Annotated in this window: 110 protein-coding genes (2 of these 110 only partly in view); 58 read left to right on the forward strand and 52 right to left on the reverse strand. The window is 70.2% G+C overall.

Annotation, left to right across the window (positions count from 1 at the left end):
* The 6 genes from flgC to VGR32_RS05340 all read left to right on the forward strand — a co-directional run.
* Positions 1-77, forward strand: partial view of a flagellar basal body rod protein FlgC gene (gene flgC / locus VGR32_RS05315; protein WP_414642893.1) — the end only. It extends 343 nt beyond the left edge of the window; only the last 77 of its 420 coding nucleotides appear in the window; its start codon lies off the left edge, out of view; it ends in the stop codon at positions 75-77.
* A gap of 11 nt (positions 78-88) precedes the next feature.
* Positions 89-394: a flagellar hook-basal body complex protein FliE gene (locus tag VGR32_RS05320; RefSeq protein WP_327448814.1), complete on the forward strand. Its 306-nt coding sequence runs from the start codon at positions 89-91 to the stop codon at positions 392-394.
* Positions 395-484: 90 nt separating this feature from the next.
* Complete coding sequence (locus tag VGR32_RS05325) at positions 485-1,810, forward strand: amidohydrolase family protein (protein WP_327448815.1); 1,326 nt, start codon at positions 485-487, stop codon at positions 1,808-1,810.
* 54 nt (positions 1,811-1,864) lie between these two features.
* Positions 1,865-2,254 carry a VOC family protein gene (locus VGR32_RS05330; RefSeq protein ID WP_327448817.1) on the forward strand — a complete coding sequence of 130 codons (390 nt, stop codon included), beginning with the start codon at positions 1,865-1,867 and terminating at the stop codon, positions 2,252-2,254.
* Positions 2,255-2,302: 48 nt separating this feature from the next.
* Positions 2,303-3,934 (forward strand): peptide chain release factor 3, encoded by a 1,632-nt coding sequence (locus tag VGR32_RS05335; protein WP_327448819.1) that lies wholly within the window; start codon positions 2,303-2,305, stop codon positions 3,932-3,934.
* 76 nt (positions 3,935-4,010) lie between these two features.
* On the forward strand, positions 4,011-5,033 hold the full coding sequence (locus VGR32_RS05340; protein ID WP_327448821.1) for a hypothetical protein: 1,023 nt from the start codon (positions 4,011-4,013) through the stop codon (positions 5,031-5,033).
* Positions 5,034-5,037: 4 nt separating this feature from the next.
* On the opposite strand, the gene VGR32_RS05345 is transcribed toward VGR32_RS05340, so the two are convergent.
* On the reverse strand, positions 5,038-6,144 hold the full coding sequence (locus VGR32_RS05345; protein ID WP_327448823.1) for an alkene reductase: 1,107 nt from the start codon (positions 6,142-6,144) through the stop codon (positions 5,038-5,040).
* Positions 6,145-6,303: 159 nt separating this feature from the next.
* Between VGR32_RS05345 and VGR32_RS05350 the strand changes: the two genes are divergently transcribed.
* Positions 6,304-7,509, forward strand: a complete 1,206-nt coding sequence (locus tag VGR32_RS05350; RefSeq protein WP_327448825.1) for a hypothetical protein — start codon at positions 6,304-6,306, stop codon at positions 7,507-7,509.
* On the opposite strand, the gene cysQ is transcribed toward VGR32_RS05350, so the two are convergent.
* On the reverse strand, positions 7,506-8,291 hold the full coding sequence (gene cysQ, locus VGR32_RS05355) for a 3'(2'),5'-bisphosphate nucleotidase CysQ (protein WP_327448827.1): 786 nt from the start codon (positions 8,289-8,291) through the stop codon (positions 7,506-7,508). The genes VGR32_RS05350 and cysQ overlap by 4 nt on opposite strands.
* Before the next feature lie 63 nt (positions 8,292-8,354).
* Between cysQ and chpT the strand changes: the two genes are divergently transcribed.
* From chpT to VGR32_RS05395, 8 genes are all read left to right on the forward strand, one after another.
* Complete coding sequence (gene chpT, locus VGR32_RS05360; protein ID WP_327448829.1) at positions 8,355-9,002, forward strand: histidine phosphotransferase ChpT; 648 nt, start codon at positions 8,355-8,357, stop codon at positions 9,000-9,002.
* Positions 9,003-9,113: 111 nt separating this feature from the next.
* Positions 9,114-9,485 carry a response regulator gene (locus VGR32_RS05365; protein ID WP_327448831.1) on the forward strand — a complete coding sequence of 124 codons (372 nt, stop codon included), beginning with the start codon at positions 9,114-9,116 and terminating at the stop codon, positions 9,483-9,485.
* Positions 9,482-10,297, forward strand: coding sequence for a protein-glutamate O-methyltransferase CheR (locus tag VGR32_RS05370; RefSeq protein WP_327448833.1), 816 nt, complete (start codon positions 9,482-9,484; stop codon positions 10,295-10,297). Before VGR32_RS05365 ends, VGR32_RS05370 begins: the two co-directional genes overlap by 4 nt.
* A 57-nt stretch (positions 10,298-10,354) precedes the next feature.
* On the forward strand, positions 10,355-12,220 hold the full coding sequence (locus VGR32_RS05375; RefSeq protein WP_327448835.1) for a M20/M25/M40 family metallo-hydrolase: 1,866 nt from the start codon (positions 10,355-10,357) through the stop codon (positions 12,218-12,220).
* A gap of 155 nt (positions 12,221-12,375) precedes the next feature.
* Positions 12,376-13,455 (forward strand): recombinase RecA, encoded by a 1,080-nt coding sequence (gene recA, locus VGR32_RS05380; protein WP_327448838.1) that lies wholly within the window; start codon positions 12,376-12,378, stop codon positions 13,453-13,455.
* Between the two features lie 346 nt (positions 13,456-13,801).
* Entirely contained in the window at positions 13,802-16,450 is a 2,649-nt protein-coding gene (alaS, locus tag VGR32_RS05385) for an alanine--tRNA ligase (RefSeq protein WP_327448840.1), read from the forward strand.
* Between the two features lie 122 nt (positions 16,451-16,572).
* A complete protein-coding gene (locus tag VGR32_RS05390; RefSeq protein WP_327448842.1) occupies positions 16,573-17,346 on the forward strand; it encodes a hypothetical protein in 774 nt (257 codons plus the stop codon).
* Positions 17,347-17,405: 59 nt separating this feature from the next.
* Complete coding sequence (locus VGR32_RS05395) at positions 17,406-19,013, forward strand: ShlB/FhaC/HecB family hemolysin secretion/activation protein (RefSeq protein ID WP_327448844.1); 1,608 nt, start codon at positions 17,406-17,408, stop codon at positions 19,011-19,013.
* Between the two features lie 2 nt (positions 19,014-19,015).
* Here the strand turns inward: VGR32_RS05395 and VGR32_RS05400 are convergent, their stop codons facing one another.
* Both VGR32_RS05400 and VGR32_RS05405 read right to left on the reverse strand, forming a co-directional pair.
* Entirely contained in the window at positions 19,016-19,570 is a 555-nt protein-coding gene (locus VGR32_RS05400) for a DUF2939 domain-containing protein (RefSeq protein ID WP_327448846.1), read from the reverse strand.
* Positions 19,571-19,637: 67 nt separating this feature from the next.
* Positions 19,638-20,243, reverse strand: coding sequence for a DUF2939 domain-containing protein (locus VGR32_RS05405; RefSeq protein WP_327448848.1), 606 nt, complete (start codon positions 20,241-20,243; stop codon positions 19,638-19,640).
* Positions 20,244-20,379: 136 nt separating this feature from the next.
* Between VGR32_RS05405 and VGR32_RS05410 the strand changes: the two genes are divergently transcribed.
* Both VGR32_RS05410 and VGR32_RS05415 read left to right on the forward strand, forming a co-directional pair.
* A complete protein-coding gene (locus tag VGR32_RS05410; protein ID WP_327448850.1) occupies positions 20,380-22,170 on the forward strand; it encodes a DUF885 domain-containing protein in 1,791 nt (596 codons plus the stop codon).
* A 12-nt stretch (positions 22,171-22,182) separates the two neighbouring features.
* Entirely contained in the window at positions 22,183-24,036 is a 1,854-nt protein-coding gene (locus tag VGR32_RS05415) for a DUF885 domain-containing protein (protein ID WP_327448851.1), read from the forward strand.
* Positions 24,037-24,041: 5 nt separating this feature from the next.
* On the opposite strand, the gene VGR32_RS05420 is transcribed toward VGR32_RS05415, so the two are convergent.
* The 6 genes from VGR32_RS05420 to VGR32_RS05445 form a co-directional block, all read right to left on the reverse strand.
* The gene (locus VGR32_RS05420; RefSeq protein WP_327448853.1) at positions 24,042-24,278 is read right to left on the reverse strand and encodes a hypothetical protein; all 237 of its coding nucleotides are present in this window, start codon (positions 24,276-24,278) and stop codon (positions 24,042-24,044) included.
* 30 nt (positions 24,279-24,308) lie between these two features.
* Positions 24,309-25,295: a LysR substrate-binding domain-containing protein gene (locus VGR32_RS05425; protein WP_327448855.1), complete on the reverse strand. Its 987-nt coding sequence runs from the start codon at positions 25,293-25,295 to the stop codon at positions 24,309-24,311.
* A 226-nt stretch (positions 25,296-25,521) separates the two neighbouring features.
* On the reverse strand, positions 25,522-26,430 hold the full coding sequence (locus VGR32_RS05430) for an NAD(P)/FAD-dependent oxidoreductase (protein ID WP_327448857.1): 909 nt from the start codon (positions 26,428-26,430) through the stop codon (positions 25,522-25,524).
* A complete protein-coding gene (locus VGR32_RS05435) occupies positions 26,427-27,485 on the reverse strand; it encodes a DUF1176 domain-containing protein (RefSeq protein WP_327448859.1) in 1,059 nt (352 codons plus the stop codon). Before VGR32_RS05435 ends, VGR32_RS05430 begins: the two co-directional genes overlap by 4 nt.
* Before the next feature lie 25 nt (positions 27,486-27,510).
* Complete coding sequence (locus VGR32_RS05440) at positions 27,511-27,684, reverse strand: DUF2945 domain-containing protein (RefSeq protein ID WP_327448861.1); 174 nt, start codon at positions 27,682-27,684, stop codon at positions 27,511-27,513.
* Between the two features lie 34 nt (positions 27,685-27,718).
* The gene (locus VGR32_RS05445; protein ID WP_327448863.1) at positions 27,719-27,847 is read right to left on the reverse strand and encodes a hypothetical protein; all 129 of its coding nucleotides are present in this window, start codon (positions 27,845-27,847) and stop codon (positions 27,719-27,721) included.
* 169 nt (positions 27,848-28,016) lie between these two features.
* On the opposite strand from VGR32_RS05445, the gene VGR32_RS05450 reads away from it, so the two are divergent.
* Positions 28,017-29,237: an NADP-dependent isocitrate dehydrogenase gene (locus tag VGR32_RS05450; RefSeq protein ID WP_327448866.1), complete on the forward strand. Its 1,221-nt coding sequence runs from the start codon at positions 28,017-28,019 to the stop codon at positions 29,235-29,237.
* A gap of 72 nt (positions 29,238-29,309) precedes the next feature.
* A complete protein-coding gene (locus VGR32_RS05455; RefSeq protein WP_327448868.1) occupies positions 29,310-29,639 on the forward strand; it encodes a hypothetical protein in 330 nt (109 codons plus the stop codon).
* Here the strand turns inward: VGR32_RS05455 and cckA are convergent.
* From cckA to fliQ, 4 genes are read right to left on the reverse strand one after another with little or no spacing between them, the layout of a single operon-like run.
* A complete protein-coding gene (cckA, locus tag VGR32_RS05460) occupies positions 29,636-31,681 on the reverse strand; it encodes a cell cycle histidine kinase CckA (protein WP_327448870.1) in 2,046 nt (681 codons plus the stop codon). The two genes, VGR32_RS05455 and cckA, sit on opposite strands and share 4 nt — an antisense overlap.
* A gap of 47 nt (positions 31,682-31,728) precedes the next feature.
* Complete coding sequence (flhB, locus tag VGR32_RS05465) at positions 31,729-32,829, reverse strand: flagellar biosynthesis protein FlhB (protein WP_327448872.1); 1,101 nt, start codon at positions 32,827-32,829, stop codon at positions 31,729-31,731.
* Entirely contained in the window at positions 32,822-33,595 is a 774-nt protein-coding gene (fliR, locus tag VGR32_RS05470) for a flagellar biosynthetic protein FliR (RefSeq protein WP_327448874.1), read from the reverse strand. Before fliR ends, flhB begins: the two co-directional genes overlap by 8 nt.
* A 4-nt stretch (positions 33,596-33,599) precedes the next feature.
* A complete protein-coding gene (fliQ, locus tag VGR32_RS05475; protein WP_327448876.1) occupies positions 33,600-33,863 on the reverse strand; it encodes a flagellar biosynthesis protein FliQ in 264 nt (87 codons plus the stop codon).
* Between the two features lie 105 nt (positions 33,864-33,968).
* Here fliQ and folE point away from each other — a divergent pair, with 105 nt between their 5' ends.
* The 3 genes from folE to VGR32_RS05490 are packed head-to-tail and all read left to right on the forward strand — an operon-like array spanning position 33,969 to position 36,001.
* The gene (gene folE / locus VGR32_RS05480; protein ID WP_327448878.1) at positions 33,969-34,547 is read left to right on the forward strand and encodes a GTP cyclohydrolase I FolE; all 579 of its coding nucleotides are present in this window, start codon (positions 33,969-33,971) and stop codon (positions 34,545-34,547) included.
* Positions 34,544-34,816, forward strand: coding sequence for a hypothetical protein (locus VGR32_RS05485; protein ID WP_327448880.1), 273 nt, complete (start codon positions 34,544-34,546; stop codon positions 34,814-34,816). Before folE ends, VGR32_RS05485 begins: the two co-directional genes overlap by 4 nt.
* Positions 34,817-34,861: 45 nt before the next feature.
* Positions 34,862-36,001, forward strand: a complete 1,140-nt coding sequence (locus VGR32_RS05490) for an acyltransferase (RefSeq protein ID WP_327448882.1) — start codon at positions 34,862-34,864, stop codon at positions 35,999-36,001.
* Here VGR32_RS05490 and VGR32_RS05495 read toward each other — a convergent pair.
* From VGR32_RS05495 to VGR32_RS05505, 3 genes are all read right to left on the reverse strand, one after another.
* Entirely contained in the window at positions 35,989-37,515 is a 1,527-nt protein-coding gene (locus VGR32_RS05495) for a hypothetical protein (RefSeq protein ID WP_327448884.1), read from the reverse strand. The genes VGR32_RS05490 and VGR32_RS05495 overlap by 13 nt on opposite strands.
* Positions 37,516-37,582: 67 nt before the next feature.
* Positions 37,583-37,963, reverse strand: coding sequence for a hypothetical protein (locus tag VGR32_RS05500; protein WP_327448886.1), 381 nt, complete (start codon positions 37,961-37,963; stop codon positions 37,583-37,585).
* A gap of 115 nt (positions 37,964-38,078) precedes the next feature.
* Positions 38,079-38,405, reverse strand: coding sequence for a DUF1491 family protein (locus tag VGR32_RS05505; protein WP_327448888.1), 327 nt, complete (start codon positions 38,403-38,405; stop codon positions 38,079-38,081).
* A 56-nt stretch (positions 38,406-38,461) separates the two neighbouring features.
* Between VGR32_RS05505 and VGR32_RS05510 the strand changes: the two genes are divergently transcribed.
* Entirely contained in the window at positions 38,462-39,319 is an 858-nt protein-coding gene (locus VGR32_RS05510) for a hypothetical protein (RefSeq protein WP_327448890.1), read from the forward strand.
* Here VGR32_RS05510 and VGR32_RS05515 read toward each other — a convergent pair.
* The gene (locus tag VGR32_RS05515; RefSeq protein ID WP_327448892.1) at positions 39,316-41,004 is read right to left on the reverse strand and encodes a HAMP domain-containing sensor histidine kinase; all 1,689 of its coding nucleotides are present in this window, start codon (positions 41,002-41,004) and stop codon (positions 39,316-39,318) included. The two genes, VGR32_RS05510 and VGR32_RS05515, sit on opposite strands and share 4 nt — an antisense overlap.
* A 150-nt stretch (positions 41,005-41,154) precedes the next feature.
* Between VGR32_RS05515 and VGR32_RS05520 the strand changes: the two genes are divergently transcribed.
* Positions 41,155-41,580: a SufE family protein gene (locus VGR32_RS05520; RefSeq protein ID WP_327448894.1), complete on the forward strand. Its 426-nt coding sequence runs from the start codon at positions 41,155-41,157 to the stop codon at positions 41,578-41,580.
* A gap of 1 nt (position 41,581) precedes the next feature.
* Here the strand turns inward: VGR32_RS05520 and VGR32_RS05525 are convergent, their stop codons facing one another.
* On the reverse strand, positions 41,582-42,256 hold the full coding sequence (locus VGR32_RS05525; RefSeq protein ID WP_327448896.1) for a DUF6456 domain-containing protein: 675 nt from the start codon (positions 42,254-42,256) through the stop codon (positions 41,582-41,584).
* 26 nt (positions 42,257-42,282) lie between these two features.
* The gene (locus tag VGR32_RS05530; protein WP_327448898.1) at positions 42,283-42,636 is read right to left on the reverse strand and encodes a chromosomal replication initiator DnaA; all 354 of its coding nucleotides are present in this window, start codon (positions 42,634-42,636) and stop codon (positions 42,283-42,285) included.
* Between the two features lie 266 nt (positions 42,637-42,902).
* Here VGR32_RS05530 and ctrA point away from each other — a divergent pair, with 266 nt between their 5' ends.
* Complete coding sequence (gene ctrA, locus VGR32_RS05535) at positions 42,903-43,604, forward strand: response regulator transcription factor CtrA (protein WP_125256353.1); 702 nt, start codon at positions 42,903-42,905, stop codon at positions 43,602-43,604.
* Between the two features lie 150 nt (positions 43,605-43,754).
* Here ctrA and VGR32_RS05540 read toward each other — a convergent pair whose 3' ends face one another.
* Positions 43,755-44,663 carry an oxygenase MpaB family protein gene (locus tag VGR32_RS05540; RefSeq protein ID WP_327448902.1) on the reverse strand — a complete coding sequence of 303 codons (909 nt, stop codon included), beginning with the start codon at positions 44,661-44,663 and terminating at the stop codon, positions 43,755-43,757.
* Between the two features lie 126 nt (positions 44,664-44,789).
* Between VGR32_RS05540 and bglX the strand changes: the two genes are divergently transcribed.
* Positions 44,790-47,042 carry a beta-glucosidase BglX gene (bglX, locus tag VGR32_RS05545; protein ID WP_327448904.1) on the forward strand — a complete coding sequence of 751 codons (2,253 nt, stop codon included), beginning with the start codon at positions 44,790-44,792 and terminating at the stop codon, positions 47,040-47,042.
* A gap of 104 nt (positions 47,043-47,146) precedes the next feature.
* Positions 47,147-47,593, forward strand: a complete 447-nt coding sequence (gene arr, locus VGR32_RS05550) for an NAD(+)--rifampin ADP-ribosyltransferase (protein ID WP_327448906.1) — start codon at positions 47,147-47,149, stop codon at positions 47,591-47,593.
* Here the strand turns inward: arr and VGR32_RS05555 are convergent.
* The 7 genes from VGR32_RS05555 to VGR32_RS05585 form a co-directional block, all read right to left on the reverse strand.
* Positions 47,590-48,636: an endo-1,4-beta-xylanase gene (locus VGR32_RS05555; RefSeq protein WP_327448908.1), complete on the reverse strand. Its 1,047-nt coding sequence runs from the start codon at positions 48,634-48,636 to the stop codon at positions 47,590-47,592. The two genes, arr and VGR32_RS05555, sit on opposite strands and share 4 nt — an antisense overlap.
* A 5-nt stretch (positions 48,637-48,641) precedes the next feature.
* Positions 48,642-49,052 (reverse strand): flagellar export protein FliJ, encoded by a 411-nt coding sequence (locus VGR32_RS05560; protein WP_327448910.1) that lies wholly within the window; start codon positions 49,050-49,052, stop codon positions 48,642-48,644.
* Between the two features lie 4 nt (positions 49,053-49,056).
* On the reverse strand, positions 49,057-50,403 hold the full coding sequence (fliI, locus tag VGR32_RS05565) for a flagellar protein export ATPase FliI (protein WP_327448912.1): 1,347 nt from the start codon (positions 50,401-50,403) through the stop codon (positions 49,057-49,059).
* A 58-nt stretch (positions 50,404-50,461) separates the two neighbouring features.
* A complete protein-coding gene (locus VGR32_RS05570; protein ID WP_327448914.1) occupies positions 50,462-51,667 on the reverse strand; it encodes a DUF418 domain-containing protein in 1,206 nt (401 codons plus the stop codon).
* Positions 51,668-51,739: 72 nt separating this feature from the next.
* A complete protein-coding gene (locus VGR32_RS05575) occupies positions 51,740-52,435 on the reverse strand; it encodes a Crp/Fnr family transcriptional regulator (protein WP_327448916.1) in 696 nt (231 codons plus the stop codon).
* Between the two features lie 61 nt (positions 52,436-52,496).
* On the reverse strand, positions 52,497-52,718 hold the full coding sequence (locus VGR32_RS05580) for a hypothetical protein (protein ID WP_327448918.1): 222 nt from the start codon (positions 52,716-52,718) through the stop codon (positions 52,497-52,499).
* A gap of 84 nt (positions 52,719-52,802) precedes the next feature.
* Entirely contained in the window at positions 52,803-56,603 is a 3,801-nt protein-coding gene (locus VGR32_RS05585; protein ID WP_327448920.1) for a GAF domain-containing protein, read from the reverse strand.
* A gap of 211 nt (positions 56,604-56,814) precedes the next feature.
* Here VGR32_RS05585 and cysK point away from each other — a divergent pair, with 211 nt between their 5' ends.
* The 4 genes from cysK (at position 56,815) to VGR32_RS05605 (ending at position 60,236) form a co-directional block, all read left to right on the forward strand.
* The gene (gene cysK, locus VGR32_RS05590) at positions 56,815-57,792 is read left to right on the forward strand and encodes a cysteine synthase A (RefSeq protein WP_327448922.1); all 978 of its coding nucleotides are present in this window, start codon (positions 56,815-56,817) and stop codon (positions 57,790-57,792) included.
* Positions 57,793-57,847: 55 nt separating this feature from the next.
* The gene (locus tag VGR32_RS05595; protein WP_327448924.1) at positions 57,848-58,411 is read left to right on the forward strand and encodes a hypothetical protein; all 564 of its coding nucleotides are present in this window, start codon (positions 57,848-57,850) and stop codon (positions 58,409-58,411) included.
* A 25-nt stretch (positions 58,412-58,436) separates the two neighbouring features.
* Positions 58,437-59,654: a DUF2336 domain-containing protein gene (locus tag VGR32_RS05600; protein ID WP_327448926.1), complete on the forward strand. Its 1,218-nt coding sequence runs from the start codon at positions 58,437-58,439 to the stop codon at positions 59,652-59,654.
* Positions 59,655-59,807: 153 nt separating this feature from the next.
* Complete coding sequence (locus tag VGR32_RS05605; protein WP_327448928.1) at positions 59,808-60,236, forward strand: MucR family transcriptional regulator; 429 nt, start codon at positions 59,808-59,810, stop codon at positions 60,234-60,236.
* Positions 60,237-60,299: 63 nt separating this feature from the next.
* On the opposite strand, the gene VGR32_RS05610 is transcribed toward VGR32_RS05605, so the two are convergent.
* From VGR32_RS05610 to VGR32_RS05635, 6 genes are read right to left on the reverse strand one after another with little or no spacing between them, the layout of a single operon-like run.
* Positions 60,300-61,376, reverse strand: coding sequence for a DUF2336 domain-containing protein (locus VGR32_RS05610; RefSeq protein WP_327448930.1), 1,077 nt, complete (start codon positions 61,374-61,376; stop codon positions 60,300-60,302).
* 8 nt (positions 61,377-61,384) lie between these two features.
* On the reverse strand, positions 61,385-62,317 hold the full coding sequence (locus VGR32_RS05615; RefSeq protein WP_327448932.1) for a hypothetical protein: 933 nt from the start codon (positions 62,315-62,317) through the stop codon (positions 61,385-61,387).
* Between the two features lie 58 nt (positions 62,318-62,375).
* Positions 62,376-63,149, reverse strand: a complete 774-nt coding sequence (locus VGR32_RS05620) for an ABC transporter permease (protein ID WP_327448934.1) — start codon at positions 63,147-63,149, stop codon at positions 62,376-62,378.
* Positions 63,146-63,895: an ABC transporter ATP-binding protein gene (locus VGR32_RS05625; protein ID WP_327448936.1), complete on the reverse strand. Its 750-nt coding sequence runs from the start codon at positions 63,893-63,895 to the stop codon at positions 63,146-63,148. The genes VGR32_RS05620 and VGR32_RS05625 overlap by 4 nt, the downstream gene beginning before the upstream one ends.
* Positions 63,888-64,913, reverse strand: a complete 1,026-nt coding sequence (locus tag VGR32_RS05630) for an ABC transporter substrate-binding protein (protein ID WP_327448938.1) — start codon at positions 64,911-64,913, stop codon at positions 63,888-63,890. Before VGR32_RS05630 ends, VGR32_RS05625 begins: the two co-directional genes overlap by 8 nt.
* A gap of 37 nt (positions 64,914-64,950) precedes the next feature.
* Entirely contained in the window at positions 64,951-65,484 is a 534-nt protein-coding gene (locus tag VGR32_RS05635) for a hypothetical protein (protein ID WP_327448940.1), read from the reverse strand.
* A 698-nt stretch (positions 65,485-66,182) separates the two neighbouring features.
* On the opposite strand from VGR32_RS05635, the gene VGR32_RS05640 reads away from it, so the two are divergent.
* Positions 66,183-66,503 carry a hypothetical protein gene (locus VGR32_RS05640; RefSeq protein WP_327448942.1) on the forward strand — a complete coding sequence of 107 codons (321 nt, stop codon included), beginning with the start codon at positions 66,183-66,185 and terminating at the stop codon, positions 66,501-66,503.
* Positions 66,504-66,507: 4 nt separating this feature from the next.
* Here the strand turns inward: VGR32_RS05640 and VGR32_RS05645 are convergent, their stop codons facing one another.
* A complete protein-coding gene (locus VGR32_RS05645; protein ID WP_327449424.1) occupies positions 66,508-68,325 on the reverse strand; it encodes an ABC-F family ATP-binding cassette domain-containing protein in 1,818 nt (605 codons plus the stop codon).
* Positions 68,326-68,357: 32 nt separating this feature from the next.
* Entirely contained in the window at positions 68,358-69,263 is a 906-nt protein-coding gene (locus VGR32_RS05650) for a manganese catalase family protein (RefSeq protein WP_327448944.1), read from the reverse strand.
* Positions 69,264-69,416: 153 nt separating this feature from the next.
* On the opposite strand from VGR32_RS05650, the gene VGR32_RS05655 reads away from it, so the two are divergent.
* From VGR32_RS05655 to VGR32_RS05685, 7 genes are all read left to right on the forward strand, one after another.
* Positions 69,417-69,887, forward strand: a complete 471-nt coding sequence (locus VGR32_RS05655; RefSeq protein ID WP_327448946.1) for a YcgN family cysteine cluster protein — start codon at positions 69,417-69,419, stop codon at positions 69,885-69,887.
* Positions 69,888-69,921: 34 nt separating this feature from the next.
* The gene (locus VGR32_RS05660; protein ID WP_327448948.1) at positions 69,922-72,732 is read left to right on the forward strand and encodes a PAS domain-containing hybrid sensor histidine kinase/response regulator; all 2,811 of its coding nucleotides are present in this window, start codon (positions 69,922-69,924) and stop codon (positions 72,730-72,732) included.
* Positions 72,733-72,975: 243 nt separating this feature from the next.
* Positions 72,976-73,443 carry a hypothetical protein gene (locus tag VGR32_RS05665; RefSeq protein WP_327448950.1) on the forward strand — a complete coding sequence of 156 codons (468 nt, stop codon included), beginning with the start codon at positions 72,976-72,978 and terminating at the stop codon, positions 73,441-73,443.
* A 52-nt stretch (positions 73,444-73,495) separates the two neighbouring features.
* Complete coding sequence (locus VGR32_RS05670) at positions 73,496-74,389, forward strand: DnaJ C-terminal domain-containing protein (RefSeq protein ID WP_327448952.1); 894 nt, start codon at positions 73,496-73,498, stop codon at positions 74,387-74,389.
* A 7-nt stretch (positions 74,390-74,396) separates the two neighbouring features.
* Complete coding sequence (locus tag VGR32_RS05675; RefSeq protein ID WP_327448954.1) at positions 74,397-75,548, forward strand: phosphoserine transaminase; 1,152 nt, start codon at positions 74,397-74,399, stop codon at positions 75,546-75,548.
* 70 nt (positions 75,549-75,618) lie between these two features.
* A complete protein-coding gene (locus VGR32_RS05680) occupies positions 75,619-76,914 on the forward strand; it encodes an adenylosuccinate synthase (RefSeq protein ID WP_327448956.1) in 1,296 nt (431 codons plus the stop codon).
* Positions 76,915-76,995: 81 nt separating this feature from the next.
* Positions 76,996-77,808: a response regulator gene (locus VGR32_RS05685; RefSeq protein WP_327448958.1), complete on the forward strand. Its 813-nt coding sequence runs from the start codon at positions 76,996-76,998 to the stop codon at positions 77,806-77,808.
* 51 nt (positions 77,809-77,859) lie between these two features.
* Here VGR32_RS05685 and rpoH read toward each other — a convergent pair whose 3' ends face one another.
* The 3 genes from rpoH to VGR32_RS05700 all read right to left on the reverse strand — a co-directional run bounded on the left by rpoH (position 77,860) and on the right by VGR32_RS05700 (position 80,254).
* Positions 77,860-78,744: an RNA polymerase sigma factor RpoH gene (rpoH, locus tag VGR32_RS05690; RefSeq protein ID WP_327448960.1), complete on the reverse strand. Its 885-nt coding sequence runs from the start codon at positions 78,742-78,744 to the stop codon at positions 77,860-77,862.
* Between the two features lie 202 nt (positions 78,745-78,946).
* The gene (locus VGR32_RS05695) at positions 78,947-79,225 is read right to left on the reverse strand and encodes a GNAT family N-acetyltransferase (RefSeq protein ID WP_327448962.1); all 279 of its coding nucleotides are present in this window, start codon (positions 79,223-79,225) and stop codon (positions 78,947-78,949) included.
* 3 nt (positions 79,226-79,228) lie between these two features.
* Positions 79,229-80,254: an RluA family pseudouridine synthase gene (locus tag VGR32_RS05700; RefSeq protein ID WP_414642894.1), complete on the reverse strand. Its 1,026-nt coding sequence runs from the start codon at positions 80,252-80,254 to the stop codon at positions 79,229-79,231.
* A gap of 76 nt (positions 80,255-80,330) precedes the next feature.
* Between VGR32_RS05700 and VGR32_RS05705 the strand changes: the two genes are divergently transcribed.
* The 7 genes from VGR32_RS05705 (at position 80,331) to VGR32_RS05735 (ending at position 85,954) form a co-directional block, all read left to right on the forward strand.
* The gene (locus VGR32_RS05705) at positions 80,331-80,966 is read left to right on the forward strand and encodes a DUF2799 domain-containing protein (RefSeq protein WP_327448964.1); all 636 of its coding nucleotides are present in this window, start codon (positions 80,331-80,333) and stop codon (positions 80,964-80,966) included.
* A gap of 137 nt (positions 80,967-81,103) precedes the next feature.
* A complete protein-coding gene (nadA, locus tag VGR32_RS05710; protein WP_327448966.1) occupies positions 81,104-82,183 on the forward strand; it encodes a quinolinate synthase NadA in 1,080 nt (359 codons plus the stop codon).
* Between the two features lie 109 nt (positions 82,184-82,292).
* On the forward strand, positions 82,293-83,129 hold the full coding sequence (locus tag VGR32_RS05715) for a metalloprotease (RefSeq protein WP_327448968.1): 837 nt from the start codon (positions 82,293-82,295) through the stop codon (positions 83,127-83,129).
* Entirely contained in the window at positions 83,126-84,634 is a 1,509-nt protein-coding gene (locus VGR32_RS05720; protein WP_327448970.1) for an L-aspartate oxidase, read from the forward strand. Before VGR32_RS05715 ends, VGR32_RS05720 begins: the two co-directional genes overlap by 4 nt.
* Positions 84,631-85,491 carry a carboxylating nicotinate-nucleotide diphosphorylase gene (gene nadC, locus VGR32_RS05725; RefSeq protein WP_327448972.1) on the forward strand — a complete coding sequence of 287 codons (861 nt, stop codon included), beginning with the start codon at positions 84,631-84,633 and terminating at the stop codon, positions 85,489-85,491. The genes VGR32_RS05720 and nadC overlap by 4 nt, the downstream gene beginning before the upstream one ends.
* A 53-nt stretch (positions 85,492-85,544) precedes the next feature.
* Complete coding sequence (locus VGR32_RS05730) at positions 85,545-85,721, forward strand: hypothetical protein (protein ID WP_327448974.1); 177 nt, start codon at positions 85,545-85,547, stop codon at positions 85,719-85,721.
* Between the two features lie 2 nt (positions 85,722-85,723).
* Positions 85,724-85,954 (forward strand): hypothetical protein, encoded by a 231-nt coding sequence (locus tag VGR32_RS05735; RefSeq protein WP_327448976.1) that lies wholly within the window; start codon positions 85,724-85,726, stop codon positions 85,952-85,954.
* Here the strand turns inward: VGR32_RS05735 and VGR32_RS05740 are convergent, their stop codons facing one another.
* Positions 85,955-87,058 (reverse strand): cell wall hydrolase, encoded by a 1,104-nt coding sequence (locus tag VGR32_RS05740; RefSeq protein ID WP_327448978.1) that lies wholly within the window; start codon positions 87,056-87,058, stop codon positions 85,955-85,957.
* 449 nt (positions 87,059-87,507) lie between these two features.
* On the opposite strand from VGR32_RS05740, the gene VGR32_RS05745 reads away from it, so the two are divergent.
* Positions 87,508-87,690: a hypothetical protein gene (locus VGR32_RS05745; protein ID WP_327448980.1), complete on the forward strand. Its 183-nt coding sequence runs from the start codon at positions 87,508-87,510 to the stop codon at positions 87,688-87,690.
* A gap of 119 nt (positions 87,691-87,809) precedes the next feature.
* Positions 87,810-88,157, forward strand: a complete 348-nt coding sequence (locus tag VGR32_RS05750) for a DUF6481 family protein (protein WP_327448982.1) — start codon at positions 87,810-87,812, stop codon at positions 88,155-88,157.
* Between the two features lie 7 nt (positions 88,158-88,164).
* On the opposite strand, the gene VGR32_RS05755 is transcribed toward VGR32_RS05750, so the two are convergent.
* A complete protein-coding gene (locus VGR32_RS05755) occupies positions 88,165-91,026 on the reverse strand; it encodes a PAS domain S-box protein (RefSeq protein ID WP_327448984.1) in 2,862 nt (953 codons plus the stop codon).
* A gap of 175 nt (positions 91,027-91,201) precedes the next feature.
* Between VGR32_RS05755 and VGR32_RS05760 the strand changes: the two genes are divergently transcribed.
* The 4 genes from VGR32_RS05760 to VGR32_RS05775 all read left to right on the forward strand — a co-directional run bounded on the left by VGR32_RS05760 (position 91,202) and on the right by VGR32_RS05775 (position 95,392).
* Entirely contained in the window at positions 91,202-91,681 is a 480-nt protein-coding gene (locus VGR32_RS05760; RefSeq protein ID WP_327448987.1) for a Dps family protein, read from the forward strand.
* Positions 91,682-91,732: 51 nt separating this feature from the next.
* Positions 91,733-92,914, forward strand: coding sequence for a cell wall hydrolase (locus tag VGR32_RS05765; protein WP_327448989.1), 1,182 nt, complete (start codon positions 91,733-91,735; stop codon positions 92,912-92,914).
* Positions 92,915-93,041: 127 nt separating this feature from the next.
* Entirely contained in the window at positions 93,042-94,940 is a 1,899-nt protein-coding gene (locus tag VGR32_RS05770; RefSeq protein WP_327448991.1) for a PAS domain-containing protein, read from the forward strand.
* Positions 94,941-94,984: 44 nt separating this feature from the next.
* Positions 94,985-95,392, forward strand: coding sequence for a response regulator (locus VGR32_RS05775; protein WP_327448993.1), 408 nt, complete (start codon positions 94,985-94,987; stop codon positions 95,390-95,392).
* A gap of 7 nt (positions 95,393-95,399) precedes the next feature.
* Here VGR32_RS05775 and trxB read toward each other — a convergent pair whose 3' ends face one another.
* A complete protein-coding gene (gene trxB / locus VGR32_RS05780; protein ID WP_327448995.1) occupies positions 95,400-96,419 on the reverse strand; it encodes a thioredoxin-disulfide reductase in 1,020 nt (339 codons plus the stop codon).
* A gap of 60 nt (positions 96,420-96,479) precedes the next feature.
* On the opposite strand from trxB, the gene VGR32_RS05785 reads away from it, so the two are divergent.
* The gene (locus tag VGR32_RS05785; RefSeq protein ID WP_327448997.1) at positions 96,480-96,788 is read left to right on the forward strand and encodes a hypothetical protein; all 309 of its coding nucleotides are present in this window, start codon (positions 96,480-96,482) and stop codon (positions 96,786-96,788) included.
* Here the strand turns inward: VGR32_RS05785 and VGR32_RS05790 are convergent.
* The 6 genes from VGR32_RS05790 to VGR32_RS05815 form a co-directional block, all read right to left on the reverse strand.
* The gene (locus tag VGR32_RS05790; protein ID WP_327448999.1) at positions 96,785-97,711 is read right to left on the reverse strand and encodes a mitochondrial fission ELM1 family protein; all 927 of its coding nucleotides are present in this window, start codon (positions 97,709-97,711) and stop codon (positions 96,785-96,787) included. The genes VGR32_RS05785 and VGR32_RS05790 overlap by 4 nt on opposite strands.
* 50 nt (positions 97,712-97,761) lie before the next feature.
* A complete protein-coding gene (gene greA, locus VGR32_RS05795) occupies positions 97,762-98,235 on the reverse strand; it encodes a transcription elongation factor GreA (RefSeq protein ID WP_327449001.1) in 474 nt (157 codons plus the stop codon).
* A gap of 121 nt (positions 98,236-98,356) precedes the next feature.
* Positions 98,357-98,545 (reverse strand): hypothetical protein, encoded by a 189-nt coding sequence (locus VGR32_RS05800; protein WP_327449003.1) that lies wholly within the window; start codon positions 98,543-98,545, stop codon positions 98,357-98,359.
* A gap of 33 nt (positions 98,546-98,578) precedes the next feature.
* Complete coding sequence (locus VGR32_RS05805) at positions 98,579-99,217, reverse strand: hypothetical protein (RefSeq protein WP_327449005.1); 639 nt, start codon at positions 99,215-99,217, stop codon at positions 98,579-98,581.
* A 63-nt stretch (positions 99,218-99,280) separates the two neighbouring features.
* Entirely contained in the window at positions 99,281-99,943 is a 663-nt protein-coding gene (locus VGR32_RS05810) for a glutathione S-transferase (RefSeq protein ID WP_327449007.1), read from the reverse strand.
* A gap of 50 nt (positions 99,944-99,993) precedes the next feature.
* Positions 99,994-100,185 (reverse strand): cysteine protease, encoded by a 192-nt coding sequence (locus VGR32_RS05815; RefSeq protein ID WP_327449009.1) that lies wholly within the window; start codon positions 100,183-100,185, stop codon positions 99,994-99,996.
* A 73-nt stretch (positions 100,186-100,258) separates the two neighbouring features.
* Here VGR32_RS05815 and selD point away from each other — a divergent pair, with 73 nt between their 5' ends.
* Together selD and mnmH are read left to right on the forward strand one after the other, a co-directional pair.
* A complete protein-coding gene (gene selD, locus VGR32_RS05820; protein WP_327449011.1) occupies positions 100,259-101,302 on the forward strand; it encodes a selenide, water dikinase SelD in 1,044 nt (347 codons plus the stop codon).
* Positions 101,299-102,360: a tRNA 2-selenouridine(34) synthase MnmH gene (gene mnmH / locus VGR32_RS05825; RefSeq protein ID WP_327449013.1), complete on the forward strand. Its 1,062-nt coding sequence runs from the start codon at positions 101,299-101,301 to the stop codon at positions 102,358-102,360. Before selD ends, mnmH begins: the two co-directional genes overlap by 4 nt.
* Here mnmH and carB read toward each other — a convergent pair.
* The 4 genes from carB to VGR32_RS05845 all read right to left on the reverse strand — a co-directional run bounded on the left by carB (position 102,345) and on the right by VGR32_RS05845 (position 110,433).
* On the reverse strand, positions 102,345-105,650 hold the full coding sequence (gene carB, locus VGR32_RS05830) for a carbamoyl-phosphate synthase large subunit (protein WP_327449015.1): 3,306 nt from the start codon (positions 105,648-105,650) through the stop codon (positions 102,345-102,347). The genes mnmH and carB overlap by 16 nt on opposite strands.
* Positions 105,651-105,662: 12 nt before the next feature.
* Positions 105,663-106,007: a ribonuclease E inhibitor RraB gene (locus VGR32_RS05835; protein WP_327449017.1), complete on the reverse strand. Its 345-nt coding sequence runs from the start codon at positions 106,005-106,007 to the stop codon at positions 105,663-105,665.
* A 158-nt stretch (positions 106,008-106,165) separates the two neighbouring features.
* Positions 106,166-109,528, reverse strand: coding sequence for a TonB-dependent receptor domain-containing protein (locus VGR32_RS05840; protein ID WP_327449019.1), 3,363 nt, complete (start codon positions 109,526-109,528; stop codon positions 106,166-106,168).
* A gap of 197 nt (positions 109,529-109,725) precedes the next feature.
* The gene (locus VGR32_RS05845) at positions 109,726-110,433 is read right to left on the reverse strand and encodes an HAD family hydrolase (RefSeq protein WP_327449021.1); all 708 of its coding nucleotides are present in this window, start codon (positions 110,431-110,433) and stop codon (positions 109,726-109,728) included.
* A gap of 79 nt (positions 110,434-110,512) precedes the next feature.
* Between VGR32_RS05845 and VGR32_RS05850 the strand changes: the two genes are divergently transcribed.
* The 3 genes from VGR32_RS05850 to VGR32_RS05860 form a co-directional block, all read left to right on the forward strand.
* Positions 110,513-111,199: an SDR family NAD(P)-dependent oxidoreductase gene (locus VGR32_RS05850; RefSeq protein ID WP_327449023.1), complete on the forward strand. Its 687-nt coding sequence runs from the start codon at positions 110,513-110,515 to the stop codon at positions 111,197-111,199.
* A gap of 109 nt (positions 111,200-111,308) precedes the next feature.
* Positions 111,309-112,079, forward strand: a complete 771-nt coding sequence (locus VGR32_RS05855; RefSeq protein WP_327449025.1) for a hypothetical protein — start codon at positions 111,309-111,311, stop codon at positions 112,077-112,079.
* Positions 112,080-112,137: 58 nt separating this feature from the next.
* Positions 112,138-112,557, forward strand: partial view of an amino acid permease gene (locus VGR32_RS05860; RefSeq protein ID WP_327449027.1) — the start only. 876 nt of this gene lie beyond the right edge of the window; only the first 420 of its 1,296 coding nucleotides appear in the window; it begins with the start codon at positions 112,138-112,140; its stop codon lies off the right edge, out of view.

The raw sequence follows: 112,557 nt of genomic DNA on the forward strand, positions 1-112,557 counted from the left end.
CCTATGAGGCCAACCTGAACGTCATCGAGACGGCGCGCGCCATGGAGCAGCGCACCCTCGACATCCTGAAGCGCTGAGGACCTGATCCATGAACCCGATGGCGGCGATCAAGGCCTATCAGTCGGTCCAGTCGGGCGCCGCCGTCGGGGGACCGGGCGGCATGGACCCGGCCGGGGGATCGGAGTTCGGCGCCATTCTGGACGGCGTGATGAAGGGTGCGGTCGAACAGACCCGTGCGGCGGAAAGCCAGATGTCCATGGCGGTGCAGGGCCAGGGCAGCCTGATCGACGTCGTCACCGCCGTCTCGTCCGCCGAGGCGTCGCTGGAAACCGTCATGGCCGTGCGCGACCAGGTGATCCAGGCCTATCAGGAGATCATGCGGATGCCGATCTGACGCGTCGGTCAGGCTTACCGCGATTTCATCCGCCTCCCGCATCCGCGGGGCTTCCGCCGCGCCTCTTCCTCCGACACCTTCGGAGCCATGATGACCCGCACGCTCACCGCACTTGCCGCCCTCGCCGTCGCCTGCCTCGCCACCGCCGCCGAAGCGCAAATGCGCCAGCCGCAGGGGCCCGCGCTGATGGTGCGCGCCGGGAACCTGTTCGACTCCGAGGCGGGCCGCATGGTCGGACCGCGCGATCTCCTGATCCGCGGCGAGCTGGTCGTGGAGGTGGGGCAGGGGCTGGCCGTTCCCGACGGCGCGGTCGTGGTCGACCTGTCGCGCTGCTCGGTCCTGCCCGGGCTGATCGACGGTCACACCCACATCCTGATGGAGCAGGCGCAAGGCCAGCCGCTCAGCCAGGTCGCGGCGATCGACGCGGGCATCGAGGGCGACGCCCTGCGCGCCCTGTCGGGCGCGAAGCGTGGCCGCGAGTATCTGGATGCCGGCTTCACCACCATCCGCGACCTCGGCAATTCGGGGCGATTCCTCGACCTGCAGCTCTCGCGCGGCTTCGCGGAGGGTCGCGTGCCGGGGCCGCGCCTTTACGGGTCGGGTCCTGGTCTGGCGCCGGCCGGCGGTCAGATGGAGCCCCTGCCGCACGATCCTCACCATCTCGTCGGCGCGGAGTATCGCATCGTGACCGGTCCCGACGACGCCCGCGCCGCGGTGCGCGAGGCCGTCGCCGCCGGGGCATGGGTCATCAAGGTCTATCCGGAGGCCACGCCGCAGCGGACCCGCCTGTCGGTGGCGGAACTGGAGGCCGTCGTCGACGAGGCGCGTCGCCACGGCGTTCCGGTCGCCGCCCACGCCACCTCCGACGCGGCGATCCGCGAGGCCGTCATGGCCGGCGTGACCTCGATCGAGCATGGCTATGAGGTGTCGGACGAAACTCTCCGGCTGATGGCGCGGAAGGGCGTGTATCTGGTCCCGACGGACCCTTCGCTCGAGATGGCGCAGGAGTTCAGCGCCGGCTGGACCCCACGACCGCCGGTCGCCGAGATCGAGGGAATGCTGGCCGGGCCGCGCGAGCGCTTCGCCCGCGCCCACCGGATCGGTGTGCCGATCGCCATGGGCTCCGACCTCTACATGCCCTACGGCCCCGGGCGCGGTCATGGCTCACGCGCCACCCTGACCGCCTACGTCGAGTCCGGCATGACGCCGGCCGAGGCGCTGCAGACCGCGACCTGGAACGCCGGCCGCATGATCGGCGACGACCGTCTGGGCGTGCTGCGGCCCCGGTCCTTCGCCGACCTGATCGCCTTGCCTCTGGACCCCACGCAGCATCTCGACGCCCTGAAGGACGTGCGCCTCGTGATGAGGGGCGGCCGGGTGGAGAAGCTGGATCTGGAGCGCGTCTGCGGCGGCTGAGCGGAACGTCGGGCCCGCGCCCGCGCTTTCGTCGGCAAACCGACGGAGGCGGCCATGCTGAAAGATCTCGACGCCCAGCCCATTCTCGCCGTGTCTGATCTGGCGCGCGCCCGGCGCTTTTACGGCGAGACCCTGGGGCTGGAGGAGGAGGGCGGCGATGCGCCCGAAGGCCAGGCCATGACCGCCTATCGCACGGGGGCCACCCGACTGACCCTCTACGTGTCGGACGCCGCCGGCACCAACGAGGCCAACGCCCTTGTCTGGCCGGTGGCGGGCGGCATCGAGGAGATCGTGGCGGACCTGCGGGCGAAGGGCGTGACCTTCGAGCGGTATGACTTCCCCGAGACGACGTACGAGGACGGCGTCCACAAGTCGGGCGACGCCCGCATGGTCTGGTTCAGGGACCCCGACGGCAACATCCTGCATCTGATCCAGGGCATGTGATGACTTGAGACGGCGTTCGGGCTATCGCCCGCGCGCCCAAGGAGTCTCATGTCCAAGCTGACCCTCGCCGAAGAAGCCGCCCGTCGGCGCACCTTCGCCATCATCGCTCACCCCGACGCGGGCAAGACCACGCTGACCGAGCACATCCTGCTGGCCGGTGGGGCGATCCGTGCGGCCGGCGCGGTGCGGGCGCGCGGCGAGAACCGGCGCACGCGCTCGGACTGGATGAAGATCGAGAAGGAACGCGGCATCTCCGTCTCGGCCTCGGTCATGACGTTCGAGTTCGAGGGCGGCATGTTCAACCTGCTGGACACCCCCGGCCACGAGGACTTTTCGGAAGACACCTATCGCACGCTCACCGCCGCCGACTGCGCCATCATGGTGCTGGACGCCGCCAAGGGCATCGAGCCGCAGACGCTGAAGCTGTTCGAGGTCTGCCGCCTTCGCGACATCCCGATCATCACCTTCATCAACAAGCTGGACCGCGAGGCCCAGGACCCCATGGCCCTGCTGGACGAGATCGCCAGCCGCCTGCAGCTCGACCCCTCGCCCATCTGGTGGCCGGCCGAAAGCGGCAATCGGCTACGTGGCATGGCCAGGGTCGGCGACGGGACGTTCCAGCCCTATGCCCGCAAGGTCGCCGGCTCGGACGAGGATCCGGATCACCCCGCCGCCCTGCCGCTGACCGACGCCGCCGCGTTTTTCGAAGGCGGCGAGCACGCCGACATGGCCGACGCGCTGGAGCTGGTCGAGGCGGGCTACAAGCCGTTCGACCGCCAGGCCTTCCTGGAAGGGCACATGACGCCCGTCCTGTGGGGATCGGCGCTCCGCCACTTCGGCATCGAGGAGCTGCTGCGCGCCATCGCCGACTGGGCCCCGCCGCCCAAGACGCTGAAGGCCCGCCGGGAAGCCCCGCCCGAGACCCGCAACGCGCCCGAGCCCCTCGACATGGTCGTCGAACCGGGCAGCCCCGAGGTCACAGGCTTCGTCTTCAAGGTCCAGGCCAACATGGACCCGAACCACCGCGACCGCATCGCCATGTTCCGCATGGCGTCGGGCAGCTTCAGGCGCGGCATGAAGCTGAAGGTCCAGAACACCGGCAAGTCGCTGTCGGTGAACAGCCCGATCATGTTCTTCGCCTCCGACCGCGAGCTGGCGGAGGAGGCCTATGCCGGCGACGTCATCGGCATCCCCAACCACGGCGTGCTCCGCGTCGGCGACAGCCTGTCGGAGAGCGGCCTGATCCGCTTCGCCGGCCTGCCGAACTTCGCCCCGGAAATCCTGCAGCGCGTGCGGGTCAAGGATCCGCTGAAGGCCAAGCACCTGAAAAAGGCGCTGGAGGGTCTGGCGGAGGAGGGCGTGACCCAGCTGTTCCGCCCGGAACTCGGCAGCGACTTCATCGTCGGCGCCGTGGGTCAGCTGCAGTTCGAGGTCATGGCCGACCGCCTGGGCGAGGAATACGGCCTCGACGTCGTCTTCGAACCCTCGCCCTGGGCCGAGGCCCGCTGGATCGCGGGCGACAAGGCCGACCTCGAGGACTTCATGGCCAAATACCGCCCCCAGATGGCTGTCGACATCCACGCCGCCCCGGTGTTCCTGGCCAAGTCCAGCTGGGAGACGGGCTATGTGGGCGAACGGTTCGAAAAGGTCCGCTTCATGAAGACGAAGGAGCGGGGCTGAGGCGTTAACCCATCGCCTGCACCGGCCCTTAAGCGCGCGGCGGCGATGGGCAGGGGACCGCTTTCGGGAGTCCCCTATGCCGCGCATCCGCACGGACGCCTACGCCCTGTTTCTGGCCTTCGTCTTCGCGGGCGCCTTCATGTTCGGCCACCTGAAGCTGGGCATGCTCGACCTTCCGGACCCGCTGCGGACCTATGACCGGCTGCTGATCTGGCTGGCGGCCGGCTCGGCCATGTACGTGGCGCTGTTCTCGCTGGGCCACTTCGCGATGCGGGGCCGCAACGTCGGCGAGCGCTGGGCCTATGCCGTCTGGGGCGGGATCAGCCTGGTCTCGATGTACCTGTGCTTCAAGGGACCGACGCGCCTGGCCGTCGTGTTCGGCAGCGGCCAGGGCGTGATCGGCCTGATCATCCCCTTCGCCATCGGCGCGGCCTTCGGCTTCCTCTACGCCTGGCGCGCGGGCTGGGAGATCGACGACGCCGAGGATCTGGACGGCCTGCGCGCCCGCATGGCCGGCGTGACGTCGGAGCAGGAGGCGAACATGGACGCCTTCAGCCAGGGCGCCGCAGACTATTTCGCCGGACCGATCCAGGTGCGGACTTCCATCCCGCTGATGCTGCTGGCCGCCGTGCTGGGCGGCATCGTGTTCGGACTGGCGCGCGGCGCCTTCACAATCGTCTTCGAGGTGACGCAGATCGCCGACCTGACCGGCCGGGCGGCGCTGCAGCGGGCCGGGTCGATGGTCGACTACGCCGGTCTTGAGATGGTCGCCATGGCCGTCATCGGCGCGGTGCCGATCGCCGTCTGCATGCTGGCGGGTCATTACGCCCTGCGCGGGCTCAAGCGCACCGAGATCTGGGCCTATGCCGGGGTCGGCTTCCTCGCGCCGCTGGTGCTCGGCATCCTGTGGCCGCCCCTGTATCTGATCGCCGCCCTGATGCTGCCGATCCCGGCCGCCATCGCCATGGCCGTCTATCGCAGCTTCGCGGGGCTGGAGCCCGTGCCGGTCAAGGAGGACGTGATCGCCCGCCGGGGTCGCGACCTGGTCGGCGCGGACCACCCCCGGCGGCGTTTCGCCCGGGTGATCCGCGCCCGGTGAGGCCTCAGGCGGCCTCGGAGACCTGATCCAGCGTCGGATAGTCGATGTAGCCGGCGTCCCCGCCGCCGTAGAAGGTCGACCTGTCGGGCGCGTTCAATTCCGCGCCGGTCTTCCAGCGTTCGACGAGATCCGGGTTGGCCAGGAAAGGCACGCCGACGCTGACGAGGTCGGCGCGACCCTCCGCGATGGCCTTTTCGGCCAGTTCGCGGGTCAGCCCGCCGTTAAGCATCACCGGCCCGCCGAAGGCTTCGCGGATCCTGGCGGCCAGCTGGGGTGCGCCGTCCTTGATCGACATCGGGGTGTCCGGCTCGCCCTCGATCAGGTGCAGGAAGGCCAGGCCGTATGGCTTCAGAGCCGCCGCGGCGTGCAGGAAGATCGAGGCCGGGTCGGAATCGACCGTGCCGTTGGCTCCGTTCGAGGGCGACAGGCGAATGGCGGTCCGGTCGGCGCCCCAGACCTTCACCACCGCGTCCACGACCTCCAGCATGAAACGTGCGCGGTTCTCCAGCGAGCCGCCGTAGCGGTCGGTGCGCCGGTTCGCGCCGTCCTTGAGGAATTGATCGATCAGGTAGCCGTTGGCGCCGTGGATCTCGACCCCGTCGAACCCGGCCTTCTTCGCCATCTCGGCCGCGTGGGCGTAGTCGGCGACGACCGCCTTGATCTGCTCGACCGTCAGGGCGCGCGGCGTTTCGAACTCAGTCAGGGAGAAGTCGGGACGCATGCCCTTGCCCTGCGCCGCGACGGCCGAGGGGGCGAAGCCCGGCAGGCCGTCGGGCTGATAGTCGGACAGCGACACCCGACCCACGTGCCACAGCTGGGCGACGATCAGGCCGCCGGCGGCGTGCACGGCGTCCGTCACGATCTTCCAGCCCCTCACCTGGTCGTCGGTGAAGACGCCGGGCGTGTGTGGATAGCCCTGACCGGATCGGCTGATCTGCGTGGCCTCGGAGATGATCAGGCCCGCCCCCGCGCGCTGGGCGTAATAGGTGGCGGCGGTCGCGTTGATCACTTCGCCCGGCGCCGCGCGGCTGCGGGTCATGGGCGCCATGGCGATGCGGTTCTTCAGGTTCAGCGCGCCGAGCGCGATAGGTTCGAAAAGGGGGGAGGACATCTGTTCTGCTCCTGCAACAGGTGCTGATGCAGATATGGGGCGATCCGGTTTGCGCAAGGTCGGGTCAGCCCTTCGAACCGACCTTCCGGCCGCGCATTTGCTTGTGGCTGGACTGGAGAAGGTTCAGCGTCCCACGGCGGGACGGGCCGGGAGTGCGCCATGTTCGAGTTCGGCAAGGATTTGCGTCGCCTTTTCGGCCGCGAGCGGGACCGCGACGATCTCGGATGGCTGGAACTGATCGGCGTGGAGCTGGTGGAGGCGGAGGCGCGGCGCGCCTCCATCGACGCGGGCCGGACCTCCTGCGCAAAACCGGATCAGGCCTGGCTCACCGCCGCCGCCCTCTGGCGCGAGCTGGCCGCCCGCACGGGCCGCAAGGACGCTCTGGACCACGCCGACGACGCAGCGCGCGACGCCGAGCGTGCCGCCCACGCCGCGGTCCGTCTTGAAGAGGCGCGCTGCGCGCTGGCCCAGTCGCTGCTGCTCCGCTTCGACCTCTACGGCGGACCCGCCCTGCTCGATCAGGCGGCGCAGTTGATCGCCCGCGATTCCGGCCGGCAGGCGACGGTCGCGGTTCATGCCCGGATCTCGTCGCGCAAGGCCCGGCTGGACGGGCGCCCGGTCCGCCTGCTGGAAGCCGCCGCCTTGCTGGACCTCGCCGTCCATGGTCTGGACGGATCCGCAGATCCCCTGGCCGAGGCGGTGCGGCTGGATCGCGCGGGTCTGACGCTGGAAGCCGGCATCGCCCAGCGCGACGCCCGCCTGCTCGATCAGGCGGGGCGCGATCTCTTCGCCCTCGTCGAGGCCTGTCCCGCCGAGCGCCGCCCCCTGACCCGGGCGCGCGCCCTGGCCCTCAGCGCCTCGGGTCTCGCGGCCCTCGCCGCCCTGGCCGACGACGCCCCGGCCCGGGAACAGGCCCGCGCACTGCTCGAGGCGGCCGGCGATCAGTTCACGCCGGACCACAGCCCCCTGGACTGGTGTGCGGTTCAGATGGCGTCCGGGGCCGGCTCGGCGCGGCTGGTCGCGGTCGAGGCCCTGTGTCGCTCGGCCGGAGCCGGCCTCGTGCTCGGTGCGCTGGCCCGCGAACGACTGTCCGCCGACAGGGTCGCCGCCGCGGAGGTCGCGGGAGATCCGGCGGCGCTCGATTCCGTTCAGGCCGAGCTGCGTCGTCGCGTCTCCGTCCCGGCCGCGCCGCTGGACTGGGCGGCCGACCAGATCGGCCTGGCGCGCGTGGCGCTCGCCCGCGCCCGCCTGTTCGACGCGCCGGCGGGGGAGACCGGGCTCATGCTGGCGACCGCCGCCGAGGTGGCCGCTGAAGAGGGTTGCCCCCTGCTGGCCCGCCAGGCCGAGGCCCTGCTGTCGCTCTAGGCGCCGTAGGCGGTGAAGGCCCCGTTCATGAAGCCGGCCTTGCCATAGGCCAGAGGTGCGCCGTCGGGTCCCAGCACCCGACCGCCGGCGGCCTCCAGCACGGCCTGTCCGGCCGCGGTGTCCCATTCCGACGTCGGCCCGGTGCGGGGATAGACGTCGCACGCGCCCTCGGCGATGCGGCAGAACTTCAGTGAACTGTCCTCGCCGCGCCATTCGACGCAGCCGTGCAGCTCCGCCAGTTTCGCGGCGTCCTCCGGCTTCACGCCGCGGCTCATGAGGGCCAGCGCCACCGCGGGGCGCGGCCGCACCCGGATCGTCTCCCACGCGCCGCCGACGTGGCGGCGAACGGCCCCGGTCGGCCCGCCGGCCCACGTCAGATTCAACGCCGGCGCCGTGACCACGCCCGCGACGGGACGGCGTCCCCGGATCAGCGCGATGTTGACCGTGAACTGCTCGTCGCCGCGGACGAAGCCGCGCGTGCCGTCCAGCGGATCGACGAGCCAGAACAGCCCGGGCGCCGTCTCCGGCCGACCCTGCGCTTCCGAAGCCTCCTCCGCCACCGCGGGCGTCTGGGGCCACAACTCCGACAGCCGCTCCAGGATCAGCGCCTCGGCTTCCCGGTCGGCGCGCGTCACCGGGCTGTCGTCGGCCTTGGCGTCCGCGACCACGCCCGTGCGCCAGTACGGGCGGATCACGGACGCGGCCGCCTCGGCGATGTCGGCCAGCGCGTCGATCAGGGTTCCGGCGGCCAGAGCGTCGAGCGGGGAGGGGGCGGCGGTCATGGCCGGGGATTAGCCCATCGGACCCCTTCCCGCGAAGGGCCAAATCAGGCCAGCTTCACGGCCATGACCGACGCCTTCGCCGACCGCGACGAAACCGAGCTGGCCGCCCTCGTCGCCGCCAAGCTGTGCCACGACTTCATCAGCCCGGCCGGCGCCGTGTCGCAGGGTCTGGACCTGCTGGAGGATCCGTCGGCGCAGGACATGCGCGACGACGCCCTGGCCCTGATCCGCCAGAGCGCGACGCGCCTGCTCGCCGTGGTCGACTTCGCGCGCGTGGCCTTCGGCGCGGCCTCCTCGGCCGAGACCTTCACCGGGGAGACCCTCGAGAAGCTGGTGCGCGACCTCACCGACGGCGGCCGCGCCACGCTGGTCTGGAACGTCCAGCCCGCGACCCTGTCGAAGGCCTCGGCGCGGGTCCTGCTCAACCTCGCCTACATGACCATGGGCGCCCTGCCGTCGGGCGGCGAGGCCACGGTGGCGGTCCGTGTCGAAGGCGACCGGTTGACGATCGAGGGCGTCGCCTCGGGCGCCCGGGCCCGGCTGAAGCCCGAAGCCGCCGCCGGGCTGGCCGGCCTGCCGCTGGACGAGGGATTGCCCGGCCAGTGGATCCAGCCGCACTGGCTGTGGCTGGCCGTCCGCCGCATGGGCGGCACGCTGCAGGTTCAGGCGGAGGACGGTCGCGTCCGGCTGGCGGCGGACCTGCCGGCCTGACGCGGCGTGGCTAACGGCGCTTAGCACTGAGTTCCAACCACTCGTTAACCCGCCGGCGGCGATCATGGGGCGTCTCGCAAAATCCCTGACCCGTCGCTCCGGACGCCGCCCTTGGACCCCCGCACCTGCCTGATCGTCGACGACAGCCGGATCATCCGGAAGGTCTCGCGCCGCATCGTCGAGGGGCTGGGCTATGAGGTCGACGAGGCGGCCGACGGCGCCGAGGCCCTGGCCCAGTGCTCCGCCGCCCTTCCGGACGTGATCCTGCTGGACTGGAACATGCCGGTCATGGACGGGCTGACGTTCCTGCGCCGCCTTCGCGCGCTGCCGAACGGCGACCGGCCCAAGGTGCTGTTCTGCAGCATCGAGTCCGATCCCGAGCGGATCTCCGAGGCCCTGGCCGCGGGGGCGGACGAATACGTCATGAAGCCGTTCGACGGCGAGGTTCTGGCCTCCAAGTTCGAAGAGGCGGGCGTGACATGACGTCCGACGACTTCGAGCGTCTCCAGACCCTCGTGCTCGGGCGCACCGGTCAGCGGCTGGCGCGCGACCGGATGAAGCTGGCCGAGCATCGGCTCGCGCCGGTGGCGCGGCGCGAAGGCTTCGACGATGCGGCCGCCCTGCTGGCCTCGCTGTGGGCCAGGCCCGCCGCCTCCACCGCGTGGTCGGTGATCGAGGCGCTTCTGGACCCGGAGACGTGGTTCCGTCGGGACCGCGAAAGCTTCGCCGTGTTCGCCGACCAGCTCCTGCCGGCCCTGTCCGCCGCGCGGCCGGGCGGGCGCGTCCGGCTGTGGTCGGCCGGCTGCTCGACGGGGCAGGAGGCCTGGTCGCTGGCCATGGCCGCCGCGGAGAAGGGCGTCGAGGCCGAGGTACTGGCCACCGATCTGAACCGCGCCTCGCTGGAACGCGTGCGCGCCGCCGCCTACTCCGGCTTCGAGGTCCAGCGCGGTCTCTCGGCCCGGGCCATGATCCGCTGGTTCGTCCGCGACGGCGACCGCTGGGTCGCCCGTCAGGACCTGCGCGACCGGATCGAGGTCCAGCGCGCCAACCTGCTGGAGCCGGCGCCCGACGGCGGTCGTTTCGACGTCGTCTTCTGCCGACACGTTCTGGGCTCCATGGATCCGCAACGGCGGGCGCTCGCGCTGGACCATCTGGAGCGTGCGCTGGCCGACGACGGCTGCCTGTTCGTCGGACCCGCCGAAAACCTGTCGTCGGACACCGTCGCCTTCCGCCCCGTGGCCGGGCGACCGGGCCTGTACGTCAAGGCCCACGGCGCGCTCCGGCGCGCGGCCTGAACCCTTACCTTCGCCGCGCGGGCCATCTAGGCTGGCCCTTCCGAATGGGAGGGGCTGATGCCGCGATGGATCTGGCTGCCGACGGCGCTTGCGGCCGCGCTCGCCCTCGCGGTCTTCTCCAACCTGACGCCGGCGCCGCGCGGCGCCGACGCGCCCGCGACGGCCTTCTCGGCGGGCCGGGCGATGCTCGACGTCCGGGCCGTCGCGGCGGAACCGCATCCGGTGGGCTCGGCCGCCCACGCGCGCGTCCTGACCCATCTGACGGCACGCATGACGGCGCTGGGTCTGGATCCGGCCCGGCAGACGGGCGTGCTGTCGCCCGCGGCGGTCCGGCGGCTCGAGGGGTGGGGCGTCGACGCCACCGGCCTCGGCGCGACGAGTCTGATCGGCGTCCTGCCCGGCACGCGGCGGGAGCTTCCCGCCGTGCTGCTGATGGCGCACCACGACTCGGTCGCCGGCTCGCCCGGCGCGGCCGACGACGCGACCGGCGTCGCCGCGGTGCTGGAAACCGTGCGGGCCCTGCAGGCGCGGGGCCCCCGCGTTCGCGACGTGATCGTTCTGATCACCGACGCGGAGGAACTCAACCTCGACGGCGCCCGCGCCTTCTTCGGCGGCCATCCCCTGCGCGACCGCATCGGCGCGGTGATCAACCTCGAGGCGCGCGGGGGCGGCGGCCGGGCCATGATGTTCGAGACGGGCCGGGGCAATGCGGAGACGGTCGCCCTGTTCGCCCGCACCCGGCCGGACGGCGGCGTCACCACCAACTCCCTCGCCGCGTTCGTGTACGAGCTGATGCCCAACGGGTCGGACTTCACCGTGCCGCGCGAGCGCGGCGTGCAGGGCTTGAACCTCGCCTTCATCGGCCGGCCCGAGCAGTACCACACGCCGCTGTCCACGCCCGCCGCCCTCGACCGCGGCAGTCTTCAACACATCGGGTCCCAGACGCTGGAGACGGCGGCCCTGCTGGCCTCGGCCGAGACGCTGCCGCGCGCGGGGGACGACGCGGTCTGGGCGGACGTCTTCGGACGCGTCGTGATCGCGACGACGCCTGCCGCCGGCTGGGGCGTGCTGGCCGTGACCCTGCTGCTGACCGGCTTCAGCCTGATCGCGCTCGGCCGGCGCGGCGCCGTGCGTTGGGGGGAGATCGGGCGCGGTGCGCTGGAAGGCCTCTGGTTTCTGTCGGTGGCCGTGGTCGCCGCCCACGCCTTGCGGGCGCTCGGCGGTCCTTCGGCCGCGCGCGCCGAAGACGCTTCGGTCTACTACGCCCTGCTGTCGCGACTGCCCTGGCTTGAGGCCGGCGCGGCCCTCGCGGCGCTGGCCGTCGCGCTCATGGCCCTCGGCGGCCGCGGGGCGGTGGATCGTCGGCTGACCGCCGGACTTGTGCTGCTGCTGGCGCTTCCCTGCCTGCTGGACCCCGACGCCCGGCCCATCGTGCTGGGCGCCGCCGCCGTGGGCGCCGGGCTCAGCCTCATCGCCGGGCCCAGAGGCGCGTGGCCGGCCTGGCTGGGTCTCCTCGGCCTCCTCCTCCTGCTGGCGACCGCCGCCCAGATCGCGGCGCCCACGACGGCCTTCCTGTTCGCCTGGCCCGCGTTGGCGATCGCCCTTGCGGCGGCCGTCGCGGCCCGTTTCGATCCCGGACTGGACCGGACCCCGGGGGCCCTGACGATCAGCGCCGTCGGCGCGCTGACCGCCGGATGGGCGCTGGCCATGGCGCATCCCGTGTTCCTCGGCATCGGCATGGATCTGCCCGGCGTCCTGGCGCCGCTGGCCTTGCTGGCGCTCGCCGCCCTGCGGCCTTTGTGGAAGTCGGCGGGCCGGGGGATGGCCGCCGTCGCGGCCGTCGTGCTGATCGCAGGAGCCGGGGTCAGCTTCGCCGGGACCGTCGCCCAACCACCTCAGGACGAGGCCGCGCAGGTCGGCTGACGACAGAAACGGTCGCATGCCGGAGGCGCGCGGAAAAGAACATATTGGCAACCGGAACAAACCGTGCACATAGTCCGCCTCACGAAACAGGGGGCGGGTCCATGGCGGGTCTCTCCCGAACCACGACGGGAATCATGGCAAGGGAGACGAAGGCGATGTCACAGGCGGCTTTGAAACTGGTGGGCAAGGAAGACGGCGACAAGGCGCGGGCTCTGGAGGCGGCGATCGCCCAGATCGACCGCGCCTTCGGCAAGGGCTCGGTGATGAAGCTGGGCAAGGCGGGCGTCGTGGCCGAGATCGAGAGCATCTCGACCGGCTCGCTCGGCCTCGACATGGCGCTCGGCATCGGCGGCCTGCCCAAGGGCCGGGTGATCGAGGTGTTCGGTCCCGAGTCCTCGGGCAAGACGACGCTGGCCCTGCACACCGTGGCCGAAATCCAGAAGGCGGGCGGCGTCGCCGCCTTCGTCGACGCGGAACACGCGCTGGACCCGGTCTACGCCCAGAAGCTGGGCGTCAATCTCGACGACCTGCTGGTCAGCCAGCCCGACAACGGCGAGCAGGCGCTGGAAATCGTCGACACCCTGGTGCGTTCGGGCGCCGTCGACATCGTCGTCGTCGACTCGGTCGCGGCCCTGACGCCCAAGGCCGAAATCGAGGGCGAGATGGGCGACAGCCTGCCGGGCCTTCAGGCCCGCCTGATGTCGCAGGCCCTGCGCAAGCTGACCGGCTCGATCAACAAGTCGAAGTGCATCGTGCTGTTCATCAACCAGATCCGTCACAAGATCGGGGTGATGTACGGCTCGCCTGAAACGACGACCGGCGGCAACGCGCTGAAGTTCTACGCCTCGGTCCGCCTCGACATCCGTCGCACCGGCGCGATCAAGAACCGCGACGAGGTGGTGGGCAACACCACCCGCGTGAAGGTGGTCAAGAACAAGGTCGCCCCGCCGTTCCGCGAGGTCATCTTCGACATCATGTACGGCGAGGGCATCTCCAAGATCGGCGAGATCATCGACCTGGGCGTCAAGGCCGGCGTGATCGAGAAGTCGGGCAGCTGGTTCAGCTACGACTCCACCCGGATCGGTCAGGGCCGCGAGAACGTGCGCGATTTCCTGAAGGCCAACCCGGACGTCGCCGTGGCCATCGAGAAGGCCGTGCGCCAGTCGACCAACAAGATCGCCGACGACCTCATGGGCACGCCCGAACCCGACGAGGGTCAGGACCTCGAGGGCTGACCCTCGCTCCTCCTGCCACCGACAGGCAGCGATGGGGGAGGCGGAACGCGCTTCGGCGTGAGACGGCGGGGCGCGGCCGCCGCGGGCGCGCCTCTCGACCCCGGTCCGGCCCGGTGATGGAAATGAGAGTCTTTTTTTCCGGACTCTCACATGAACCCCCGGCCGGGTCGCCACGACCCGCCACCGACCCCGTGGGGGCCGGGCCGGGGCCGGCCGCCTGACCCCGCCGGGTCGGGCGGCCATTCCCGTTTCATGACGCCCTCACCGGATCACGTCCGGGTGATGCGCCCCCCGGCAAAACCCTATATGACGCCCGATCCCTCTCCCTGACGCGCGTCCGACACCCATGGCCAGCCTGAAGCAGATCCGCTCGACCTTCCTCGACTTCTTCGAGGCCGACGGTCACCAGAAGATCCACTCGGCGCCGCTGGTGCCGCAGAACGATCCGACGCTGCTGTTCGTCAACGCCGGCATGGTCCCCTTCAAGGACTACTTCACCGGCGCGGCGCGTCCGCCGTCGCCGCGGGCCGTGTCCTCGCAGAAGTGCGTCCGCGCCGGCGGCAAGCACAACGATCTGGACAACGTCGGCTACACGGCGCGTCACCTGACCTTCTTCGAAATGCTGGGGAATTTCTCCTTCGGCGACTACTTCAAGGACCACGCCATCGACCGCGCCTGGCAGCTGGTCACGAAGGACTTCGGCCTGGATCCGAAGCGCCTGCTGGTCACCGTCTACGTCGACGACGACGAAGCCGCCGCGATCTGGAAGAAGGTCACCGGCTTCTCCGACGACAAGATCATCCGCATCGCCGGCTCGGACAATTTCTGGGCCATGGGCGACAATGGGCCGTGCGGTCCCTGCACGGAGATCTTCTGGGACTACGGCGACCACGTCCCCGGCGGCCCGCCCGGCTCGCCTGACGAGGACGGCGACCGGTTCGTGGAGATCTGGAACAACGTCTTCATGCAGTTCGAGAAGGAGAACGACGAGATCGTCCGTTCCCTTCCCAAGCCCAGCGTCGACACCGGCATGGGTCTGGAACGCATCGCCAGCGTGCTTCAGGGCAAGAACTCGGTGTTCGACACCGACCTGTTCCAGACGCTCATCGCGGCCTCGGCCGACGCCACCTCGACCGACGCGAACGGCGACATGGCGGCCAGCCACCGCGTCATCGCCGATCACCTCCGCAGCTCTTCCTTCCTCATCGCCGACGGCGTGACGCCCTCGAACGAGGGTCGAGGCTACGTCCTGCGCCGCATCATGCGCCGCGCCATGCGCCACGCGCACCTGCTCGGCGCCGCCGAGCCGCTGATGCACCGTCTGGTGCCGACGCTCGTGTCGGAAATGGGCGAGGCCTATCCCGAACTGAAGCGCGCCCAAGCCTTCGTGGAAGACACGCTGAAGCAGGAAGAGGTCCGCTTCCGCACCACCCTGTCGAAGGGCATGAGCCTGTTCGACACGGCCGTGCAGGGCTTCCGCCCCGGCGACATGCTGGACGGCCAGACCGCCTTCACCCTGTCCGACACCTACGGCTTCCCGCTGGACCTGACGCAGGACGAGGCGCGGCGTCGCGGCTTCGGCGTGGACGAGGCCGGCTTCCAGGACGCCATGGCCCAGCAGCGCGCGCGGTCGCGCGAGCACTGGAAGGGCTCGGGCCAGACGGCGAACGCCGGCGAATGGCTGTCGATCCGCGACCGCCTCGGGCCGACGGTCTTCACCGGCTACGACGCGACCGACGGCTCGGGCGAGGTCCTGACCCTGATGAAGGACGGCGCGGCGGTCGACGTCGCGAACGTCGGCGACATCGTCGAGGTGCTGTTCGACGCCACGCCCTTCTACGCCGAGAGCGGCGGCCAGGCGGGCGATCACGGGACGCTGGAATGGCCGGGCGGCACGGCCGACGTCATCGACGTGCGCAAGCAGGCCGGCGACCTGCACGTCCTGTCGGCGCAGATCACCTCGGGCACGCTGACCACCGGCGCCCGCGTGGCCCAGTTGGTCGACGCCGAGAAGCGCCGCACCACGCGCGCCAACCACTCCGCCGCCCACCTGCTGCACACGGCCCTGAAGAACGTGCTGGGCGCCGCCGTGGCGCAGAAGGGCCAGCTGGTCGACGCCGAACGCGCCCGCTTCGACTTCAGTCACGGCGCCCCCGTGACCGAGGCCGAGCTGGAGGCGATCGAGGCCGAGGTCAACGCGGTCATCCGCCAGAACGTCCCGGCCGAGACGAAGCTCATGGCCCCGCAGGAGGCCATCGAGGCCGGCGCCATCGCCCTGTTCGGCGAGAAGTATGGCGACGAGGTCCGCGTGCTGACCCTCGGTCGCTCGCTGACGACCGACAACAAGCCCTATTCCGTGGAACTGTGCGGCGGCACGCACGTGGCGCGCACCGGCGACATCGCCCTGTTCAAGATCGTATCGGAGGGCGGCGTGGCGGCGGGCGTGCGCCGCATCGAGGCGCTGACGGGCGAGGCCGCGCGCCTTTACGTCGAGGGGCAGGCCAAGGTTGCCCGCGGTCTGGCCCGAGACTTCAAGGTTCAGCCCGCCGACGTGACCGCGCGCGTGGAAGGCCTTCAGGCGTCGGTGAAGACGCTGGAGAAGCAGGTCGCCGAGCTGAAGAAGCAACTGGCGCTGGGCGGCGGGTCGGGCGCCTCGTCCGCCCCCGAGGAGATCGGCGGCGTGAAGCTGATCGCCCGGGTGCTGGACGGCGTCGACGGCAAGGGCCTGCGCGGCGTGGCCGAGGACTTCCGCAAGCAGGTCGGCTCCGGCGTCGTGGCGCTGATCGGCGTGACGGACGGCAGGGCGGCCGTCACCGTCGCGACGACCTCGGACATGGCGGGACGCGTCAACGCCGCCGATCTGGCGCGCGCCGCCGTCATTGCGATGGGCGGGCAGGGCGCCGGCGGCAAGCCCGACTTCGCCCAGGGCGGCGCGCCCGACGGCGCGAGGGCCGAGCAGGGTCTCGCCGCCGTCCGGGCGGCCTTGGCGGGCTGACGCGGTAAACGAAATCCTAACGTAACTTGCTGAATCAAATAGCTTTTACACGACTGCGTGATTAGCGGAACGGTCAGGAGACCGCTGTTCTTTTCCACCTGAGCATCGCACAGGAGGAAACGATGATGCGCTCTCTGGTTGAAAGGAAGTCTCTCGCGACGGCCTGCCTCATTTCGGTGGCCGCCCTCAGTCTGGCGGCCTGCGGCGGCAAGACGCGACACACCTTCTCCGGCGGCGGCGGCTACGCCGGAACGCCCGGAGCCGCCGGTCCCGAGGGGCCGGCCGGTCCGCAGGGGCCGAAGGGCGACCCGGGCGCGGCCGGCCTGCCGGGCATGGACGGCCTTCCCGGCATGGGCGGCGGTTCCGGCGGACTTCTGGGCGGCGCCGGCGCCGTGACCATCGGCGACCAGACCCTGGTCGGCACGCCGGGCCAGACCGGACCCTTGGGCGTCAGCGTCCTGTCCCCGACCCAGGCCACCGGCTCCGTGGCGACCGTCGGCGCCCTGTCGGGCGGGCAGGTCGTCTCCGTCGGCACGGGGGCGGGCACGACCGCCACCACCTCCGGCGGCACGCCGACCGGACTGCTGGGCGTGAACGTGGGCGGCCATCAGGTCCTGGGTCAGGGCGGCTCGAACCTGATCGGCGTCGGCGTCCTTTCGCCGAACGGTCAACAGGGGACGAACGTCACCGGCAACGTCCTGTCGGGCGGACAGACGGTCGGCGTCGGCGTGAGCGGCACGCAAGGCTCCGGATCCGGCCATGCCGGGGGCGTGGTCGGCGGGGTCGTCGGTACGGTCGGCGGCGTCCTGCAGCCTTCCAACGGCGGCTCGCATGGTCAGCCGGGCGGAACCGGGCCCCTGCCGGGCGGCCTCGGCGGCCTGCTGCGGCCCCGCTGAGAACGAAGAGGGGACCGGCGCCTCCGGGCGCCGGTCCCGTCCTTCGCGATCGCACGTCGATGAAGACCCGCACCCTGTTCGCCGCGGCCGCCCTGTCGGCCGTTTCCGCAACGCCGGTCCTGGCCCAGGATCGCCTGCTCACCCGTGACCGCCCGGACGCCGCGCCCGTGTCCGCGCCTGCCGGCGAAGCGCCGCCGCTGCCGTCCGCGGCGCCGACGACGCCGGAGGTCCCGCCGTTCGTCCTGCGCGCCGTCTCGGTCCAGGGCGCCTCGGTGCCCGCCGATCCCCTGAACCGCGCGCTCGCCCCCTTCATCGGGCAGACGCTGGACGCCGACGGTCTGGCGCGGCTGCAGGCGGCGCTGGCTCAGGCCTATGCCGATCACGGTCTGGCCGCCCTTCCGCTGGTTCAGCTGGACACCCGCCGCGCGGCCGAAGGCGTGGTGGTGATCTACATCACCGAGGCCCGGATCGCGCGGGTCCTGCTGACCGGAGACGTGGGGGGCGAGATGGACGTCGTCCGGCGCAACGCCGATCTGCTGACGCAGGAGGCGCCCCTCAGTCGCGCCACGGCTGATCGCCGCCTTTTCCTGATCGGCGACGTCCCGGGCCTGAAGACCACGACGGCACTCAGACCCTCCGATCAGCCCGGCGCCGTCGACCTGGTGCTCGATCTCAAGCGGACGCCGTGGGAGACCACCTTCACCGCCGACAGCCGCGGCTCGCGCACGCTCGGCCGCACGCAGCTGGGCGTGCAGATCGACCGGAACGGCCTCTACCGGCTGGGCGACCGCACCCGCCTTGCCGTCACCGTGCCCGGCGACTTCGAGAGCTTCGTCCATGTCGCCGCCAGCCATCGCATGCCGGTCGGCTGGGACGGAGCCGCCGTGGACTTCAGCGTCGGCCATCTTCGCACGCGGCCCGAAGGCGGGGTCGAAGGCGACGCGACGACGGCGGCGATCACGGCGTCCTGGCCGATGATCCGCGGTCCGCGCGAGAATCTGTACCTGTCCATCGGGCTGGACGGGCTGAACAGCTCCAACGCCGTGTTCGGCGAGCGTCTCGCCGACGAGAGCACCCGCACCGTGCGCGCCTCTGCGGCATGGTCCAGGTTGAGGCCGACTTGGTCGGCGTCGGCCGGACTGGTCCTCAGTCAGGGCGTCGACGGTCTGGGCGCCGAGACGCCCGCCCCCGACCTGACCGACCTCGACTTCCTGAAGCTGAACGTCAGCGTCGAGGGCGTGCGCCTGATCGGCCGCCAGGTCCGCCTCCGGGCCTCGGCGGCGGCGCAGCTTACGGAAGACGCGACGCCGACGTCTGAGCAGTTCGCCATCGGCGGCGAGGTCTACGGACGCGGCTTCCCGGCGGCCCTGCTGGCCGGCGATTCCGGATGGGGCGTGGCGCTCGAGGCAGCCTGGATTCCCACCTTCACGCCGCGGTTCTTCAAGGGCAGCGAGCTGTTCGTGTTCGGCGACGGCGGGGAAGTGACCCTGAACGCCCGTCCCGGCATCCCCGAACTGGTCGGTGAGCTGGCATCCGCGGGCGTCGGCGTCCGCATCGCCTTCAGCGACCGCGCGGTTCTGGAACTGGAGATCGCCAGGGCGCTGGAAGACCCGCGCACCGACGACGGCGACTGGAGAGGCGGCTTCGCCCTGACGGCCCGCTTCTAAGATCAACGGCCTGCCGGCGCCGCGCGCTCCGGCAGGTCGACGGCCTCCAGCTTCCATCCGAAGAGACCGCGGCGCTTCATCAGCAGGGTGATCGCGCGGTCCTGCCGCTCGGCGTCCTGGAAGCCGATGGCGAAGGTGTTCAGGTCCCGGTAGCCCAGCGTGCGCTTCGGCTCCGGCTGGTCCTTCTCCGGTTCGGCCCGCGTGACCTCGTCCGCCTCCGGGGCCTCGCCGGTGCGCACCATCATGGCGATGGCCTGGGGCGTGACCAGCGCGTCGACCGCGCCCGAGATCAGCGCCGGTCCCAGAAGCGCGCCCAGGCCCGCCAGCGGATCGCCGCCGGAGCTCGCGCGCATTTCCTCGACGAAACGCGCGTTGAACTCCTGCTTCATGCTGTCGCGAAAGCGCGGGAAGTCGACCAGCCGCTCCATCGCCTGCACGTCGCCCCGCTCGGCGGCGTCGCCCAACGCCTTGGCCGCCAGCCACGGCGACGCCACGAACCAGCCCAGCAGCAGGGCGCCCACGGCGACGGCGAAGCCGGTGATGAGCTTGCGATTCAAGGGAGCGCTCCAGATTGCGACGGTTCAGCCTAGACCGGTTTCCACCGGTCAGACCACCGACATCGACTCAGCCTCCGACGCGCTTGCGCCCGACGTTGTCTCCCACGCGCGGGACGGGAGCGGGCGTCGTGGCCGCGCCGACGGGCAGGCCGACGTGCACCAGCTTCCATTCGTAAAGGCCCCGCCGCTCGAAGGTGAAGACGGTCTGCGACCCGCCCTCGTCCTCCACCGTCATGCGGGCGCGGTCGACGCCCCAATGGCGCGGGGTCGGCCACGGACCGCCGTCCGCCGCCTCGGTCGGCGCGGGGCTGCGGGATCGCTGGGCGGCGAACCGGCCCTCGCCGCGCGTCAGGGCGGCGAGCGCGACGGGGGTCAGATAGGCGTCGACCTCGGCCTGACGGTCGGGCGTCGGCCGTTCCAGTCCTCGCACGACCGCGCCGATCGGATCCTCGAGGAATCCCGGCGCGGGCGCCGTGGCCTCGGCGCGACCCTCAAGCTGCGGCCCCAGGGAGCGTCGGACGGCGGCGTAGTCGATCAGCCTCTCAAGCCCGGCCTGGTCTCCCGCGTCCGCCGCGGCGCGGATTCCGAAGAAGCCGACGTAGGGCGCGGCGAAGAAGCCGACGACGGCCGTGGCGACGATCAGGCCGACCAGATTGCCGAGAATGCGGATCATGCGGAGGTCCCCCCAGTAGCGGGCAGGCAAGCACGGATGCGGGCCCGTCTCAATCGTCGGCCCCCGACGCGCGAGCGCTTGCGCCGGCCCGCGGCGCATGCGCCCATGCGCGCCGATGATCCGGGAGGGACGATCCATGCTGAACCGCCGCCATCTGATGCTGACCGCCGCCGCCGCCGCCGCCGCCGGTCCCGCCGTCGCCGCCGTGCGGACGGAGGAGGACGCGCGCCTGGACGCCATGCTGACCCGATGGCTGAACGAGACGATCGACCGTTCGCCCACGCTGGCCACCAGCCTGGGTCTCGACCGCGGCGAACGCGCGCATCTGGCCGGCAAGCTGGGCGACTCCAGTCTGGCCTTCAAGCGCGAGAGCGACGCCCGCGCGCTTGCGCAATGGGCGGAGATTCAGACCATCGACCCCGCGAAGCTTTCGGAGGCGTCGAAGGTCACCCTCGCGATCTTCCGGTTCTCCGCCGAGACGGCGGCGCTGGGCGTGGCCCTGGCGCACGGGGGCGGGTCCAGCCCCTATGTCGTGACCCAGCGATGGGGGGCCTACTTCAGCGTGCCCGACTTCATGGCGAACCAGCATCGCCTGGAGACGCCCGAGGACGCCGACGCCTTCGTCAGCCGCTGCCGCGCCTTCGCGACCGTGCTGGATCAGGAAAACGAGCGCATCGTCGAGGCCGGCGGCAACGGCGTGGTCCTGCCCGCCTTCCTGATGGACAAGACGCTGACGCAGCTGAAGACCCTGCGCGACATGCCGACGGCCGACTGGGCCATGATCCACGCTCTGGCGAAGAAGGTCGACGAAAAGGAACTGGCGGGCGACTGGGTGGCCCGCGCCGTCGGGATCGTCGACGCAGACGTCAAGCCGGCGCTGACCCGTCAGATCGCCGTCTTCGAAACCCAGCGCCCGTCGGCTGTCGACGACGCCGGCGCGTGGAAGCTTCCGGCCGGCGCCGAAACCTATGCGCTGGCCCTGCGCGGCTACACCACCACCGACTACACCGCCGACCAGATCCACCAGATCGGGCTGGAGCAGGTGGCCTCGATCCAAGCCGAAATGGACGGCCTGTTCCGCCGCATGGGCATGACCGAGGGAACGGTCGGCGACCGCATCCGCGTGCTGAACGAGGATCCGCAATACCTCTGGCCCAACACTGACGAGGGCAAGGCCCAGCTGCTGGAGTCGCTGAACGTCCAGATGGCCGAGCTGGAGCCCCTGCTGCCGCGGGTGTTCAACGTCCTGCCGAAGTCGAAGGTCGAGATCCGCCGCGTGCCGCCCGCGATCGAACTGGGCGCGCCCGGCGGCTATTATCAGCGAGCCTCGCTGGATGGGACGCGGCCCGGCGCCTACTACATCAACCTGTCCAACACGGCGAATTGGCCCAAGTGGTCGCTGCCCACCCTGACCTATCACGAGGCCAGCCCCGGCCATCACTTCCAGATCGCCCTGTCGCAGGAGGCGGGCGAGCTGCCGCTGTATCGCCGCCTGACGGGCAACTCGGCCTACACCGAGGGCTGGGCCCTGTATGCCGAGCGCGTGGCGGCCGACGATCTGGGCGTCTACGGCGACGATCTGGTCGGCCGCGTCGGCTATCTGCAGTCCTATCTGTTCCGGGCCGTGCGCCTCGTCGTGGACACCGGCCTTCACCACAAGAAGTGGACGCGCGATCAGGCCATCGCCTGGATGGTCGCCGAATGCGGCGAGCCGCCGGAATCCGCCGAGAAGGAAATCGACCGGTACATCGTCACCCTGGGCCAGGCCTGCTCCTACAAGCTGGGCCAGACCGTCATCGAGGGCTTGCGGCAGGAGGTCGAGGCGAAGGGCGATTTCGACATCAAGGCCTTCCACGACGCCGTCCTGCTGGACGGCATCGTGCCCCTGTCCGTGCTTCAGGAGCGGGTCCGCGCCCGCTTTGCGTAAGGAGCCCTCTCCATGACCATCAACCGCCGCGCCCTGCTGGGCTCCGCCGCTGCCGCTTCGGGCCTCGCCGCCGCCGGCTGCGCGCCCTTCCTGACGGGAACGGCGCCGACCCCCCCGGCCGCGTCGGACCCGTCCGTGGTCGCCCGGCTGAACGCCTTCATGGACAGCGCCTGGGAACGGACGCTGGATGTGTCGCCCGAGACCGTGACCGGCTTCGGCCTCGACCAGGGACCGCGTGCCGCCGCCAAGTCCCTTCTGAGCGTCCCCACCCGCGAGGAGGAGGCCAGGGGCCGGGCCATCGTGCGCGAGTTCCGGGCCGAGCTGGCCGCCATCGATCGGTCAAGGCTGGCCGGCATCGACGCCATTCGGTACGACACGCTCGCCCAGAACTGGGACGCGGTGATCGCCACCTACGACATCCCCTACGGACAGGGCGGCTGGCCCAACATCTATCGCGTCAACCAGATGGGCGGGGCGTATTCCTCGACAGCCGACTTCCTCGACACCCAGCACACCATCGAGACGTCCGCCGACGCCGACGCCTACGTCGCGCGCGTGGCCATGTTCGCGGACGTGCTGACCGCCGAGACGGAGCGCGTGCAGGAAGACTTCGCGCTCGGCGTGATCCCGCCCGACTTCATTCTGGCGAAGACGATCGCACAGCAGGAGGCGATGACGGCTGTCACGCCGGGCCAGACGCCCCTGGTCGCCTCGATCTCGCGGCGCACGGCGGAGAAGGGTCTCTCGGGAGACTGGAGCGCCCGGGTCGAGCGTCTGGTGGCTGAACGGGTCCATCCGGCGCTGGCGGCCCAGACGGCGGCGCTGAAGGCCGTCCAGCCGCGCGCCGGCCACGACGCCTCGGTGGCCCGTCTGCCGCAGGGCGCGCAGTACTATCGCAACAGCCTGCGCTACCTGACGACGACGACCCTGACGCCCGACGAGATTCACCGCATCGGACTTGAGCAGGTCGCGCAGCTGTCGGCCCAGGCGGACGTGTTGCTGAAGGCGCAGGGCTTCAGCCAAGGCACGGTGGCGCAGCGCATCCGCGCGCTCGGCGAAGACCCCCAGTTCATCGCGCCCAACACCGACGCCGGCAAGGAAGCGCTGATCGCGCGCCTGAACGACCAGATGCAGGCGATGGACGCGCGCCTGCCCGCCGCCTTCGGCCGCCTGCCGAAATCCCGCGCCGAGATACGGCGCGTGCCGCCCGCGATCGAGCAGGGCGCGGCGCTGGGGTATTACAACGGTCCCAGCCTCGACGGCTCGCGGCCGGGCATCTACTGGATCAACCTGAAGGACACGGCCGACTGGCCGACCTGGACCCTGCCGACGCTGACCTATCACGAAGCGTCGCCGGGCCATCACCTCCAGATCGCCCTTCAGCAGGAAAGCCCGTCGGCCCCCAGGCTGATGAACACGGTCTTCTTCTCCAGCTACGTGGAGGGCTGGGGCCTCTATGCCGAACAGCTGGCCGACGAGCTGGGCGCCTATGAGGACGATGCGCTGGGCCGCATCGGCTATCTGCAGTCGCTGATGTTCCGCTCGGCCCGTCTGGTGGTCGACACGGGCATCCATTCGAAGGGCTGGAGCCGGGAACAGGGCATCCAGTACATGATGGAGGCCTATGGCGACGGCGAGGGGGCGGCGACCTCCGAGGTCGAGCGCTACTGCGCCTGGCCGGGTCAGGCCTGCACCTACAAGGTCGGTCACAACGAGTGGGTCCGCCTGCGCAAGAAGGCGAGGGCCGAACTCGGGGCGCGGTTCGACGTCCGGGGGTTCCACGACGCCGCCCTGGAGACGGGCGGCGTGCCGCTGACGGTGCTGGAGCGCGTCGTCGACGAGTGGATCGCCTCGCGCCGGGCCTAGCGGCGTCAGGGATGGGGTCGGCGCGGGGGCGGCAGGTCGTCCTCGCAGACCCTGTGGGCGTATCCCCGCCGGTCGTAGCGGGTCCAGCAGTCCTGCTCCAGCGCGACGGCCACGGCGACAAGCTCCGCGCCGAGGGCGACGCCGTGCCAGAACAACGGATCATCGAAGGGTTCGTGCGCGCAGGCTGACAGCGACGCGGCCATGGCCAGCGCGGCGACGGGGCGGGCGGGACGACGGGTCATGGACAGCTCCTCCGCCGTCCGCCCTAGACCCTAGCCGCGGATCTCTCCCGTGACGGAAGGTGACGGAACCTGACCCGCGCCGGCGTCGCGCCCCGCGCCCGTCGCGGCGACGGCCGCCTGCACAGCCGGATCGGCCTGCGCCTCGGCCAGAAGCCAGTCGCGGAAGCGGGCGATCTTGCCGATGCGGCGCCTGCCCTGCGGCCAGCACAGCCAGTAGGCCCAGCCCGGCACCAGCTCCACGGCCAGGTCGAACGGTCGGACCAGCAGACCGGCTTCGATCTCGCGGGCGAAGAGGATGGGGCTGGCGAGGGCCACGCCCTGGTCGCCCAGCGCCGCGGCCACCTCCAGCGCCTGATAGTCGGCGCGCAGACGCGAAGGGCTCTGTCCTTCCGCCGGCACGCCCGCCGCGGCGAACCAGACCGCCCATTCCTTCTCCAGCCCGATCCGCGGTGCGTTCAGCAGGTCCTTCGGCTCGCGGATGCCCAGACGCTCGACGCAGCGGGGGCTGCACAGGTGCGTGAAGACGCTCGGCATGACCTTGACCGCCTCCACGCCGGGCCAGTCGCCGGACCCGGAGCGGATGCCCACGTCGAATCCGTCGCGGCCCAGATCGACGACGTGCGGCGCGGTGTCGAGCCGCACGGCAAGCTCGGGGTGGGCCAGTTGAAAGCCGCCCAGACGCGGCGCCAGCCACTGCGTCGCCAGCGTCGCCAGCGTCGTGATGGACAGCACCCCGACGTCGGCCTCCGTCAGATCCATGACCGCCCGGCGCAACAGCGTCATGGCCTCCGTCGCGGCGCGGGACAGCCGCTCTCCTGCCTCGGTGGGGCGGACCTCGCGCGGCAGACGATGGAACAGGCTCTGGTTCAGCCGGCCCTCCAGCGCCTTGATCTGCCAGCTCACCGCCGCCTGCGTCATCCCCAGCTCCTGCGCCGCCCGGGTGAAGCTGTTCAGCCGGGCCGCGGCCTCGAACACGCGCAATGACGCCAACGGAATGGACGCCAAGGGATCAGGCATAAGCATACCTTGTCTGAAGCTCGGAGACTCCCGTTTGTCCGAAATCGTCGCGCCGCGCAAGTTGCGGCCCTCAGAGCAGCGGATGACAGGAGGTCGCCATGGAAGAAGCGCATCGCACGCATAAGGAAGGCTCGTGGGGCTGGGTCGCCGTCCTTGACGACTGGCGCCGCTCTCGCGCGCGCCGGGCGATCCGGTCCAGGAGCCGCGCGCCTGTCATTCGCAGGGTCTAGTCCCGCACGACCATCCCCTCGACCCGCCGGAGTTCGTTGTGCACGGCGGTGGCGGCCACCGCGGCCTCGGCCGTGGCGACCGCGATCTGGTTCAGCCCTCGCACCACGTCGCCCACCGCCCACAGACCCGGCACGCTGGTGGCCTGATGATCATCCACCACCAGCCTCCCGTCGTCGGCTCCGACCGCTGCGCCCAATCGCACGGCCAGGTCGACGGCGGGCGTCGTGCCGAGCGCCGAATAGACGTGGTCGAAAATGCGGTCCGCTCCGCCCCACGTCAGGCAGCGGGCGTGATCGCCCTCCAGCCGCACCGCTTCCACTGACCCCACGAGCACCTCGACGCCCAGCCGCGCCGCCTCGTCCGCGGACGGGGCCGGCCCGTCGCCCACGTGAATGAGCGTCACCCGGTCGGAATAGGTGCGCAGGAAGGCGGCCTCGCGAAGGCCCATGTCGTCGTCACCGATGATCGCCACGGACTTGCCGGTCGCCTCGAAGCCGTCGCAGATCGGGCAGATGCGTACCAGCGAGCGCTCGATCGCGTCGTCGACGCCGGGAATCGGCGGCTTTCGGTCGGAGACCCCGGTCGCCAGGATCACCGCGCGGGCCCGTACCGTCCGCTCGTTCAGCCGGGCCGCGAAGTCCGTGCCGTCGCGCTCGAGCCGCTGGACGCGTCCGGTCTCGACGACGGCGCCGTACTCCTGCGCCTGGGACGTCATGCGCTTCAGGATGTCCTCGCCGGTGATGCCTTCCGGAAACCCGGGCATGTTGTGGCTGACCGGAATCCAGCAGGCGCGCGGCTTGCCTCCGTCCGCGACGATCACGGACCGCCGGAACCTGGCCAGATAGGCCGCCGCGGTCAGACCGGCGGGACCCGCGCCGACGACCAGAACGTCCACGTCGTTCATTCGACGATCGCCTCGTACAGAACCGGCCACTGATCCGAGGGCACGCCCCAGCATTCCTCCATCGCGGCCTCGCCGGTTAGGACGAAGCCCCGGCCGGTCCACGCCCATGCGCGGGCGACGCCGCAGTCGCCCACGCCGCGTCCCTTGTCGAAACTGGTCAGAAGTCCACTCTCGGGATCGAAGTCGCCGTTGACGATGAAGGGGGTCGGTTCGCCCCGGGCGACGGGCAGCCCCAGAGGATGGGCGTCGCTGCCGTCCGGCTTGGCGATGAACAGCCGCGAACCTTCGTTGTAGGCGCCACGATAGCAGGGCACCTCCCACAACAGGTCCTCGACGCCGATCCGCCAGACCCTCGCCCGCTCACCCGGCACGTCGACGCGGCACTCCCTGACGGCCGGCAGCGCTTCCAGCGCCGGGGGCAGGGCACGTTCCTCGCCGGTCCCGCCGCCGGGGATGCGCAAGGGGGTCACCCGCGGCCGTTGCGGCAAGGGCCGGACCCCGCGCGGCGGGGCCTCGCCGCGGCGGATCAGCGCCGCCGTCGTGTCCAGACGTCCTTGCTGGTCGTCGATCCAGAGGAAGGCCGCGGCGGCGCCTCCCAGTGACACCGGACGGGCCTGCCCGCCGGCCGTGACCGCGGCGCGTCGCCCGCGGCCCAGCGCCGCCACGGTGTCCGTTCCGGACGGACGGCCGTCGATCGCCAGCGTCGATCCCTCGACGGGCTGGCCGTCGCGCGGGTCCACCGCGCCGAAGCTGACCGTCGGTCGCGCGTCTTCCTCCGGGCCGATCTCGACCTTCAGCCAGGCCCCGTCCGCGCCGGCCCCGGTCACGGCGACGCAGCGGTTCACGTTGTCGCAGGCGGCGATCCAGTCGCGGAACACCTTCGTCCGGGACGACATCGTCGTCGGCCCCTGCTGACGCGCGGCGACGATCGCCGCCGGCGGCGCGGCCTCCCGAGCGTCCGTTTCGTCCGGGCGTGCCGATCCGTCGGGCGCCGGCGGCGAGCAGGCGGCCAGCGTCAACGTGGCCGTCGCGAACAGTGCGGCGGTGCGGATCATGTGGTCCCCCGAGCAGGCGCGGCGGTCAGGCCTTGCGCAGTTCCGTCGGCTTGTGAGCGGCGCGGGCGCCGGTCTTGCCGCTTTCGACAAGATACTCCGGATTGTTCGTCGACGCCGCGACCTTGTGGCCCTTGATCTTCATCGGCTTCGTCAGCTTGCGCACGACCTTGCCTTCGGTCGTGCCCTGCTGTGATCCCATTTGACCTTGTCGCCGGCCTTGAAGGTCTTCTCGCTCATCGCGCGCGCTCCCGTGTTTCGTGATCAGCGAGCATGCGACGCATCAGTTCCGGATCCACCAGCGGTGGCGGCTCGCAGAATGCCAGTATCCATCGCTCGACCAGTCGCTCGGCCTCATCGTCCATGTCGTCACCCCGTTCTCGAGGCAGGGAAAGGCGCCGGACCCGCCACGGTTCAGCTTGACCGTGGGCGGCATTTTGAAGGCACGGTTAAAACGCTGCCGGGCCCGCTTTGCGCGCCGGGCCGACGGTCGCTATACCGCGCGCCAACTCCCCCTCACGAACAGGACCCTTCATGGCCAAGATCAAGGTCGCCAACCCCATCGTCGACATCGACGGCGACGAGATGACCCGCATCATCTGGCAGATGATCAAGGACAAGCTGGTCTTCCCGTTCCTGGATCTGGAACTGGACTACTACGACCTTGGCATGGAGCACCGCGACGCCACCGACGATCAGGTGACGATCGACGCCGCCGAGGCGATCAAGCGCCACGGCGTGGGCGTGAAGTGCGCCACCATCACCCCCGACGAGGCCCGGGTTAAGGAGTTCAACCTCAAGAAGATGTGGAAGTCGCCGAACGGCACGATCCGCAACATCCTGGGCGGCGTCGTCTTCCGCGAGCCGATCATCTGCTCGAACGTGCCCCGCCTGGTGCCCGGCTGGACCCAGCCGATCGTCGTCGGCCGCCATGCCTTCGGCGACCAGTACAAGGCCACCGACTTCCTGATGCCGGGCAAGGGCACGCTGTCGATCAAGTTCGTCGGCGACGACGGTCAGGTGATCGAGCACGAGGTGTTCAAGTCGCCGGGCGCGGGCGTCGCCATGGGCATGTACAACCTCGACGACTCGATCACCGAGTTCGCCCGCGCCAGCTTCGCCTACGGTCTGAACCGCAACTATCCGGTCTATCTGTCGACCAAGAACACGATCCTCAAGGCGTACGACGGGCGGTTCAAGGACATCTTCCAGAAGGTGTTCGACGAGGAGTTCGCGACCGAGTTCAAGGCGCGCGGCCTGACCTACGAGCACCGCCTGATCGACGACATGGTGGCCGCCGCCATCAAATGGTCGGGCGGCTTCGTCTGGGCATGCAAGAACTATGACGGCGACGTCCAGTCGGACGTCGTTGCGCAGGGCTTCGGCTCGCTGGGGCTGATGACCTCGGTCCTGATGACGCCGGACGGCAAGATCCTGGAGTCGGAAGCGGCGCACGGCACCGTGACCCGCCATTACCGTCAGCACCAGAAGGGCGAGGCGACCTCGACCAACTCGATCGCCTCGATCTATGCCTGGACGCGCGGCTTCAAGCATCGCGGCAAGCTGGACGGCAATCAGGAGCTGATCACCTTCGCCGAGACGCTGGAAAAGGTCGTCGTCGACACCGTCGAGGCGGGCCACATGACCAAGGACCTGGCGCTTCTGGTCGGCGACCAGCAGGGCTGGCTGACCACCGAGGGCTTCCTGGACAAGGTCGCCGAGAACCTGACGGCGGAGATGGCCGGGGCGGCCTAAGCGTCGCCGTCAGATTTGGTGAGACGACGAAATCCTCCCGTCCGGCCACGGTGCCGGCGGGAGGATTTTCACATGCGCCGCACCGCCCTCGTTCTCGCCGCCGCCTCTCTGGGCCTCACCGCCTGCACCACGGATCCCGAAGTCTGGAACGCCATCGCCATGGGCCTCGATCAGGCGGCGGCCGACATGGAATGGCAGAACCGGAACTGCCACTGGGCCCCGCCTCCCGGCAATCGCTACGGGCCGCTCCAGCAGGTCTGCCCCGGCGACTGGAACTATCAGCCGCCGGTCGTCTACCCGACGTGCGCGCCCCGCGACCGGGACTGCGACGGCTATCGCGACGGTCCGCGGCGGGACCGCGACCGTGACGGTCGCCGCCATCGCGACCGCGACGACGACTAGCCCCCGCGCAGCTCCTGCTTCACGCGCTCGGCCAGCGTCTTGATGTCCAGCGGCTTGGGCAGGAACGACACGCCGACCTCGTCCTGCAGCAGGTCGGAGAAGTCGCTCTCGGCATAGCCGGAGATGAACATCACCGGCGCGTCGCCGAGGTAGGGCCGCGCCTTCTTCAGCAGGGCGGGACCGTCCAGTCCCGGCATGATGACGTCCGAGATCAGCATGTCGATCTGGCCCGCGTGCTCCTCGGCCAGGATCAGCGCCTCCTCGCCGTCGGCGGCTTCGATGACTTCATAGCCGCGCTGGCGCAGCAGCTTGGCGGCGATGCCGCGGACGGCGGCCTCGTCCTCGACGAACAGGATGCGCCCGGCGCCCGACAGGTCGCGCGGCGCCTTGACGACCTTCTCCACCACCGGCGTTTCGGCGAGGTCGGCGGCAGCGGCCTCGGGCAGGAAGATCCGGAAGGCCGCGCCGGCGCCGTCCAGATTGGCCACGTTGATGTGCCCGCCCGCCTGCTCGACGATGCCGTAGACGGTGGCCAGGCCCATGCCCGTCCCCTCGTTGACGGCCTTGGTGGTGAAGAAGGGCTCGAAGATCTTGTCGAGGATGTCGGCGGGCACGCCCGGCCCGGTGTCGGACACCTCGATCATCGCCACCGCCTCGGTGGACGGATGGGTCCAGCCCATCTGGCGGGCCTGTTCCGCCGTCAGGCGGCGCGTCTTGATGGTCACCACGCCGGCGCCGGGCTCGACCACGCCCCGCATGGCGTCGCGGGCATTGACGGCCAGGTTCATCACGGCCGTCTCCAGCTGGGACTTGTCGGCCAGCACCACGGGCAGGTCGCGGCCGTGGTCGGTCTCCAGCCGCACGTCCTCGCGCAGCAGCCGCCGCAGCAGCACGGCGAACTCGCCGACCAGTTCACCCAGATCCAGTCGCTCCCGACGCACGGTGGACTTGCGCGAGAAGGCCAGCAGCTTGCGCACCAGATCGGCCGCGCGCACGGCCGTCTGGCGGATCTCGTTCAACCCCTCGTAGGACGGGTCGCCGACGGGGTGACGCTCCAGCAGTCCCGACAGCTGCAGCTGAATGGCGGTCAGCAGGTTGTTGAAGTCGTGGGCCACGCCGCCGGCCAGTTGGCCGACCGCCTGCATCTTCTGGGCCTGCGTCAGCTGCAGCTCCATCGACTTCTGCGCCGTGGCGTCGAACAGCCAGATGCGGCGCCCCTCGCCCTCGGGCGCGACGTAGAGGTGCAGGATCCGCTCGGGATGGGCGCGGGGCTGCAGCTCGATCGGGCCGTGGGATCCGGCCTCCAGACGCGCGCGCGCCTCCACCACGCCCCCCGGTTCGAACAGATGGCCGAAGGCCGCGTCGCGCGCCGCGGCGGGTCCCGTCAGCTCGGTCAGGGCGGCGTTCGGCGCCACCAGCCGGCCGGCGAACAGGTCGTCGCTCTCGATCAGGGCCGAGCCGAAGGGCGCGCCCGCGGCCATGGCCCGCGCCTCGCCGGTGTCGGCGCGCAACGGGGCGGGGCGGGCCGGCTCGCTGGACGGCGCCAGCAGGGCGTCGGGCGCGGCGCGCAGCAGGAAGCGGTCATCGCCGGCACGCCCGATGACGACCTCGATTTCCCGGGCGCCGACCGAGACGATGGCCCGGCCTTCGCCCCCGCGGCGCGCTTCGGCGAACGCGGCGTACAGCGCCTGGCCGCCGGCGCGCGCCCGGGGCAACCGCGTCGTCGCGCCGTTGGCCTCGGCCCAGGCCGCATTGAAGGCCAGCACCTGGCCGGACGCCCAGACCAGCGCGGCGGGCTCGGCCAAGGCGTCCAGAATCTCCACGGCCGCGTCGCCCCGCGGCCGCTGCGCGGCCTCATTGCGACCGAACGCCAGCAGGCCGATCAGCGCCACGCCCGCCGCGGCGCAGATCAGGATCATGCCGGGGGCGCTGAAGGGATCGCTGCGGAATGCCGGATAGGCCATCGCCGCCACCGCCACTCCGGCTCCCAGCGCCATGACGATCAGCAGCGGATCGAAGGGCAGGCGACGGGGTGGGGTCATGGTGCGGGCGCCCGATTCGGAGGGGGAAGCATACGACGTTTCCGTCATCACGCCGCGCGCGGCCGCGGCGCCGCCTTCTTCCGCTTCTGCATGACGAAGCCGATGATCTTCGCCGCCGCCTCGAAGTGCTCGCGCGGGATGGTCTCGTCGACGTCGACCGCGGCGTAGAGGGCGCGGGCCAGGGGCACGTTCTCCACCGTCGGCACGCCGTGCTCCGCGGCCACCTGCCGGATGCGCAGGGCCAGCGCGTCCACGCCCTTGGCCACGCACACGGGCGCGGCGTCGCCTTGGTCCGGCTCGTAGCGCAGGGCCACGGAATAGTGGGTCGGGTTGGTCACGATCACCGTCGCCTTGGGCACGTTCTGGATCATGCGGCGACGGCTGCGCTGGATGCGGATCTGCTTCTGGCGCGCCTTGACGTGCGGGTCGCCTTCGGACTGCTTGAAGTCCTCCTTCACCTCTTCCTTCGTCATCCGCATCCGCTTGGCGAAGCGCAGGCGCTGCCACAGGTAATCGGCGCCCGCGGTCACCGCCATGAAGGCGATCGCCGACACCGTCAGCGTCAGGCACAGGTCGCGGACCAGCGGCAGCATGGCGGCGGGAGGCAGGGCGGCCAGCGTCTCAAGTCCTGCGATGTGCGGTTTGATCGTCAGCCAGCAGATGAAGCCCAGCACGACCAGCTTGATGAAGGTCTTCAGGAACTGGACCAGTCCGTCGGGGCCAAAGATGCGCTTGAAGCCCTCGATGGGGCTCAGCTTCTTGAAGTCGGGCTTCAGCTTCTCCCCCGAGAAGACGATGCCGCCCGACTGGGCCACATTGCCGCCGACGCCGCCGATCAGCACCGCCAGCGTCAGGGCGCCCAGGAAAGGGGCTGCGGCCCAGAGGGCGCGCGCGCCGATCTCCACCCCTGCGCCGGCGTCCAGCGCGCCGGTCATGCGGTGCGGCGAGGCGATGAAGGGCAGCAGTTCGCCCGCCATCTGCGTGGCGAAGCCACCGCCCAGCGTCAGGATCACTGCCGCCGCCCCGCCCAGAGACAGGGTGGAATTGACGTCGGGACTTCGGGCGACGTCCCCCTTCTTGCGGGCTTCCGCAAGTTTTCGTGGGGTGGCGTCTTCTGTCTTCGACTCGGGATCGGCGCCCTCAGCCACCGGCGCCTCCCGTGACGAAGATCTGCGCAAGCGCGCGGTACCGGTCGATGAAGACCGTGCCCAGCGTGCCCAGCGACAGGGCGAAGATGGCCAGGCCGCCAAGGATGCTCAGCGGCGCGGTGGCGAAGAAGACCTGGAATTGCGGCATGACGCGCGCGATCAGGCCCGAGCCGATGTTCAGCACCAAGGCGAACACCAGGATCGGCCCGGCCAGCTGGACGCCCAGCATGAAGCTGTCGCCCAGCGTCCGGATCGCCAGCATGGTGAAGTCCTCGGCGATCAGCGGCTGCACCGGGGCGATGACGCGGTAGCTGCCCACCAGCCCGGCGAAGAACAGGTGATGGGTGTCGGTGGCGAACACCAGCGTGACGCCCAGCACGGTCAGGAAGGCGGCGATCGTCGTGCCCGGCTGGGCCTGAAGCGGATTGGCGGTCTGGGCGAAGCTGAGCGTGGTCTGCAACGACACCACCTCACCCGCCGTGGCCAGCGCCGTCATGAAGGCGCGCAGCACCGCGCCCATGGCCAGGCCGACCAGCACCTCGCGGATGATCCAGCCCACGGTGGCGCCGACGCTCTCGGGCAGGGGCGGCAGATACGCCGTCAGCACCGGCCACAGCGCCAGGGTGATGACGAAGGCCAGCGACAGGCGGATGCGCGGCGGCACGTAGCTTTCGCCGATGCCGGGCAGCATCAGCATGACGGCGCCCAGACGCGCGAAGATCAGGGCCGCGGCCCAGACCTCGTCCGCGGCGGCGAAGGCGTTCACGCGCCTACATGCCCGAGATGCGTTCGGCGATCGTGCGCATGAAGCCGCCCAGCAGGGCGCCCATCAGCGGCAGGAACAGCAGCAGCGACACGAAGATGGCCAGGATCTTGGGTGCATAGACCAGCGTCTGTTCCTGAATCTGGGTCAGGGCCTGGAACAGGCCGATGCCGACGCCGACGACCAGGGCGACGATCAGGGCGGGGGCGCACAGCTGGATGGTCAGCCACAGGGCGTCGCGCCCCACGTCCAGCACTTCCGCTCCGGTCATGGCCTCACTCCAACTCGAACCGGGCAGAAACTGCCGCCTCCATGGTTAACGGCGGGTTAGGCATGAGGGCTGGAACGAACGGCCGCGCTTGCCGTAGATGGAAGCATGACCCGCCCCCCCGTGACCCAGGCCGACGCCGAAGCCGCCGTGCGCACCCTGATCGAGTGGGCGGGCGACGATCCCGACCGCGAGGGTCTGCTGGACACCCCCGCGCGCGTCGCCCGCAGCTATCGCGAACTGTATGAGGGCTATGAGGTCGATCCCCGCAAATATCTGGAACGGACGTTCGAGGAAGTCGGCGGCTACAACCAGATGGTCGTGCTGAAGGACATCCGCTTCGTCAGCGCCTGCGAGCACCACATGCTGCCGGTCGTCGGCGTGGCGCACGTGGGCTATCTGCCGACCGATCGTGTGGTCGGCATCTCGAAGCTGGCCCGCGTCGTGCGCGGCTTCGCCCGGCGCCTCCAGATCCAGGAGAAGATGACGTCCGAGATCGCCCTGGCGATCGAGGAGGTGCTGCGGCCGCAGGGCGTGGGCGTGGTCATCGAAGCCGAACACAGCTGCATGACCTTGCGTGGGGTGAACGCGCCGGGCGCGACCCTGACCACCAGCCATCTCAGCGGCGTCATCCGCGACGATCCACGCACGCGCGAAGAGTTCCTGCGCCTGACGCGCCGCGGATGAGGTCGCTTCCGATCCTTCTCGCCGCGTTCGCGCTGACGGGTTGCGCCACGGCGCCGCGCGGGATCGAGGGATGTCGCCGACTGGCCGCCGAAGCCGGCCATGACCTGTCGGGGCGGGCTGACGTCTACCGCATCCCCCACACCTCGGCGGCGATCGTGAGCTGGGGGCCGCCTGTGGTCGGAGGACCGCCGCCTGCGGAATGCACGCTGGTGGAGGATCGCGTCACCGAACTGCACATCGGCGACCGGACGCTGTTCCCACGGCCCTGACGCGGCCCGCTCCTTGCCACGAAGGCTCCGAAAGGACCCTTCGGCATGGTTCAGGCCCTGATTTCGACCCGAAATGAGACGGTGAAGATCGCGCGCGGCGGCTGGCTGGACGCGCTGCGTTTCATCGTGGCCTTCCTGATCATCCTGCACCACTTCCAGGCCGCCGGTCCCGCGCCGCTAGCCGAAGCGCTGCATCCGGTGTTCGAACGGGGCGGCTTCCTGCTGACGAACTTCTTTCTGATCGACAGCGGCTACGTGCTGATGCGGGTCTATCAGGAGGCGATGGGACGGGGCCGGATGAGCCCCGGCGACTTCGTGCTGAAGCGCGTTCTGCGGGTCGTGCCGGCGCACCTGATGATGCTGCTGTCGCTGGCCGGACTGGTGATCCTCAGTTCCGCCGCGGGCGTGGCGCCGCGCAATCCGGAATGGTTCGACTGGAATCAGTTCCCGGCCCAGCTGTTGCTCGTCCAGAGCTTCGGCATACCCGGCGGGCTGGGCTGGAACGCGCCGACCTGGTCGGTCTCCGCGCTGCTGGGCTGCTACCTCGCCTTCCCCTGGATCCTGAAGGGGCTTTCCCGCGTCGGGCCGTGGACGGCGCTGGGACTGGGCGCCGTGCTCTACCTGCTGGCCAACGAAGCGACCTGGGCCGTGCTGGGCCACCCCGTCTGGCAGATGCCGATGAAGTACGGATTCATCCGCGCCCTGCCGCTGTTCTTCCTCGGCATGTGTCTGGCGCAGTTCGCGTCGCGGGTCTGGATCCATCCGCGCCTCGCGGGCTGGACGATGCTGGCCGCGACGGCCGCCTTCGCGAGCCTCCAGTGGTTCGACAAGAACGCCCTGGCCTCGATCGCCTGCATCGGTCTGATCATTCTGGCGGCGGGCGCGATCCCGGTCACACGTCCCTCGCGGCTGATCGAGAAGGCGGCGCTGGTCAGCTTCTCGATGTTCATCTCCAACGAGGTCGTGCGCATCGCGTGGTTCGGCGCGGCCAACGTCGCCATTGCCCGCTTCGGCCTGTCTGAGCCGGTTCAATGGGGTCTCTGGGCCGCAGGCGTCCTGGCCGCCGTCGGCTTCGCCTTTGCGTTCCACCACCTGATCGACGGGCCGCTGCAGGATCGGATCAAGCGGGGACTGAAGTCGCGGCGGCGACGCCCGACGACCCCGACGGCGGCTCAGCCGGCCTGATCAGCCGCGACCGGCGCCGCTTCGCCTTCAGGTGCAGCCGCGTCCGCCGCCGGCGCCCCGCCCAAGGCTTGCGCGATAATGGCCCGCGCCGCATCCGCTGCGGTTCCCCCGTGCGGGGAGTTGGCGAGCGGAGTGAGAACGCCCAGCGCTTCCCCCACTCGCCCCACGGACATGAGGGCGCCGCCGTAGCCCAGACGGATCTCCGCCAGCTGAGGCGCGCCGTCGAATGCGGCTTCCCACGTCAACATGTCGTTTTCATTCGGATAGCCGGGCTGGCCCTGTCGACTGCGGGCGATCAGGAGCAGAGTGAAATAGTCATCGGGATCGATCCTGTAAGCACGAGCCAGAAACCCGCGGGCCTGCGCCATCAGACTGCGACGCTCTTCTAAGTCTTCCACCTCTCCGGCCTTGCGGATCCGGCTCGTGGCGAGAAACTGCAGCGCCTCGTCGTTGTCGGGATCCAGCTCGAGCACCCGCATGAGCGTCGTTTCGCCCACGGCGGCGTCGCCGATGTGCAGTTCAGCGTGGCCGAGGATCAGTTGGGCGAAGGCATCGTCCGGCCATCTGGCGGCGCGCCTGCGAATTTCGGCCAGAGCCTCCTGTCGTAGCTCTTCCGTCTGCGTCAGCTTGATCCTCTGCCCCAGCAGGATCAGGTCTCGGGCCGACGCCGGCATGCGGGTGATCTCCACCTCTATCGGTCGATACGCGATCGGATAGGTGGAGGCGTAGACGTTGCCGCGGCCATAGCCCGTCAGGGTTTGATCGAGCTGGGCCATGCTCAGGCCCGTCGCTTGCGTCATGGCCTCCGACGAACCCATGCCGGACGCCACCAGCCGCAGATAGCGATCCAGCTGCTGCGACCGCTCGGGGGTGGAGAAGAACCAGTGGGTCAGCAGCCAGGCCACGGGATAATAGGTGGCCCGGTATTCGCCGTTCTCCACCTGGCCAAAACGTTGGCTCAGCAGCGTGTTCAGCGGGATCCACGCGCCGTAGTTCAACCAGCTGACCCGTGCCTCGTTCGGTTCGCCCAGGGTGAACTCGTCCTCACGGACCCGGGCGGTCATGACGTATTCCGCCAATCCTTCGCTCAGCCAGCCCGGATAGGGAGCGTTGAGATGCTGGTAGAAGAAGTGGTGTGCATATTCATGCAGCACCGTCTCGTCGCCGTCGTTGCGCACGGCGATCGCGAACACGTCCTCCTCATTGGCGGTGTAGAAGCCGGCGACCCCGGAACCGACGCCGGGCCAGACCTCCTCCAATCCGGCCTGACGGGCGACGAGATAGATCGGAAGCTTGCGCAGGGTGGGCTTGTCCGGCGCCACTCCGAAGCGGAGTCGCAGGATCTGGTCGAACCGCTCCAGCTTCACCGCGTAATCCCGCAGGGTCCGTTCGCCCCCATCGGAATAGATGATGAAGTGCTCGCTTTCGGCTCTCAGCCATGTTTGCGCCGACGCCTGCCCTGCGCACATCGCGATCGCCACGGCGCCGATCAAAGCCCCGAAAAGCCTGGTCATGAGGTCACCCCAACTGCCCGCGGCCGAGGCTAGCCGCGGCGCCGGCTCACGCCAAGCTCGCTTTGCGTCAGGCGGCCAGCCGGTTCCACACCGCGCGATCGGCGGCGACCGGCGTCAGGCGACCGCGACGGGCCTTGCCGCCAAGGTCGGCCAGAACCGCTTCCGGCAGGGCGCAGAAGCGCGGCTCGACGAGTTCGGGCAGGCAGTCGCGGGCGGGAGCGGCGAACATGGCGGCGTTCAGCCCGGGCTCGCGATCGTGCAGCAGCCAGGCGAGGCGCCGCGCCCGCGCCGGATCGTTACGGTGCAGCTCCGGATCCTCGGCGAACAGCTCGCAGCCCAGCTCCATCACATAGTCGAAGCCCAGCTTCTCGAACCGGCGCGCGTCGCCGGGCGTGACCGGGCAGGTCTCGTCCAGATCGAACACGACGTCGTTGAGAAGAAAGAGCATGCGAACCCACCACCATCGCGTCGGGCTCAGACGGCCCGTTGTCGTGAAGATAGGCGCCGCCGCTTGCGGTCCGGTTCACGAACGCGGCTAAGAAAGTGTGATGGTTTCCGGGCCCTTAACCGACCTTTTCGGTGAGGAAGTGGCGGCCCTGCCGGTCCTCGACTTCCACCACCCAAAGGTCGGGGTCATAGCCGATCTGCCGACGGATCCAGTCGTCGACCTCGCCCTCCAGTTCGCTCTCCATGGGCTGAACCCACAGGCGGTCGCCGTCTGGCCCGAACGCCTCGCTCCATACGCGCGCGCGACGTTCTGAAGAGTTCCAGACCTTCACCAGCACCGCGCCGGCGCGGTCGTCGCCGCGGCGCGCGACGGTGGCCGACGCGCCCTCCAGCTCCGCCCTCCGGATCAGGGCGGCGACCCAGACGTGCGAGGCGATCAGCAATTCGTCAACCTTGCTCGGGAACCGGACGGGAAGGGTCGTCGTGCTGGTATGGCGGCATGAGGACGTCCCGCCAACCCCGATCGCGCCTGCCGGCCGCCGCCGTCGTCGCGGCCGTGACCGCGCTGTCGGCCGCGCCCGCCGCGGCGGCCGACGCCCACTATGACCGCGCCTTCATGCTGGCCGCCGACGCCCGCTGCGGCCTGTTCGCGCCGCCGGTCCGCGCCGCCCTGACGTCGGCGACGCTGCAGGCGCGCGGGGCCCAGCTGCGGGGCGGCGCCACGGCGGTCCAGGCGGCCGAGACTGCCCGACGCGCCCGCGCCCGGGCCGCGTCCACGCCCTGCGATCATCCCGAACTGCGCATGGTCGCGGGTCGCGTCGATCAGGCTTTCGCCGGCTGGCTGGGCCTGCGTCGCATGGAGTTTCCGGGTCTGTCGGCGGCGTGGTCCGTCGATCGCGCCCGCTTCGAGGCGCCCCGCTGGCGCCTGTCCCAGACCGGCGTGACCGGCGCCTCGTCCGTGGTCGTCGGCCGCGTGTGGGGGCAGACCGGGCTGACGGTCGCGGTTTCCTTTGTCGGCAAGCCGCGCCCGACCTCGGCCCGCATCGTGATGCGCGACCCTGGCCGTTTCCCCAATCCGTGGATCGGCTCGCGCCCGACCCTCGCGCCCGAGGCGCAGCGCCGCGCGGTCTGGGCAGGGGCCACAGCGCCGGCCGACAAGGCCCTGTTCGCCGGTGGCCGGCGCGGGGGCGAGATCTGGGCGTTCTCCGAGCGCGCGGTGGCCGAACTGGCCGCGCTGGACCCGCGCGAAGCCTTTGCCGTGGAGTTCGTCTTTCGCGACGGCAGCGTGGCCCGCGCCGCGTTCGAGGTGGGCGACCTGGCCGCCGCCGAGGCCTTCCTCACGCTGGGCGCCGTCTAACCCCGCTGCGGCAGGGGAATGATCTCCGCCCCTTCGGTCGGCGCGTTGGCCGCCGGCGCCGCCGCGACCGGCAGGCGCACCGTGGCCGCCGTGCCTTCACCCAGCGTGGAGTCCAACGTCAGCCGCCCGCCGTGCAGCTCCGCCAGCGACCGCACCAGCGCCAGGCCCAGACCGGTCCCCTGCGCCTTCTGATCGGCGCCGCCCGCCTGTTCGAAGGGGCGTCCAAGACGCTTCAGATCCTCGGGCGCGATGCCGGCCCCCGTGTCGGCGACGACCAATTCCAGATAGGGGCCGATGACGCCGAGGGTGACCGTGACCGACCCCTCCGGCGGCGTGAACTTCACCGCATTGGACAAGAGGTTCAGAGCCATCTGCTTCAACGCTCGGCGGTCGGCGGTGACCGGCACGGCTTCCGTCGGCAGGACGCCGGTGAGGTGCACGCCGCGGTCGTCGGCCAGCGGGCGGACCAGCGCCATCGCCGCGGCCACCGGCTCGCGCGCGTCGAGCCCCTCCAGCGTCAGCGAATAGCGCTGCGCCTCGATCTTCGACACGTCCAGCACGTCGTTGATCAGGTCCAGCAGGTGGGCGCCGGCCTCGTGGATCGAGGCGGCATAGTCGGCGTAACGGTCGGGCAGGGGGCCGAACAGGCGCTGGCGCATGATGTCGGCGAACCCCAAAACCGCATTCAACGGCGTGCGCAGCTCGTGGGACATGTTGGCCAGGAAGCGGCTCTTGGCGCCGTTCTGGGCCTCGGCCTCGGCCCGCGCGGCGTCCAGCGACACCTCTCGCGCGTGATCCGCCGTGGTCTCGAAGACCTGCACGATCAGGCGCGCACCGGGCGCGGCCGGATCCTCGAAGCGGCGCAGCAGCAGGGTGACGCGCCGGTCCAGCGCCGTCCGGGGCGCGAAGCGTACCGTCGCCGTCGGGCCGGACAGGGCGCGGTCGATGGCGGCCATGACCGACGTGCGGTCCGGCGCATGGACCGCGGCGAACAGTCCGGTCTCGAACAGCGGCTCGATCGGCAGGGCCGCGGGCGCGGCGCCGTAGGCCGCGAGGGCGCGGCCGGACGGATCCATGATCAGCGTCAGGCCCGGCTGTCCGGCCAGAACCGACTCCACGCGCCGGACGCCGCCGCGCGCGACATCCAGACCGCGCTCCGTCGCTCGCCAGCCCAGCCGCAGGGACAGCAGAAAGGCAGCCAACGCCAGCAGTCCCGCAGTGGCCGCGATCTCGGGCGACGCCGGCGGCGCGACTCCGTACAGCGCCGACGCCAATCCCACGAGCACGGCCAGCGCCGCGCCGCCCGCGCCCAGCGCGGTCAGCCGCAGCGCGAAGGGCCGCCCGCCGCCGAGCGACAGGCCCGCCGCCACCGGCATGACCATCAGGCCCGCCAGATCTCCTCCGACGCCTCCGCCCAGAAGCGCCGCGACGCAGGCCGCGGCCGTCCAGACGCCGAGGATCAGGATGCGGTATGCCCGACCGTCGCGCCACAGCAGCGACAGTCCCGTCAGGCCGGGCACCGCGGCGGCCAGAAAGCCCCAGAAGGCCGGACCGCTTTCGCCGCCCAGCCAACGGAGGCCCAAGGCGATCACGGCCACGGCCACGGCCCATCCCGCATGCCATGCGGCGAGGCCGGGCAGGGCGGGGTCGGCATCGGTGATGTGACTGTCGGCGTCGGCGGGCAAGCGGCAGGACTCGATCCGCGCCCGGACGGGGCGCACGGGCCGCAGACTAGCGACCCGCGCGAGTCGCCGCGACCACGCTCCCGTGGCGGGGGAACGAGATCGGGCGCGCGCGAGATTGTGGCGCACGGCCCTCCGGCCTATCTGCCGCCCATGACCGACCGCCCCTCCATCGACGACGCGCTGGCCGAACTGGTCGAGGAGTTCGATCTCCTGGGCGACTGGGAAAGCCGCATCCAGTACGTCATCGACCTGGGTCGTGAGCTGGCGCCCCTGCCGGACGCGGACCGCACGGAGGCCAACAGGGTGCCGGGCTGCGCCGCCCAGGTCTGGCTGACGTCCGCCCGCGACGGCGACCGGCTGTCGTTCAGGGCCGACAGCGACAGCGCCCTGTCGAAAGGCAACGTGGCGCTGCTGCTGCGCCTCTATTCCGGCCGCGCGCCGGACGAGATCCTGGCCTTCGACGCCCGCGCCGCTCTGGACCGTCTGGGGCTGCCGCAGGCCCTGACGCGACAGCGCGCGAACGGGCTGAACAGCATGGTGGGACGCATTCGCGAGGCGGCGCTGGCCGCCGGGTGACTCAGCCGATGCCGTAGTGGCGGGCGAGCGCCTGCAGGCCGGCCCGCAACTGGTCGCGCGCGGCGCGGCGGCGAAGACCCAGCTGATCCTCCGCCGCCTGCAGCGCCGACCCTCGCACGCAGACCGCCTCGAGGATGGGGCGAAGCCGGGGTCCCGCGGCGCGCAGGGCAGCCTCGACCCGCGCGCCGGCGCGATGGGCGCGGTCGTCCGGCTCCGTCCGGGCCGAGGTGCCCGAGCCCGAAATCGGGAGCGCGTCCCAACGCAGGGTCAGCGACGGTCCGCGCAGGGCGTCCTCGGCGTCTTTCGTCAGCCGTTCGCCCGCCGCGTGCTGGGCCGGCGTCAGCCATGGCCGGCCGCGGGCGTCGCGGCGCGCGGCCAGCCATTGCAGCGCGGTCGGGGTCAGATTGGCGCGGCGGCGCGACCTGACGCCGTCGGCCTGCATGACGTCACGTTCGCCCTCGACGGCCCCGGGGCGACCGGCCCGGTCAGGCGCGGCCACCTCTCCCCCGCGCGCCACCCAGCCGCCGCCGCGACGGGCCTTCAGGCCGGGGTCGCGCGCCAGTGCGAGAAACGCCGCCTCGTCCAGGGTCAGGATCACGCGCGCCCGCCGATCCGGTCCGGTCCGCAGGGCGTATCCGCCCGGTACCTCGTCCAGCCAGCCGGCCGCCCGCGCCAACAATCCTCGGGCCCGCGCAACGCCCTTCACGCCACCTCCAGAGCCGGGCCGTCGAACACGGCGCGCATCAGCGCCTCGACGCGGTCCAGCGCCTGATCGAACCCGGTGGCGTCGCGTGCGTCCTCCGCCCATCGACAGGCGATGGCGGCGGTGCTGCGCGTCACGCCGAAGGCATGGCCGACCCGATCCAGCGTCCAGCCGTGCACGACGTGCGTCAGGTAGAGCGCCAGCCAGCGGGCCCGGCAGGCGGTCTGGCCGCGGCCTCCCTGCGCCACGGCCTCGGGCGCGAGGTCCGTCAGGGCCGCCGCCATGTGCAGCGCCAGCGCCGCGCGCGCGCGATCCGCCCCCGTGATCGGCACGCGATAGATTTCCTTGTTCATCTCACTCTCTCCAACTCCCCGGAACGCGTTCTGCGTCGTCCAAGAAATAGGAAAATAGTCCTGACATGCGTCGAAATCGGTCGCAGGCGTCCGAAGACGCGGCCGCTTGACGGAGGACTCTCGACGTCGATTCGCAAATCAGCCTACGATTCGTCGTGATCGGGCCGTTAAGGGTTCTTAAGGATTTGGGCGGTTAACGTCCGAACAAGGTTACCCGGACCCCGCGTCCGCACGAACACGGCCAAGCTTTGCCTGGAGGGGCATGAATGCGCGTCCTGCTTATCGAAGACGATCACGCGACCGCGCAGAGCATCGAGCTGATGCTGAAGTCGGAAGGCTTCAACGTCTACACGACCGACCTCGGCGAAGAAGGCATCGATCTGGGCAAGATCTATGACTACGATCTGATCCTGCTGGACCTGAACCTGCCGGACATGAACGGCATCGAGGTGCTGCGTCAGCTGCGGGTCGGCAAGGTCAACACGCCGGTGATGATCCTGTCGGGCTCGACCGAGATCGAGACCAAGGTGAAGACCTTCGGCGGCGGCGCCGACGACTATCTGACCAAGCCCTTCCACAAGGACGAGCTGATCGCCCGCACCCATGCGGTGGTCCGTCGCTCCAAGGGCCACGCCCAGGCCATCATCACCACCGGCGAGATCGCGGTGAACCTGGACGCCAAGACCGTCGAGGTGAACGGCCATCGCGTTCATCTGACCGGCAAGGAGTACCAGATGCTGGAGCTCCTCTCCCTGCGGAAGGGCACGACCCTGACCAAGGAGATGTTCCTGAACCACCTCTACGGCGGCATGGACGAGCCCGAGCTGAAGATCATCGACGTGTTCATCTGCAAGCTGCGCAAGAAGCTCGCGACGGCCGCGGGCGGCAAGCACTACATTGAGACCGTCTGGGGCCGTGGCTACGTCCTGCGTGACCCGGCGGAAGGCTCCGTCAGCGCCGCGGCCTGATCCCCTTCAGCCGCAACTGACCCTGAGACGCCCGCCGGGAAACCGGCGGGCGTTTCGCGGTCAGGCAGGTATCAGGGCACCGTTGGCCGGAGCGGCGAACGCGTGACCGGCTGAACGCCGGGATGCCCATCAGTTGGCCGATCTGACCGGTCAGCGCCAGAGGTGGTCGGCGGGCAGGCCCAGCCTGACGCTGGCCTGGGCTGCCGGACTGGAGCGCAGCATCAGCCTGTCGGCCGCCCGCGCGAGCGCCCCGACGATGGCGGCTTCCCCGGGCCGCAAACCGTGCCGCCGGTCCAGATCCAACACATCCGCGACCGCGGGCGGCGTCAGGTCGACCGCCGCCCGGACGAGCATCCGTTGAAGTGGTCGGGCCGCGGCGGGCAGGGCGGGCGCCTCCCGCATGATCTGCAGAAACTCGAACACCACGGGCGAGCGCGTGAGCTTCGAAGTCATGGCCGCCAGCTGCGCCGCCCACTGCGCCTGCGACGTGGGCGCGCCCAAGGCGCCGTACAGACGCGCCGCCTCCGCGCCCTCGGCCCAGGCCCGGTCGCGCTCGGCCTCCGACAGGGGCCGGACGAAGCGGTGAAAGGCCTCGCCGAAGCCGTAGCCGGCGGTGGCGTGCACCCAGTCCAGCAGTTCCACGTCGTCGGCCGCGTAGGTGCGGCCGTCGTCCGCCGTGCCCGTCACCGCCGCGTGCCGCCGGCCGACGCCCGCGATCATCGCCTCGGCCGTCGATCGCGCCCCGTAGACCGTGACCATTGCCGCCAGGCCCGTGCGGCGCAGGCGACCGACGGGATCGGAGCGGAAGCTGGTGTGATCCCACACGCCCGACCGCACGCGCGGCTCGGCCAGCTCCAGAATGACGGCCGCCACGCCGCCGATGAACAGGGCGACCGGGTTCCTGAAGATGCGCCACGAGAGGGAGTCGGCCGGGACCAGCGCCGGTTCTCCGGCAGGCCGGCTGAAGTCGACGTGCGGCAGTCCGGGCGCGGCGAGGAAGGCGGCGGCCGCCGACTCGACGCGGCGTTGCAGCGGCCCGGGCAGGACGATCGCGCTCATGGCCCCGAAAATCCCGCCGGCCATTGAGGTTCCGCTCGCCGTCGCGGCGTCGTAAGGGTTTGTGCCACGCGATCACCATCGGCTATCAAGCGGCCTGTAACCGCTTACAAGAGATTCCCCACTTCCATGCCCGACGCCGCGCCGAACCGATCCGAAGCGTCGCATTCTTCCGCGGCTTCGGACCTTGGCCGCGGGGCCCAGGCGGGCACGCCCGAAGGCATCGAAGCGCTGATCGCGGCGATGACGCTGGAGGAGAAGGCGGGGCAACTGACCATCATGCCGGCGGCGCTGGCCCCCTCCCTCGCCAACGCGGCCAATCCGGAAGCGATCTCCGGCACGCCCTCGCAGCAGGAGCAGGCCGTTCGGGAAGGCCGGCTGGGCGGCGTGTTCAACGGCGATTCCGCCGACTGGCACCGCCGCATGCAGCACGTCGCCGTCCACGAAAGCCGGCTGGGCATTCCCCTGCTGTTCGCCGCCGACGTGATCCACGGCTTCCGCACGATCTTTCCCGTGCCGCTGGCCGAGGCCGCCGCCTTCGATCCCGACCTGGCCCGGCGAACGGCGCGCGCGGCGGCCGAAGAGGCGACCGCCGTCGGCCTGTCATGGAACTTCGCCCCCATGGTCGACGTGTCGCGCGACGCGCGCTGGGGCCGGGGCGTGGAGGGCGCCGGCGAGGACGTGCTGCTCGGCTCCCTGCTGGCGGCGGCGCGGGTGGAAGGATTTCAGGGCCCCGACCTGGCCGATCCTGCGGCCATGCTGGCCACGCCCAAGCACCTCGCCGCCTACGGCGCCGCGGCCGGCGGTCTGGACTATGCCGGCGCAGACGTCTCGGAGCGGACCCTGCGCGAAGTCTACTTTCCGCCCTTCCAGGCAGCCTTCGGGGCGGGCGCGCTGTCGACGATGGCGGCGTTCAACGACGTCGCGGGCGTGCCGTGTCACGCCAATCCTTGGCTGATGAAGGACGTGCTGCGCGGCGAGTGGAACTTCGGCGGCTTCGTGGTTTCCGACTACACGGGCGACTTCGAACTGATCGCCCACGGGCTGGCCGAGGACGAGCGCGACGCGGCGCGACTGGCCTTCAACGGCGGCGTCGACATGAGCATGTCCAGCGCCTTGTACGGCCGCTTCCTGCCCGACCTCGTGCGCGGGGGTCAGGTGGACGAGGCGGCGGTGGACGAGTCCGTCAGGCGAGTCCTGAGGCTGAAGGCGGCGCTGGGCCTGTTCGCCGACCCCTTCAATCGGCTCGATCCCGCCCGCGCTGAAAAGGGCCACGCGCCGACGCGTCGCGACCTGGCGCGCGAGGCGGCCCGGAAATCGCTGGTGCTGCTGAAGAACGAAGGCGGAGTCCTGCCTCTGGCCCGGGACGTGAAGATCGCTCTGATCGGCCCGTTCGCCACGGGCCACGACCATCTGAACGGACCCTGGGTCCTGTTCGGCGACCCGCAGCAGGCGACTTCGGTCGAGGACGGGCTGCGCGCCGCCATGGCGGATCCGCAGGCCCTGACCGTCGTCGCCGGCTGCGCGGCGGAAGCCGAGGTCCCGGGCGGCGTCGAGGAAGCCGTGGCCGCGGCGCGTGCGGCGGACGTCGTCGTCATGGTCGTCGGCGAGGGCGAGCGCATGTCGGGAGAGGCGCAGTCGCGTCTCGACATCGGCCTGCCCGAGCCGCAACGCGCGCTGGTCGAGGCGGTGCGCGCCGTCGGCAAGCCCACCGTGCTGATCCTGAAATGCGGGCGCGCCATGACCGTGGATCCCGTCGCCGAAGCGTCGGAGGCGCTGCTTGTCGCCTGGTTCCTGGGCGTCGAAACCGGGGCGGCGCTGGCTGACGTCCTGTTCGGCGATCACGCGCCCTCGGGCCGGCTGCCGGTCAGCTTCCCGCGACACGTCGGCCAGTCGCCGTTTCACTATGACCGCAGGTCCACCGGACGCCCGCCGCTCAGCCTGCAGCACGGCGAGGAGTTCAAGGCGCGGTATCGGGAGCAGCTGAACCTCGCCGCCTGGCCGTTCGGACATGGGCTGACCTACGGCGAAATCGTCTACTCGGATTTCGACGCGGGCACAGGGCGGATGGCCTGGGACGGGTCGCTGGAGGTCGCCGCGACGGTGACGAACCGCGGCGCGCGTACGGCCGACGAACTGGTTCAGCTGTACGTCCATGACCGGGCCGCCTCGGTGACCCGGCCCATCCGCCAGCTGAAGGGGTTCAAGCGCGTGACCCTCGCGCCGGGCGCTTCGGAGCGGGCGGCCTTCACCCTGACCCGTGAGGACCTGACGTTCGTCGGGCCCAACCTGACCTGGATCGCCGAGCCCGGCCGCTTCACCGTCTGGATCGCGCCCTCCGCCGAGACCGGCGTCGAGGGCGAGTTCGAACTGGTGCGCTGAGGTTCCCCGCCGGGCCTGAGATGGGTCCGCGATTTTCAAGATCAAGAATTGCGCCGGCTCGAAGCGTGAGCAGACTGCAGAACCTCTCATCGCGGAGGTCGAGGATGAAACTGGACAACACCGATCCGACCTGGGGCACGGTCGCCGCTGGGCACGTGCCTGAGGTTCTTTACCACGGGACGCGCGCGGACCTGACGGTGGGCGATCTGCTGCAACCCGGCTTCGCCTCCAACTGGGAAGACCGCCGGCCTCTGTCCTGGATCTATATGTCCGGTCTTCTGGAGCCGGCCGTGTGGGGCGCCGAGCTGGCTCAGGGGGTGGGTCGCCCGCGCGTTTTCGTGGTTCTGCCGACCGGCCCGATCGAGGACGATCCCAACCTGACCAACAAGAAGTTCCCCGGCAACATCACCTTTTCCTACCGATCTCGCGAACCTCTGCGGATCGTGGGCGAGGTGCTGGACTGGGAAGGACATGCGCCGGAAGAGATCAAGGCGGCGCGGGCGCGGATCGATGCCGCGTGGGACGGCGGTTCGTCCAGGATCATCGACTAGGCGGGCAGGGCTCCGACCACCGCCGCATGCATCGACGTGGGCGCGCCGCTCGCGTCGAACAGAAGAGGCTCGTCGCCCGACCCGGCGCGAGCGTCGCGGTTCAGCCAGCTGTCCGGATCGCGCGCGCCCCAGACGGTGAAGGCGAACCGCTGCGCGGCGGGCAGGGCCATGAAGGCCTCGGTCAGCTCCGTCACCCGGGCCGCCTGCTGGGCCCGCCTCTGGCCGTCGGGCCGCAGGTCGAGGCGGCGGTCCGACTTCAGCGACGCGTCCAGCTCCGACACGTGAATCTGCAGCCCGAATTCCGCCGCCTCGCGGAAGAAGCCGGCGATCTGGCCCTCGGCGATCTCGACGTCGAGATGGCTCTGCGTGCCGATGCCATGGACCGGCGTGCCCGCCTTGAGCAGGGTTTCGACCAGACGCAGGAAGGTCGCGCCCTTTCGCGGCAGGTTCTCCAGATTGTAGTCGTTCAGGAACAGCACGGCCTGCGGGTCGGCGGTGTGAGCCACGTCGAAGGCGCGACGGATGTGGTCGATCTCGCCGAGCGCCTGCGACCAGTGATGCGACCGCAGGCCGTCGCCATCTTCCGCCACGGCCTCGTTGACCACGTCCCAGCTGACGACCTTGCCCCTGTAGCGCGAGGTCACGGCCAGCACGTAGCGATCGTAGGCCTCTCCGAACGCGGCCTTGTCCAGGCCGGCGAACTGATCGGCACCCTGTGAGTACCAGATCAGGGCGTGACCGTGCAGGCGCAGGCCATGTCGGGCGGCGAAGTCGGCGCAGACGTCGGCGCGGGAGAAGTCGAGCGACCCGTCGGGCCGCAGGATCGCCTCCATCTTCATTTCCCACTCGGGCGTGAACTGGCTGAACTCACGAACGACCAGGTCCCGCCAGCCCGCCTCGGCGAATTGGCCGCTCATTCCGCACACGCCGGCCGGGCAGGGCAGCATGTCCTTCAACGGCCGTGCCGCGGCGGGCGCGGCGGGCGCGCCCGCGCAGGCCGCCAAGGCCAGAGAGCCGGAAAGAACGGAGCGGCGCGTGGCCATGGGCGTCAGCCCGCGCGGCGCCTCAGCCCCAGCTCGTCGAAACGGGCCGTCTCGCGCCGTGCGGCGGCGACGAGGGCGTTGAGACGGGTCGTCTCGGCGACGTGTTCGAACTTCTTCAGTTCCTCGAAGGCGCCGGTCAGGGCGTCGCGGGCCCCCGCCTCTTCGGCGTCGATCTGGGTCACGTCGGCCTCGGCCACGCCGCGGCGGGCCTTCCAGCCGGCGACGTAGGCGTCAAGCAGCATGCGGGCCTCGGCGTCGGAGCGGGCGCGTTCACGCTCCAGCTCGACTTCGGCGTCCAGCACCGCGATGCGCATCTCGGCCGAGGCGCGGCGGGCGGTGATCTCGGCCAGACGCTTCTGCAGCGTTTCGACCTCGTAGTTGGAAATGCGGATCAGCGACTGCGCCCAGGCCGTCATGTCGTCACTCCCTCACCATGCCCTGATTCAGTATGGCCTCGAGCCGGGTAAAGGATTCGGTAAGAGGCGTGGCCTCGTCCGGTCTTTGACTCAGGAACGCTTCCAGCGCCGGATTCAGGGCGATGGCCCGGTCGACGATCGGGTCGGCGCCGGCGCGATAGGCGCCGATGCGGATCAGCTCCTCCATGTTGGAGTAGGCGCTGAGGCACTGGCGCGCGCGGCGGTTCAGCTCGCGCTCCGGTTCGGTCTGGTTGCCGGGCATGGTCCGACTGACGGACTTCAGCACGTCGATCGCCGGGAAGCGCCCCCGCTCGGCGATCTTGCGGTCCATGACGATGTGGCCGTCCAGGATGCCGCGCACCGCGTCGGCGATCGGCTCGTCGTGGTCACCGCCGTCGACCAGCACGGTGAACAGGGCGGTGATCGGGGCGGCCTCCGTCCCGTCCGGCCGCCGGGGTCCGGGACCCGCGCGTTCCAGCAGCTTGGGCAGCTCGGTGAAGACCGTGGGGGTGTAGCCCTTGGTCGTCGGCGGCTCGCCCGCCGCCAGTCCGATCTCGCGCTGGGCCATGGCGAAGCGCGTGACCGAGTCCATCAGGCAAAGGACCTCCAGATCCTGGTCGCGGAAATACTCGGCCAGGGCCAGGGTCATGTAGGCCGACTGACGTCGCTTCAGCGCCGGCTCGTCCGAGGTGGCGACTACGACCACCGCGCGGCGCAGCCCCTCTTCGCCCAAGGTCTCCTCGACGAACTCGCGCACCTCGCGCCCGCGTTCGCCGATCAGGCCGACGACGACGACGTCGCAGCTCGCTTCCTTGGCCAGCATGGACAGGAGCACGGATTTGCCGACGCCCGAGCCGGCGAAGATGCCGAGACGCTGTCCACGGCAGGTGGTGGTGAAGACGTCCATGGCCCGAACGCCCAGGTCCAGCCGCTCGCCCACCCGACCGCGCGAATGGGCCGGCGGCGGGGCGGCGCGCAGGGGATAGGCGGCCGGTCCGCTCGGCAGCGGGCCCTTGCCGTCGATGGGCTGGCCGAACGCATCGACGATGCGACCCAGCCAGGCGGTGGTCGGGCGCACGGCGGCGGCGGCGTCGACGATCCGGATGTCGGCCCCGGGCGCCACGCCCTCGACGGGGCCGAACGGCATCAGCAGGGCCTTGGCGTCGCGGAAGCCCACGACCTCGGCGGGCAGGGGGTCGAGCCCGCGCCCCCGCCCGATCTCCGCGCGGGCCCCCACGGCCAGACGCGACAGGCCGCCCCGGCTCTCGATCAGCAGGCCCGACACGCCCGCGACCTTGCCCGTCACGACCAGCGGATCCACAGCTTCGACGGCGGCGATCAGATTGCGCAAACGGGACCCCGGGACAGGGTTTCAGGGATGCGGGATCGTGGTTAACCGGGCATGAAGATCAGGCGCGCTTCCAGGCCGGCTTCCGCCCGTACGTCCCCCATCTCCACAGCCATTCGACCGGACCGTAGGCGTGGCGCGCCAGCCACCAGCGGCTGAAGACGATCTGCAACCCGACGATGACCAGCGTCAGCGCCAGCGTCAGGGTCGGCCCCATCCACGGAAGTAGCCCCAGACCGAAACCGTAGAGAACGAAGAAATAGACGAGGCTCTGCGTCAGGTAGTTGGTCAGCGCCATCCGCCCCAGCGATCCCAGCCCGGACAGCAGCCGATGCATGCGGGGGATGCGGCACAGGACCACGATCAATGCGGCGTAGCCGAGGGCCAGGATCACGGCCGTCAGCGGGCTGAGGCCGCGCAGGAAGACATTGAACCAGGGCAGCGCCTGAAGCTCGAGGTTGTTCATGATCGGCCGCAGCAACTGCAGCGTCAGGCCGAGGGGGATCAGGGTCGACGCGGCGACGGCGAAACCGACGAGGTGCTGCTGGGGGTCCTGCAGCCAGCCCTGCCGATGGATCCAGCTGCCGATCAGGAAGCGCCCCAGGATCCACGCCAGGAAGGCGGCGCCCCACGGGTTGGCGTACAAGGCGAGCGTGCTGCGCAGATTGTCGAAGACGAAGGCCGGGTAGCTGCCGCCGTCGAGGATCCATGGGGCGCGGGCGGCGGCAGCGGCGTCGAACTGGGCCGCGAAGGGCGGTGGGAGGCCCGGGGCCGTCAGCTGGAAATAGACCCACACAAGGGTCGGCACGCCCCAGGCGAAGACCAGTCCCGCCACCAGCAGCCACGGCGCGGACCAGCGCCGGGTCAGGAGCAGCAGGAAGCCCATCAGGGCGTAGGCGTGCAGGATGTCGCCAAGCCACAGCAGGGCCAGATGGGCCACGCCGATCGCCAGCAGGATCGTCAGTCGGCGAAGATAGACGACGGTCCCGCGTCCTCCGCGTGCCTCGATCCTGTCCATCATCACCGCAAAGCCGAAGCCGAACAGCATTGAGAACAGCGCCTGGGCCTTGCCGTGCATGAACAGGCCGGACGCGAAGCCGACGACCTTCTCGAGCACGGGAAACGCCGTCAGCCCCGGGACCATGTCCTCGGGCACGATGAAGCCGCCGATGTCGAAGATGTTCATCCACATCACGCCGAACAGGGCGAAGCCGCGAATGACGTCCAGTTCGTCGATGCGGTCCTGCGGATCTGTGGCCAGCGTCATCACGATCCCTCCGGTCACGGGGGATCAGGGGCCGATTCGCATGACGGCGCTCGCCGAAACTCCCGGGCGGCGTCAGGCCGGCGGCACGGGCGGACCGTCCGCGGGGCGGTAGCATTCGCACGCGGCGCGCTCGAGCGAGGGCCGGTCGCGGACCAGCATGCGCCCTCGGGAATAGGCCACGGCGCCGGCGCGCTGCAGCGCCTGGGCGGCCTCGTTGACCGTCGTCCGCTGGGAGCCCAGCATCGAGGCGAGATATTCCTGCGTCAGGTTGATGACGTCGCCCTCGATGCGGTCGTGACAGGCCAAGAGCCATTTGGCGAAGCGTTGTTCGGCCCGGTGCAGGGCGTTGCACGCGACGGACTGTTCCAGCTCTCCCTGCAGCTTCGCCATGTAGGCGCCGATCGCCGTGCGCAGCCCGGGGCGCTCCGACGCCAGGGTCCTGAGACGTCCGGCGTCCATGCGTCGGGCGCGGCCGTCGATCTGGGCCACGAAGCGGGTGTAGGCGTGGTGCGGGACGGTGGTGGCCAGGGCGCCCGTCATCCCCTCGCGGCCGATCATTGCCGTCTCGACCGTGCGGCCGTCCTGCAGCACGGCGACCGCGGAGATGATGCCGGTTTCGACGAAGTGGATCTGGTCGATGGGATCGCCGGGCTCGTGGAAGACGTGCCCCTGAAGGAAGTCGACGGGCGTCGATTGGGACAGGATGGCATGGCGGTCCTCGGCCGCCAGTTTCTCGAGCAGGTGATTCCCGGTCGGAAGGTCTTTCATGCCTCGCGCTTACGGTGAACCGCGCGCGGGCGTCTGCCGGAAGTCGACTTTGCCGCGACGCTTATCGCGGTGCGTCGGGCAGGACGTCTTCCGCCGACGGCGGGACCGCGACGGTCACCACCAGACGCTGGCCGTCATAGACCTCGACGCCGCTGCATGACCTGTGCTGCCGCAGGTGACGGAAGGCGGCGCGCGCCGCCTCGGCGTCGTCCCCGCACTCGCTGAAATCCAGCGTCGGCCGTCCGCCGTCGCCAGTCAAAAAATGAAATTGATAGACGTTCATGCGTTCGTACCCCCCTCGCGAACGTCGATACCCGCGCCGGGGGAACGCGTCTGTCCGGCCGGCGACACGGGGTTTTCCGCAGGCTCAGCCGTCGATCATCTCGGTGACCTTGGCGGCGAGGTCGGCCATGACGAAGGGCTTGGTCAGCACCTGCATGTTGTGCGCGAGCAGTCCGTTGCCGACGGCCGCGTTCTCGGCATAGCCGGTGATGAACAGCACCTTGAGGTCCGGCCGCGTCTCGCGGGCCGCGTCCGCCACCTGCCGCCCGTTCAGGCCGCCGGGCAGGCCCACGTCCGTGATCAGAAGGTCGATCCGGACGTCCGACTGCAGGATGGCCAGTCCGGTCGGTCCGTCCGCCGCCTCGATCGCGGCGTAGCCCTGCTCGCGCAGCACCTCGAGCACCAGCATCCGAACGGTGGGTTCGTCGTCGATGACCAGCACCGTTTCGCCGTGGCCCGGCGCGCCGGCGAGGGCGACCTGCACCGGGTCCTCCTCCGGTGCCTCGCCGGCGAAGCGGGGCAGGTACAGGCACATGGTCGTGCCTGAACCCACCTCGGAATAGACGCGAACCTGACCGCCGGACTGACGCACGAAACCGTGGATCATCGACAGGCCGAGGCCCGTCCCCTGACCGATCGGCTTGGTCGTGAAGAAGGGATCGAAGATGCGCTCGATGACCTCGGGCGACATGCCGCTGCCGGTGTCGGTGACGCAAAGTGAGATGTACTGACCGGGCGCCAAGTCGCGTTCGCGGGCATGCCGCTCGTCCAGCCATTTGTTCGCCGTCTCGATGGTCAGCCTGCCGCCCTTCGGGGCCATGGCGTCCCGGCCGTTGATGCACAGGTTGAGGAGGGCGTTTTCCAGCTGCGACTGGTCCACCCGCGTGGCCCAGAGGCCGCCGGCCTGCACGACCTCGACGTCGACGACGGGGCCGACGCTGCGCCGGATCAAATCCTCCATGCCGGCGATCAGCCGGTTCACGTCGGTCGGCTTGGGGTCCAGCGTCTGGCGCCGGGAAAAGGCGAGCAGCCGCTGGGTCAGGGCCGCGGCGCGCTGGGCCGAGGCCTGCGCCGCCTCGATGTAGCGCTCCATGCCGTTCAGCCGTCCTTCCGACAGGCGCTTGCCGAGAAGCTCCAGGCTGCCGGAAATCCCCGCCAGGAGATTGTTGAAGTCGTGCGCGATGCCGCCGGTCAGCTGGCCCACGGCCTCCATCTTCTGGGACTGACGCAGCGCCTCGTGGGCGGAGGCGAGCTCGCGCGTGCGGGCGTCGACGCGCTCCTCCAGCGTGGTGTTGAGATCTTCCAGCGCGCGTTCCGCCAGTTTGCGCGCGGTCAGGTCCTTGAACAGCACCGCGACCTGTCGCCTCTCGACCGGCTCGACCCGGAAGGCCGCCAGTTCAAGCCAGCGACCGGTCGCCTCCAGCTCCTTTTCGAACCGGATGGAGCGACCCGTGACCAGCACCTCCCGATAGAGGTCGATCCATTCCTCGGCTTCGTCCGGCACCATGTCACGGACGTGCTGACCCACCACGTCGGGGATGCCGGCGTTGGTGACGTAGGCGTCGTTGGCGAGGACGTGCACGTAGTCGTCGAACTCGCCGCGCGGGCCGTCGACGAACTCGATGATGCAGAACCCCTCGTCCATGGCTTCAAACAGAGCGCGATAGCGGGCCTCGCTCTCGGCGAGCGCGATCTCGTCGCGCACGCGCTCGATGTGCGCCCAGCAGCGGGTGGTGACCTCGCGGATCGTGGCCAGCTCGGCGTGGGTCCAGACGTGCGGGTCCTTGTGATGGACGGCCATCAGGGCCAGCAGACGCCCTTCCTTGACCAGCGGCATGCAGATGGTCGCCGAGACCCCGATGGCCTGGAAGGTCGCGGCCTCCTCGGGCGCGATCTCCCTGAGATTGTCGTTTATGATCAGAGGCCGGCCGGCGCCGAGCTCCTGCACGGCCAGGCGGCCGAAGTCGGCCAGGCTGTAGTGCCCCACGATGGAAGGTGTGCCCGGAGCGGCCCAGTCGCCGCGGATGGTGAAACCGTCCTGGTCCGGGTCCATGTCGGCGTACGCGCAGTTGGTCACGCCCAGATGGCGCGCCGTCATCCGTGTGAGGATGGACAGGATCTCCTCGGGGTCGATCGCGCTCTGGGCGGCCGTCGTCAGGTCGTCGAGGAAGCGCAGGCGCCCCTCGCTTTCTTTCAGGGCGGCGGCTGTGCGCGCCCGCTCGCTGCCCGCCCGCACGCGCTCCGCGACTTCGCGGACCAGGGCGACGTCCTCGTCGGTCCAGGCCCGGGGAGTGGCGTTGTTGACGAACAGCAGGGCGACGACCTTGCCCTGCTCCATCAGCGGCAGATTGATGAGGGCGCGCGCGCTGATCGTGTCCAGAGCGGCGCCGCCGTCCGTCACCCGCGGGTCGTCGGCGGCGTCGGCGAACACGACGACCTCGCCTTTGGCCAGATTCTCGATGTAGTCGCCGAAATCGCGGAAGCGGATCACGCCGGCGATGCTCTTCACCCCCGGGGCGTTCCAGTCCCGCGCGATGGTGATGGTCTCCGCCTCGGTGTCCATGACGCCATAGCCGACGCGGCTGACGTTCAGGGCTTCGGCCAGGATGCGCGACGAGGCGTGGGCGATCTCCTCGGCGTCGGTCAGGTCGCGGACGGCGTCGTTGAGCTCCAGCAGCACGCGGTGACGGGTCTGCGCCTGACGTTGCTGGGTGACGTCGTTGAACAGGATGGCGACGCGGTTCTGGTCGCGCTCGCCGATGCGCAGGGCCTGGACGTCGTACCATTTGCCGAAGATCGCGGCTTCCTGCTCGAAGCGCGCGGGCGTGCCGGTCCGCGCGACGTCGCCGTAAAGGTCGAACCAGTGCCGCTCCAGCCCGGGCGCGATCTGGCTGACCCACTTGCCGGTCGATCCGTGCAGGCCCGTCATGCGCTCGTAGGCCTGGTTGCCCTCCACGATGCGATAGTCGACGGCCCGGTCGCCCTCGAACTTCAGCTCGATGATGCAGAAGCCGGTCTCCGTCGACTGGAACAGGGCCTGGTAGCGGGTTTCGCTTTCGCCCAGGGCGGCGGTCGCTTCCAGCATGTCGGTGACGTCGTAGCCGCCGACGAAGATGCCGGAGATGGCGCCGGATTCGTCCCGAACCGCCTCGTAGACGAAGTTGAGGCGTCGCGGTCCACGTCCGGCCAGATCGACCGGGATCGCGCGGGCGACGAACGGCTCGCCTGTCTCGTAGACGCGGTCGAGCAGGCTGAAGAACCCCTGGCTTTCGAGCTCGGGGAAGATCTCCCGGACGGTCGCCCCTTCCCGCGCGCGCCCGCCGGAGATTTCCTGATAGGCGTCGTTGAACCAGTCGAAGCAGTGGTCCGGTCCGACCAGCACGGCGGCGAACCCCGGCATCTGGCGAAGCATGTCGCGCTGGCGATCGCGCTCCGTGTCCGCGCGAAGCTGAGCCCGGCGTCGCTCGGTGGTTTCGTTGACGAAGGCGATGAAGCCTTGCGGCGTCGCGTCGTCGTCGCGTGCCGGGACGTAGTCGACGTCCAGCCAGGCGGGCTCAAGGCCGGCGCCGCGATCCAGGGTCAGCTCCACGTCGCGCAGCGACCACGCCTCGCCGGCCAAGGCCCGCCGCAGATTGCTTTCGTTGAAGTCGGCGATCTCGGGCCAGGCTTGCGCATGGGGCCGCCCCAGGAGATGCGGGTGCCGGGAGCCGGCGAACAGGGCGTAGGCGTCGTTGTACAGCAACGTCCCGCCGGGCCCCCAGAGCAGAGCCTGCGGGCTGGGCGACGAGACCATCAGGCCGACGAGCGTCCTGAGGCTTTGCGGCCAGTCCCGCATCGCCCCCAGCGGCGTGCCGGACCAGTCGTGGCGGCGGATGCGCCCGGCCATCTCTCCGCCCCCGGGCGGAAAGTCCGTCGATTCCGCGCGTGCGTCCCGGCTGGCCAGCTTGTCGTCCCCCTCCGCCCCGCGCGAATGCGCGGTCCTTTTCAACGTCCGCCTGTGGTCAAGGTTCAGCGACAGGAGCGGAAAATGGCCCTCGCCCGCTTGCGATCCGTCCGCAAGCCCTATCTTTGGCGGACACGCAGATCGGAGACCTCCCATGACCGGCGCCTACGACGCCTCCCGCCACACGAAGTCGGGCCGCGGCAAGGTCTATGCCTCCATCGTCGACACCATCGGCGACACGCCTTTGGTCGAACTGCCGCGGTTGTCGGAGGAGCTGAAGCCCAAGGGCCGGGTGTTGGCCAAACTGGAGTTCTTCAACCCCATCGCCTCGGTCAAGGACCGTATCGGCGTGGCGATGATCGAGGCGCTGGAGGCGGCGGGGAAGATCGGCCTGGGCAGCGTGCTGATCGAGCCGACCAGCGGGAACACCGGGATCGCCCTTGCCTTCGTCGCGGCGGCCAAGGGCTACAAGCTGATCCTGGTCATGCCGGAAAGCATGTCGATGGAGCGGCGCAAGATGCTGGCCCTGCTGGGCGCCGAGCTGGTCCTGACGCCCGCCGAAAAGGGCATGAAGGGTGCGATCGCGATGGCTCAGGAGCTCCTGGCCTCGACGCCGGGCGCCGTCTCGCCGGCCCAGTTCGACAACCCCGCCAATCCCGAGATCCACCGGCGCACGACGGCCGAGGAGATCTGGGCGGACACCGGCGGCGCCGTGGATGTGGTGATCGCCGGCGTCGGCACCGGCGGGACGATCACCGGCGTGGGTCAGGTGCTGAAGGCGCGCAAGCCCTCCGTCCGCATGATCGCGGTCGAGCCCACGGCGTCGCCGGTGCTGTCCGGCGGCGAGCCGGGACCGCACAAGATCCAGGGGATCGGCGCGGGCTTCGTGCCCTCCATCGTCGACAGGTCGGTCATCGACGGCGTCGAGCAGGTGTCCAACGAGGACGCCTTCGACATGGCCCGCAAGGCGGCGCGCGTGGAGGGCATCCCCGTGGGCATCAGTTCTGGCGCGGCGCTGGTCGCCGCGTTCCGTCAGGCGGCGCTTGACCAGAACGCGGGAAAGACGGTCGTCGCCATCATTCCGAGCTTCGCCGAGCGCTATCTGTCGACGGCGCTGTTCGAGGGGCTGTGATCGGCGCTTGATGCGGGCCGCAGTCCGGCGTTCACTGGCGCCGGGAGGAGCCGTCATGATCCGCATCGCCGCCGCCGCCGCCGTCGTCTGTCTTCTGGGGGCCGCGCCCGCCTGGGCCCAGGTCGCCCAGTTGCCGCCCGCCGGGGTGGGCCGCGCCGCCTATGCGCCGTTCGAGCATCTGGTCGGCAAGAGCTGGCGCGGGACGGGAGTTCCGGGTGGGGACGCGGTCGACGTGCAGCGCTGGGACTGGGCCGTCGGGGGCCACGCGGTTCGTGTGGTGCATTCCGTCAACGACGGCGCCTATGCCGGGGAAACGCTGATCTTCCGGGCCGGCGACGGATACGTCTTTCACTACTTCACCTCGGGCGGCTTCCACACGACGGGAACGATGACGTCGACGGGCCCGGGCGCCTTCGAGGTCGAGGAGACGGTGCACGGTCTGGAGGGCTTTCCGCCGCTGCGCTCGACCATCGTCATGGGCGACGACGGCGTGAACCGCAGTCGCAGCTTCCAGCAGGAGAACGGCGCCTGGGTGGAAAAGGGCGGCTTCGACTATCGCGAGGCACCCGACGCCGTGCCGGTCATGCCGGCGCTGGCGGCGTCCTCCACGCCCGGTTAACCCGTCGGCCCCAGACTCCCGGGCGATGTCGGAGCCCGTCGCCGTGCCGGAGGACGCCCCGCCCCAGCCGACGCTGAGGGCGCGCCACGCGCTGCTGAAGCGTCTGGCGGACGTCGTGTCCCTGCCGGCCAGCCGCATCAACGCCTTCGAGCGGGCGGTGACCGGCGATCTGCTGGTCGACATGCTGCGACTGGCGACCCCCGAAGACCGGATGCGCGTCGCGCAGCGTCTGGCCCCGCTGGCCGAACTGCCCAACAGCATCACGCGGCTGCTGCTGCGGGACGAGCCGGAAATCGCCGCGATTCTCATCGAGACCTGTCCGGCCCTGTCGGACAGCGACCTTCTGTCCTGCGCACTGGACGCGACCGCCGATCACCGCTGGCTCATCGCCGGGCGCCGCGAGGTCCCGGAGGTCGTGGTCGAGGCCATCGTGCGCGCGGCCGAGCCGGCCAACGTGGAACGGATCCTGCGCAACACCACCGCGCGGTTCAGCCAGCCGGCGCTGGAAGACGCGACGGCCTTGAGCCGCACGCATCGTGAACTGGCGCCGCATCTGTTGCGTCGCCCGGAACTGCGGCCGTCGGGCGCCTACGTGATGTTCTGGTGGGTGGGTCCGGAAGAGCGGCGGACGATCCTGCAGCGGTTCGCCGTGTCGCGGGAGCCCCTGCAGGAGGTGTCGGAAGACGTGTTCCCGATGGCGGCGGCCGAGGGATGGGGTGATCCGGTGTCGCGCAAGGCCCTGCAGTTCATCGAGCGGCGCCAGAGGAACCGCGCCGCGGTGGAGAAGAGCCCGTTCGAGAGTCTGGAGCACGCCGTCGCCGTGGCCGGACAGTCGGGCATCACGCGCCAGACGGCGTCCGAGATCGCCTACCTGGCGGGGATCAAGCCGCTGACGGGGGCCAAGATCCTGGGCGACGTGGGCGGCGAACCGCTGGCCATCCTGTGCAAGGCGACCGGCATGGGGCGCGACGACCTGCTGGCGCTGTGGCGCTCGACGCGACGACCGGAGAGCGGGCCGGACGGTCATGCCCATCCGGATCTGGCGCGGGTGCAGACGACGTTCGACATGCTGGCGGTCGACCGGGCCCAGACCGTGCTTCGCTACTGGAACTGGTCGCTGTCGTCGGCCCTGACGCCCGCGCTGATGAAGGCGATCCGGGAGGGCGACATGGAGGCGCTGGACGAATATTCTGCGCCCGAGCGGGCGGCCATGCTGGCCCTGGCGGAAGACTTCGGCCGCTGAGCCGTGTTCCGAAATGACGCGTCGCTGATCAGATCAGCGCCAGCATCACCGGGACATGTTGCTTTCGAGACCGACGCGCATTAGGGGAAAATCCTGACGCGACCGAATCCCGGTCAGCAACGCCGCACGACGGCGACGGAGAAGGTCCTGATCATGGAAGAAAACGCGAACCTGCTGGAAATGACGGCCGACATGTTCTCGGCCTATGTCAGCAACAACACGGTCTCGCCGGAGGGGGTGGCCGCCCTGATCGGCACGATCCACTCGACCATGACGCAACTGTCGACGGGCGCCGTCGAGCCGGAGCCGGAAAACAAGGAACCGGCCGTGCCGATCCGCAAGTCGATCACGCCCGACTACCTGATCTGTCTGGAAGACGGCCGCAAGTTCAAGTCGCTGAAGCGTCACCTGCGCACCAAGTACGACATGTCGCCTGAGGAATACCGGTCCAAGTGGGGTCTGGCCAAGGACTACCCCATGGTCGCCCCGAACTATGCCAAGGCTCGTTCGGACCTGGCCAAGCAGATGGGCCTGGGCCAGGGCGGCCGCAAACCCGCCCGCGGCGGCCGCGCCAAGAAGTAAGCCGGCGAAAGCTGGAAGAGCGATCAGGCCCGCCGGCGCGATCCGGCGGGCTTTTTCGCGCGCTCAGGCCGCCTGCGCCGCGCGCCTCGCCTTCCAGAACCGGAGGGTCCGCAGCGCGGCGTCGCGGCTGAGCTCGGCGTACATGCGGGCGTAGGCGTGGGCCTTGCCCATGGCGTCGCCGTCGGTGTTCAGCAGGACGACGGCGTAGGTCAGGAACAGGGCGCGGTCCAGGTCGGCGGCGCGGCAGATGACCGCCAGCGCATCCAGGTCCTTGCGTTCGATGATCTGGCGGGCGGTGTGGAAATCCACGTCCGCCAGCTGCGACAGGGCGATCAGGAAGCTGGTCTTCGAGCCGGACCGCAGGAAGCGGGCCAGCATCTGGGGCGTCAGCTGTCCGGCGGCGCGCATCTCGTCCACATAGGCGAGGCAGGACGAGTAGTCGGCGGGCAGGGCGCCGTCGACCTCGGCCAGGCGCGCGCGGCCGGCGCTGAGCGCGCTTTCCAGCAAGGCCGGGTCCATGCGCGCGTTCTGCTCCAGAATGCGGGCGCGCAGGCGGGCCTCGACCACGAAATACATCTCGTTCAGCAGGTCGGGGGGCAGGGTCTTGCGTTCCACCGCCGCGGCGTGAAGCGCGGGGTTGGCCTTGGCACGCTCGACCGCGGCCTCGGAGGCCCGGCGGGAAAGGGCGGCGCCCTCGTTGCCGAGCAGGGTCCCCAGCGTCTCGTCGTCACCGCGTTCGACGATGACGTCCGACACCGCCTCCGGCACGGTCTCACGGGCCGACACCGCGCGCAGATGGGCCTGACCCTTGGACCGGACGACGTCCAGCAGGTCGGCCTCGGTCAGGACGGGCGAGGCCCGCAGGACGGGATCGGCCACCGCGGCCTCGTCGGACGCGAGACGGCGTATGAGGGAATGGGGCGCCTGGGGGCTGGTGGCGAAGCGGGCCGAAAGTTCGGCGCGGACCGCGGTTTCCATGTCGGCTGCCAGCTTGCCCAGAACGTCGCCATAGAGGGCGGTTTCGGTCGCGGTCGGCTCGACGGGACCGAAGAACTGGTCGCTGAGCTCGCGCAGCAGGTCGCGGCGCTTCTCGCTGGAAGTCTCCTCCGCCAGAGCGATCAGGTCGGGAAGGCGCGACACGACGGCCGTCACGGGATGGGGTCGTGCTGGGCGCCCTGGACCGGACGCATGGCGCCGTCGGAGCCGCGCACCATCTGGGGCGCCTCGGGCGGGGCCGCGAGGTCTTCGGACTGTGGCGTCGCGTCGAGATCGACCGGCATGCGGTCAAGCCAGACGGGCTCGGGCAATACGGTCGGATCCGGAGCGCGGCCGTTCTGACGATGGACGGAGTAGTAGCGGGCGCCCTGCTGACGGCCGGGCGAGGCCTGCGCCTGCGCCTGCCGTTGAGGTTGGGCGGGCCCGGCTTCGGTCGCAGCGACGGAGGAGGGGGCGACGACCGGGGCTGTCGGCTGGCGGGCGCCCTGGACGCGGAAGATGGGCGCGTCGCGGCGCGGGGCCATGGGATCGAGCGGCGCCTCGGCGACGGGCTGCGAGACCTGCGGTTGAGGCTGAGGCTGAGGCTGCGCCGAGACGGGCGAGGGCTGCACCAGCCGGGCCTGAGGCTCGGGCTCCGGCCGGTGCGGCGGGACGCGGTCGGTCGCCGCCGCCGGCGCCGAGGGGCGCGGCCGGGCTTCCGCGGTGCGGATCGGTTGAGGCGCCGGAGCGGGCCGTCGCTCGACGAGCGGCGCAGGCGCGACCTCGGCCGCGGGCGGTGTCCACGAGGGCGCGGGCGCCGCCGGCGAGCTGGAGAAGGCGGAAGCGGGGGTCAGGCCGGGACGCCCGCCTGACGAGCCCGACGTCGGGCGCCATGGCTGGGCGGGACGAAGGGCCACGCGCGCGGGCTCAGCGCCCGCATGAGGGATGACGGTGCGGACGCTGCCGGCTTCGGCGGCCGTGGCGGCGGGGCGGCCGGCCCATTCGAGGCGGCGCAGGGGCGGGCGGTCGCCCGGGTCCTGCGCGCAGGCGGGGAAGGCGGACAGGGCCGTCAGGGCGGCGGCGCCGATGAGCAGGGATCTGGGCACGCGGCGGACTCCCGGCGGAACAGGGCCGAAGCCTAGGCCGCGCGGGCTTGCGCGGGCGTTAACGTGCGAGGCCGAACCTTTTCCGGACGACGCCTTCCAGCGCGCCGAGCACGATGTTGAGCGCCAGCCCCATGGCCGCCAGCCATGCGAGACCCGCCAGCAGCTCGGCGGTGCGCAGGCGGTTTCCGGCCTCGAGGATGCGCCAGGCGAGGCCTTGGGTCGCGCCGGTGCCGGCCACGAACTCCGCGACCACAGCGCCGACGATGGCCTGACCTGCGCCGATGCGCAGGCCCTCGATCATGAAGGGCAGGGAGGACGGGAGGCGCAGACGCAGGAGGCGGTCCATCGGCCGCGCGCGATGCAGGTCGAACAGCCGTTCGAGGTCGGGGTCGGCCGAGGTCAGGCCGGTGAGCGTGGCGGAAAACAGGGGAAACAGGGCGATCGTCGCCGCCAGAAGGACGACGGACAGATCAGCCCGGTCCAGCCCCACCCACAGGATCAGGAGAGGCGCGACCGCCACGACCGGGGTGACCTGCAACAGGGTCGCGAGCGGCCGCAGGGCGCCGCGGGCGGTGGCGTGCGTCGAGGCGGCGACGGCGGCCGACACGCCCACGGCGGTCGCCAGGAGCAGCGCCTGCATGGCCTGCAGAAAGGTCTGGCCGGCGGAGGGGACCAGCCGCGGCGCGGCCTCGATCAGCGCGGCGCCTACTGCAGAGGGGGTGGGCAGCAGATAGGCAGGAGGCGACAGCAGGCGACAGGCGGTCTCCCACGCGGCCAGAAGGGCCGCGACGGCGAGGGCGCCGCTGAGACGCTCGAGCCAGGCACGGCTCATGCCGCCGGCTCCATGGCCGCGGCCAGAGCTGCGGAAACGCGGTCGGCGGTTTCGCGCGCGCGTTCGGGATCGATCGGACCGCCGTGCCTCGACGGACGCGCTCCCCCGACGTCGGCCGCGACGGCGCCGCGAGGGTCAAGCACGAGGACGCGCTGGGCCAGTCGTGCCGCGTCGTGAACGTCGTGGGTCACCAGGACGACGGCCAGCCCCGGGCTTTTCGCCCACGCCTGGGTCACAAGATCGATCAGACGGACCCGGGTCACGCTGTCGAGCGCCGCGAAGGGCTCGTCCAGCAGCAGCAGGTCGGGGGCGGTGACCAGCGCGCGGGCGAGCGCGCAGCGCATGGCCATACCGCCGGAAAGCTCGCGCGGCAGAGCATTCGCGCGGTCGCCGAGGCCGACGGCCACCAGCTGGTCCAAGGCGCGGGCCCGCGCCTCCTCACGCGGCGTCCCGGCCAGTTCCAGCGGCAGGGCGACGTTTGACAGGGCGTTGGCCCACGGCATCAGGGTGGGGCTCTGAAAGACCATCGAGACGCGGCTGGCGGCCCCCGGCGCCGCGCGTCCGGCGTCAGGCGTCCGCAGGCCCGCGAGCAGGTTCAGGGCCGTGGACTTACCCGAGCCTGAGGCCCCGACGATGGCGGTGATCGTGCCGGGCAGGACGATCAGATCGAGGGGGCCGACCGTGCGTTCGGCGAAGCGGACCGTCGCCCCGTCCAGCGACGCCGCCGGCCGAATGGGCTCAGCCACGGCCCGGCAGGTACTGGGTGGTGAAGGCATCGCGCCAGTTCAGGCCGGGCGGATAGACGCCGGCCTCGGACGCGACCTGATAGAAGTCACGCCAGCGATCGGCCGTCATGGCGCCGAGACCGTAGAGCGCGGCGTCACCGCCGGAGACGACGGCGTTTTCGCGCAGCTTCGCCCGGGCCTGATCAAGGACGTCCTGGGTCATCTCCGGATTGTCCTTGCGGATCAGGGCGTCCGCGGCCGTGGCGTCGCCCTGCATGTAGTCGCGCCAGCCCTCGGCTGAGGCGGCCAGGAAGGCGCGCAGCGAGGCGGCGTTGTCGCGGGCGAAGGGCGTCGGGGCCAGCACCATGCAGGCGTAGGACGGGTAGCCTTCGTCGGCCAGCAGGAAGACGCGCGGCGCAAAGCCCGCCTCCTTCTCGATCGTGTAGGGCTCCGACGTCAGATAGCCCTGCTGCACCGCGCGCGGATCGGCGAGGAAGGGCGCGGGGTTGAAGGTGTAGGTGCGGACCTGTTCGTCGGTGAAGCCGTACTTCGCCTTCAGCCAGACCCAGAAGGCGTCACGCGAGGCGGCGGCCAGCAGGAAGGGTCGGCCCGCGAGGTCGGCGATGCCGTTCAGCGCCGGGTCGGGGTGGGCGATCAGAACCTGCGGGTCCTTCTGGAAGAAGGCGGCGACGGCCTTCACCGGGGCGCCCTCGGCGACCAGGTTCATCGGGATGAAGCTGTTCGATCCCATGCCCAGCTCGACCGCCCCGGCCGCCAGCAGCTGGGGCACGTTCACGCCGGGGCCGCCCTGGACGATCTGGACGTTCAGCCCGCGCCGCGCATAGGCCCCGGACGCCAGGGCCTGATAGAAGCCGCCGTGCTCGGCCTGGGCGCGCCAGTCGGTGGCGAAGCGGATGCGGACGCGGCCCTCGTCGTCGACCCGGGGCTCGGAACCTCCACAGGCCGCCAAGCCCATGGCCGCGCCCCCGGCCAGAACGGCGCGGCGGTCGGGCAGGGCAGAGGTGATCGGGCGGCGCATGGCGAAGGCATAGGGCGCGGACGCGCGCTTGGAAAGATTAGCGGCGGCGAGCCATCACCAGTCGGCCGGCCAGCTGGCGCAGGAAGACGGGATGGCCGTCCTGTCCGCTCAGCATCGCAGCCTGCATTGCGATCGTCTCGCCGAACGCGCCGCCCATCGCGGCGTCGGGCGCCGTCACGATGGCCCCGGTGACGGGATCGACGCTGGTGCCCGCGAACATCGCCGCGACGTCGACGTCCTCCGTCGTGGCCTCCTGGGCGACGGGGTCCATATAGGCGTCAGCCCCAGCGGCCACCTCGGCCTCGATGCCTGCCAGCATGGCGGTCATCGTCGCCAGGGCGGCGCTGTTCCGCTCATAGGCCGACGCATAGGAGACGGGCTCGGCGCACAGGTATTCCAGCAGGAACTCCGCCGCGTCCGCGGCGCCGGAAGAGGCGGCGACGGCGGCGTCGACGTTGGCCTCGAGGCAGGCCTCGGCGTTGGTGTAGGCGGGTGGGCGGTCCTGCGCGGCGACATGGCCGGACAGGCCGGCGGCGATCAGGACGGCTGTGGTCACGGCGGCGATGCGCATAATCGGAAGCTCCCCCTCAAGAGGCTTCACGGTATCGCGTCTGAGAGAAATCGCCAGTCGGCGCCCGCCGGAATTGAGCGGGGGGACGAGGCGCCCCGGCGAACCGGTTTGCTTCGTCCCCCCGCCAAGTCCGGGTTGGACTTGGCCATTGAGGTTCAGGCGCCTGGCCTGGGCTCCGGCGGGGCGAACCCCGACGAAGGTCGGCTGCAACCTGTCGCGCTCAGGGTCTCCGGCGTCCCGCAGGTCGAGCCTGCGCCGTCCGTCGATCCCGATCCGGTTCTCCGTGAACGCTTCCGGCCGGAGCCTTCGTCGTTCTGGAGCCTGGATCCCGCCTTCCGCTCGTCGGGTCCGAAGACCTCCCGAAGCGTCGGGTCGGAGAGCCGGGCCGGTTCGCCTTGAGCCCCGGGTCTCCCCGGTTTTCCGCGCCGCCGTGTCCCTCGGCCCGTTGACGTTCCGACGAAACCCGCTATGAGGCAAGCGCCCGAAATCGCCCCGCTGTGCGAAAGCCGCCTGCGATCGGTGCATAACCCTGTGCATATCTGTGGACGGACGAAATTCGCGGTGCGAAAGCAGCGGTTTGCGTCATCCACAGAAAGGCGGTGGAGCCGCGTGCCGGACCCGTCGGTCGTCAGTTTCCGGCAGCTTGACCCCGGCTGGCCGATCGCGGCTACTCGGCCGACGAAGCGGGGAGCTGTCGCATGAAGATGCGTATGATGATCGGAGCCGTGGGACTGCTGGCCCTGGGCGGATGCGACGTCCTGTCGGATCCGGCCTACTGGAACGCGACGGGCGTTTATGGGGCCGGGAACGGCTACGACCCCACGCCGTGCACCTACGACTACAACGGCAATCCGTCGCCGGGCTGCTACGATTACCTCTTTGAAGACGACCAGGGGAAACCGCTGCCGCCCGTGGCCCAGCCCTATGACGAAGGATCGTCGGAGGGAGAGCCCGAGGGGGATGCGGGGGAGGCGGCGCTGGCGGCGGCCGAGGCGGTCGTCCAAGTGGGGCGCGACTGAAGCCTCAGGCCGACAGCGCGGCTTTTTTCTCCTCGATCTCCAGCCAGTCGGCCTCGGCCTTTTCAAGGTCGGCGCGGGCCGTCTCCGCGGCCTTCATCGCCCGGTCGAAGGCGGCGGGGTCACGCGCGTAGAGGTCGGGGTCGGCCAGGGTCGCTTCGTGTCGGGCGATGTCGACCGGCAGCGTCTCCATCAGGCGTTCGACCTCCTCGAGACGACGTGCGTCCTTGTAGGACAGCTTGACGGGCCTGCGCTCGACCGGCGGGGCGGCGGGTGGAGCGGTGGTGCGGGGCGTCGCGGGCACGACCGCCGCCGGCGGAGTCAGGAACCCGGGGTTCTGCCTGAGGAAGTCGGTCCAGCCGCCGGGGGTTTCGACCAGGTCGCCGCGGCCGTTCAGAGCGATGGTGGACGAGGCCAGACGGTCGACGAAATCGCGGTCGTGGCTGACCAGGATCAGGGTGCCGTCGTAGCTCTCCAGCAGCTCCTCCAGCTTGTCGAGCGTGTCCATGTCGAGGTCGTTGGTGGGCTCGTCGAGCACCAGCAGGTTGGCCGGCCTGGCCAGCGCGCGGGCCAGCAGCAGACGGTTCCGCTCGCCGCCCGACAAGGTGGAGATCGGCTGCTTCAGCTGGCTCTCCTGAAACAGGAAGTCCTTTGCGTAGGCGGCGACGTGTTTCGAATGGCCGCGGACCAGAATGCTGTCGCCGCCCCCGGGCGTCAGGGCGTCCCACAGGGTCATGTCCGACTTGAGCCCCTCGCGGGACTGATCGAGGTAGACGGGCTCCAGATTGGCGCCGAGCCGGATCGTGCCGGAATCGGAGGGCAGTTCGCCCAGCAGCAGCTTGACCAGCGTCGTCTTGCCCGCGCCGTTCGGCCCGACGATGGCCAGGCGGTCGCCCCGCATGACGCGGGTGGTGAAGGGTTTGAGGATGACGCGGTCGCCGAAGCCCTTGGACACGCCCTTGAGCTCGGCGACCAGCTTCCCGGACGAGACGCCGGCGTCGACGCCGAGGTTCAGCTCCTTCGGGAGGTCCTTCATGCGTTCGGCGCGGTCTGCGCGCATGGCCTGCAGGGCGCGGGCGCGCCCTTCGTTGCGGGTCCGTTGGGCGGTGATGGAGCGGTAGAAGGTGTAGGTCTCGGCCTCGATCTTCTTCGTCAGGCGGCGAAGAGACTCCGCCTCCTCGTCCATGACCTTCGCGGCCCAGTCGTCGAAGGCCTGAAAGCCCTTGTCCAGCGTGCGGACGCGGCGGTGCTCCAGCCAGTGCACGCGGTCGGTGACGCGGTTCAGGAAGGCGCGGTCGTGGCTGACGACCAGCACGGCGAAGCGCGCCTGGAGCAGCTCGGTCTCCAGCAGCTCGATGGCGAGGACGTCGAGGTGGTTGGTGGGCTCGTCGAGGAGAAGCAGGTCCGGCGATTCCGCGAAGGCCCGGGCCAGCGCCGCGCGGCGGGTCTCGCCCCCCGACAGGTTCACCGCCGGCTTGTTCGGGTCGAGGCCGAAAGTGGTCAGCCAGGCCTCGGCGTCCCAGCGCTCCGCCGCGCCGGAGGCGGCGTAGTCGAGCAGGGTCTCGCCGGTGATGAGGGGCTCCTGCGGAACGTGGGCGAAGCGGGTGCCGGCCTGAACGGAGCGGTCGCCGGCGTCGGGCTCGATCAGGCCCATGACGAGCTTCATCAGCGTGGACTTGCCCGCGCCGTTGCGGCCCACGAGGGCGGCGCGGGTGCGCGGCTCGATCGCCAGGTCGACCCCGTCGAACAGCGGGCGGGGACCGTCCTGCAGGCGGACGTCCTTCAGGGCGATGAGGGGCGGGCGGGCGGCCATTGGGCCGGCGATATAGGCCGCCGCCCCGCATTAGGCCATGGCCGTCACTGCATCATGGGCAGGGGCGTCGTCTTTCCCGCTCCCGGACCGGCGCCGAGGTCGGCGCCGGTGATCGGATCCGCCATCGGATCGGACATGGTGCGAGTGGCCGCCATGGCCAGCTGGTCCGCGGAGTCCTGGTCCACCTCGACGGTCGGCATGCCGTCGCCGCCGTCGACCGCCGCCTGGGCCTCGCGGTCGTCGACGTAGTCCCACTGTTCGCCCTGGTTCCACGAGCCGCGCATGTTGCCCTCGCCCTGGGACATGTCGAAATAGACGTCGGCGAACTCCGGCCGACCCGGCAGCTTGCCCGGCGGGAAGTTGTTCTCGATCGAGTAGAGGGCCTTCTCGAACGACTTCTGGTGCGCGACCTCGCGGGTCATGAGGAAGCTGAGCGCGTCCTTGATGCCCGGGTCGTCGGTGATGTTGATCAGCCGCTCGTAGACGATCTTGGCCCGGCTCTCGGCGGCGATGTTCGAGCGAAGGTCCACCGTCGGCTCGCCGCGGCTGTCGATGTAGGCGCCGGTCCAGGGCACGCCGGCCGAGTTCACGACGGTCGGTCCACCGCCGTAGAGCAGGTTGGTGATGTGGCTGTCGCCCCCTGCGTTCAGCGCGATCAGGAGGTCCGCCTCCTTGTCCACGCCCTCGGCCAGACGGCCCTTGCCGCCCTTGTTCAGCATGGCGACGATGGAGCCGATGATCTCGAGGTGGCTCAGTTCCTCGGTCGCGATGTCCAGCAGCATGTCCTTGCGGCCCGGGTCGTCCTCGTTCAGGCCTTGGGTGAAGTAGCGGATGGCGGCGGACAGCTCGCCGTCGGCGCCGCCGAACTGTTCCAGCATCATGTTGGCGAGGACGGGATTCGGCTCCGAAACCCTGACTGTATACATGAGTCGCTTGTTGTGCATGAACATATGTCGGATCCTGACTTTCTGATTAATGTTCCAGCTTGTCTGTAAAACTGGAATGAAGGACAGTATCGACAACCGGGCGCTGGCCGGACGGTTCCGGAAAAACTGATGTCGGGAGGGCGACAGACGAACCGGACAGGCGTAGAAGCCCGCGCCATGACCCCCTTCTGGCGCACCAAGTCGCTTGAGCAGATGACGCCCGCCGAGTGGGAGAGCCTGTGCGACGGCTGCGGGCTGTGCTGCCTGGTGCGGTTCGAGGACGAGGACACGGGGGAGGTCATCCCCACGAAGGTGCACTGCAAGCTGTTCGACCCGGGCGTCTGCCGGTGCTCCGATTATGCGAACCGCAAGGCGCACGTACCGGACTGCATCCAGCTGACGCCCCACAACATCGAGGCGCTGGAGTGGATGCCGCGCAGTTGCGCCTATCGCCGCCTGCACGAAGGGCGGGACCTGGCCTGGTGGCACCATCTGGTGAGCGGCAGCCGCGAGACGGTGCACGAGGCGGGGGTGTCGATCCGCAACCAGACGATCTCGGAAGAGGCGCTGGCCGAGGAAGAGGACGCGCTGGACCTGGAAGCGCCGGAATGGGTCGCGGAGCGCGGGACGCAACCCCCGCCGCGCTAACCGAATTTTCCGAAATGCGCGGCAGACTGTCGCAATGGGAGACGCCCGCGACAGATCTCCGAAGCAGGCGACGACGCCGTCGCTGAATCTGGACAGCCCGTTCGACCGGCTGACCGCGCTGGCGCGCGCCATGTTCGGGACGACGCACGCGATGGTGGGCATCGTCGACGGCGACCGCACGCTGTTCCGCTCGAACATCGGGCTGGGTCACAAGGAGCTGCCGCGCGAGACCACGGTGACCGACACCATGGTCGAACTGGGGCCCGACGCCGTCCTGGTGGTCGAGGACGCGCGCGAGAACGCGGCCACCGCGGCGCACCCGATGGTGGTGGGACCGCCGCACCTGAGGTTTTTCGCCGGGGTGACGATCACCAATGCCGAAGGTCGGGCCGTCGGCGCGATCGGCGTGATGGACGTCGAGCCGCGTCCGGCGCCGGACGCGACGCAGATCGAGAATCTGCGGGTTCTGGCACGGATGGCCGGCGAAATCGTCGATCAGGCCGACGTCGTCCTGCGCCAGAACGAGCGAATCGAGCAGCTGAGGCTGGCCGAGGAGATGGCCGGCATCGGCCAGTGGCGGCTGGACGCGGCGACCATGGCCGTGACGTGGTCCGACGAGGTCTACCGGATCCACGGCGTCGAGCGCGAGACGTTCGACCCCAGCTATGACGACGCGATCGGCTTCTATCACCCGGACGACCGCGGCCCCCTGATGGCCGCGATCCAGCGCGGCATGACGGAGGGCGTCGGCTATCGCCTGACGCTGAGGATCATCCGCGCGGACGGAGAAGAACGCCGGGTCGAGGCGCACGCGGACTGCGAACGGGCGGCGGACGGGCGCGTTCTGAGCATGTACGGCGTGTTCCGCGACGTGACGGAGCAGGAAAAGCTGCTGCACGAGGCGGAGCGGAACGGCCGCAGGTACAGACTGCTGGCCGACAACACCGCGGACGTGATCGCGCGGCTGAAACCGGACGGATCCAGCCCCTACATCTCGCCGGCGATCGAGCAGCTGCTGGGCTGGCGCCACGAGGACATGAGCGGTCAGTCGAAGGACTACGTGCACCCTGACGATCTGGGCGCCGTGCTGTCCGCCGGCATCGAGGCGCTGAGGAGCGGGCGTCCGCGCAGCATCCAGCACCGCGCCCTGCATCGTGACGGGCGCGAAATCTGGGTCGAGAGCCGCTTCAGGGCCGTGACGCGCGAGGACGGTGGTCGCCCGGACGAGGTGATCGTGTCCATCCGCGACGCGTCGGAGCGCAAGGCGCTGGAGGACAGGCTTCAGGCGACGCTGGACGAGAGCCGGCGCAACGAGGCGCGCTATCGGCTGCTGGCGGATCGCGCCACCGACGTGATCATCACCTACGGTCCGGACGGAAACACGCGCTACTATTCGCCGGCCGTCGAAAGCATGACGGGCTTCAAAGCCGAGGAGCTGGTCGGGCGGCCGGTCACGACGCTGATGCACCCCGACGACGTTCCCGCGATGATCGCGGCGTTCACCGAGTTCCGCAGGTCGGCCGACGCGCGGCACCAGAGCCGCCGGTACCGCGTTGTGACCAAGGCGGGCGAGGTCCGGTGGCTGGAGACGCGCGCCACGGTGACCCGCGACGACGAGGGTCGCGCGATCGAGTTCCAGGACGTGGTGCGCGACGTGACGGCCACCAAGCGGCTGGAAGACGAGCTGGTCGAGGCGCGCGACCGGGCGGAGGCCGGCGCCCGGGCCAAGTCCGAGTTCCTGGCCAACATGTCTCACGAACTGAGGACGCCGCTGACCAGCGTCATCGGTTTCGCCGGCCTGTTGAAGAACAGCCCCGACCTGCCGGAACAGGAGCGCCGGCACGTCGAGCGCATCGCCTCCGCCAGCGACAGCCTGCTGGGCGTGATCAACGACATTCTGGACTATTCCAAGCTGGAGGCCGGCCGGGTCGAGATGGAGCCGATGCCGTTCGACCTGCGGTCCATGGTCGAGGCGGCCGCGGCGATGGTCGAAGAATCCGCGTCCGCGCGGGGCACGACGCTGACGCTGGAGCTGGCGGACGACGCGCCGGCGTGGCTGAGCGGCGACGCCGGTCGCCTGCGGCAGGTCACGCTGAACCTGCTGTCGAACGCGGCGAAATTCACCACCGACGGCGAGATACGCCTGTGCGCCGGATGGCGGAACGGGCGTCTGAGGATCGAGGTGAGGGACACGGGCATCGGCATCGCCGAGGCGAAGATGGCCGCCCTGTTCGAACGGTTCGCCCAGGCCGACGCGTCGACGACGCGGCTGTACGGCGGAACGGGTCTGGGGCTGGCCATCAGCCGGCGCCTGATCGAGATGATGGGCGGCGAGATCGGCGCGGAGAGCGCGCCGGGCCGGGGCTCGACCTTCTGGTTCGAGGTGCCGGCCGAGGAAGCCGAGGCGCCCGAGGCGGCCCCCGACGTCGCCCACGCGCCCGCCATGACGATGCGGATTCTCGTGGCCGACGACGCGCCGGCCAACCGTGAACTGGTGAGCGCCATCCTGGGCGGACTGGGCCTGACGGTCGACGCCGTCGAGGACGGCGCGCAGGCCGTGGAGGCGGCCCGGACCGGCGCCTACGACCTGATCCTGATGGACGTGCACATGCCGGTCATGGACGGACTGGACGCGACGCGGGCCATCCGCGCGGGCGGCGGTTCCGCGGCGCGGACGCCGATCATCGCCCTGACCGCCAACGTCCAGCCGGAACAGGCCGAGCGCTGCCGTGAGGCGGGCATGGACGCCCACGTCGGCAAGCCCATCCAGATCGCCGAACTGCTGCGCGCCATGGCGGAAGTGACCGCCGAAGCCGCGCCGGCGGGACTGCAAAGCGCGGGCTGACCCGGCTTCATTGCGACGACCGGCGACGAAATAGCCCGGCATTTCAACGCCTGCCCAGAAACTTGAGGCGACTCGCCGCGACGGGTGCGGTCGGAAGCTATGGTTTCGACATGGCCGGAAAAGGGAATGAGGCGGATGCGAGGGCGGAGGCGGTCCTGGCGGCGCTGACTCGTGAGATCGACCGCTGTCTGGCGGCGCTGACAGCAAGGCACGGTTGCGGCGCCGGCCGACGCGGGCGCGCTGGTGGTCGTCCTCGATGAGCTCATGCGGGCCGACTTCACTGCGGCCGAAAGGGGCGTGGAGCGCATCTGGCGCGCGGCGTCGGCGGGGGGCGCCCCCGGAGGACCTTTGACGGCGGAGGTGGCCGCGACGGTGCGGGGGGTCCACGGGCGGCCATGGGCGCCCGCGCATCTGGTCGCCGAAATCACCGCGGCCGGCGGCCGACGCCTGAGCTGGACGCCGCGATCGAGGCTGGAGGGGGATCGCTGGGACGGGCCGGACTCGGCCGCAGACCCGATGCGGTTCCGCGTGCGGTGGCTGGACGGGGACCTGGAGGTCGGCGCCGTCGAGGTCGAGGCGGCCGGGATCGATGCGAGCGGCGTCCTGCTCGCCGAACTTTTTTCCGGGGGGATCGGAGGGGCCCGCGCGGCCGTGAGCCAGTGGGGCGATCTCTGGGGTTGGGGCCTGGAGGCGACGACCCCTCTCGCGTGACCCGCGTTCCTGCCCTAACTGAGAGATTCTGGCAGCGAGGAGCGACGACCGCGTGGCGGGTGATCCCTACAAGGAACTGGGCGTGGCGCGCGGGGCGAGTGCGGCGGAGATCAAGTCCGCCTACCGCAAGCTGGCCAAGCAGCTGCATCCGGATTCCAACCCGAACGACAAGGCGGCCGAGGAGCGGTTCAAGCGCGTGACGGCGGCCTTCGACATTCTGGGCGATGCCGAGAAGAAGGCGAAGTTCGACCGCGGCGAGATCGACGCCGACGGACGCGAGCAGTTCCGCGGCTTCTCCGGACGGCCGGGCGGAAGTCCGTTCGGTCAGGGCGGCGGGCGCGGCGCCTTCGACGACGTCGATCTGGAGGAGATCTTCGGCGGCATGTTCGGCGGCGGGGCGCGGGCCGGGGGCGGCCGCGGGTTCGCCTCGAAAGGACAGGACGTCCGGGCCACGCTGGAAATCACGCTGGAGGATTCCATTTCCGGAGCGACGCGGCGGATACAGTTCTCAGACGGGCGCATGCTGGATGTGGCGATCCCCAGGGGCGCCGGCGACGGGCAGGTGATCCGTCTCAAGGGTCAGGGCGCGCCGGGTCGCGGCGGACCGGCGGGAGACGCCCTGATCGAGCTGAAGATCGCCAAGCACCCGCTGTTCACGCGGGACGGCGCCGACCTGACCATGGATCAGCCGGTGTCGCTGTACGACGCGGTGCTCGGCGGCAAGGTCCCGGTCAGGACGCCCGAGGGGACGGTCAGCCTGACCATTCCGGCGGGTTCGAGCTCCGGCAAGGTGATGCGTCTGAAGGGGAGGGGCGGCTTTGCGAACGGCAAGCGCGGCGACCTTCTGGCCCGGCTGATGATCGTGCTGCCGGAGGGCGACGACCGCCTGACCAAGCTGGCCGAGAAGGTCCGGGACGAGGGGCCGATCAAGCCCTTTCGGGACTGAGGGCGGGATGGCCGGCAAGCCGAACGTCAAGCCCGCCCGGCCATGGTTCTCGTCAGGGCCGACGGCCAAGCGGCCGGGCTGGTCGCGCGAGGCGATATCCACCGAACTGCTCGGGCGCGGCATCCGGGCCCCGGAGGTGGTGGCGCGGTTCGCGCAGGGGCTGAAGCTGACGCGGGAGCTGCTGCAGGCCCCGGACGACTGGGCGCTGGTCTATGCGCCGGGGTCGGACACCGGGGCCGTGGAGCAGGCGCTGTGGAACCTGCTGGGGCCGCGGCCCGTGCAGGTCCTGGCGTTCGAGAATTTCGGCCAGGTTTGGGCCACGGACGTCCGGGACGCGCTGAAGCTGGAGCCCGAGGTCCTGACGGCGGCATGGGGACGGTTTCCCGATGTGGCGGAGGTCGATCCTGAGGCCGACCTGATGTTTCCTTGGAACGGCACGACCTCGGGCGTGAAGGCGCCGGGTGGTGACTGGATCGCCGCGGACCGCAAAGGGCTGGTTATCTGCGACGCGACGTCGGCCGCGTTCGCCATGCCCCTGCCGTGGGACAGGCTGGACGTCGTCACCTTCAGTTTCCAGAAGGCGCTGGGTGGCGAGGCGGGGCTGGGGGTGACGGCGCTGGGGCCCCGCGCGGTGGCGCGACTGGATCAGTACGTGCCCGAGCGGCCGGTGCCGAAGGTGCTGCGGCTGCGCGATGCCGAAGGCTTCGACCGGACGCTGGCGGCGGGGTCGATGATCAACACCTTCAGCGTCTGGACGCTGGAGGACTGGATCGACGGGGTCCAGTGGGGGCTGTCGGTCGGTGGACTGCCGGAACTGATCCGGCGCACGGACGCCAACTTCGCGGCGCTGGCGGCATGGGTCGGGCGGACCGACTGGATCGACTGGCTGGCCGAGCGGCCGGAGCAACGGTCGACCACCAGCGTCTGTATGAAGATCGTCCATCCGCGCTTCCTGGCGTTGGGCGAAGTCGCTCAACGGGCGCTGGTCATGCGGATGAAAGCCCTGCTGGAAGCCGAGGGCGCCGCGTTCGACGTGGAAGGGCACCGCAACGCGCCGCCGGGCCTGCGCGTCTGGTGCGGATGCACCGTCGACGCCGCAGACGTCGAAGCCTTGGGCCCATGGCTGGACTGGGCGTTCGCCGAGGCGCTGGCGGAATAATCCGCCGCCCGGACGACATCACGCGATTCCGCGGTTATAGCCTCCGCCCGCAAGCAGCGGAGAGTGATCCTTGGCGAACGTCGCGGTGATCGGCGCCCAGTGGGGCGACGAGGGCAAGGGCAAGATCGTCGACTGGCTGTCCAACCGGGCCGACATGGTCGTGCGGTTCCAAGGCGGACACAATGCGGGCCATACGCTGGTCGTCGACGGCAAGGTCTACAAGCTGGCGTTGCTGCCGTCGGGCGTGGTGCAGGGCAAGCCCTCGATCATCGGCAACGGCGTGGTGGTCGATCCCTGGCATCTGGTCGGTGAGATCGAGAAGATCGCGGCGCAGGGCGTGGCGATCACGCCGGACGTCCTGACCATCGCGGACAATGCGTGCCTGATCCTGCCCATCCATCCGGCGCTGGACGTCGCGCGCGAGGCGGCGGCGAAGGCACCGGGCGCGAAGATCGGCACCACCGGACGCGGCATCGGTCCGGCCTATGAAGACAAGGTGGGGCGCCGGGCGATCCGGGTCTGCGATCTGGCCGAAGCGGACGACCTGAAGGTCAAGATCGATCGTCTGCGCTCGCATCACGATCCGCTGCGGGCCGGGCTGGGGCTGGAGCCGATCGACCCGGAGGCGCTGCTGGGCCAGTTGCTGGAGATCGCGCCGAAGATCCTGCCGTATGTGAAGCCGGCGTGGCGGGTGCTGGATCAGGCGCAGAAGTCCGGAAAGCGGGTGCTGTTCGAAGGGGCGCAGGGCGCATTCCTCGACGTCGACCACGGCACCTATCCCTATGTGACCAGCAGCAACACCGTGGCGGGTCAGGCGGCGGCGGGGTCAGGCATAGGGCCGAAGGGCGTCGGCTACGTGCTGGGGATCGTGAAGGCCTACACCACCCGGGTGGGCGAGGGGCCGTTCGCGTGCGAGCTGAACGACGCCGTGGGCGAGCATCTGGCGACCGTGGGGCGCGAGGTCGGGGTGAACACCGGACGGGCGCGGCGCTGCGGCTGGTTCGACGCGGTGCTGGTGCGCCAGTCGGTCGCCATCAACGGCATCGACGGGATCGCCCTGACCAAGCTGGATGTGCTGGACGGGCTGGAGACGCTAAAGATCTGCGTCGGCTATCGCGTGAACGGCGAGGTGCTGGATCATCTGCCGTCCAGCCTGAAGGCGCAGGCGGCCGCCGAGCCGGTGTTCGAGGAGCTGGAGGGCTGGAGCGAGAGCACGGCCGGGGTTCGCAGCTTCAAGGACATCAACGCCAACGCCATCAAATACGTGAGACGCATCGAGGAGCTGATCGGGGCGCCGGTGGCGCTGCTGTCCACCAGCCCGGAGCGCGACGACACCATCCTGATGCGGGATCCATTTCAGGGCTGATCTGAAAAAATCACAGCGTTCAACGGGCCTTAACGGACGCGACGCTACGCGTGGCGGGTTCAACGTGCCGTGGAGTCGCCTGTGTTCGCCGTCGATCGCCGCCTGCTGACCCGGCTGGAGCCCGTCGTGCGGCGGGTGCTGCTCGTCGATCCGAACGCTCATGCCGCCCGGCTGATCACCGACATCATGAAGGGGCTGGGCACCCGCGAGATCGCGGTCGAGGCGGACGAGCACGCGGGCCTGAAGGCCGCGGCAAGGCTGGATCCCGGCCTGATCTTCACCGAGGCGACCGGCCAGGACCTCGACGGCGACGCCTTCGCACGGGCCGTACGCCGGTCAGACCTCGCCTGTCGGCGGGCGCCGATCATCATGGTCACGGCCGAAGCCACCGCCACGTCGATCAAGGGCGCGCGGGACGCCGGGGTTCATGAGTTTCTGCGCAAGCCCTTCACCAGCGCCGATCTGATCAAGCGGGTGGAGAACGTGGTGCTGAAGCCCCGCAACTGGGTCGAAGGCGTCATGTACGTCGGGCCGGACCGTCGGCGGTTCAACTCCGGCGAATACTCCGGGCCCGCCAAGCGCAAGTCCGACAAGCCGAGCGACGCGGCGGCGGCGCTGGCCGAGGCGAAGGATCAGGCCATGCGCATCCTGGCCGCCGCGCTGGACCAGTTCGACGCCGACCCGACCCAGGCGGCGCGCGCGGTGAAAGAACAGGCCGTTCAGCTCAAGGCGATCGGCATCAAGGCCGCCGACAGCCGGCTCGTGGTGGCGGTGGGCGCACTCGAAGTTACGCTGGCCGGCGGGCCGCCGACCAAGGCGACGCTGTCGGCCCCGATCGGCGGACTTCTGGCCATGCATCAGGCGGCGGGGACGCCGCTGAAGAAGGCCGGCTGAGGCTTTCCTTGCCCTGACGCTCGCGACGCGGTCGCTCGCTGCCTGAGGGCGTCAGGCGTCGACCAGGTTCCGCTCTTCAGCCGCCATGCGCATCGCCTTCTGCAGCTTCTCGAAGGCCCGGACCTCGATCTGGCGGACGCGCTCGCGGCTGACGCCGTACTGGCCGGCGAGTTCCTCGAGCGTGACCGGGTCGTCCTTGAGGCGGCGCTCGGTCAGGATGTGCTTTTCGCGGTCCGTCAGCTCTTCCATGGCCTCCTGCAGAAGGCTCATGCGGATCGACTTCTCCTCGTCGTCGGCCAGCTGGGTTTCCTGGGAGACGGCCGTGTCGTCCGCCAGCCAGTCCTGCCACTCACTTTCGCCGTCCGCGCGCAGCGGGGCGTTCAGCGAGGCGTCGCCGCCGAGACGGCGGTTCATGTCGGTGACCTCCTGCTCGGTCACGCCCAGCTTGGTGGCGATGGCAGACAGATGCTCGGGATGCAGGTCGCCTTCCTCGAAGGCCGAGATCTGGCTCTTGGCCTTGCGCAGGTTGAAGAACAGCTTCTTCTGCGCGGCGGTGGTGCCCATCTTCACGAGCGACCAGCTGCGCAGGATGTATTCCTGGATCGAGGCGCGGATCCACCACATGGCGTAGGTGGCCAGGCGGAAACCCTTGTCCGGGTCGAACTTCTTGACCGCCTGCATCAGGCCGACGTTGCCTTCGGAGATCACCTCGCCGATCGGCAGGCCGTAGCCGCGATAGCCCATGGCGATCTTGGCCACGAGGCGCAGGTGAGAGGTGACGAGCTTGTGGGCCGCCTCAGGGTCCGAGTGTTCGCTCCACCGCTTGGCGAGCATGAACTCCTCGTCCTTGGTGAGCATCGGAAACTTGCGGATTTCCGTGAGATAGCGCGACAGCCCTTGTTCAGGCGACATCACCGCGAGCGTGGCGTTGGCCATGTTTGTGGTCCCTCCGACCGATCGAGCGGGTCCTTCGGTTCCGGCCGCACCATGCGCGCCGGCGCCTCACCCCTCAGCGAATGAGATGGGTCCGGGTTTCGGTCCGCGAAAGAGGCGCGTCGTCGCACCGAAGCGCGACCGTGGCCCGGACGCCACTGTGATCGTCGGTGTAGCAGATTGTCCGTCCTGAATCAAGACGCACTCAGCCGGCCAGCAGATCCTGCTGGTCCTTGTTCCGGCGAAACCAGACATCCGCATAGGAGCAGACGGGCACGACCTTGTGACCCTTTTCGCGCGCGTCGTGGGCGACGGCCTTCATCATCTGCGCCGCGATGCCCTGGCCTTCATGGGAAGGGGGGACGAACACCCGGCGGATGGTCAGCAGGCCCTCCGACAGGCGGACGTCGACCTGACCTTCCTCCCCGTCGTCCAGAGGCAGGACGTAGCGGGACCCGACGGGATCGAAGGCGAGTTCGGCCATGGTTCACTCCAACGTTTCGAGCGCCGCTTCCAAGGCGCGCATGTCGGCTGGAAGAACGGTCTCGAAGCGCAGGGGTTCGCCGGTGACGGGATGGACGAAGCCCAGCACGGCGGCGTGCAGGGCCTGACGGGCGAGGCCGGCGGCGGCGATGGCGTCGCGGACGGGAGCGGCGGGGCTGCCTGAACCGTAGGTCGGATCGCCGAGGATCGGCGCGCCCTTCGACGCCAGATGCACGCGGATCTGATGGGTGCGGCCGGTGTGGAGCGTGCAGAGGACGCGGGCGGCCATTGGCGCCGCTCCGGCCTTCCTGGGCGCTCCGAAGGTCCGCTGGACCAGATAGTCCGTGATCGCCTCGCGGCCGCCGACGCGCAGCACGGCCATCTTCTTGCGGTCGGAGGTCGAACGCCCGATCAGGGTCTGGATGCGGCCCCGCGCGGGGTCGGGCACGCTGCGCGTCAGGGCCACGTACGACCTCTCGATGTCGTGGGTCGAGAACAGGGCCGAAAGACCCGCATGGGCACGATCGGACTTGGCGGCGACCATGACGCCCGACGTGTCCTTGTCCAGACGATGGACGATCCCGGGCCGGGCGACGCCGCCGATGCCGGACAGCGAAGCGCCGCAATGGGCCAGAAGGGCGTTCACGAGGGTGCCCGTTTCAGACCCCGGCGCGGGATGGGCGGCCATGCCGGCGGGCTTGTCGACGACGATGAGGTGGTCGTCTTCGAACAGGACGGTGAGCGGCAGGTCCTCAGGCAGCGGCGTCGCGCGAGCCGGCGGGGGCAGCGAGATGCGGTGCGTCCCGCTTCGCGCCTTGCCAGAGGCATCCGTGAGCACGACGCCTTCGCGCCGGACGGCGCCGTCGGCGATCAGGGTCTGAATGCGGGCGCGCGAGAGTTGCGGCAGCGCCAGGGCCAGGGCGCGGTCCAGGCGGCCCTCATCGCCCCTAAGCGTCGTTTCCAGTACCTCTGCGCCCGGAACGTCGCCGTCGTCGTGAAAATCGTCCTCGCTCACGCTGAAGCATAGCATGCGTCGCCGCGTCGCGCGCCGCCTTGGCCGTTCTTTCGCGGCGCGCCATAGTGGCGACGCACTCGGGGGAGGGACCATGCGAACGCTCGCGATCGGACTTGGCGTAGCCGTTCTGGCTCTGTCGCTCGGCAGCTGCGCGACCATGAGCCAGGATCAGTGTCTGGCCGGGGCGTGGGGCGAGGTCGGGCTGGCCGACGGCCGCGCCGGCCATGGCGAGGGCCGCCTGCAGTCTCACGCCGAGGCCTGCGCCAAGGTGGGCGTCGTGCCGGACGAAGCGGTCTACTTCGCCGCCCGTGAAGGGGGGCTGCGCAGCTACTGCGTGCCGGCCAACGGCTTTCAGGTCGGCCGCCAGGGATCCAGCTACGAAGGCGTGTGCCCTGCCTCTGTCGAAGCGCCGTTCCTGTCGGCCTATCGCGACGGTCAGGTGCTCGGCGCCGCCGAACGGGCCGTGTCGGACGCGGCGTCGCGCGTGTCGTCCTCCGCTTCGCGAGCCGCGGAACTGGACGACAAGATCGCCGCAAAACGCCGGGAGTGCCGGGACGAGAACCTGGCGGAGGCGGAGCGCCAGCGAGCCTGTGACCGCATCGACGAGCTTCGGGACGAGCGGGAAGGGATGATCGCTGAGTGGCGTCGCGCGGAAGACGACCTGCGCTGGGCGGAGCGCGAGCTGCAGGACGTGCGCTGGCGGCTGGGGTCGCTCCACGCCTTCTGAGCCTTGCATTTCCCCGGAACGGGCCTAGATTGCACGCACTTATGCTGCTAGTGAGCATAAGTCGGTGGTCGACCGCGAGGCGGGCCGCCGTTCATTGACCCTTCTAATATGCTCCGACGGAGCAAAAGGGGTGTGAGATGGCGGATGGCGCGTTCGGAACGTCGGCGGAGACCGCGCGGGAGACCGCGCGCGTCTGGGCCAAGGTGAAAGATCACATCACGCCGCTGGAGTGGCCGGCGAAGGCCGAACTGATCGCGGAGATCAATCGGCTGAAGCGGCAGCGTGACGCGGTCGTGCTGGCCCACAACTACATGACGCCCGACGTTTTCCATGGCGTCGGCGACTACGTCGGAGACAGCCTGGGGCTGGCGAAGGAGGCGGCGAAGTCGAAGGCCAAGGTGATCGTCCAGGCCGGCGTGCACTTCATGGCGGAAACGTCGAAGATCCTGTCGCCGGACAAGACGGTCCTGATCCCCGATCCGCTGGCCGGGTGCAGCCTGGCGTCGTCGATAACCGGCGCGGACGTGCGCCTGATCAAGCAGCGCCATCCGGGCCTGCCGGTCGTCACCTATGTGAACACCACGGCTGACGTGAAGGCCGAGACCGACATCTGCTGCACCAGCGCCAACGCCGTGCAGGTGGTCGAATGGGCGGCAAGGGAATGGGGCGTCGACCGGGTCATCCTGATCCCGGACGAGTTCCTGGCGCGCAACGTGGCGGCGCAGACGCAGATCGGGATCATCGCCTGGAAGGGTCGATGCGAAGTGCACGAGCGCTTCACGGCGCAGGACATCGCGGACATGCGCGAGGCCTGGCCAGACGCGGACATCCTGGCCCATCCCGAATGCCCGGAAGAGGTTCTCGCCGTCGCGGACTTCGCCGGTTCGACGGGCGCCATGGCGGACTACATCACGGCGCGGAAGCCGAAGCAGGTGGTGCTGATCACCGAGTGTTCGATGGCGTCGAACATCGCTGCGGAAGCGCCGGGCACCCAGTTCATCGGTCCGTGCAACCTCTGCCCGCACATGAAGCGGATCACGCTGGAGAACGTCCGCGACGCCCTGCTTCACATGCAGTTCGAGGTGACGGTGCCGGATGCCGTGGCCGAGCGGGCGCGGCTGGCGGTCCAGCGCATGGTCGATCTTCCGACGCCTGCGGTTCCGGCGCGATACGACATGGTCAAGGCCCGTCACCATGTGGCGGTGGAGCTGATCTGATGCACTACGTACCGCCCGTGCGCGCCGTCGCCGCGGTGGATGCCCGCACCCTGCGCCTTCTCATGCTCGCGGCCTTGCTGTTGCGCGGCCGCGAGGCCAAGTCCCGTCGATGACCGACGCGCCTCGCCGACCCGGACCCTGGGATCCCAAGCCGGACGCCGCGGCGTCGCCGGCCGTTCCCGCCGATGACCGCCGACCCGAGCTCGACAAGGGGCAGAGCCTGCCGTGGGCCGTCGTCTCGACGCTGCTGCTGGCCGGGCTGATCTGGTGGTGGACCGGCAGCTGGGTGATCGTGGTCGCCCTGATCTTCGGCCTGCTGGTCCATGAGTACGGGCACGTGCTGGCGATGAACCGGCTCGGCATGGGCCCGGCCAAGATCTACATCATCCCCTTCCTCGGCGGGCTGGCGAAGGCGCAGCGGAATCCGAAGAGCGAATGGGACGGGGTCCTGGTGTCTCTGGCGGGACCGGCCTTCGGCCTGCTGGCGGCGGCTCCCTTCTTCGGCCTGTGGCAGATCACCGGCGGCCCGGCGTGGCTGATGGGCGCCTTCGCCATCGCCATGATCAACCTGATCAATCTGGCCCCGGCGCCGCCGCTGGACGGGTCCAAGGCGCTGGGACCGGTGCTGGCGCGCATCCACCCCATGCTGGAGTGGGCGGCGCTGCTGGCCACCGGCGCCGCCGTCGTCTGGTGGGGCGTTTCCAACGGCAGCTACCTGTTTGCGGCGTTTCTGGGCATAGCCCTGATCGGCCACCTGCGGCGCGGCAAATGGCGCCCCTATGGCCGGCCGCTGACGTGGCGCGAGGCCGGGATGAGCACGCTGTTGTTCGCAGCGACGGCGGCGGCGTGCGTGGCGGTCGGCGTGGCGGCGCTGATGCCGCTGGGCGAGGGCGGCGTGGCGGCCGGGCTCAGTCAGGGCGGCCGCTTCCTGGGCGTCGTCGAGTGAATCGCGTCATTCACGACGGGCCGCTGATCATCGGCGCGGGCCTGGCCGGCCTGTCCGCCGCGCTGGAAACGGCGCCGCGGCCGACGCTGCTGATTTCGCCCGGTCCGCTGCTGGACGCCTGCGCGTCCGCGTGGGCGCAGGGCGGAGTCGCGGCCGCCGTAGGACCGGGAGACGCGCCGGCCCTGCATGCCCTGGACACCGTGGCCGCCGGCGTCGGCCTCGTCGACGCGACGGTCGCGGGTCATCTCACTGGCGACGGTCCCGCGACGGTCGACTGGCTGGCGCGACTTGGCGCGCCCTTCGACCGGGACGGCGACCGGTTCGCCGTCAGCCTGGAAGCCGCCCATTCCCGCGCCCGCGTCGCCCGGGTCGGGGGCGACGGGGCCGGGCGGGCGATCCTCTCCGCCCTGGCGGCCGCAGCCCGTCGCGTCTCGCACCTGACGATCTGGGAGGACGCGCGGCTGATCGCATTGGTGCGGGACGACGCGGGCGTGACCGGAGCCGTCGTCATGCGGGGGCCGGAACCCGTCGTGGTCACGGCCTCGTGCGTCGTTCTGGCGACCGGCGGCGCTGGGGGGCTGTTCGCCGAGACGACCGCACCGGCCGCGCTCAGGGGCGAGGCTGTCGCCATGGCATGGGCTGTGGGCGCCGACATCCTCGACCCCGAGTTCGTGCAGTTTCACCCTACGGCGATCGACGTCGGACGGGATCCCATGCCCCTGGCGACCGAGGCCCTGCGCGGCGACGGCGCGCGTCTGATCGACGGCCGGGGGAAGCCCTTGCTGGGCGAGGCTCCGGACGCCGACCTCCAGCCGCGAGACGTCGTGGCGCGCGCCGTGCATCGGGCCCGGGCGCGCGGCGACGGCGCCTATCTGGACGCGCGGCGCGCGATCGGCGCACATTTTCCGCAAGCCTTCCCCGCCGTCTTCGCCGCCTGCAGGGAGGCGGGGCTAGACCCGCGGGAGGTCCCGATCCCGGTCGCGCCGGCGGCCCATTATCACATGGGAGGCATCGCCGCCGACGCCGAGGGGCGCACCACCGTGGACGGGTTGTTCGCCGTCGGAGAGTGTGCGGCGACGGGCGTTCACGGCGCGAACCGGCTGGCGTCCAACAGTCTTTTGGAAGCCGCGGCCTTCGGCCGGCGGACCGGGCGTGCTGCGGCGGGCGAAGCCGGCCTACGAACGAGGCAGTCCGTCATCCCGAACCTTCCTCCGGAGCTAAGTTCCGCGAGGCTCGCGGACCTTCGCCGAGCCATGAGCGCCGGCATGGGCGTCGTGCGGAACGGCGGGGGCCTGGAAGCGACGCTCAGGACGATCGAGGACCTTCAGCGCGTCGAAGGAGCAGCCCTGCCGCTGGTCACCGCACGCCTGATGGTCGAGGCGGCCTTGGCCCGGCGTGAAAGCCGCGGCGCCCATTTCCGCGAGGATTTTCCGGCGACACTTGAAGCGGCCGCCCACACGCGCATCGCCGGACGCTCCGGCGCCACGACGAAGGCCGCCGCATGACCGGATTTCACGACGACGCGCTTCAGGCGGTGGTTCGGCTGGCGCTGGCCGAGGACTTGGGACGCGCGGGAGACGTGACGGCGCAGGCCTGCGTGCCGGCGGGCGCCCGGATGACGGCTGTGTTAGCCGCCCGCAAGGCGGGCGTGGCGGCCGGCCTGGGGGCGGCACGCCTCGCCGTGCGCGCCCTCGATCCGGATGCGGTCGTCGAACAGGTGGTGCGCGACGGCGACGCCTTCGACGCGGGGGCGACGCTCGTTCGCGTCGACGCCGACGCGCGCGCCGTTCTGGCCGCCGAGCGGACGGCGCTCAACCTGATCGGGCGGCTGTGCGGGATCGCCACCCTGACGCGGGCCTACGTCGACGCCGTGTCCGGCGCCCGCGCGCGCATCGCCGACACCCGCAAGACCACTCCCGGCCTGAGGGCGCTGGAGAAGCGGGCCGTGGCGCTGGGCGGCGGTCTGAATCACCGGTTCGGTCTGGATGACGCCATCCTGATCAAGGACAACCACGTGGCCCTCTGCGGCGGCGATGCGGCGGAGGCCGTGAGGCGCGCGCGCGAGCACGCCGGCCATCTGATGAAGATCGAGGTCGAGGTCGACCGCCTGAACCAGCTGCGGGCGGTGCTGGCGCTGTGCGACGCCGGCGGCGGTCCGGACGTGGTGATGCTGGACAATTTTTCCCTTGAGGACCTGACGACGGCCGTCGCCGAGACGGCCGGACGCGTGGTGCTCGAGGCGTCCGGGGGCGTCGCACTGGACACCGTCCGGGCGATCGCGGACACGGGCGTGGACGTCATCTCCGTCGGCGCGCTGACCCACTCCGCGCCCGCGCTGGACGTCGGGCTGGACGTTTTCTGAGGGGAACGGCGCGCGCTGCCGGCGGTTACCTTCGGAGACAGAAGGAGACCTCCATGAGCAAGGCGCCCCCCATTCCGCAGGATCAGCGCGCGGCGAACGATCGGCGCGATGTGGCGACCGGCGTGCAGTCGGGACAACCCGGCGACGCCGATGTGAATCTGGATCAGCAGGGCCGGTTCGGAAACGCGAAGCAGAACCTGACGCCGCAGCACAAGACGCAGGACCGCTGAACATGGGCGACAACAACCAGCACACGCCCGAGCCTGTGGATGAGAAGCGCTGGGGCGGCCCCGGTTCCAGCCATCAAAACGCCGACCGCGACCCGCCGGAGTTCGTCGATCCGCGCGGCGACGGTCCGACGAACCCCCGCAACAGCAAGGTTTCAGGCGGAGGCGGCGAACGCGACCTCAAGCATTCGCACGACGACGATCATCGCTCGTCGAAGGGCGATCGGGACGCCTGATCAGGCGTCGGTCGGCCCGGGCGCGGCGGCCGTGGTCGGCGGCGTCGGCGCCGGCACCGGCGCGGCTGCGGGAGTTGCGGGCCTGGCGACCGGCTGGGCCGGGGCGGCCTCCGCTCCGTCGCGCGCCGGAGCGTCGCGCTGGACCAGGGCGTCGTAGGCGATGCCTCCGGCTTCCCGGATCGGCGTGATCGGATCGATGCCGGCCTGGATCAGGCGCGGCTGTTCCTGCATCTGCGTGGAGGGGCGAGGCTCATAGGCGAAGGTGCGCGGTGCGCCGCGGCCGCCGCCGAAGCGATAGAACACGTGGTCGCCGACCTGACCGACCCGCACCAGCGACCCGCGCCAACCCGGCGAGACGGCGGTCGTGTGGAAATGGGTGGCGGTGCCGACGGGGGCGTAGACGCGGCCCGACAGGGCTTCGGTCGCGACCGACCGCGCGCGGTTCCAGGCCCCCCGGTCCACGCGTCCGCGCATGGATCCGTCACAGGTGAAGCTGAACTGGCACCCGGTGCGGCGACCGGCCCCCTGGAACACCACGCCGCAGATCGTCTTGGGGAAGGCGGCGTGACGAGCGCGGTTGACCACGACCTGGGCCACGGCGCGCATGCCGTCCCGACCTTCGCCCCGCGCTTCATAATAGACGGCCTGGGTCAGGCACTCGAGATCGCGGCTGGCGTCCAGCGCGTTGGCCAGTCGGAAGGGCGAGGCGGCGGGGTGCAGACCGCCCAGCTGGGGCTGGCGCAAAGCGGAGCCAGCGCGAGGAAGCGCGTCCAGTCGCGCCGCGATGAGCTCGGACTGGCGGTCGCGACGGGTCGAGCCGGCGACGGTATAGGGATCGTGGCGGCGCGCGATGGCGAGGGCGCTGGCGTCCAGCCCGCCGGCGGCGGCGGCCATGGCCTCGTCCGTGAAGCCCGCGGCGGCCACGGCGTCCAGCTTGAGCGCCTGCATGCGCACCGTCGTGGCCTTCGCCATCGTGCCGCCAAGGTAGGCCACGCCCACCGTCGCGCCGACGACTGCGCCGAACACGGCCGCCACGGCGGCGGGCTTGAGCTTCAGGCGATCGGACAGGTCCGACGCCGGCCTCGGCTCACGGGAAATCGACACGCACTCAACGCCTGGTCCGCAGGGCGCAATGCCGCCCCCTAAGCAGTCTTCGGGCCCGTCCGTGGTCTGCACAGCGGGCCCGCAGCATCCGGCGTTCGGCGAACGGCCGACGATCCGGAGGACGCGCCTTATACGTCGGAATGTGTCGTCAATGTGGTCGATTCGCAAGGTGCGACAAAAGCCGTGCGCCGGATGTGTTTTCGGTCGGCGAGCGGGCAGTCATCTTCAGTGACGGTCGCGATATACTGATCAGTAAATGGGATGTTCTGCTTAGAAGATCATCTCTTCGGCATCCGTGCCTGCATGTCTGTTGGCGATGGGACGCTTCAGACATCACGAAGGCTGTGGATCGTTCCTTGTGCTGACGACCTCACGGCCGTCGTCGCGGAAACGGAACGGCTCAGCCTGAGGGGCGTTTTTCCGCCGTTCCCCCCTTCAGGAGACCCCCCATGCGCACCGCCATCGCCCTCACCTTCTGCATCGCCGCCGCCGGTCTGGCTGCCTGCGGTCAGACCATCGAACAGCGCGCCGCCACCGGCGCGGTGGCCGGCGCCGTCGTCGCCGGACCGGTCGGCGCCGCCGCGGGCGCCGCCGCCGGCACCGCCGTCGGCCAGGCCGCCAAGAACGACTGAGCCCCGGGCGGGGGCCGGAAACGGCCCCCGCCGCTTGATTTCCGCGCGCGAGTTCTTTAGCCGCCCTGCCGGGCGAGGCCGTTCGGCCGCCCGTGACGCTCCCGACCCGACTGGATGGAATGAGAGACCTCAAGCAAACCGGCTTCGCCGATCGACTGACCGCACAGGCAGAGGCCAAAAAGGCCATGCTGGCGCGCTTCAAGCCCAAGCCGACCGTGCAGGCCGAGGATCCGCAGGCGCTGCAAAAGCAGCGCGAGGCCGAGCGGGAAGCCCTGCGCGCCCAGCGCGCCGCGGAAAAGGCGGAGGCTCAGCAGGCCAAGGAACAGCAGAAGGCGGCCGCCGAGGCCGCCAAGGTGATGTCGGTCGAGGCCCAGGAAGAGGCTCGCCGCAACGAGCGCCGCGAACGCAAGGCCGCCATCAAGGCCGAACAGCGCCAGCGTCGCGCTGAAAAGAAGATGAAGCGCTGACGGCGCGTCAGACTGCCGTGTCGGCGGTCAGCACCTCCGCCAGCGTCTCCCGCGAATAGGGCTTCCGCAGGAAGGGCCAGGGCGCGTCGGCCATGCGCCGGTCCATGTCGTCCCCGGCGTAACCCGAAGCGAGCACGACGGACATGTCGGGATGGCGAAGCGTCGCCTCCTGCGCCAACTCCACGCCGGACATGCCGCCGGGCATCACCACGTCCGTCAGCATGACGTCGAACTCGGCGTCCGCCAGCACGGACAGCGCGCCGGCGGCGTCTTCTGCCGTCCTCACGGAAAAACCGAGGCTTCCGATCATCTCGGCCGCGACTGCGGCCACGTCCGGGTCGTCTTCGACCAGCAACAGCCGCCGCCCGGGCAGGGCCGCCCGTTCGGGCGCCGGCGTCGTGTCCAGCGCTTCCGGTCGCGTGCGCCGCAACGCGGGCAGGAACATCCGGATCGAGGCCCCCTTGCCGGGCTCGGACGTCACCTGAAGCCCGCCGCCGCTCTGACGACTGAAACCATAGACCTGGCTCAGACCCAGCCCGGTGCCCTTGCCGACGGACTTGGTCGTGAAGAAGGGCTCGAAAATGCGGGGCAGCACGTCCGGATCGATGCCGGCCCCGTCGTCGGACACCGAAATGCACACGTGGTCGCCGCCCGGAAGCTCCGCGATCTGTCCCGGCTTCAGCCTTCGCAGGCGCGTCTCCACGATCACGCGCCCGCCCTCGTCGACCGCGTCACGGGCGTTGACCACCAGATTCAGCAGGGCCGCCTCGAACTGCGCCGGATCGACGTCCACCCAGACCGGCCGGTCCGAAAGCCTGAGGTCCAGCGTCACCGCTTCCCCGACCGCGCGACGCAGCAGCGGCTCGCCCTCCATGATCAGGGCGTTGAGGTCGGTAGGTTCGGGCCGCAGCGTCTGCCGTCGTGAGAAGGCCAGCAACTGATGCGTGAGGCGCTCGCCCCTGCGGGCCGCGGCCAGCGCCGCCTCGCCGAGACGCTTCTGCCTGGCGGCGTCGTCCGGCGCGCGCAGCATCATGTCCAGAGCGCCGATGACGACGGTCAGCAGGTTGTTGAAGTCGTGGGCCACGCCTCCGGTGAGGCGGCCCACAGCCTCCATCCGCTGGGCATGCATCAGGTCGGCCTCGGCCTTCGCCTTTTCCGCCAAGGCCTCGCCGACGCGTTCTTCCAGCAACTCGTTGACGCGGGTCAGATCGACCTGGGCACGCTTGGCCTCGGTGACGTCGAAGGCGACCCCGACGAATCCCACGACGTCGCCGCCCATCCCGAGCCTCGGCCTGGAGAAGGATTTCAGCCAGCGCCACTCGCCGTCGTGCCGGCGATAGCGGCCCTCCAGCGAGAAAGGCTTGCCGGTCGCCTCGCCCGCCAGCGATTCCCGGCCAATGCGCTCGTGATCTTCGGGGTGAAGCGCGGCGCGCCAGTCGGCCGTGCGCGCGTCCTCGTAGGAGCCGCCATGGAAGGCGACGTAGGCCTGGTTGACGAAGGCGCGGCTGCGATCGGCGTTCGTGACCCAGATGAGCACGGGCGCGGTGTCGGCCACCGAGCGGAAGCGGTGCTCGCTCTCGCGCATCTCAAGCTCGGCGCGGGTGCGCTCGACTTCGGCGAAGGCGCGCGCCGCGACCTCCTCGACCAGCGCCGCCTCGTCCTCGGTCCACGCCCGGGCTTCCGCCCGTACGGCATAGAGGACGGCATCCAGCCGTCCGCCCCGCATCACCGGCGCGGCGATCAGCGCCCCGCTGTCGTGCGCGCGGTAGTCTGCGGCCGTCGCCGGGTCGTCGACGTGCGAGGCCGGATCGATCAGCCGCAGCGTCCGGCCGGCGCGCAGTTCGTCGGCGCCGGCGGGTCCCACGCTGGTCGTCAGCGACCACGGGCCTTCCGGATTGTGCGTGCCCGGCAGCGCCCAGGCACGGCGGACGAGAATGGTCTCGCCAGCCGCGTCGATTTCGCCGTAGCCGACCCGCTGCGCAGCCAGAGCCTCGCCCAGCGTCCTTGCGGCCTCCAGCATCACCGCGTCCGGTTCGTCGAGATCCCGCAGCCTGTCGCCCAGTGACAGCAGCAGCGACTGGCGCCGTTCCAGTTCGGCCAGATGGTCGAGCGCCTCGCGCGTCTCGGTCAGGTCGAAGGACATGCCGATGTAGCCCATGAAGCCGCCGTCGCCGTCGAAGCGCGGCTTCACGGCCACCCGCATCCATCGCCACGTGCCGTCGGCGCGGCTGAAGCGCGCATCGAAGGTGTAGGGACGTCGGGCTGGGCGGGCCTCGGCCATGATCGCGGCCACGGCCTCCCGATCGTCCGGATGCACCGTCGCCCGCCACACCGAGCCCAGGATCTCCTCCGCCGGGCGACCGTAGAACTCGACCAGCGCCTTGTTGACGAACTCGACCTCCGCGTCCGGGTTGGTCACCCACACCGGCGCCGGGGCCGTATCGGCCATCAGGTGGAAGCGACGTTCCCCCTCGTCGAGCAGGGCCTGCGTCCTCGCACGGCCGGCGACCTCGTCGCGCAGCGAGGACGCGACCCAGGTGCAGAACAGGCCGACGATCACGAAGTTCACGGTCGCGACCCAGTCGCTGCGGTCGTCGAACAGGGCCGCGCCGGTCGCGCCGACCAGCAGCCAGCCCCCGCCGAGAGCGCCCGCCGTCGCCACGACCCCGGCGATGCGGCCGGCGGCGAGCGCCGCCAGGATCACGCCGGGCAGCAGGATCATGAAGCCGGTGACGTCGGCGTACAGAGCTGCGGCCGCCCATCTGACCAGCAGCACGGCGAGGGCGAAGCCGACGCCGACGAGCGCGCGGGCGGCCCACCCGCCGGGCTCGAAACGCGCGAGCGCGCTCAGGGCCTCGCCTGGCCCCATCAGCCGTCGCTTGATGCTCGATGCCCCCAACATGCCCCCCGACGCTGCGACATGGCGCGACTCCCGACAACACTTTTCGACTTCGCGCGTTCCGCCGCCTCGGGACATGGCCGGCGCCCTTGGCGCGCGGGCCGGTCGGGCCTAGATCGGGGCCGCTTTTCAGGAGAACCAACCCATGGCCGACGCGATCAAGACCGGCATCCATGCCGACGCCCGCAAACAGGTGACGCACGAGCTGTCCAAGATGCTGGCCGACAGTTTCGCGGTCTACGCCAAGACCCATGGCTTCCATTGGAACGTCCGGGGCCCGGAATTCTTCCAGCTCCACACCCTGCTGGAAACGCAGTACCGCGAGATGTGGGAGGCCCTGGACGAGATCGCCGAGCGGATCCGGGCGCTGGGCGAGTACGCCCCCCAAGGTCAGTCGGCGTTCGCGAACCTGACCTCCATCAAGGAGGGCAAGCCGGAAACCGAGGCGATGGACATGCTGCGAGAGCTCATGCGGGACCACGAGACCGTCATCGCGACCGCTCGCGCGGGCATCGAGGTGGCGGACGAAGCCGGCGACGAGGCCACGGCCGATCTTTTGACCCAACGTCTCGCGGCGCACGAGAAGGCCGCGTGGATGCTGCGTTCCACCTTGGGCGGTCGCTGACCTCGGAACCCCGTCGGAATTTCGCCGACAATCCCGGATAACGTCGCTCGCATGATGGCTCGGCTGCGAACATGGCTGGACGGACGAAGGGCGGTGGCCGCGGCCGCGGCCGGGGTCGTGCTGGCCTGCGCCGCCACCGCCGGCTCGATGCCGCGACCCGACGGAGATTTGTCCGTTGAGGCGGTTTCTCGCGCCACCGGCGGCGCGATCGGGGCCGACGCCTTCGCCGCGGTCAGCCGCCGGCTCGACCCGGCGCAGCTGGCCCTCGCCGCGCGCCACGACCCGTTGCTTCTCAGACCTGCGGCCTATGGCCTGACTCCGGGGTGGGAGACGCTGACCCTCGCCGGCAAGCCCAGCCTGGTGTGGGGCGAAAACGGCGTGGAGGCCCAGCGCCTGAACGCCAGCATGCCGACCGCCTTCGGGGCGTTGAGACCCGCCCGGGCCTTCGTCCTGCGCACGACGGGCGAGGACCGGCGTCGCGCCCTGCGTTGCCTGACCCAGGCCGTCTACTACGAAGCCGCGCTGGAACCGACCGAGGGGCAGGAGGCCGTCGCCCAGGTCGTGCTGAACCGGGTGCGCGACCCCAACTATCCGAACACGGTCTGCGGTGTGGTCTTTCAGGGCGCGGAGCGCATCACGGGCTGCCAGTTCAGCTTCACCTGCGACGGCGCGCTGGCGCAGGGCCCGGTGCCGTGGGCCTGGAAGCGCGCGGAGGCGGTGGCGGCCCGGGCGCTGAACGGTCACGTGGCGACGCGGGTCGGCACCGCCACGCACTATCACGCCGACTACGTTCATCCCTGGTGGGCGCCGACCTTGTTGAAGATCGACCAGATCGGTGCGCACATCTTTTACCGCTGGAAGGGCGTCTACGGCGAGACGGCCGCGTTCAGTCAGGCTTATGCGGGGCGTGAGCCGCTGATCGACGAGGCGCGCTTCGCACGTCCCCGCGTCCTTCTGGCTTCGGCGACGGAGGCGACGACGGACGCCGAACTCGAAGCCGCCGCCGCCGCCGGTTTGCCCGCCGTGCGCACGGTCGAGATCGATGGCGTCAGCCGGACCGTGGGGGTCGCGAGCCTGGGCGGGCGTCGCCTGCCCACGCCGGAGGAGGTCGCCGCGGTGAATGCCGGCATCGCCGCATTCGAATCCGGCCAGTCCGCCCCGACGAAATCGGAGGCTCCGCCTGCCGGAGTGACGCCCATGGACGTCGAGGAGGTCGGCAGGCCGGGATCTTGACGGCCCGCCGTGCAACCAAGAAGGAGCTTCGCCGTTCCCGACTGTCACGGGGTGGACGGAAAGTCGGATTTTGACATTGGACGGCGAACGCAGCGCGGCGAGGCAAGAAGCCGAACGTCTGAAGACGTTGCGCGACTACGCCGTTCTCGACACCGATCGGGAACCGGCCTTCGATGAGATCGCGGCGCTTGCGGCCAGCGTTTGTGACGCGCCCATCGCGCTGATCAGCCTCGTCGCGGACCATCGCCAGTGGTTCAAGGCCAAGGTCGGCATGGATCGGGACGAAACCCCGATCGACGTCTCCTTCTGTCGCCATGCCCTCGGCGGAGACGATATCCTCGTCGTGCCCGACGCCACGCAGGATGCGCGCTTCGCGGACAATGCGCTCGTCACCGGCGACCCCCACATCCGGTTTTACGCAGGGGCTCCGCTGGTCGCGCCGGGCGGCAAGGCCATCGGCACCCTGTGCGTTCTCGACCGCACGGCGCGCCCCGAGGGTTTGACGGGCCTTCAGCGCCAGACCCTTGAAGTGCTGTCGCATCAGGTGATGAGCCAGCTCGAACTGCGCCGCGCCCTGCGTGAACGCACCGAGATGCAGGAACGCCTCGATCTTGCGCTCGACGCCTCGGAGATGGTCGGAGCCTGGGACCTGGATCTGGTCAACGACCGGGTCACGGCGGACGCCCGCTTTGCCCGCATGTTCGGGGTCGATCCACAAAGAGCGGCCGACGGGGCCCCGTTGGGCGAATTTTCCGCCTCGATCCACGCGGACGATCGCGACCGGGTGCAGGCGGAAATCCAGTCCGCGATCGACCGGGTGGCGGATTTCGAGAGCGAGTACCGGCTGTCCGTCGGCGGGCAGGAACGCTGGGTCCTGGCCAGGGGTCAGGCCTTCGACGACGGATCGGGACGCGCGTCGCGTTTTCCCGGCGTCGTGGTCGACATCACCGGCCGCAAGACCGTGGAAGCGGAACTGGCGGCGACGGTCGAGGCGCTTGAGCACAGCGAGGCCCGCTTCCGCGCGATCGCCGACTCCATGCCCCAGATGGTCTGGTCGACGCTGCCGGACGGGTTCCACGACTGGTACAACGCGCGTTGGTACGAGTTCACCGGAGTGCCCGCCGGCTCCACCGACGGCGAGGGCTGGAACGACATGTTCCATCCGGACGATCAGGAACGCGCCCGCGTGCGGTGGCAGCATTCGCTGACGACCGGCGAGCCCTATGAGATCGAGTACCGGCTTCGCCGCGCCGACGGGATGTACCGATGGACCCTTGGCCGGGCCATGCCGATCCGGAACGAGTCGGGCGAGATCACGCGGTGGTTCGGGACCTGCACCGACATCGACGACCTGAAGCGGATGGAGCAGGGCAAGGAACTGCTCAGTCAGGAGCTGAGCCACCGGATCAAGAACATCTTCGCCGTGGTATCCGCGCTCGTCGCGCTTTCGGCGCGTCAGCACCCCGAAGCCAAGGCCTTCGCCAACAGCCTGCGCACCCGGATCGGCGCGCTCGCCCGCGCGCATGAATTCGTGCGGCCCCACACCGAGACCTCGCGCCCGTCGGTCGGCTCCATGACCCTGCACGCCTTCCTCAAGGCGCTGTTCGCCGCATACCTGGACGACGAGGGCGCGCCGCGGGTGGTTCTGACCGGCGACGACACGGTCTTCGACGACCAGGCCGCGACTTCCGTCGCGCTGCTGTTCCATGAGCTGGCGACCAATGCGTCCAAATACGGCGCGCTCAGCCGGCCCGGGGGGCGGGTGACGCTCGCCACGCGTTTCGACGGCGACCGCTTCCACTTCGTGTGGACCGAACGCGGCGGCCCCGAGGTGTCGGGGCCCCCTCAGCGGAACGGCTTCGGCACGTCGCTCGCCAACCTCTCGGTCGAAGGACAGTTGGGCGGCAGGTTGTCGCAACGCTGGAACCCCGAAGGACTGGAAGTGTTCGTCGATCTTCCCGCCACCGCCCTGTCGCGGCGGCGCCACGCTTTGAAGGCCGGCGAGGCGGCCGGAGGCGCGGCATGAAACCTGCAACCCGCCCTCGCGTTGACGTGCCTGAGACCTGACCGATGACAGCCCGCATTCTGATCATTGAAGACGAAGCCCTGGTGGCGCTCGAACTCCGCTTCGTGCTGGAGGACCTCGGCCACGAGGTCGTGGGCGTGGCCGCCGACTCGCGTCAGGCTGAGGACATCATCAAGACCAGCGACGTGGACCTGGCCTTGGTGGACATCCACCTTTCGGACGGTCCGACCGGCATCGAGCTTGGCCGGCATCTGGGTCAGGACCACCGCGTGGCAGTGCTGTTCATGACGGCCAATCCCGGCATGGTCCGTAATGGCGTCGCCGGGACGATCGGAGTCCTGTCGAAGCCGACGGACGAACGCGCCGTCCGTACGGCCGTGGACTATGCGCTCGGCAAGCGCGCGGGCTCACTGCCGCCCATGGCTCCGCCGGAACTTCAGCTTTTCGGCTGAGCCGGACCTAGTCCCAGGCGCCGATCTTTTCCGCTTCTCTGTGGCTGATCGGGTGGCCGGCCGCCTTGTGATCCTCTTCGGCGAGGAAGCGCACGGCCTCCAGCGCCGCCATGCAGCCCATGCCCGCCGCAGTCACGGCCTGACGATAGACGTCGTCCGTCACGTCTCCCGCCGCGTAGACGCCCTCGATGGCCGTCGACGTCGTTCCGGGCTTCACGGTCAGATAGCCCCCAGACTTGGTCTCCAGCTGGCCCGCAAACAGCTCGGATGACGGCGCATGGCCGATGGCGACGAAGACGCCGTCGCACGCCACCTCGCGCGCCGATCCGTCGACGGTGGAGGACAGGCGCACGCCGGTGACGTTCTTCGCCATGCCGTCCACCACACCCACGATCTCGTCGACCTTGTGGTTCCAGATCACCTCGACCTTGGGATGGGCGAACAGGCGGTCCTGCAGAATCTTCTCGGCGCGGAACTCGTCGCGGCGGTGCACGACGGTGACCTTCTCGGCGAAGTTGGTCAGGAACAGCGCCTCCTCGACCGCCGTGTTTCCCCCGCCGATCACCACGACCTGCTTGCCGCGATAAAAGAAGCCGTCGCAGGTGGCGCAGGCCGAAACGCCGAAGCCCTGGAACTTCGCCTCGGAGTCCAGCCCCAGCCACTTGGCCTGGGCGCCCGTCGAGATGATGACGGTCTCGGCCAGCATCTCCTCTCCGCCGTCGAGCTTCAGCCGGAAGGGGCGCGCCGACAGGTCGGCCGAGACGACGATGTCGTGGATGACCTCCGCCCCGACATGCTCGGCCTGCTTTTGCATCTGCTCCATCAGCCAGGGGCCCTGGATCACGTCGGCGAAACCCGGATAGTTCTCCACGTCGGTGGTGATGGTCAGCTGGCCGCCCGGCTGGATGCCCGCGATCACCACGGGGTTCAGGCTTGCGCGCGCGGCGTAGATGGCGGCGGTCCAGCCGGCGGGGCCGGATCCGATGATGGCGCAGCGGACGGTACGGGGCGTGCTCATGGTCCCCATTTAGGCGGTGATTCCGTCAGATGCGATGCTAGGCTGGGGATCGGCAACAAGGAGGCGGGGATGGAAGGTCGTAGCTTCATGGGCGTCGGCTTGGCGCTCGGCATGGCCATCGGCGTCGCCGTCGGCATCGCGATGGACCAGCTGGCCGTCGGCATCGGCGCCGGCGTGGCCATCGGTCTCGGCTTCGGCGCGGTGCTGGACGCCACACGAAAACGGAATCGCCGTCGGGACGGCTCCGACGGGGGCGGGGGAGACGCGGCGCCGACCGGGTTCGGCGCGTCCGACGGCGGCCGTGGCGGCAAACACGCGGACGCAGACGGCGGCCCCGACGGCGGCGGTGACGGGGGCGGCGGCGGAGGCGGCGACTAGGCCAGGCGCGCCACGATCTCGCGCGCGGCCCGCGCCGTTTCGTCGAGGGGCGGATAGGACCACGCGTCCAGCCGCCCGTCGAAGGGCCGCGTCGCCCCGTGCGATCGCAGGGCGCCGTGCAATCGCTCAAACTTCGGCGCAGCCTTCACGGCCGTCATCGGCAGCACATGCACGGGCCTGCCGGTCGAGGCCGCCTCGGCCGCCATGTTGGCGCTGTCTTCGGTAACGATTACGTGGTCCGCGAAGTGCAGGAAGGCGAAATAGGGGTTCTTCCCCGATCCGTCCCAGATCGTCCCGGGCAGGGCGGTCAGGGCGGCCGTCATGGCGGCCTTGGCCGCGTCCGGCGTCCGTCGTGAAAACGTGACCATGGCGGAACCGCCCGCGGTCCCGATCGCGGCGGCGATCCGACCGGCCAGCCGGCCCGCGTGCGCCTCGGGCAGATCGTGAGCCCGCGACCTGCCTCCGACCAGAACGGCCACGCGCGGGCGGGGCAGGGCGGCCAGCTGCGGGAATGCGGCCGCCTCCGAGACCAGTCGTGTGGCGGTCACCCTGTGCGGCGAGCCGATGATGGAAACCACGTTCGGGCCACTCAGCCCGTCATGCTCCGGGGCCACCACCAGATCGAAGTCGTCAGTGCGCCAACGGGGATCCTGCGTCTGCACCACGAAGGTCCGGCCGGCAGAGCGTCGCTTCACCGCCGCCGACAGGGGCAAGGTGGCGCGTCCCGTGCCGATCCACACGTCGGGCCACCGCGCGCCCGGGTCGGGCTCGACCGCGTCCGAGGACGGATCCAGCATCCATGGAACCTTGAGCGCAGATGGCAGCCGGTCGAAGACCGGGCGCCACTTCACGCGCTTGATCACGACGTCGGCGGGCGCCAGACGCGCGATCGCCTCCGCCAGGCCCAGGGCCTGGTTCTGCATGCCGGCGCGGCCGTCCGAAACGGCCCAGATGAGAAGGGGTTGGCGGCCGCCTACTTCCACTCGACCTTGACGATCTCGTAGGCCTTCACGCCACCGGGCGTGTTGACCTCGACCACGTCGCCCACCGACTTGGAGATCATGGCGCGCGCGATCGGCGAGGCGATGGAAATCTTGCCCTGCTTCACGTCGGCTTCGTGCTCGCCCACGATCTGGTAGGTGGCCTCTTCCTCGGTGTCCTCATCGACCACCGTCACGGTGGCGCCGAAGCGGACGACGTCGCCGCTGAGCTTGGACACGTCGATGACCTGAGCGCGGCTGATCTTGTCCTCGATCTCCGCGATCTGGCCTTCGATCCAGCCCTGACGCTCCTTGGCCGCGTGGTATTCCGCGTTCTCGGACAGGTCGCCGTGGGCGCGCGCTTCCGAAATCGCGGCGATCACGCTGGGGCGCTCGACCGACTTCAATTGCTTCAGCTGATCGTCGAGGACGCGATAGCCCTCGGCCGTCATCGGCACTTTTTCCATAGTATGGTGAGTTTCTGTTCGGTCGCCCGACTGGGAGGCGTGGATTTCAGGAGATCGGTCGCCGGGCGCGCACGACCGGGGAAAGAGACTAGGTCAGGACCGGGGCGAACTCAAGCGGGCGTCAGGCGGGCCGGTCGAGGCGCCGACGGCGCACGTCGCGCACGAGGCTGCGCGTCACCCAGAATGTGACCGCCAGACCGGCGGCCATGAAGGCGGCCGAGACCACGAGAACGCCCGCGGCCATGAAGGCGAGGCAGAATGCCAACGCGGCCACGAGCAGGGCCAGAACCTGGGCTTTCTTCATGAACATGACCCGTTAACGCTCTGCGGGCGTCGGGGTTCGTCAGCTCACGCGGTTGGCACGTCGATTGAAGCTTCTGAGCAACGGTCCCAGCGGTGCGAGGCCGCGATGCAGCGCCAGACGGCCGGCGGCGGCCCGCGTGGCGGGGTGGCCGGGGCCAAAAAGCTTCGTCGCGTCACGCGCGGCCAGCAGCAGGACCGTCTCCCCCTCCGTGGCCCGCCCCGCCGCCGTCAGGGCGTCGGCCAGATCGATCAGCGCGGCGATGGTTTCGACGTGGTCCGGCCCATAGGCCTCCAGCGCCAGCTCATGGCCCGCCCGCGCCGCGCCCAGGGCCGCGTCCGCCCGCCCCTCGCTGAGATGCTGGGCCGATAGCTGGCGCAGGCCGGCGCTGCGCAAGGCGGGCGTCTGCCCGTCGTCATAGAGCGCGGTGTCCAGCGGCTGGACGGTCGCGGAGGGGGCCAGCGTCTCCGCCGTCAGCGCCCGCCCGAGCATGCGCGGGCGGACCAGCACGGCCGACTTCGTCCCGTGCGCGGCCGCTGGGCGCACCGTCCCTTGCGGCGGCGGCTGCGTCTCATGGAGCCCGATGGCATTCGCCGGCAGCCGTCCGGGCGCGTTCACGGCGCAGGCGGTCAGGCCAATCGTGAAGATCAGGGGCAGGATGCGGCGCGCGATGACGGGCATGACGCCAGGCTAGTGGGGCCTGCCCGGCGCCGACACTGACGACTTCCGACGAAGCCTGACGGTTCAGGCGTAGGCGTAGGGCCCGCCGCGCTCCAGCGCCGCCTGATAGGCCGGGCGCGCGTGGATTCGTTCGAGAAACCCGCGGATGTTCGGGCGGACCGTCAGGTCCGTCCGGGTCGCGGCGGCCTCCAGCGGGAAGCTCATCATGATGTCGGCGCCGGTGAAATGGTCGCCGGCGAACCAGTCCGATCGCGCCAGCTCGGCTTCCCAGAAATCCACGTGAGACCGGATTTGCGGCTCGATCAGGGTCGCGCCGACCTTGGCCGATATGGCCTTGGCGACCGGGCGGACCAGCGCGGGCGTGCGCTTGGGGATCTCGCCGAAGATCAACTTCAGAAGCAGCGGCGTCATGGCCGATCCCTCGGCGTAGTGCATCCAGTAGGTGAAGCGTCGGCGCTCCTCCGTGCCGGGCGGGGGTCGCAGACCGGCCTGTGGTCGCAGATCCAGAAGGTGTTCGACGATGGCGCCCGTTTCAGCGATCACGGCCTCGCCGTCCTGCAACACCGGGGATTTCCCCAAGGGGTGGACGCCGCGCAGTTCCGGCGGCGCCAGGCGCGTGGCCGGGTCCCGGGCATAGCGCACCACATCGTACTCCAGGCCCATCTCTTCCAGCAGCCACAGCACGCGCTGGGATCGGGAATCCTCGAGGTGATGGACGATGAACATGGCGCGCTCCGGCTGGACCGCGCCAAGCTGGGCCTTCGGAGCGGCGCCGTCTAGGGCCGGCGGCCGCTCCAGCGGCTGCGCCCCGCCGGCCGTGCCTTCGCCGGGGCGACTCCGCGGCGGCGCTGCTGCCACAGTTCGAAGGCCAGAGTGGCCAGCGCCAGCTTGCCGGCATGCCTTCCGGCGACGCGGCGGCCGCCGCGGCTCAGCAAAAGTCCGCCCAGAAGCGTGGCGATGCGGGTCATGTCGATCTCCTTTCGCCAGTGAACGCCGCCGGCGCCGGTTGAGTTCGCGCCCGTCCTCGCCCACACCGTCGCCATGGACGACCGGATGGAGCCCCGCCTGACTTCCCTCGCCCACGGCGGCGGTTGCGGCTGCAAGATCGCGCCCGGCGTGCTGGCCGACATGCTGAAATGGACGCCGCAGGCCGCGCCCTTCGCCGGGCTGCTGGTCGGAAACGAAACCAGCGACGACGCCGCAGTGTGGAGGTTGAACGATCAGCAGGCGCTGGTGGCGACGACCGATTTCTTCATGCCGGTCGTCGACGACCCCTTCCACTTCGGCCAGATCGCCGCGACCAACGCGCTGTCGGACGTCTACGCCATGGGCGGCACGCCGCTCATGGCGCTGGCGCTGGTCGGCATGCCGGTGAACGTCCTGTCTCCCCGCACCATCGGCCGCGTGCTGCAGGGCGGCGCCTCCGTTTGCGCCGCCGCCGGAATCCCCGTGGCGGGCGGTCATTCCATCGACAGCGTGGAGCCGATCTACGGCCTCGTCGCCCTGGGGCTCGTGCATCCGGACAAGGTGCTGACCAACAGGGGCGCGAGGCCGGGCGACGTGCTGGTCCTGACCAAGCCGCTGGGCGTCGGCGTGCTGTCGGCGGCGTTCAAGCAGGGCGTGCTGGATGCGGAAGGCTATCGCACGCTCATGGACACGACGACGCGCCTGAACATGCTCGGCGCGAAGCTGGTCGACCAGCCGGGCGTTCACGCAGTGACCGACGTGACGGGCTTCGGACTTCTGGGCCACGCGCTGGAGATGGCGCGCGGGGCGGGCGTTCGGATCAGGCTCACCGACCGGCCGCCGACGCTGGCGGGCGTGGATCGGCTGATGGCGGACGGCGTCCGGACCGGCGCCTCGGCCCGCAATTGGGCCGCCTACGGGCATGAGGCGTCGGGGGTGGGGGAGGGCGTGTTGCGCGACCTTCTGACCGACCCCCAGACGTCCGGCGGGCTGCTGATTTCCGTCGCGGAGGCCCAGCTGGCCGCGGTCGAAGCGCTTGCCCGGCTGAACGGCGCGTCCGCCGTCGTGGTGGGCCGCGTGGTGGTCGGCGCTCCGGGCATCGACGTCGTGACCCTGTGATCCGGACCACGGCCGACGTCTCGCTGGCCGCGCTCGCGACGTTCGATGCGATCGTCGACGTGCGCAGCCCGTCCGAGTTCGCCGAGGACCACCTTCCCGGTGCGATCAACCTCCCGGTTCTTGACGACGCCCAGCGCGCCGCAGTCGGCACGGAGTATGTGCAGGGCTCGAAATTCCTCGCCCGCCGCCACGGTGCGGCGCTGGTGGCGCGAAACATCGCCGCACATCTGGAGGGTTCGCTGGCCGACCGCGCCGGCGGCTTCCGCCCGCTGGTGCATTGCTGGCGCGGCGGTCAGCGGTCGCACGCCATGGCCACCGTCATGGATCAGGTCGGATGGCCCGTGACGGTGCTGGAGGGCGGCTACAGGACCTGGCGGCGCGCGGTGGTCGAGCGCCTGCACGACCGCCCGCTGGGCTTCGACCTGATCCTGATCGACGGCCCGACCGGCTGCGGCAAGACGGCCCTGCTGCAGCACCTGGCCGTCCGCGGCGTGCAGACGCTGGATTTGGAAGGCCTCGCCAACCACCGCGGCAGTCTGTTCGGGGCAATGCCGGGCGGCCAGCCGTCGCAAAAGTTGTTCGAAAGCCGCCTGTTCGCCGGGCTGGAGTCGCTGGATCCCTCACGGCCCGTCGTCGTCGAGGCGGAATCCAGCAGGGTGGGCGGCCTCGGCCTGCCGAAAGGCCTGTGGCAGGCCATGCTGCAGGCTCCCGTGATCGCGCTGACGGCGTCGGTCCCGGCCCGTGTCGATTTCACATGCGTCGCCTATGCCGACGTCGCCTCGGACACCGCGGCGCTGAGCGTAGCTCTCAGCCGGTTGCCGCGCCACCTTTCGAAGGCGCTGATCGCCGAGTGGCGCGATCTCGCCGGCGCCGGTCGCGTCCGCGACCTGGCCGAGGCTCTGATCCGCGAGCACTATGACCCGGCCTATGCGCGGTCGTGCGCCGGACGCGGGCGTCCGACTCTGCGGTCCGTGGCGCTTTCCGATCTGGACCCGGAGAGCCTCGAACGCGCCGCCGCCGACCTCGCGCCCCTGATCGAGTCTCAGACCGCCGCGTAGTCCTGCACCGGCCGCACGCCTATGTCGTCCGCCCGCACGGCCTCGATGGCGCGGGCGGCGGCGAGGGCGCCTGAGATGGTGGTGTAATAGGGCACCTTGCTCATCAGGGCCGTCCGCCGGATCGAGAAGCTGTCGGCCAGCGACTGCTTGCCCTCGGTCGTGTTGATGACCAGCTGGACCTCGCCGTTCTTCATGGCGTCGACGACGTTGGGACGTCCCTCCAGCACCTTCTTCACATAGCCGACCTTCAGCCCCTCGCCCGTCAAGTAGGCGTGGGTGCCGCCAGTGGCGATCACGGAGAAGCCCTGCTTCAGCAACAGGGCGACGGCCTCGCGCACGAAGGGCTTGTCGTCGTCCTTGACCGACACAAAGGCGCAGCCCCGGATCGGCAGGGTCGTGCCGCCGCCGATCTGGCTCTTGGCGAAAGCGCGGGCGAACGCTTCGGTCAGGTCCGCCTCGCCCTCGCGGCGGAAGTCGAGCCCCATGACCTCTCCGGTCGAGCGCATCTCGGGCCCCAGCACGGTGTCGACGCCGGCGAAGCGGGCGAAGGGGAAGACCGCTTCCTTGACCGCGATGTGGTCCAGCGTGCGGTCGGTCAGACCGAATGAGGCCAGCTTCTCGCCCGCCATCACCTTTGCGGCGATGGCGGCGACGGGCGCGCCCATGGTCTTGGCGACGAAGGGCACGGTGCGGCTGGCGCGCGGATTGACCTCCAGCACGAAGATGCGCGGCTGGTCGGAGTGCGGCTCCTCGATGGCGAACTGCACATTCATCAGGCCGCGGACCTTCAGCGCCTTCGCCATCGCCTCGGTCTGGCGCTTCAGCTCCGCGATCACCGCCGGCCGCAGCGAGTGCGGCGGCATGGAGCACGCGCTGTCGCCCGAATGCACGCCCGCCTCCTCGATATGCTCCAGCACGCCGGCGACGAATACGGTCTCGTCGTCGCACAGGGCGTCCACGTCCACCTCCGTGGCGCGGTTCAGATAATGGTCGATCAGCACCGGGTCTTCGCCCGAGACGCGCATGGCCTCATGCACGTAGCGGTCCAGCTGCTCGCGGTCGTGAACGATCTGCATGCCGCGCCCGCCCAAGACATAGGAGGGGCGCAGCACGACCGGATAGCCGACCTCGTCGGCCTTCCGCGCGGCTTCCTCGGCCGAGCGGGCCAAGCCGTTGGGGGGCTGCATCAGGCCGATGTCATGCAGCATCTGCTGAAACCGCTCGCGGTCCTCGGCCAGGTCGATGGAGTCCACGCTGGTGCCCAGGATCGGCACGCCGTCGGCCTGCAGCGCGTGCGCCAGCTTCAGCGGCGTCTGACCGCCGAACTGCACGACGACGCCGATCAGCTCGCCCTTCGACCGCTCGACGTCGATCAGCTCCAGCACGTCCTCGGCCGTCAGCGGCTCGAAATAGAGGCGGTCGGACGTGTCGTAGTCGGTCGAGACCGTCTCCGGGTTGCAGTTGACCATGATCGACTCGACGCCGACGTCCGCGAAGGCAAACGCTGCGTGGCAGCAGCAGTAGTCGAACTCGATGCCCTGACCGATGCGGTTCGGGCCGCCGCCGAGGATGATGGCCTTGCGACGCTCCGACGGGTCCGCTTCGCACTGCGGAACCTGGCCCAGTGCGCCCGTTTCGTAGGTCGAGTACATGTAGGCCGTGGCGCTGGCGAACTCGGCTGCGCAGGTGTCGATGCGTTTGAACACCGGGCGCACGTCCAGCGCCCGACGCGCCTTGCGGACCGCGGCTTCCGTGGCGCCGGTCAGCTTCGCCAGCCGCGCGTCGGAGAACCCCATCGCCTTAAGCCTGCGGAATTCTGCGGGCGTCGTCGGCAGGCCGGTGACGCGCAGGTGGCCCTCGCAGCGCACGACGTCGGCGATCTGGCGCAGGAACCACGGCTCGTAGGAACAGGCCGCAGCAACCTCCTCGACGGTCAGCCCGTGGCGGAAGGCCTGGGCGATGACGCGGATGCGGTCCGGCGTCGGCTGGCCCAGCGCGCGCACGACCGCCGCCTTGGCGCCCGCATCGTCCTCGGCCGTCGCCGTACCTTCGATCTCGATCTCGTCGAAGCCGGTCAGGCCGGTCTCCAGCCCACGCAGGGCCTTCTGCATCGACTCCTGGAAGGTCCGGCCGATGGCCATGACCTCGCCCACCGACTTCATCGAGGTCGTCAGGTGGGGCTCGGACCCCGGATACTTCTCGAAGGCGAAGCGCGGTATCTTGGTGACGACGTAGTCGATCGACGGCTCGAAGCTGGCCGGCGTGACCTGGGTGATGTCGTTGGTCAGCTCGTCCAGGGTGTAGCCGACGGCCAGGCGGGCGGCGACCTTGGCGATGGGGAAGCCGGTGGCCTTCGACGCCAGCGCCGAGGATCGCGACACGCGCGGGTTCATCTCGATCACGACCATGCGGCCGTCCCCCGGATTGATCGCCCACTGAACGTTGGATCCGCCGGTTTCGACCCCGATCTCGCGCAGCACATTGATCGAGCCCGTGCGCATCCGCTGATATTCCTTGTCGGTCAGCGTCAGGGCGGGGGCGACGGTGATGCTGTCGCCGGTGTGCACCCCCATCGGATCGATGTTCTCAATGGAGCACACGATGATGCAGTTGTCCGCCTTGTCGCGGACGACCTCCATCTCATACTCCTTCCAGCCCAGGACGCTCTCCTCGACCAGCACCTCGGTGGTGGGCGACAGGTCCAGACCGCGCTCCACGATCTCCCGGTATTCCTCGACGTTGTAGGCGATGCCGCCGCCGGTCCCGGCCAGGGTGAAGGACGGGCGCACGATGGCAGGCAGGCCGACGAAGGCCAGCGCGTCTTCGGCCTCGTCGATGTGGTGGATCGCCCGGCTGCGCGGGCTTTCCAGACCCAGCTTGTCCATGGCGTCGCGGAACTTCTGGCGATCCTCGGCCTTGTCGATGACGTCCGCGCGCGCGCCGATCATCTCCACGCCCCAGCGCGCCAACGCGCCGTTGCTTTCCAGCGCCAGCGCCGTGTTCAGCGCGGTCTGCCCGCCCATGGTGGGCAGCAGGGCGTCCGGCCGCTCCTTCTCGATTATCTTCTCGACGAACTCCGGCGTGATCGGCTCGACGTAGGTCGCGTCGGCCACCTCGGGGTCGGTCATGATGGTGGCGGGGTTGGAGTTGACCAGGATGACCCGGTACCCCTCGGCCTTCAGCGCCTTGCACGCCTGCACGCCGGAATAGTCGAACTCGCACGCCTGACCGATGACGATCGGGCCGGCGCCGATGATGAGGATGGATTTGATGTCCGTGCGTCTGGGCATCCGAAGCTCTCCTCAGTTCGTCACGACCGCGCATTCCCAGCCGTCGTAGTCCAGCTGGAAGGCCGCGGCCCAGGATTGCATCATCGACGAAACGGGCGCGAACGAGGCCGCGTCCACCGGCATGGTCGTCTCAAGCACCAGCGTTTCCGTGTCGCCGCTGGTGACGTAGCCGGCGCGCCGCGCGACCTCATTCAGCTCGCTCAGGCCGTCGTCGTCGCCATGGAAATGAAAAAGGGTGTGTCGCGGCGTGACGCCGGCGTCCCCATGCGCGGCCAGCGAGGCGCGCACCATGGCGTCTCTTTCCTCGTGGCTGACGGACGGATCGGACAGGGTCTTGCCTCGCGCGCACGGGCCCACGGCGCGCGGTCGGCGGGCCGGAGCGGTTCGGGTTGTCGGTTAAGCGGCCCGTCTAAGGTCGGCGGCCCCTCTGGGCAAGCGATTTGGTCCGGTTCCGGCCAAAGAAAAAGGGCGGCCTGGGAGGGCCGCCCTTTCAGCGCTGCGCCTTGGGGTCGCGATCAGAGCTTGTAGTTCAGGCCGACGAAGAACCGGCGGCCGTAGGGGTCGAAGTTCGAGTACAGGGCCGTGCCCAGGTAGGGGGCCTGCTCCGCGTCGAAGGCGTTGACCACGCCGGCGCGCACCGACAGGTCGTCCTGGACGTTCCATCGCACCGTGAAGTCGTGGCGGGCGAAGTTGCGGGTGTCGAGCTGCTCGGTCGGCCGGGAGTCGGCGTTCGCCACGAAGTCCCTGACCTGGACGATGTCCTGCGCCGTCTGCCAGTCGGCGGTCCAGTTCACGCTCCACGTCTCGTTGGGCTCATACGTCAGCGACGAGGTGAACCGGACGCGTGGATAGAACAGGGTCGAGGCCAGCTCGTCGAAGTCCGACGGGTCGTCGGCGTTCAGGAAGGTCTGCTGGTCGATGAGCCACAGCCCGCCCAACGAGTAGCGGACGCGACCCCATGGGCGGCCGAACGTCTCCTCCAGATCCAGATCGTAGTTGGCGGTGAAGTCGAGACCGCGGGTCTTCAGGGAGGCGTAGTTGATCGAGCCCTCGATGAAGCCGCCGATCGGATCATTGACCGGCGCGCCCACCCCGAACGGGATGTCCGGATTGTTGCGGAAGATGGTGGCGCAGGCCGCGGCGTTCAGCGACGGACCGCTGACGCAGTTGGCCGCCGCCGTTCCCGCCGAGACCGAGGCGATGACCTGATCGATCTCGATCTCGTAGTAGTCCAGCACCAGCGAGAAGTCCGGGATGAAGCGGGGACGCAGCACCGTCGAGAAGGTGAAGCTGGTCGATTCTTCCGGGTTCAGGTTGGGGTTGCCGCCCAGCACGCCGGCGATGCCCGAGGTGTAGTCCGGCGTGAAGTCGTCGGCGTTGGTCGCGGTCGCGCCGGCGAAGTCGAACGACAGCCCCTGCGCCTGCGCCAGGGCGGTGCAGTTGGCGATGCGGTTGGCCCGCGTCTCCTCGTCCTGCGCCGCGATGGCCAGGGTGGCGCACGGGTCGGCGAAGTCGTTCAGGAAGGTCTGGCTGAACGGCGAGAAGTTCTCGCCCAGATCCGGCACGCGGACCGAGGTGTTGTAGCTGGTCTTGAAGGCGATGTCCCGGATGGGCCGGTAGACCAGGTTCACGCCATAGACGTCGACGTCGCCCACGGTCGAGTAGTCGGCATAGCGGTACGACCCGCTGAGTTCCGCGTACTCGCCCATCCAGCTGTCGCGGAACAGCGGCAGGGACACCTCGGCGAAGACCTCCTCGCTGGTGTATTCGACTTCCGGGAAGTCCGGGCCCGTGTTCAGGAACAGCAGAGGGCGGCCGGCGGTGTCGCGGTCGCGGCCGGTGGCCGAGGTGGCCTCACGACGATACTCGGCCCCGAGGGCCAGACCGATAGGGCCGGCGCCCCACAGGTCCCACAGATTGCCGGACACCGAGGCGATGGCCTGTTCCTGCTCGTTGCGTTCGGTCACGCCCACGACGGCGTCGACGTAAGCCAGGGCCTCGGCCGACTGGTTGCCCTTGCCGAAGACGTTCAGCGGCACGCACTCGTCGATGGCCCGGCGGCCGTATTCGGAGTCGCGCAGGTCGCCCGGCGCGGCCGGACCCTGGCCGAGCCGACCCGGGGCCACGCCCAGCGCGTCCAGCAGCTGCACGCGGCAGACGATTTCGCCGGGCGTGCCGTTGACCACGCCGGCGGTGTCCACCACGGCGTCCGCGGCCAGGGCGAAGCGCTGGCTGTCGGTGCCGCGTTCGCGGTTCTCGACCTCGACCTCGCCGTAGGTGTAGCCGATGTCCCAGTCCACGTTCGAGACGAAGCCGATCTGATCCAGCGAACCGCGCAGCCCGACGACGTAGCGCGTCAGCTCACGCGTGTTGTCCTGGGTGCGGTCCGGCCCAAACAGGCTGTGACGCGCGTTCTGCAGCAGGATCGGGGCCAGCGGCGCGCCCGGCGCGTCCGCCGTCGGCGGCGCATAGGGCGTGACGAAGTTGGTCGCGATCGCGTTCTTCACATTCTGCGGCAGGAAGGCGTTGTCGCTCCACCGCAGGTCGAAGTTGGCGACGTTGTAGACGGGATTGGCCCGGGTCGCCGAATAGGAGTCGACCAGATCGATGTCGTAGAAGGTCGGCTGCGACAGGTCGAAGGTGTCTTCGGTTACGTACTTGGCCTCGGCGTACAGTTCGACGGCGTCGGTGAGCGGGAACGTCGCGCCGGTCTGGAAGCGCGCGGACTCCGAGCGCGGCACCCGCGAACCGGTCGAGAACTCGGCCGGGTTCTCGCCGTCGCCGCCGATGTTGTACGGCCGGTTGATGCCGGTCTCGCCGACCCGTTCGCCGAAATTGGCCAGCCGCGCGGTCGTGCCTTCGTACCAGTAGGTGGCGCCGGGCTGAACGCCGAAGCAGTTGGGGCTGTAGGAGAAACCGAAGGCCGCGCCGGTGCCGGAGAAGCAGTCCTCGTACGGCACGTCCGGATCGTTCAGAGGGCTGGGGCGGGCGACGTTGGCCAGCGTGGTCTGGCCCCAGCGCGGCAGGTCGATGCGGCGAACGCCGGTGAACAGCTCGGCGTCCGTCACGCCGTCGAAGCGGGACGTGGTCGGATCGGCGTCGGTGCCGATGCGCACGGGCGCGCGACGCAGCCAGTCGATGTCGAGTGAGGTCACTTCGTCGACCTGCTCATACTCGCCGTGGGCATAGACGTTCAGGCGTTCGTCCATGAAGTTGCGCCCGGCAAGCACGGAGATGCGCTTGTTGGCCTGACCGTCCTGATTGATCATGCCGTAGTTGGCGTCGATCTCGATGCCTTCGAAATCCTTGCGCAGGATGAAGTTCAGCACGCCCGAGACGGCGTCCGCGCCGTAGACCGACGACGCGCCGCCGGTCACGATCTCGATGTTCTCGATCAGCAGGCGCGGGATGGTGTCGACGTCGACCGCCAGCGAACCGCCAGACGATCCGACGTGACGGCGGCCGTCGACCAGCGTCAGCGTGCGGTTGGACCCGAGGGAGCGCAGGTTCGGCAGCGACAGACCGCCGTCGCCGAGGCCGGAGCCGGTCGTGTCCGAGGGCACGACCGAGTTGGACAGGGCGGGAATGGTGGCCAGATAGTCGATGACCGTCGTCTGTCCGGTCGACAGCAGGTCCTCGCGCTGAACCTGGATCAGCGGCGTGGGCGCGTTGGTGGCGTCGCGGCGGATGCGCGAACCGGTGACGACGATCTCCTCGACCTCGGTGACGTCCTGGATCTGCGGACCCAGCGGGTCCTGGGACGAGGACCCCGAAGACGTCTGATCTTGCGGAGGGGTCTGGGCCCACACGGGGGCCGAAGCGGTCATCACGCCGGCGAGCACGGAGCTGGCAAGCAGGTGGTTGCGGACGGATTTCATGTAACGCTGTTTATCCAATGAGTGAGTGAGCCTGCGCCGTCTCCCCCAAGCCGGACGGGCGCAACCAAAGCCTCAAACGGAAACGCGTCAATACATATTAGGGCAAGACGGCGATAATTTCGTCACCTGTTCGTCAAATGAAAGTCGGAACCCGACTTAGGTGCTTTATTGTATATTCGACGGAACAAACCGACGTTCTACTGAACATGTTCGAATAGTGTCGCTATGAAATCCGGCAGCTCCGAGATGGAGGTCAGGGTGCCGTAGCGGGGGTGTCCCTCGGGCGCGTCCGCCAGCTCATGGGCCCACGTCACATGGTAGGGGATGTGGACGCCCCACGCGCCGGCGGCGACGGCAGGCAGCACGTCGGACTTCATGCTGTTGCCGGCCATCAGCGCCTCGCCAGCGCCGGTGCCGTGCCGGGCGAAGACCCGTTCGTAGGTTCGCTGGTCCTTCTCGGACACGATCTCCACCGCGCTGAAGAGGTCGCCGAGCCCGGAAGCGGCGAGCTTGCGCTCCTGATCCAGCAGGTCGCCCTTGGTTATCAGGATGAGGCGATGCGTTTCCGCCAGTTGCGCCAGCGCCTCGTCCACGCCCGGCAGGGTCTCGACGGGATGGGCGATCATCTCGCGCCCCGCGGCCAGGATTTCACGAACCACCGCCGGCGGGGCCTCGCCGCCGCACAGCTCCATCGCCGTCTCGATCATCGACAGGGTGAAGCCCTTGATGCCGTAGCCGTAGAGCCGGAGGTTGCGCCCCTCGACCTGCGCCAGCCGCGCCTCGACGTCCGACCGCTCGCCGTGCGGCGCCAGCAGGTCGAGGAAGCGCGCCTGCGTCAGACGGAAGATCGTCTCGTTGTGCCAGAGGGTGTCGTCGGCATCGAGGCCGATTGTGGTCAGGGTCATGGGCGGGAAGTGACGCCGGACCGCGTGCGGGTCAACGCGTCTCATTGCCGATCGAGCCGCGTCCTGCGATCTCCCGCACATGGAGCAGTCGGCCGTGGTCATCGGAGCTTCGGGCGGCATCGGCGCCGCCGTGACGGACCGTCTCCGCGCGTCCGGCCGCTTCTCCGTCGTCCATGCGCTGTCGCGCTCGGGCACGGGGCTCGACCTTGAAGACGAGGCGTCCATAGCCGACGCCGCGGATGGGGTGGCACGGGGGCCGTCGCCCGCGCTGGTCTTCGTGACGACAGGCGTGCTGCATGGCGCCCATCAGCCGGAACGGTCTTTCAGATCGCTGTCGGCGGATCACCTGCTGCGCGACTTCCGCGTCAACGCCTTGGGACCGGCCCTGGCGGCTAAGCACTTCCTGCCGCTCCTGCCTCGCGAACGTCGCGCCGTCTTCGCCGCCCTGTCCGCGCGCGTGGGCTCCATCGGCGACAACCGGCTGGGTGGCTGGCACGCCTACCGGGCGTCGAAGGCCGCCCTGAATATGCTGCTGCGCAACCTCGCGGTGGAACTGGCGAGGACGCATCCGCAGGCCATAGTGGCCGGCCTGCATCCGGGCACGGTCGACACCGGTCTGAGCGCGCCGTTTCAGCGCGGCGTCGCCCCGGAGAGGCTGTTCGCGCCCGACTTCGCGGCCGAACGCCTGATCGCCGTGCTCGACGGTCTGACGGCCGCGGACTCCGGCGGGGTCTTCGCCTGGGACGGCGTCCGCCTGCCGGAGTGAGCCGGGCAGGGTGAATCCCGGGTTCACCGGTTTCGTAAGCCGTCTGGTGACGCGATCGCCGCATGATGACCGTCGGGGGGATCCCGGCGACGGCCAGAGGAGGGCGGTCATGACGGATCTCGAACGCGGCGCTCCGGCCGCCGGCGCGGCTTCGCTGCACGCCGCCTATGCGGCCGCCTACGAGAGCCTGACGTTCCCGCTGGTCACGCGGGCTCGTCAGGAGCTGTCGATCACCCTGGCGGCGCAGCCCGTCTTCGAACTGGCCAGCGGTCTTCCCATGAGCCGGCGCATCCGGCGTTGCGTCCGCCATGCGGGCGGGGAGGCGGCCCTGGCGCGCGCTCGGGGCACGCTCGAACCGATGGATCTGAAGCGCATCGACCTGCAGACCCTCAAGCACGGCCTGGACCTGCTGCGTCTTCAGCCCGGCGACAGCGGAATCGTGCCGGCGTTCTGGCGCACGATCGCCTCGTCGGGCGGCCGATTCGCCCTGCTATGCGCCGAATTGCAGCACAGCGCGGCGCCCGGCGCGCTGCTGGTCGAGGTGATGGGCGGCCTGGAGCAGGCGCCGCCCGAGGTCGTCGGCGACGCCGTCGCGCATTTCGAGACCGCGGCGCTCGGCGCCGTTCTGCACGTCGCGCCCGACCTCGGGGCGGTGCGCCGTCTGGGCGGCGTGCGCGCCCGCTGCCTGGCGCTCGACTTCGCCGGCGTGGCGCACGAGACGACGCTCGACTGGCCGGAGGCGGCGCGGCTGATCGCGGCAGGCCGCGCCGTCTGCGATCATCTGATCCTGCTGAACCTGCGACCCGATCGGGCCCACGACGCGATGACGGCCGGCGCCACGCACGCCGTCTTCGCCGACCTGGGGCCGATTCGGGTCTAGCGCGCCGCCGCGCGCCCGCTACCATGCGCGCCATGCATCGGGGGATGGTGGCCGGAAGATGAAAAACGCGAACGGGCTCGGCTGGGGGCTGGCGGCGCTGGTCGTCGCCGGGAACATGATCGGCTCCGGCCTGTATCTCCTGCCCGTCACCCTGGCGCCGATGGGCTCCTCGTCTCTGATCGGCTGGCTCGTCGCCGGCGTCGGCGCGGCCGTTCTGGCGCTGGTGTTCGGCGCCCTCGGCCGGCTCCGCCCGGATGCCGAAGGCCTGGCGGGGTTCGCCGAAAAGGGGCTGGGACGGTTCTTCGGCTTCCACGTCGCCATCGCCTTCTGGACGGCCTGCCTGGTCGGCAACGTCGCCGTGGCGGTCGCCGCCACCGGCTATCTGGCCTACTTCTGGCCCATGCTGCGCGACCCCGTCTGGGCGACGCTGTGCAACCTCGGCCTGATCTGGGCGGCGACCCTGGCCTACATCGCCGGC

The organism is Brevundimonas sp., assembly GCF_035935935.1.
Taxonomy (GTDB): Bacteria; Pseudomonadota; Alphaproteobacteria; order Caulobacterales; family Caulobacteraceae; genus Brevundimonas.

Coding starts and splice junctions, on each gene's coding strand:
- VGR32_RS05320 (WP_327448814.1), top strand. CDS start 89: ATGAACCCGATGGCGGCGATCAAGGCCTATCAGTCGGTCCAGTCGGGC.
- VGR32_RS05325 (WP_327448815.1), top strand. CDS start 485: ATGACCCGCACGCTCACCGCACTTGCCGCCCTCGCCGTCGCCTGCCTC.
- VGR32_RS05330 (WP_327448817.1), top strand. CDS start 1,865: ATGCTGAAAGATCTCGACGCCCAGCCCATTCTCGCCGTGTCTGATCTG.
- VGR32_RS05335 (WP_327448819.1), top strand. CDS start 2,303: ATGTCCAAGCTGACCCTCGCCGAAGAAGCCGCCCGTCGGCGCACCTTC.
- VGR32_RS05340 (WP_327448821.1), top strand. CDS start 4,011: ATGCCGCGCATCCGCACGGACGCCTACGCCCTGTTTCTGGCCTTCGTC.
- VGR32_RS05345 (WP_327448823.1), bottom strand. CDS start 6,144: ATGTCCTCCCCCCTTTTCGAACCTATCGCGCTCGGCGCGCTGAACCTG.
- VGR32_RS05350 (WP_327448825.1), top strand. CDS start 6,304: ATGTTCGAGTTCGGCAAGGATTTGCGTCGCCTTTTCGGCCGCGAGCGG.
- cysQ (WP_327448827.1), bottom strand. CDS start 8,291: ATGACCGCCGCCCCCTCCCCGCTCGACGCTCTGGCCGCCGGAACCCTG.
- chpT (WP_327448829.1), top strand. CDS start 8,355: ATGACCGACGCCTTCGCCGACCGCGACGAAACCGAGCTGGCCGCCCTC.
- VGR32_RS05370 (WP_327448833.1), top strand. CDS start 9,482: ATGACGTCCGACGACTTCGAGCGTCTCCAGACCCTCGTGCTCGGGCGC.
- VGR32_RS05375 (WP_327448835.1), top strand. CDS start 10,355: ATGCCGCGATGGATCTGGCTGCCGACGGCGCTTGCGGCCGCGCTCGCC.
- recA (WP_327448838.1), top strand. CDS start 12,376: ATGTCACAGGCGGCTTTGAAACTGGTGGGCAAGGAAGACGGCGACAAG.
- alaS (WP_327448840.1), top strand. CDS start 13,802: ATGGCCAGCCTGAAGCAGATCCGCTCGACCTTCCTCGACTTCTTCGAG.
- VGR32_RS05390 (WP_327448842.1), top strand. CDS start 16,573: ATGATGCGCTCTCTGGTTGAAAGGAAGTCTCTCGCGACGGCCTGCCTC.
- VGR32_RS05395 (WP_327448844.1), top strand. CDS start 17,406: ATGAAGACCCGCACCCTGTTCGCCGCGGCCGCCCTGTCGGCCGTTTCC.
- VGR32_RS05405 (WP_327448848.1), bottom strand. CDS start 20,243: ATGATCCGCATTCTCGGCAATCTGGTCGGCCTGATCGTCGCCACGGCC.
- VGR32_RS05410 (WP_327448850.1), top strand. CDS start 20,380: ATGCTGAACCGCCGCCATCTGATGCTGACCGCCGCCGCCGCCGCCGCC.
- VGR32_RS05415 (WP_327448851.1), top strand. CDS start 22,183: ATGACCATCAACCGCCGCGCCCTGCTGGGCTCCGCCGCTGCCGCTTCG.
- VGR32_RS05420 (WP_327448853.1), bottom strand. CDS start 24,278: ATGACCCGTCGTCCCGCCCGCCCCGTCGCCGCGCTGGCCATGGCCGCG.
- VGR32_RS05425 (WP_327448855.1), bottom strand. CDS start 25,295: ATGCCTGATCCCTTGGCGTCCATTCCGTTGGCGTCATTGCGCGTGTTC.
- VGR32_RS05430 (WP_327448857.1), bottom strand. CDS start 26,430: ATGAACGACGTGGACGTTCTGGTCGTCGGCGCGGGTCCCGCCGGTCTG.
- VGR32_RS05435 (WP_327448859.1), bottom strand. CDS start 27,485: ATGATCCGCACCGCCGCACTGTTCGCGACGGCCACGTTGACGCTGGCC.
- VGR32_RS05440 (WP_327448861.1), bottom strand. CDS start 27,684: ATGGGATCACAGCAGGGCACGACCGAAGGCAAGGTCGTGCGCAAGCTG.
- VGR32_RS05445 (WP_327448863.1), bottom strand. CDS start 27,847: ATGGACGATGAGGCCGAGCGACTGGTCGAGCGATGGATACTGGCATTC.
- VGR32_RS05450 (WP_327448866.1), top strand. CDS start 28,017: ATGGCCAAGATCAAGGTCGCCAACCCCATCGTCGACATCGACGGCGAC.
- VGR32_RS05455 (WP_327448868.1), top strand. CDS start 29,310: ATGCGCCGCACCGCCCTCGTTCTCGCCGCCGCCTCTCTGGGCCTCACC.
- cckA (WP_327448870.1), bottom strand. CDS start 31,681: ATGACCCCACCCCGTCGCCTGCCCTTCGATCCGCTGCTGATCGTCATG.
- fliQ (WP_327448876.1), bottom strand. CDS start 33,863: ATGACCGGAGCGGAAGTGCTGGACGTGGGGCGCGACGCCCTGTGGCTG.
- folE (WP_327448878.1), top strand. CDS start 33,969: ATGACCCGCCCCCCCGTGACCCAGGCCGACGCCGAAGCCGCCGTGCGC.
- VGR32_RS05485 (WP_327448880.1), top strand. CDS start 34,544: ATGAGGTCGCTTCCGATCCTTCTCGCCGCGTTCGCGCTGACGGGTTGC.
- VGR32_RS05490 (WP_327448882.1), top strand. CDS start 34,862: ATGGTTCAGGCCCTGATTTCGACCCGAAATGAGACGGTGAAGATCGCG.
- VGR32_RS05495 (WP_327448884.1), bottom strand. CDS start 37,515: ATGACCAGGCTTTTCGGGGCTTTGATCGGCGCCGTGGCGATCGCGATG.
- VGR32_RS05500 (WP_327448886.1), bottom strand. CDS start 37,963: ATGCTCTTTCTTCTCAACGACGTCGTGTTCGATCTGGACGAGACCTGC.
- VGR32_RS05510 (WP_327448890.1), top strand. CDS start 38,462: ATGAGGACGTCCCGCCAACCCCGATCGCGCCTGCCGGCCGCCGCCGTC.
- VGR32_RS05520 (WP_327448894.1), top strand. CDS start 41,155: ATGACCGACCGCCCCTCCATCGACGACGCGCTGGCCGAACTGGTCGAG.
- VGR32_RS05530 (WP_327448898.1), bottom strand. CDS start 42,636: ATGAACAAGGAAATCTATCGCGTGCCGATCACGGGGGCGGATCGCGCG.
- ctrA (WP_125256353.1), top strand. CDS start 42,903: ATGCGCGTCCTGCTTATCGAAGACGATCACGCGACCGCGCAGAGCATC.
- VGR32_RS05540 (WP_327448902.1), bottom strand. CDS start 44,663: ATGAGCGCGATCGTCCTGCCCGGGCCGCTGCAACGCCGCGTCGAGTCG.
- bglX (WP_327448904.1), top strand. CDS start 44,790: ATGCCCGACGCCGCGCCGAACCGATCCGAAGCGTCGCATTCTTCCGCG.
- arr (WP_327448906.1), top strand. CDS start 47,147: ATGAAACTGGACAACACCGATCCGACCTGGGGCACGGTCGCCGCTGGG.
- VGR32_RS05555 (WP_327448908.1), bottom strand. CDS start 48,636: ATGGCCACGCGCCGCTCCGTTCTTTCCGGCTCTCTGGCCTTGGCGGCC.
- VGR32_RS05560 (WP_327448910.1), bottom strand. CDS start 49,052: ATGACGGCCTGGGCGCAGTCGCTGATCCGCATTTCCAACTACGAGGTC.
- VGR32_RS05570 (WP_327448914.1), bottom strand. CDS start 51,667: ATGACGCTGGCCACAGATCCGCAGGACCGCATCGACGAACTGGACGTC.
- VGR32_RS05575 (WP_327448916.1), bottom strand. CDS start 52,435: ATGAAAGACCTTCCGACCGGGAATCACCTGCTCGAGAAACTGGCGGCC.
- VGR32_RS05580 (WP_327448918.1), bottom strand. CDS start 52,718: ATGAACGTCTATCAATTTCATTTTTTGACTGGCGACGGCGGACGGCCG.
- VGR32_RS05585 (WP_327448920.1), bottom strand. CDS start 56,603: ATGGCCGGGCGCATCCGCCGCCACGACTGGTCCGGCACGCCGCTGGGG.
- cysK (WP_327448922.1), top strand. CDS start 56,815: ATGACCGGCGCCTACGACGCCTCCCGCCACACGAAGTCGGGCCGCGGC.
- VGR32_RS05595 (WP_327448924.1), top strand. CDS start 57,848: ATGATCCGCATCGCCGCCGCCGCCGCCGTCGTCTGTCTTCTGGGGGCC.
- VGR32_RS05600 (WP_327448926.1), top strand. CDS start 58,437: ATGTCGGAGCCCGTCGCCGTGCCGGAGGACGCCCCGCCCCAGCCGACG.
- VGR32_RS05605 (WP_327448928.1), top strand. CDS start 59,808: ATGGAAGAAAACGCGAACCTGCTGGAAATGACGGCCGACATGTTCTCG.
- VGR32_RS05620 (WP_327448934.1), bottom strand. CDS start 63,149: ATGAGCCGTGCCTGGCTCGAGCGTCTCAGCGGCGCCCTCGCCGTCGCG.
- VGR32_RS05630 (WP_327448938.1), bottom strand. CDS start 64,913: ATGCGCCGCCCGATCACCTCTGCCCTGCCCGACCGCCGCGCCGTTCTG.
- VGR32_RS05635 (WP_327448940.1), bottom strand. CDS start 65,484: ATGCGCATCGCCGCCGTGACCACAGCCGTCCTGATCGCCGCCGGCCTG.
- VGR32_RS05640 (WP_327448942.1), top strand. CDS start 66,183: ATGAAGATGCGTATGATGATCGGAGCCGTGGGACTGCTGGCCCTGGGC.
- VGR32_RS05650 (WP_327448944.1), bottom strand. CDS start 69,263: ATGTTCATGCACAACAAGCGACTCATGTATACAGTCAGGGTTTCGGAG.
- VGR32_RS05655 (WP_327448946.1), top strand. CDS start 69,417: ATGACCCCCTTCTGGCGCACCAAGTCGCTTGAGCAGATGACGCCCGCC.
- VGR32_RS05660 (WP_327448948.1), top strand. CDS start 69,922: ATGGGAGACGCCCGCGACAGATCTCCGAAGCAGGCGACGACGCCGTCG.
- VGR32_RS05675 (WP_327448954.1), top strand. CDS start 74,397: ATGGCCGGCAAGCCGAACGTCAAGCCCGCCCGGCCATGGTTCTCGTCA.
- rpoH (WP_327448960.1), bottom strand. CDS start 78,744: ATGGCCAACGCCACGCTCGCGGTGATGTCGCCTGAACAAGGGCTGTCG.
- VGR32_RS05695 (WP_327448962.1), bottom strand. CDS start 79,225: ATGGCCGAACTCGCCTTCGATCCCGTCGGGTCCCGCTACGTCCTGCCT.
- VGR32_RS05700 (WP_414642894.1), bottom strand. CDS start 80,254: ATGCTATGCTTCAGCGTGAGCGAGGACGATTTTCACGACGACGGCGAC.
- VGR32_RS05705 (WP_327448964.1), top strand. CDS start 80,331: ATGCGAACGCTCGCGATCGGACTTGGCGTAGCCGTTCTGGCTCTGTCG.
- nadA (WP_327448966.1), top strand. CDS start 81,104: ATGGCGGATGGCGCGTTCGGAACGTCGGCGGAGACCGCGCGGGAGACC.
- VGR32_RS05715 (WP_327448968.1), top strand. CDS start 82,293: ATGACCGACGCGCCTCGCCGACCCGGACCCTGGGATCCCAAGCCGGAC.
- nadC (WP_327448972.1), top strand. CDS start 84,631: ATGACCGGATTTCACGACGACGCGCTTCAGGCGGTGGTTCGGCTGGCG.
- VGR32_RS05730 (WP_327448974.1), top strand. CDS start 85,545: ATGAGCAAGGCGCCCCCCATTCCGCAGGATCAGCGCGCGGCGAACGAT.
- VGR32_RS05735 (WP_327448976.1), top strand. CDS start 85,724: ATGGGCGACAACAACCAGCACACGCCCGAGCCTGTGGATGAGAAGCGC.
- VGR32_RS05745 (WP_327448980.1), top strand. CDS start 87,508: ATGCGCACCGCCATCGCCCTCACCTTCTGCATCGCCGCCGCCGGTCTG.
- VGR32_RS05750 (WP_327448982.1), top strand. CDS start 87,810: ATGAGAGACCTCAAGCAAACCGGCTTCGCCGATCGACTGACCGCACAG.
- VGR32_RS05755 (WP_327448984.1), bottom strand. CDS start 91,026: ATGGGGCCAGGCGAGGCCCTGAGCGCGCTCGCGCGTTTCGAGCCCGGC.
- VGR32_RS05760 (WP_327448987.1), top strand. CDS start 91,202: ATGGCCGACGCGATCAAGACCGGCATCCATGCCGACGCCCGCAAACAG.
- VGR32_RS05765 (WP_327448989.1), top strand. CDS start 91,733: ATGATGGCTCGGCTGCGAACATGGCTGGACGGACGAAGGGCGGTGGCC.
- VGR32_RS05775 (WP_327448993.1), top strand. CDS start 94,985: ATGACAGCCCGCATTCTGATCATTGAAGACGAAGCCCTGGTGGCGCTC.
- trxB (WP_327448995.1), bottom strand. CDS start 96,419: ATGGGGACCATGAGCACGCCCCGTACCGTCCGCTGCGCCATCATCGGA.
- VGR32_RS05785 (WP_327448997.1), top strand. CDS start 96,480: ATGGAAGGTCGTAGCTTCATGGGCGTCGGCTTGGCGCTCGGCATGGCC.
- VGR32_RS05790 (WP_327448999.1), bottom strand. CDS start 97,711: ATGCAGAACCAGGCCCTGGGCCTGGCGGAGGCGATCGCGCGTCTGGCG.
- greA (WP_327449001.1), bottom strand. CDS start 98,235: ATGGAAAAAGTGCCGATGACGGCCGAGGGCTATCGCGTCCTCGACGAT.
- VGR32_RS05800 (WP_327449003.1), bottom strand. CDS start 98,545: ATGTTCATGAAGAAAGCCCAGGTTCTGGCCCTGCTCGTGGCCGCGTTG.
- VGR32_RS05805 (WP_327449005.1), bottom strand. CDS start 99,217: ATGCCCGTCATCGCGCGCCGCATCCTGCCCCTGATCTTCACGATTGGC.
- VGR32_RS05810 (WP_327449007.1), bottom strand. CDS start 99,943: ATGTTCATCGTCCATCACCTCGAGGATTCCCGATCCCAGCGCGTGCTG.
- VGR32_RS05815 (WP_327449009.1), bottom strand. CDS start 100,185: ATGACCCGCATCGCCACGCTTCTGGGCGGACTTTTGCTGAGCCGCGGC.
- selD (WP_327449011.1), top strand. CDS start 100,259: ATGGACGACCGGATGGAGCCCCGCCTGACTTCCCTCGCCCACGGCGGC.
- carB (WP_327449015.1), bottom strand. CDS start 105,650: ATGCCCAGACGCACGGACATCAAATCCATCCTCATCATCGGCGCCGGC.
- VGR32_RS05840 (WP_327449019.1), bottom strand. CDS start 109,528: ATGAAATCCGTCCGCAACCACCTGCTTGCCAGCTCCGTGCTCGCCGGC.
- VGR32_RS05845 (WP_327449021.1), bottom strand. CDS start 110,433: ATGACCCTGACCACAATCGGCCTCGATGCCGACGACACCCTCTGGCAC.
- VGR32_RS05850 (WP_327449023.1), top strand. CDS start 110,513: ATGGAGCAGTCGGCCGTGGTCATCGGAGCTTCGGGCGGCATCGGCGCC.
- VGR32_RS05855 (WP_327449025.1), top strand. CDS start 111,309: ATGACGGATCTCGAACGCGGCGCTCCGGCCGCCGGCGCGGCTTCGCTG.